Source organism: Armatimonas rosea (genome assembly GCF_014202505.1).
Classification (GTDB): Bacteria; Armatimonadota; Armatimonadia; order Armatimonadales; family Armatimonadaceae; genus Armatimonas; species Armatimonas rosea.
On record NZ_JACHGW010000003.1, the window covers coordinates 167032 to 280511 of the forward strand.

Consider the following 113480-nt stretch of genomic DNA (forward strand, 5'->3'; position numbering starts at 1 on the left):
GGACTCGTCGGGGTGGTAGGAGAAGGCATGACTCGCATCGGGGAGGCCCCAGGTGATCCCCCAGAGCCGCAGCACCAGCGCCAGCAAGAGAACCAGCAGGGGCAGGTAGCGGCGAAGCGAGGCAGGCATACAGCAGTCAGTATACCGTCCCTCGGTCACGGACAGCGCGGCAAAATCGTTGTATAAAGCATAGGAGAGACGACAATGAAACGACAGACGATTGTGATGCTAGCGACCGTGGTGGGCATGGGGGCCCTGGTGCCGGTGTGGGCACAGCGGGAGCGGGTTCGAGCCACCACCCCCGAGGCAATGGCGCGCGACCTAGGCGATGACCTACGGGAGGCGCGCGGTCTCCTGGATCGGGTCTTGCTGGCATCCCGTGGCACCGTGCGCGAAAACGGGGGCGCACGGGAGCGCGAGGTTCGCCGCGACGGAGACAGCGACCGCCGCCGCCTGGAGCTGCTCTTGGAGAGCTCGGAGCGCAATGCCCGGGACCTAGAGCGAGAGATCTCCCGCCTGCGGAACCAAGGCTACAGTCCGTCGCTGGACCGCTCTCGTGAGCGTCAGGCCATCCGTGACAGCGAGTTCGACCAGGTCCTTTTCTCGGTGCACCGGGCACGGACCGCGAGCGAGGAGATGCGGATCGTGCGGCAGCTGGCGGTGGGGCCGTGGATCAGTGTGGGACAGCTCCGGGAGCTGATCAAGGTGGTCGACCAGCCCAGGGATCAGGAAGAGACTGCCTTCCTGCTCTACACACGCCTCACCGATCCGGGACGCTTCTACACCGTCCGTGAGGTGTTCAAGTCGTCGGACTCCTGGGAGAATGTCTGCCGGCGCCTCGGAGTTCGGTAGGAAAATAAAAATAGCCCGCCGCAGTGTTTGCGGCGGGCTATTTTCCTTTGGAGTTAGAGCTGGAACGACTCGCCGACTTGGACGAGCCGGTTGTAAGAGGTCGTGCTTCGGCTGTAGTAGTGAGGACCATTCTCAACGACCTGCTTGGTGACGGTGATGGTTACCGGCTGGGGGGAGGTGCCCCACTGCGCTCGTACACGTCTAATCCCATGATCCCGTGTGATGGTGGCGGTACAGCCATCCCAAGAGAAGGTCTGCGACTCCGCAAGAGGAGCCAGGATGCTCGCGTTGGGGCCTTGGATAGTCAGTGTGCTTTGTGTCGGAGGGGCCTGCACAGCGACGGTGGCGTTCTTGTTGCAGTGCACGGTGCGCTGTGGGAGGCTGATCGCAGCCCAGATCGCGGTGGCGGTGACGACACCTGCGGCAGTCCAGAGAACAGATTTCTTCATCGGTAAACGCTCCTTTGCCGTATTCTACCGCCTGAATTTGTAACCTGCCGCAAGCAAGTGCTGTCCTAGTGTGCGAAGAGGGCAAGACAGGTGTCAGGAAAAGTTTTACGGACAGCGATTATTGGGCTGGTGGTGCTGGGGGGCGCGGGCTTTGGTTACTCCCGAATGCAGGCAAAGGCGACGGCCAAGCCGGAACTGGGGCGGCTCGTGACCGCCAAGACCGGGGCGATCGCTATCAAGGTCTCGGAGACGGGGACCTTGGAGCCGGTGACCAAGGTCGATGTGAAGTCGCGGGTCGGGGGACGCTTGCTCAAGATCTTTGTTAGGCCCGGCGACCGCGTGGGCGTGGGCGCTCCCCTGGCGACAGTCGATCCCACGGAGGTCTCTCGCCAGGTCGCCAGTGTGCAGGCGCAGCTCCAGGCCAGCCAGGCGGGGCTTGCCCAGTCGCGGGAGAACTACCAGCTCTCCCTCCAGACCACGGCGCTCGCGGTCCGGCGCGCGGAGGTCGGGCTGGAGAACGCCAAGGTCAGCCTGCGCGAGGCGGGGGTGAATGTTAAAGACGCCGAGGTGGGCCTTCGGGATGCCGAGGTCGCGCTGGACAATGCCAAGGTGGGGATTGTCCAGGCCCAGACCCGTGTTGACCAGGCATCGGCCCCGACCCGCTCTCAGGACATCCAGCAGGCCGAGCAGAGTGTCCGGCGCATCAAGGCCCAGATCGCCGATGCCAACCGGACTCTGGAGCGCCGCAAGCTCTTGCTGGAGAAGGGCTACATCTCCCAGCAGGAGGTGGACTCCGCACGCACCCAGATCGATCTCGCGGAGGCCGATCTGGCCAGTGCCCAGCAGCGGGTCGAGCTCCTCAAGGAGGGGCCGCGCAAGGAAGATATCGCCCCCACCCAGATCGGGGTGGACACGGCCAAGATGGCGGTGGAGTCGGCCAAGATTCGGGTCGAGACCGCCAAGGTGCGTGTCGAGCAGTCGAAGGTGCGCTACAACCAGGCACAAGTCGCGCTCAAGACCGCCGAGGTCCAGCTCGCTACCGAGCGTGCTAATGCGCGCCAGGCGCAGGTGCGGAGTAAGGATATCCTGCGCTCCCAGGCCGATGTCGCCCAGAGCGAGAACCGCCTCGCGGAGCAGTCCGTACAGCTCAAGGAGACCCGCATTGTCGCCCCGATCGCGGGCGAGGTGACCGGCAAGTACCTGGAAGAGGGGGAGCTGGTCGCCTCGGCCACGGCGGGGTTTGCCCAAGGCGCGGCGATTGTCACGATCGCGGATCTGGCCAAGATGCAGGTGAAGGTCAATGTGAATGAGGTCGATGTCTCCCGGCTCTCGGTGGGGCTGCCCGTGGAGATTCGTGTGGACGGCATTCAAGAGGGGACCTTTCATGGCCGAGTCGTCTCGCTTGCGCCCGCCTCGCTCACCAGCACCCAGCAAGGCACCAGTGCCAGCGCCAGCGGCAACATTGTCCGCTTTGAAGTCAAGATCGCGGTCACGGAGCACGACAGGCGGCTGCGCCCCGGCATGACCGCCAACGTGGATATCCTGCTCAATAAGAAAGACAATGTTGTGGTTCTGCCCGCCGAGGCGCTCCGTCCGGGAAACAAAGTGGTGGTCGTGACGGGAACCGGGAAGAAAGCTGCGAAAGAAGAGCGGCAGGTGACGCTTGGCCTCAAGGACGATGCCCGGGTCGAGATTCTCTCGGGCCTCAAGCCGGGCGATCAGGTGGAGGTTCCGAAATTGGATGCCAAGGACCGGAGAACCATCAAGATGGATGGCCCGCAAGGTTAGGTAAAATTGCCTATTCGTGAGCGTTTTGCTCTTTACTCCTCGTGAAAAGTTTAGTGAGCTCTGTTGAGAAAGTTTCACGAGGAGAAGTTTAGCGTTTTATTCTAGAATGTAGACAAATAGAATCTCTCTTGTTGCATGGAGATTTGAAAATTTGAACTGCTGTCAGGCTATCCTCGTAAATACTGTTTTTCGTGTTTTGTGTGTGTTTTTTGCTGGTATGATATTATCGGGATTGTGATCTTGTTTTGGTTATAGTATTGTGTAGATTTTGGATTGGTTTTGATTGATGGTTTGTTTGTGGGCGTATTGTATGTTTTTGGTTTTTTATTAAGTGTTTTGTACTGTCTGTTTTTGCTTGTTTATGTTTTTGTAATTGAGTTGTATATTCATAATTTATTTTGATTAGGATGCTCGCAGGATATGGAATAGCGGAAATAAATCTTTTGATCTTGATAAATAAACGGATTTCTATGTGCTATAATCCTCCAATCACATAGGGCGGTAATAATCATGAGACAAAAAGACAAACTCGCATCGCTTACTCTCTTGGGGCTCACTAGTCTGTTTGGGGTTTCTTCTGCTGCCCACGCGCAGCTGATCGCGGCGGACGCCTACCCGATTGGTAGTAACCTCGCCAACGGGGAGTATCCCGCAAATACCGCACTGAGTAACAATACCGGTGTGCTCACGGGGCTGGCGACGATTGGGTTCCAGTCCGGGCGGTACGCTGGGGGAACCGGAACCGCCCAGTTCGCTGCGACATCGTCGGGGCTGAACTACGCTCCTCTGAACGCGAGCAGCTCCGCCAGTGGGAAGGTCACGTACTCGGCAACAGGCCTCGACAATACCGTGCGCTCTACGGCACGGAACCTCGCACCCGCCGCTCCCTCCAGCTCCACCTACTGGATGAGTATTCTCCTCAACCGCGGCGCGGTGCCCGCGACCACCGGGCGCAACTATGTCATGGCAGGCTTCGGGGGGACGGCTGCTCCCACGCTGGCGAGTGAGGTCGCCGGAGCGGCGACCGGCCCAGGGCTCTTTGTGGGCTACTCGGGTGATGTGGGAAACCTGGCGATTCGCTACCGGGACAATGGAGGCACGGCGGCTTGGCAGGAGACGGTGCTGGCCTCGGGGGCGGGGACTGCTCTCGATAATATCACGAACGCCGTGGTAGTGAAGATCCAGGTCAACACCGCAGGCATCACCGACTCTGTCTCTTGGTGGCTCAACCCCACGGACTTCACCGACGAGACCACCTTGGGAACGTCGAGTGCCAGCACCGGCACGATCGCCAACGCCAATGTCCTCTCCTCCAATACCGACTTGGTCCGGCTAAACTACGCCTCGCGCAACTGGAATGGAAGCGCTTTCTTCGATGAGCTTCGCCTCTCCCAGGATCTCTTTGGCCTCGGGGGCGGCATTGCCGGGGTGGTGCCGGAGCCAGGGACCCTGGCGTTCGGTCTGCTGGGCCTGGGAGCCCTCGCCCTTGGTGCTCGCCGCCGTCGCTGAGCCCCAGGAAAAGAAAGAGGCCGCCCGCCGGATCTTCCGGCGGGCGGCCTCTTTTTGCGTTGTGTGGCTAGCGCGTCTGCTTGCGGCGCAGGCCCAGCCCGACGCCCAGCCCGAGGGCGCACAGCGCTAGGGTTCCCGGCTCCGGAGCCACCGAGCCCGCGCTCGCGCCGACCGAGAAGATATAGAGCTGCTTGTTGGAGAAGTCGCTCACCGCCAGGGTCTTGCTGACAGAGTCGTAGGAGAAGTCGTAGGACCCGACACCCACCGTTGCCACCGGGTCGATCCCCGTGAAGGCCAGCGTGAGCGCCGTTCCTGTGGTGGTGTAGGCCTGCAGAACCGTCCCCAGCTGCTGGCCGCTGGCTCCACTGGCTCGGTTGTTGACCAGCAGGAAGTTGCCCGTGGCGCTGTTATTGACAAAGGCGATGTTCTGGCTGTCCACCGCGGTCGCGCCCACACTCGCTACCAGGGTCGTGCTGGCGTTGCCGGAGAAGCCGTTGTTGCTCGTGCGGGTCGCCTTGCCGATCCGGTTGCTCTCCCGGGTGTAGAGATCGCCGGTTGCCGGGTCGAAGGCCAGATCCCGCCAGGTGGTGCTGGTGGGGGAGAAGTTGATGATCGCATCGGCGTTGCCTCCCGTGCCGCCGTTGAGGTACGCCCCGGTGGTCGGATTGACCACGAAGCGCCGCCCCGAGCCGATCGAGAGGAACGCCGCCCCCCCCGCGTTGGTTCCCGTGCCGTTGAAGCCCGGATCGAAGGCCGTGCCGTTGCCACGCTTGGCAGAGTCGTTGCCTCCGGCCGCATCCCCGAGTGCCCAGAGCTGTGTCCCTGTGCTTCCGGTGAAGGCACGGATCGAGCTGGCATTGTTCGCACCGTTGTCCAGGGAGGCGATCAGGGTTCCGCTACTATTGACCGAGAGGCTGGAGATTCCGCGGGTATTGCTGGTGCTGAAGGTGCCAAAGCTCGTCCCGACGGTCGGCGAGGTCAGGACATTGGCGACCGGGACGATAAACGTGTTGGCCGCCGCCCCCGAGTTGTTGTAGACCCCGACCCAGGCATTGGTGCCGTCCCAGGCCACCGCCGAGGGCTGGATCCCATTGCCCATCGCGCCCGTGAGGCTGACACTAGTCAGAAGAGAGAGCTGCACTTGTGCGCTCGCCGGGAGAGTGGCCGCACAGACGAGAACCAGGGGTAAGATAAGTCGCTTCATTTTTTGATTCTACCTACTCCTACTGAGGCGATACTATAGCTCTATGAAATTATCTCCCTGGGTTTACCTGTTTTTGTTAGCCTCGGGCTGTGAGGGGCCACGCGAGAAGCCCAAGCCTCTGGAGATCAAGCTCCCCGCCGCGAGCCCGACCCCTGCTTCGACAGTCGTCCTCTACGCCGATATCTTCCGCCGGCGCCTCGTCCCCCCCGGAACCGACACCAATGTCGATCGGGTCGAGACCGAGCTGGCGAAACACCCTAAAGACCCCAAGGCACTTAAAGCCGTCGGGCTGGCCTACTACGCCGCCGGGGGCTACGAAGCCGCGATCAAGCGCCTCACCGGCCTCGAAGACCCCGAGGCCCAGCTCTATCTCGGCTACTCGCAGATGGCACTGGGAAATCACACCGAAGCACTAGCCGCGCTGGGGAAGCTCACCCCCAATACTGCCGGCCTCACCGAGAAACAGCTGGGGCAGGCGCTTCTCGAGCAGGGAAATATCTACTTCCAGGCGCTGAAAAAAGACGACAAGGCCGAGGCATGGTACCGCATCGCACTTCGGTACGACTCTTCCGGGGAAGCCACCTTGGCCCTAGGACTCCTAAAAGCCAGCCAGGGCAAGACTGGGGAGGCGCAGAAGAGCCTGGTGAAGGCAAGCGAGACACTCCCTGCAGGGAAGCTGCGTGCGGCGGCGTTTGCGGCGCTAGGGCGGCTGGAGAGCGATCCGGCAAAGGCGCGCGCTTGGTACGATAAGACCCGAAAGGACGACCCGGAGAACCCATGGCTCAAGAAGCTTGCACAGTAGTTGCCCTCCGGCTCACACCGGGGCAGGATCTGAAGCAAGCGCTGGTCGCCCTGAGCCAGCGCGAGGGGATCGGCGCGGCGTGCGTGCTGACTTGTGTGGGGAGCCTGAGCACGGCGAACCTGCGCTACGCGGGCAAGTCCGAGGGGGCGACTCTGGAGCGGCCTCTGGAAATCCTCAGCCTTGTCGGAACCCTGGGGCGCGGTGGGGTTCACTTGCACCTCACGGTCGCCGATGAGCAGGGGCAGACCCTGGGGGGACATCTCCTCGACGGCTGCTTAGTGCGCACGACCGCGGAGCTGGTTCTGGGAGTCCTGCCCGGTGTGATCTTCGACCGCGAGCCCGACCCCGAGACAGGCTATCTTGAGCTGGTGGTGCGCTCTGAGCCCTGACGCGCGGCTCGACGAGGCCATCACGCTAATCGCGACGGTGCCCGGCTACGAGGCAGTCGCGGCGCACCTGCGGCGCTGCACGATCCGCTATGTCCCGACTCTGGAGGACCGGGGGCAGGTGACGCGCTTTACCGGCGTGATCCTGATTGGCCCCGAGGCGCTCTACCAAGGCGTGGTTGGGTTGGCGGAGACTCTGGTCCACGAGGAGTACCACACGCGCCAGCATCCCCTGCTCAAGACCCACTCGTTCTGGAGCGGGGTCTTTACCCGCACCGATGTCATGGCCCGCTACGAGCGCCCGGCCTACCAAGCGGCCGCGGACTTTCTGGATTCCCTTGCACGCACGCACCCGGAGCACGCCGAGGAAGCCCAGGCGGAGGCGGAGCTGGTACGCGCGAGCTACACAAGTCTCTATGGGCTTGACCCCTGACCACTGCGTGATAAAATCAGTTCCTGTGCGAGCCGTACTACAGAGAGTGACCGAGGCATCGGTATCCGTGGAGGGCGAGGTTGTCGGTCAGATCGGCTCCGGTCTGCTGGTCCTGCTGGGGGTCGCCGAGGGCGATACCGACACGGACGCCGAGACAATCGCTACCAAGATCGCCGAGATTCGCCTCTTTCCCCCCGAGGGAGAAGCCAGTGGCATGGAGCGCTCGGTGACGGAGACGGCGGGCGCGGTGCTGGTGGTCTCACAGTTTACGCTGATGGGGGACTGCCGCAAGGGACGACGCCCAAGCTGGCTTGCCGCCGCCCGCCCCGACGAGGGCAAGCGGCTCTATGAGCGCGTGGTAGCCGCCCTTCAAGCACGCGGGGTTCCCACCCAGACCGGCACCTTTCGCACCCACATGCAGGTGCAGCTCACAAACGATGGCCCGGTGACGATCTTGCTGGACAGCAGGAAGGCATTCTGAGAACAAATGGACGAACGCGACGACGACCTGGCACCTGTGGCGGAAGAAAATGCCGCTCCGACATCGGGCGAGGCCGGGCACGAAGAGCCCGATGACGATGTCCGAGACAGCGATCCCTACTCCACGCTCTCGGGCGACGAGGACGAGGCACAGCCCACCGCACAGCTCCTCTCCGAGCAAGGGGAGAAGCGCCTCGATGAGGGCAATATCGGGGAGGCACTGGACAAGTACCGGGGAGCGGTTCGCGCTGCCCGCAAGACGGGCGAGGATGAGAGCGACCACCGGGTGAACTTGGGCGATGCCTACGCCTACTCCGGTCAGGGCCTCAACGCCTTTCGTCAGTACAAGCGCGCCATCAAGCTCTCTCCCCGCAAGGCCGAGCCGCACTTCTCGATGGGCGAGCTCTACCACCGCTACGGCCGCCTCCCCAGCGCGGTCCATGAGTACCGCACCGCCCTCCAGTTCGCCCCCGACAATGCCTGGTACCGCTACCGCCTGAGCGAGGCCCTGCTCCAGATGGGCGATCTCCCCGCCGCGATCGCGGAGCTGGAGGAGACCGTCAAGCTCAAGCCCCAGGACGGCTTCTACCACTTCTGGCTCGGCGATCTCTACGGCCGTGCGGAGCGCTTCGATGAGGCCATCCGGGAGCTGCAGCAAGCGACTCTCTTTGCGCCCTACGATGCCTACTACAATGTCCGGCTGGGCGCGTTTTACCGCCGCCGCAAGATGTACCGGGACGCCGCGCTCGCGGTACGCCAGGCCCTGCGCCTCGCGCCGAAGAACGCGCCCTACCACTGCCTCCTCGCCGATCTCTACTCCGACCTACGCCTCGACGACTACGCCGTGCACCACTACCAAGCCGCCGGGATGCTCGACGACTACGACACCGAGCAGCTCCACCGCCTGCGGGTCTACGCCGGGATTGAGAGCGAGGACCTGCTTGCTCTCGAAGCCTTCGAGCTCGACGCCAACGGCGACTTCGCCATGCCCTCCGACCGGGAGTAGGGGATCGTTAGATCGTTCGCGTTTAGATCGCTCCCAGGAACGCACCCAAGGGGTACCCGGTCTTGCTGTCCTCGTGCCTCGGACACAAAGGGCTGCGCCCATAATTCGGTATGGCCGGAGGCCTTCGTGTCGGAGCTTGCGACGACAGCGAGACGCCCCGCTCCAACCGGGGCGAGCTACTTCGCCGTCACGCTCGCTTCTGTCTTGGTCGCCACACGGCCTTTGTCGTCGGTGACGATAGCGGTGATTTTGTGGGGGCCGGGGGAGAGCGTGAGTGTTGCCTCGCGACCGCCAGGCTCGGTGGCGGAGGCGGCGTCTTTACCGTCCACTTGGTAGGTCACCCGGAACGACTCGGCGTAGCAGCGCGCCCACGACGAGACCCGGAGCGTGCCGCTCGGAACCGTGAGGCCGGTCGCAGGAATCGGAACCGTGGTCGCCACTTTGGCCGTCGCGCCGATACGGGAGAGGAAGTAGTCCGACGCAATCGCCCGCTTGTAGCCCGCCAAGACCTCGTCGGAGTCGGTCACCGAGTAGTTGTTGAGCTGGCGGCCCGGTGTGGCGTACTTTAGGTTGTCCATGTCGAAGATATCGACCAGCTTCACGCGCGGGTAGAGGCGCGGCAATGAGGCGTAGAGCTCGTTGATCTTCTTGCTGGCCCAGGCGCTCCGGTCCTTGCCATCGGCCTTGGAGAGGTGGGACGCGCCAAACTCACAGATCGCGATAGGCTTCTTGGGGGCGTAGGTCGCGTAGACATACTTGAGGTAGTCCGCCGGGTTGTCCGCCATCCCCGAGCGCTTGGGATCGTTGTCGTAGAACGGGACCGAGTAGAAATTAATGCCCACCCAGTCGACATAGGCATCGCCGGGGTAGAACTTGGTGATGTTCTTCTCTGGGATCACATTGACACACCAGACCATCGCCACATTGGGCGCAATCTGGGCAAAGACCTGCCGCACGAGCTGCCACTTGACGATATAGTCAGCCGCGTTGGCATCGCCGCCGTAGCGGGTCCAGTCGCCGTTCATCTCCGAGGCGTAGCGCAGAAAGATCGGGCAGTCTGCCTCGGCGGCGTCTTGGGCGAACTGGCGCAGGTAGGTATCTTGCTTGACCACTTGCAGGCCATCGTTGGGCTCCCAGGCGATATGCGGCGCGACCCCTTGTTCTTTGAGCCGCGCGACCCACTTCTTAGGAAACGGCCGTCCGTAGCTGACATAACAAAAGACACTCGCGTGCTTCTTGCCGGTCTTCTCCCCAAAGGCCGCCGGGTCCTCGTGGCTCTGGAAGTTCTCGTCCTGAAACGTAGTGCCCAGGCGCTCGTCGCGGTCGATAAAGCCCCCGAGGTAGCACCCGTAGGGCGGCTCCCACTTGGCTAGTGGCGACATAATCTTGGGCGCGACCGTCGGCAGGTGGGCAAAGAGCTGGACGCTGCTAGAGATGCGGGCCGCCTTGCCCTCCTCGACACGCGCCCCCTCGGTATCCCCGTTCTTGCGGTAGATCGCGGCCTCTTTGCGGTAGGCGTCTGCCGCCTCCGCGAACTTCCCCGCCTTCTCCAGCGCTTCCGCACGACGACGCCACTCAGCAGCAGATTGCATGGGGCTATTTTACTCTCTTGTACGCCCTGACAACAAGTGTCTGGGCTTAAGAGGGCGACGCTCGCCTTCGCGAGCAGTAGATTCGCTTGGGCACGAAGGTGCCCGTCGCCCTCTTAAGCCCGAACCCTTGTGGTTCGGGTAACGCGTGACAGTGATAAAATACGTCCATGTCTGCCGACTTTCGGGCACATCTTGCCCAGCGTATTCTCCTCATCGACGGTTCCTACGGGGTGCTTCTCCAGAAAAAGGGACTCGAAGAAGCCGACTTCCGGGGGGAGCGCTTCAAGGACCACCCGAAGGATGTCAAGAACAATCCCGACCTGCTCAACCTCACCCAGCCCCAGATTGTTGCGGAGACCCACCAGGCCTATATCGATGCGGGCGCGGAGCTGATTGAGACCAACACCTTCACGGCGACCACGATCTCCCAAGAAGACTATGGTCTCCAGGACTGGGCTGATGAGATGAGCCTGGAGGGGGCGCGTATCTGCCGCCAAGTCGTGGATGCGGCGATCGCAAAAGACGGCAAGCCTCGCTGGGTGGCGGGCTCGATTGGGCCGCTGAATAGAAGCGCATCGGTGGTGGTGGACGCCGACCGACCGGCGTACCGCAATGTCAGCTGGGACGAGCTGGTGGAGACCTACAGCCGCCAGACGCGGGCGCTGATCGACGGCGGCGTGGACGTGCTGCTCTGTGAGACGACCTTCGATACGCTGAACCTAAAAGCCGCGCTCTTTGCGATTGGCGAGCTACTGACGGAGCTGGGGCGCGATATTCCCGTGATGGCGTCGTGCTTTGTCGATCTGGCGGGAGGCAACCTCTCGGGGCAGGATATCGAGGCGCTCTGGTACTCGATTCGCCACTTCCCGCTCACTGCCGTGGGCCTAAACTGCTCGCTCGGTCCTAAAGAGATGCGCCCGATTCTGGCGCGCCTCGCCGAGCTGGCCGATATCCCGATTATCGCCTACCCCAACGCCGGCCTTCCCGATGCGCTCTCGGAGACGGGCTTTCCCGAGACGCCGGAGACCATGGGGCCGCTGCTGCGCGAGTGGGCCGAGGCGGGGCTGGTCAATATTATCGGCGGGTGCTGTGGCAACTCTCCCGCGCACATCAAGGCAATCGGCGAGGCGGTCAAGGGACTCCCACCGCGCGTCGTGCCGACAGTCGAGCCGTACCTTCGCCTCGCGGGAACCCTGCCATTTGTCGTGCGCCCGGAGACCAACTTTGTCAATATCGGGGAGCGCTGCAATGTCGCGGGCTCGTCGAAGTTCCTCAAGCTCATCCAAGAGGAGAAGTTCGAGGACGCGCTGAGTGTGGCCCTAGAGCAAGTGGACAACGGCGCTCAGGTGATCGACATCTGCTTCGACGACCAGGGGATGCTGGACCGTGAGGCGTGCATGACCCACTTCCTCAAGCTGATCCAGGCCGAGCCCGGGATCAATAAAGTCCCCCTGATGATCGACTCGTCGCGCTGGGAAGTGGTTGAAGCGGGCCTCAAGTGCAGCGTTGGCAAGTCCATCGCTAACTCGATTGCGATAAAAGATGATGTTGAGAAGTTTAAACGTCAGGCTCGTTTACTCAAGCAGTATGGTGCAGCAGCTGTGGTTATGGCGTTTGATGAAGTAGGGCAGGCAGATACCTACGAGCGCAAAATCGAAGTCTGTGAGCGTGCTTATCGAATCCTTGTTGATGAAGTTGGCTTTCCGCCTGAGGACATTATCTTCGACCCGAATATCCTCGTCGTGGGAACGGGAATGGAGGAGCACGCCAACTACGGGGTGGACTTTATCAAGACGGTCAGCTGGATCAAGGCCAATCTCCCGGGCGCAAAAGTCAGCGGCGGCGTCAGTAATCTCTCGTTCTCGTTCCGGGGAAACAATGTGGTGCGCGAGGCGATGCACTCGGCGTTTCTCTACCACGCGATCCAAGCGGGGATGGACATGGGGATTGTCAACGCGGGCCAGCTTCCGGTCTACGAGGACATTCCCAAGGAGCTGCTGGAGCATGTGGAGGACGTGATCTTCAACCGCCGCCCCGATGCCACCGAGCGCCTCCTCACCCTCGCGGAGACGGTCAAGGGCAAGGGCAAGAAAGCCGCGGGCGCCGACGATGCCTGGCGAAGTGGCACGGTGGAGGAGCGGCTGCAGCACGCGCTCCTCAAGGGGCTGACCGACTATATCGAGGCCGACACGCTCGAAGCGCTCGCAAAGTACCAGCGCCCACTGCTGGTGATCGAGGGGCCGCTGATGGACGGCATGAACGTCGTGGGCGATCTCTTTGGGGCGGGGAAGATGTTCCTGCCGCAGGTGGTGAAGTCCGCGCGCGTGATGAAGCGCTCCGTCGCGGTGCTGACACCGTACTTGGAGGCCGAGAAAGCCCAGAACGCGACTGGCAGCCAGGGCAAGATGCTGATCGCGACCGTCAAGGGCGATGTGCACGATATCGGCAAGAATATTGTCGGGGTGGTGGTCTCTTGCAACAACTACGAGGTGATCGACATGGGGGTCATGGTGCCCTGCGACAAGATCCTCGACAAGGCGCGCGAGATCGGGGCGGATGTGATCGGGCTCTCGGGGCTCATCACACCCTCGCTCGATGAGATGATCCATGTGGCAAAAGAGATGACCCGCCAGGGCTTTGATATCCCGCTGCTGATCGGGGGCGCGACCACGAGCCGCCTGCACACGGCGGTGAAGATCGCCCCGCACTATGCCAAGACGGTCCACGTGCTCGATGCCAGCCGCGCGGTCGGGGTACTCCAGAATCTCATCGGGGCCGAGAGCGATGCCTACCTGGCCGAGAATACCGCGATGCAAGAGGCCGCCCGCGCCCAGCACGCCCAGCGCCAGCAGAAGACTGTTCTGCTGTCGCTGGAGAAGGCGCGCGAGAACCGCTGGAGAGCGACTCGGCCCTACACGCCGCCCACACCCAGCTTCACCGGTGTCCGCGTGCTCGACAATATCCCCCTCGCTGAGCTGGTTCCCTTTATCGACTGGACCCCGTTCTTTATCTCCTGGGAGCTCCACGGCAAGTACCCGGCGATCTTCGACGACGAGATTGTCGGCACGGAGGCGCGCAAGCTCTTCGCCGATGCCCAGGCGATGCTCCAGCAGGTGGTCGCCGAGGAGTGGATCGGGGCCCGCGCGGTCTACGGCTTCTTCCCCGCAACGCCAGTGGGGGACGATATTGTTTTGGTTTCCCCCCTAACCCCCGCCGAGCGGGGGGACAATAAGGAAACTGATTCCCTGAATCCCCCCCGCCGGGCGGGGGATGGGGGGGAGGTTCGTCTCCACTCCCTGCGCCAGCAGAGCGAGAAGCGGGCGGGGGAGCCCAACCGCTGCTTGACCGATTTTCTCGCGCCTGAGGGAGACCACCTTGGGGCCTTTGCGGTCACGGCAGGAATCGGGATGGCCGAGCGGGTCGAGGCGTTCAAGGCCGCCGGCGATGACTACAGCGCGATCCTGCTCGAAGCGCTCGCGGATCGGTTCGCGGAGGCGACCGCCGAGTGGCTACACTCCCGCGCACGCCGCGAGTGGGGCTTTGGCGATAGCCTGACCAGCGAGCAGCTCATTAAGGAAGAGTACCAGGGAATTCGCCCCGCGCCGGGTTACCCCGCCTGCCCGGACCACACGGAGAAAATCACGCTCTTCTCGCTGCTTCAGCCCGAGCGCATCGGCATGACGCTCACCGAGAGCATGGCCATGTACCCGGCATCGTCGGTCTCCGGCTGGTACTTCGCCCACCCCGAGAGCGACTACTTCGCGGTCGGCAAGATCGACCGTGACCAAGTGGCCGACTACGCCCAGCGCAAGGGCTGGACCCTCGCCGAGGCTGAGCGCTGGCTCGCTCCAGCATTGGGGTATGAGCCGGAGACCATCAAGTAGGCGATGCACAAATTTTTTACTTCCTGTGATCGCCCTCGACGGTAAACCTCGGGGCTTTGGGGCCTTTGGTCGCCTCCTCGTGCCTCGTCGGTATTGTGAGCCTTGTCGGTACAAGAGAATTCCGAGCGAAGCGAGGCGGCGGAGGTACGACGCCCTACAGCCCGACGATTTCCGTCGAGGCCAGTCCTTCCCTCTTTTCTCCTACAGCAGTTTTAAGCTAAAATACGCGCTGTAGGAGGAGAGTAGAGATGAGTAGTGGACTCCAGCCGCTTGGGGGCGGCCTAACACCAATGGGCGGTGGGGAAGAGAAGAAAGAGACACCCCCCGCGCCCCCCGCAGCCCCAGCACCCACGGGCCCTGTCACCCCACCCGGAGCGCCCCGGACTGCCGTGCCCGCGCCCAATACCCGGGACTTTTACCGCGACGAAGAAGACGCAGGGCGGCGGCGCCTTCCCTGGCTGATCGGGGCCGGCGTTTTGGTTGCCGCGTCGATCGTTTTCGCGCTACTGCGACCCCTGGGCCCCGCCGCACTTCCCACCGGCACGACCCCGTTTCTTGCGGCGGACCAGGCATTTGCTTGCGACATCCCCACCAACTGGGACAAGACTCCCCTGGGAACCGCCGCGGAGGGAGGCCAGACCACCACGAGCCCGGGTGTCCGTGTCACCTCCGGCGGCGGGACGATGGAGGTGACCTTTAGCACGGTTCGTGGCCTGATGACGGGCCAGCTTCTCTTTGGGAATGAGCTGACCCCGGGCTCCATGCAGGGGCAGTCCAATGCCCTCGCGGTCGCAAATCTCCAGAAAAAAGGGGTACGGAAGCGCCTTGCCGGCTACCAAGAGACCAAGCAGCCCGCCTGTCCCAGCGGCATGGGGGCGATGATTATCGGGGAGAGCAAGACCTTTGTCGCCGATGCGGTCTTGTACGAGTTCACGGCGCAAGGAGCAGGCCTGCACCAGCGGGGGGCGATCCATGGCTACCGCGCAGTGGTGGCAGGAGCGACCCTGATCGGTGCGGTGCTCTGCTGGTGCGATGAGAGCGACTGGCCCAAGCTCAAGCCAGAGTTTCTGAAGTTCATCGGCAGTATCAAAGAGGCTCGGCCCAGCCAGCCCAAGAGCATGCTCGGGACCTCCGGTTCGCTGGGGGGCGGCGGGTATTGAGAGCAGGAGTCGCGCTCGCCGATATCACGCCACCGGTGGGGACGCGCCTATCGGGGTTCGCGGGGCGGCCCGTGCCGGGGTTTGTGAGCACGGGAGTCCGCGACCCGCTTCGTGCGACCGTGCTCTGGATAGACGGAGCGCTGATTGTCGCGCTGGACACCATTGGGCTCACGCCGCGTGATGACGGAGCGCTGCGCCGACGGCTAGCCCGCGCCGTGGGGTGTGCGCCGGAGGCCGTGCTCATCGCCTGTAGCCACACGCACTCGGGTGCGGCCACGATGACGATTCGGGCGACGGGCGACAAGGAAGTGGCTTGGACGCGTGAGCTCTTTCGGCGGGTCGAGATGGCGGCTAAGGAGGCGAAGGCGAGCGCCAGGTCCCTGGTTGAGGCGCGTTTGGGAGAGGCGAGCTGCGATGCGGCGATCAACCGCCGCCGCGCTGAGGGGCCACGGGATGCACGGGTTCGGACACTGCAGCTACAGACCGACAGCGGCCCCCTGGTGACCCTGGTGCACTTTGCCTGCCACCCAGTCGCGCTGGGGAACCAGAACACCCTGCTCTCCGCCGACTGGGTCGCGAGCCTGCGGGAGCACGCCGAGCCCGCTCTAGGCTGTCCGACTCTCTTTCTGCAGGGCTGCTGCGGCGACATCAACCCTCGTTTTGGCACCAGCCGCGGCGAGAGTGAGGCAGCTCGGGTCGGCAAGGAGGTCGCGGAGGCCGTGCTTGCTGCTGCGACGGCCAGCGAGCGCGTCGCGCTGACTGCCCCCGTTGCGGTCCACCGCCGCGCCCGCCTGCCCCTCCACCCCTATCCCGACCACGCAACACTCGCCGAGCGGGAGCAGGAGGCGCAGGAGAGGCTCGCCGCACTCGGGCGCTCGGATATCGACCAGGGCTTTCTGGAGTGGATCGCCGCCGTGCGAAAAAAGCCCGAGCGCCGCTTCGCTAGCGCCACAGTCTCGCAGCTTGCACTGGGGCCGCTTACCCTTGTCGGGCTGCCGGGGGAGATCTTCACCGAGATCGGGCAGGCGCTTGAGACCGATGCGTGGCCGGTTGGGTTTGCCAATGGAAATCTCGGCTACCTCTACCCGGACAGCGCCTTCGACGAAGGCGGCTACGAGGTGACCCTGGCCTACAAGCTCTACGGCGAGCAGCAGGCCGGGCGAGGGACCGCGCAGGCGCTTATTCGTGCGGCGCAAACATCCCGCGGACATACTCCAGGTACGCCGCATCGTCGGTGATGGCTTTTCCTGGGGAGTCGGAGAGCTTGACCACGGGTTGACCGTTGAGGCGCACGAGCTTGAGGACGATCTGAAGCGCCTTGTCGCCCAGGTCGTTGCTCAGGTCCGTGCCGATCCCGAAGATCGTCCGAATCCGCCCGTCGAAGCGCTCCGCAAGGGCGATCGCCTTGGGGATATTCAGGCCATCGGAGAAGACCGCAGTCTTGGCACGGGCATCGACCCCCAGGGCCTCGTAGTGTGCCAGGAGCCTCTCGCCCCACGCCGCCGGGTCGCCCGAGTCGTGCCGGCAGCCGTCGTAGGCCTTGGCAAAGAGCCGGTCGAAGTCGGCAAGAAACGCATCGAAGCCAAAGACATCCGAGAGCGCGATTCCCAGGTCCCCGCGGTAGAACTGCATCCACTCCTCCAGCATGAGCTTCTGGGACTGGAGCAGGGGGGCCAGTGCCTGCCCCGCTTGCAGAAACTCATGGGCCATGGTCCCAAAAGGCTTGAGCCCAAGCTTGTGGGCCAGGTGCACATTGCTCGTCCCGATCAGGTGGGGGGCCAGCCGCGCGGTGACACGCTCTTGCCACGCCTGGGAGTACCGCCGCCGCGTCCCAAACTCCATGACATTGAGGGGAACTGCGGCGCTTGTTAGCTGTCCTAGCTTCTCCTCCAAGCGTCGTAGCCCCTCTGCCTCGCGCTCGGGCGTGAGCGGAAAGTGGTGCCGCGACCAGACCTCGTTGATGGTGGCCAGCACGGGGACCTCAAAGAGAATGGTCGCCAGCCACGGCCCTCGGATACGGAGCGCGAAGCCCCCCTCCGTGGTGAGCTCAATCTGGCGCGGATCGAGCGTGACATGCTCCAGAAAGTCCACAAACTCCGGGCGAAGGTAGCGGATCGAGCGCAAGAACGCTGCCTCGTCGGGCTGGAGCCGGAGCGTGGCGAGCTTGTCGAGCTCCGCGCGAATCTCGGCGGCAAAGGGGGCCAGGTCGGCGTCTTTGGTGCGGCACTGGAACGCATACTCGGCCTGCGCCTGGGGAAAGCGTCCCCAGACCACCTGCATCATGGTGAACTTGTAGAGATCGGTATCTAAAAGCGATGTTATCATCTTGATTTTGTCGGGCAATGAGTCGGGCAATAAATTACCCGCCTTCGGAAAAGGGAGCGTCCCGAGGACGCAGAGAGTATAAGGATTTTTTGCGTCCTCGGGACGCTCCTTGCTTCTGCCGGGGATTTTAACCTCCGGTAATTTTTGCCCCCACGGCGGTGAGCTCGCTGAGGAAAGTGCTTTGCAGGGCCTCGAAGCCAGGGACCGGCGAGAAGCAATCGGTGAGGAGCGTGAGTTTCTGCGCCGGGATGCCGTGGGCGACCAAATCCCGCACCGTGTTGGCAACACAGTGGCTGCCCGCTTCGCCACAGACCAGGATCTCATCGGCCTCTTGGAGCGCCGAGAGCAGCGCTTGGTTGGGCAGAGTCGCCGGGTCGCTCGGGTCGGGGACATCGGCGGCGATTGCGCTGTAGTGCTCGGTGAAGGGGTTCTCGCCCTTGCGGACATAGTCCACGCTCTGGCCCGTGCGCGCCTCCCAGTCGCAGAGCGCGGCAAAGAGCTCGGCGGCGACCGCATGGCCCGCGCTCCCGATCAGGCAGTGGGGCGGCCAGATGCACAGCGGGTAGCGCCCGTTCTGCGCCAGCGCCGCGACATAGGCCGCGCTCTGGGCCTGGTGCGCGGGGTCGGCGGCGTGCCAGCGCGTGAGCTCGTCGATAATCGTAAAGGGAGCGGGCGGGTTTCCGTCGGAGTCGCGCCACCAGAGCGGGTGGGCGATATCCAAAACATGGTGCGTGTCGAGGGTCACGTGGACCGCCGCAAGGGGCTGGCTCAGGAGCGCGGCGATGCGTGGGATGTCCCGCTCCGCCCCGGGGACGAAGAGTGCACCGCTCGGGTTGCAGAAGTCCTCCTGCGGGTCGATGATGAGTAAGTGTCGTTTCATAGCTTATTAGTGTTTTGAAAACACGATTGGTTGCAAGGTTTTTGCTTGCCTCCCGATATAATATCGGAGTACATGACTATTAGACCCGATCCCCGGGCGCGGTTTTTTATCAAGCCGACACGCCTGGTTGCCAAAGAAGACGCCCGCCTCGCCCAGGCACTCCTGGAAGAGACGGAAGAAGTTTGCCAGCTTCCTCCCGGTGCCTGGATTCTCCTGGACTTTGGCCGCGAGCTCCACGGTGGGGTGCGCCTCGATGTCCCGACCACCACGCCCAATGGGAGCCCCTTGGTGCGGGTGCGCTTTGGGGAGTCGGTGAGTGAGGCCATGGGCCTCCCCGACCAGGACCACGCCATCCACGACCACCGGGTGCCGGTCGCCTGGATGGGACGCACGGAGGTGGGGGAGACGGGCTTTCGCTTTGTGCGCATCGACAATGTCGATCCCGGGATCACGATCCAGCTCCGGTCGGTTGAGGCCGTGCACCTGATCCGCCCCGAGCCCTGGCAGGGCTCGTTTGAGTGCTCCGACCCACGCCTCAACCAGATCTGGCAGACCGGAGCCTACACGGTGCACCTGTGCATGCAGGACCATGTCTGGGACGGCATCAAGCGCGATCGCCTGGTCTGGATCGGGGACCTGCACCCCGAGGCGATGGTGATTGCCACGGTCTTTGGCGACCACCCGATTGTCCGGGAGAGCCTGGATTCTGTCCGCGACCGCACCCCGCTGCCCCAGTGGATGAACGGGATCTCGTCGTACTCTCTCTGGTGGCTCCTGATCCACGCCGACTGGTACGCCCGCTTTGGCGACCTTGGCTATCTCATGCAGCAGCGGAGCTATCTCAAGGGGCTCCTGGAGCAAATCCTGCGGTGCATCCGCCCGGATGGGGGAGAGTTCCTCGATGGCCATCGCTTCCTGGAGTGGCCGACCTCGGGGGACCCCGATGCGATCGCGGCGGGGCTTCAGGCGCTGGTGGTGCGTACCCTGCAGCGCGGGACCCAGCTCTGTCGGGTGCTGGGGGAGCAGGAGCTGGCGGCGCGCTGTGAGCTGGTGGTCGAGCGCGCCCGGCGTGCGGAGCGTCCCACGGTCAGCAAGCAAGCCCACGCTCTGAAAGTGCTCGCGGGCATGAGCAACCCGGACCTGGCCAACCGCAATGTCTTCTCGGTGCGACCCGACCGGGGGCTCTCGACCTTCTACGGCTACTACGTCCTAGAGGCACGGGCACAGGCAGGCGACTTCACCGGCTGCCTGGAGCTGATCCGAAGCTACTGGGGAGGAATGCTGGATCTGGGCGCGACTACCTTCTGGGAGGGCTTTGAGCTGGACTGGGCACACAACGCCACCCGGATCGACGAGCTCCCGGTCCGGGGGCGCCCCGATATCCATGCGGACTTTGGCGACTGGTGCTACAAGGGCCTGCGCCACTCGCTCTGCCACGGCTGGGCCGCCGGCCCCACCGCCTGGCTGACCGACTGGGTCCTGGGGCTACGCGCCGCGGAGCCGGGGATGGGCAAGCTCCACTGCCAGCCGCACCTGGGCGAGCTAGACTGGGCACGGGGAACCCTTCCCACCCCCCACGGGCTCGTGCGGGTGGAGCACCAGCGCAGCACCGATGGCACGGTCCAGACCCGCCTCACGCTCCCCGAGGGCATCTCCCGCGCGTGAACTTCCTCTCGCACCACGCTCTTGCGCTCGCGCTTGCCCCCGACAACCCGCCTCTGTTTTATGCTGGCAACCTGCTCCCGGACTGGCTGGGAATCTCCCAGGAGGGGGCTCTGAAAAAGCACCATCTCGAGGGCAAAGACGGCGCACTGGCCGACGGGGCTCGCCTGCACTTGCTGGCCGACCTGCGCTTCCACCGTGACCCGGTCTTTGTGGCGCTCTGTGAGCAGGCCAAGGAACTCTTGCGGCCGCTTCCTCTCACGCGGGTGTTTTTCTTTGCCCATGTGGCGGTGGAGCTGGCAATGGACGCCCACCTCTTGCGCACGGACCCTGCCCACGCCGACGATCTCTTCGCGCGGCTAGCACTCTGCCAGCCTGAGATCGCTCCGGAGGCGGCGCGCTTGCTGGAGCGGGAGGCGCTCCCTGAGCTGGCGGGGGTGACGGAGCGCTTTGTCCAACACCGCTGGGTCCTGGCCTACGAGACCGACTCGGGCCTGGCACGGCGGCTGATGCAGCTGGGGCGACGCGTGGGAATCCCCACGCTACAAAGCGACGACCAAGAGCGGCTTGTCGAGGTCTTTGGGCGGCTTTTCGCAATTGTTGCCCCTGAGACACCAGGGCTGATCTCTCGCTCGGCTCCTGTATGATAAAATCTCTCACAGAGCTATGCCGACAACGATTGAACGCCCCGAAGTTGAAGAAGCCCCGACGCTTCCTCCGGACTTTGTCCCCAGTCACCTGGATATGCCTGGCCTGGATGAGCTCAGCGACATCCGCGACGGTGTGGAGATCAATGGCCCCTGGGTCGTGATCCTCTACAACGATGACTGGCACACGTTTGACGATGTGATCGAGATTCTCCAGAAAGCCACCGGCTGCACGGTCGAGGCAGGCTTCCAGATCGCGCTGCGGGTGCACCTCGAAGGGCGTGCGATCTGCTTCTCCGGCTCCCAGGAGGAGTGCGAGCGGGTCGCCAAGATCATCGCGAGCATCCGCCTCCAGGTCGAGACCGACCGCGCGTAGCGTCTCGCTCCCATGAACGGGAGCGTCTAGCTGTCCTCGTGCCTCGGACACAAAGGCCGTTCCGGCCATTCTAGCCGCAGGCTCTCCAGCACCGCCGTTCTAATCGGCGGTGATCGATTTTTCCAGAAAATCTACGACCCGCTCGGCGTAGTCGGGGGCGGTCTGGACACTGTGGGTGTGGCCCGCGCCCTCCACCAGCCAGAGTGTCGCACTCTCCCCACCTGCCGCATAGAGGCGGTGGGCATGGTCCGGAGTGACGAGCGCATCTGCCGTTCCATGAACAATCAGCACGGGACGGGGAGCCAGCTTGCCAATGGCCTCTTCCGGCGCGATGCGAAGTGCCGAGGTCCCCAAGAGCCGCTCTCCAAAGCGCTGTGTCGCAGGTGCAAGGGCACGCCCCATCGGCTCCCCAAACAAGGTCTCCAGACGCTTCTGAATGGGGCCGTCCATCCGGGCAAAGCCACAGTCCGCCACCACGGCCCGTACCGATGGCTCCTGCGCCCCGACGAGAAGGGAGACCGATGCTCCCATGCTCTCGCCCATGAGAAAGAGCGGGAGCGATGAGAGCTCGGGCTGGGTCTCCACCCACCGGATCGCGGCTTGTAGGTCCCGTGGCTCGGTGAGGCCTAGGGTTGCCTGCTGACCGCCGCTCCACCCATGGGCACGAAAGTCGTAGAGGAGCACGGAGAAGTTTGCCGCGTTCAGGAAGCGCAGGTAGGGGAACATGGTATCGCGACAGCCCGTGTAGCCATGCGAGAGAATCACCAGCCCGCGTGGCTCTGCCGCCGGCACCAGCCAGCCCGAGAGACGCACGCCATCGTCGGCGAGGAAGCGCGCACGGGTATAGTCGAGCCCCAGGCCGGCGCGTGGGGTCTGTGCGTGCCGACGGCGCGGGGGGTGCAGAAAGACCCAGGCCAGCGCCGCAGGAAAGGCCAGTGCCGCCGCACCACTTAATACCAAGGGGAGATATCGTCGCACGGTTAACCTACGTGTAATCTTGGCGTATAGTTCCGAGCTAATTTTGGGTATGATACACTCATGGAGCGGAGCCTTCCGCACTTGAGGGAGAGAAAATGGCACGAACCCCGATTATCGCGGGTAACTGGAAGATGAATAAGGGGACTGCGGCGGAAGCGTCGGCACTGGCGCAAGAAGTGGTCGCGGCGGTAGCGGAAAAGAGCGGAGTCACGGTGATCGTGTGCCCCCCCTATACGGTGCTTCATACCGTGCGGGGTGCGGTAGAGGGCTCTACAGTAAAACTCGGAGCGCAAGATGCGTTCTGGAAGACGACGGGCGCCTACACCAGCCAGGTCTCGGCAGAGATGCTCAAAGACGCGGGCGTGGGCTATGTGATTCTAGGGCACTCCGAGACCCGTGGGCGCTTTGGTGTCCCGGAGCCTGAGGAGACCATCAAGCACTACGGTGAGACCGATGCGACCGTTAATCTCAAGGTGAAGGCAGTCATCGCGGCGGGCTTGGTCCCGATTATCTGCATCGGTGAGACCCTCGACGAGCGTGAGGCGGGCAAGACCGACCTGGTTGTCTCGTCGCAGGTGGCCGGTGCACTCACCGGAGTCACCACCGAGCAGGCACCGAAGCTAGTCTTCGCCTACGAGCCCGTCTGGGCGATCGGCACCGGCAAGGTCTGCGACCCCACCGAGGCCAACCGTGTCTGCGGCATCGTCCGCCAGACCGTCCGCTCGCTCTACGGTGTGGAGGTTGCGGACTCGGTTCGGGTACAGTACGGCGGCTCCATGAAGCCCGACAACGCGGCCGAGCTGCTGAGCCAGCCGCACATCGACGGTGGCCTGATCGGGGGCGCAGCCCTCAAAGCCGCCGACTTCGCCGCTATCATCAACGCTGCATAATTAAAGGCCCCCTGACCCCCGCAAGCGGGGGTCAGGGGGCCAGTTTGTCAGTACACCCGGCAGGTCTCGAACCTGCGACCCTCCGCTTAGAAGGCGGATGCTCTATCCGCTGAGCTACGGGTGCTCTTGGGCTATTTTATCACACGGCTCCCGGTCCAGTGGTAGGTCGTGATCGTCGTTTTCTGCCGTAGAACCGTCCCTTTCTCACTGCGCTCGGTGAGGGTGGCCACCTCGCGGATCTGGTTAGGGCGACCGCTGGAATCGTGGGGGAAGACGAGCTTATAGGTGCGGCTACCGACCTCACCCGTGCTGGAGAGCGCACGCGGACCCAGGACGAGCTGGTTGCCTCTTTGGAGCAAGATCACCTCACCGTTGGGGTAGTCGCAGGCCTCGTAGGTGAACTTCAGACGAAAGAGCCGCTCGACGTCTCGTAGCCCACGGCCGGCGCTGGCGAGGACGCCCAGCGAGTAGCCAAAGCGGTCGTTCTCTTGTACCTCGATGGCGGGGAAGCGCAGGACACTGCCGCCTTGGTGGAGGCGCGCCTCTAGCTGGCGGAGCTTGCCGGTGCCGGTGCCCACCACGCGGGTGAGAAAGACACGGCCATCGGAGAGGGGGTAGAGGGCATTGGCGAGCTCGCCGCCCCAGAGGGTCTTGGGCTGACCCGCGACCGTGACGTCGTAGAGGCTATCGGTGTAGCCCGAGACACTCTGGGTCTTCTCAAGCTGTTTCACCACCACAACCGGGGCACCGTCGGACCACCGGCGCGTGGCTGCGCCGGCGACAAAGCGCCCGTATTCCCAGCATTGCATACCCGGGTTATACCGTAATAATCACCAAGGTGCCGCCGACTAAGAGAATGGAGGAGGACTTCATACAAACACTATATTCCATAGTTGCGCGGAAATAACAAGAAAAGATTAAATGATGAAGCGTGCCAGGTAGTCGCGGGAGAACTTGAGGAAGTCGTAGCGGCGGGGGCCGGTGTAGAGCGCACTGTGGGGCTCGATACAGACCGCGCCGTCGTAGCCCGCGTGGTAGAGCAGCCCAAAGAACTCCTCCCAGCGGATCGAGCCTAGGCCCGGATTGGGGTCGGCGACGAACTTCCCGCCCACCTCCAGTACGTCTTTGGCGTGGACATGCTTGAGCTGCGCCGACGCATGGTAGAGCTCGGCTTTCCAGTCCCGGTGGAGCTGAATCGGGTGCGACGGATCGAACTTGACACCCACTCCCGAGGCAAGCGGCAGGGCTTCGTCCCAGGCGGCGGGCCGGTCGATAATGTTTTCCCAGTGGCAGTTGTAGAACGCCGCGGTCAGCCCAAGCTGCTGGGCATCGTGGATTAGGGGCAGGAGCTTGCGCACCGCGGCTGTTGGAGTTACGGCACCCGAGCCGCTCCCAAAGACCACGACCGGTGCCCCCAGCAGGGCGGTCAGCGCGATCACGCGCTCCAAGCGCACCAGCCGCTCCGCCCCCGTGGCTTCGTCAAAGTAGTTCTGCCCAAAGAGCGAGACGGCAGAGAGCGTGATCTGATGCTCCGCGAGTGCTGCCTTAAACGCACGACAGTCATCGAAGAGTGGCGTGTCCCCAAAGAGCGCCAGCTCCAGGCAGCCAAACCCCTCGGCGGCGGCAAAGGCGACATCCTCGACCCGTCCGTCGGTTAAAAATCCCAGTGTCATGCCAGAGAGTTTACGCTAAAATGGGCGCAAGGAGAAGGGGTAATGTTCTGCAAGAAGTGTAATGCCCAAAACGACGACGAAAAGAAGTTCTGCGGCGAGTGTGGCGCAAAGCTAGAGCCCGCGCCCGATCCCGTCGCTGTCGAGGGCCAAGACGGCGCGTACTACTGCTCGCGCCACCCCAAAGTCCCGACACTCCTACGCTGTGGCCGCTGCGAGACTCCCATCTGCCAGAAATGTGTTGTCTTCGGTCCCGCTGGTAACCGCTGCAAGGCCTGCTCCCGCCACCGAACCCCCCTCCGCCCCCGCGGCGTCGCCCACGAAGTCGCCCGTGGCGTCTCTGACGTGGCAAGTAGCGGCCGTGGCTACTGGATCTTTGGCTTCTGGGCGATGGTCGTCCGCTTCATCGCCAGCCTCTTTGGCCGCGATTTTTAGAGCCAGGGCCTGAAAGTCCCTGACCGGGTACCCTTTGGGTGCGCCTTCGGCGAAGCGGGCCGAGCCCGCAGGGAGGGATGTCGCGGAGCGACTTTGTGGCGCTTGCGCCAGAAGCGAAGCGGGCCCGCCTCGTCCATGAGGCCGGCCCTTTTCTATCTCCCTCGCAGGCTGGCGCGGATGTCGCGGCGGCGCTCCTCGGACTTGGAGTCCGGGGTGGGCGGGGGCTCTTTCAGCGCCTTGTCGAGGTACTCGACCAGCTCCTCGGTCTGGGGGAGCACTTTTAGGGTCTGGATGTTCATCACCACTTTTCCCGGCTCGAAGCTGTAGCCCTGCGCGGGCTTGAAGGCGGCGGCGAGCGCACGGACCGCGTGCTTGGGAAGCGCGACTCCGGCCTTGAAGGTGACGATCACCTGGCGTGCCTCGGTCTGGATGCTCTCGATCCCCACCTCCGCGCAGCGCAGGCGCAGGCGCAGGAGCCCCAGTGCATTCCAAACCGGCGGGGGCGGCGTGCCAAAGCGGTCCTCGAACTCATCTTGCAGGCGCGCGACATCGGCGCGGTCGCGGACCGCGGCGAGCTTCTTGTACATCAGGATGCGCTGCGGCTCGGCAGGAATGTAGGTCTGCGGGATGGTCGCGGCCACGGGCAGATCGACAGTCGGGAGGGGGATATCCTCTTTATCCGGCTCCTCGCCCTTGAGCTCATGAATCGCTTGCTCCAGGAGCTGCAGGTAGAGATCAAAGCCCACCGAGCTCACGGTTCCGCTCTGCTCCGCCCCGAGAAGATTGCCCGCGCCGCGTAGCTCTAGGTCTCTGAGCGCGATCTTGTAGCCGCTGCCCAGGTCAGTGAGCTCGCGGACCGCATCGAGGCGCTGCTCGGCGATTGTCGAGAGGTTCTTCCCACGCCGGTAGAGCAGGTAGGCGTAGGCCTGCACCTTGGAGCGCCCTACGCGCCCGCGGAGCTGGTAGAGCTGGCTGAGCCCGAGCTTGTCGGCGTTGTCGATAATGATCGTATTGACATTGGGGATATCCAGCCCGGACTCGACAATGGTGGTGCAGACCAGGACATCGAACTTCTTGTGGTAGAACTCGAACATCGTGTCTTCGAGGTCGTCGTTGCTCATCTGTCCGTGCGCCACTTTGCAGCGCGCGGTGGGAACTAGCTGCTCGATATGGTTGGCGATATGGTAGATACTCTCGACCCGGTTGTGCAGGAAGTAGACCTGGCCGCCATGATCGAGCTCGCGCAGGATCGCCTCGCGGATGAGCATGTCATCGAACTCTTTGACATAGGTCTTGACCGCGCTGCGGCCCTCGGGCGGGTCGTTGATGAGGGACATATCGCGGATTCCCGAGAGCGACATGTGCATCGTGCGGGGAATCGGGGTCGCGCTCATCGCCAGCACATCGACACTCTGCCGGAGCTGCTTGAGGCGCTCTTTGTGCACGACTCCAAAGCGCTGCTCCTCATCGACAATCACCAGCCCAAGGTCCTTGAACGCGACATCTTTGGAGAGCAGCCGGTGCGTCCCCACCACGATATCCACACCGCCAACCCGCAGGTCTTCGATGGTCTTGCTGTGCTCCTTATTGCTTCGGAAGCGCGAGAGCTGATCGACCCGCACGGGGAAGGCGGCGAGGCGCTCGCTGAAGGTCTGGAAGTGCTGGGACGCCAGAACCGTCGTGGGGCACAAGACCGCCACCTGCCGGCCCTCACTCGCCACTTTAAACGCGGCGCGCATCGCCACCTCGGTCTTGCCAAAGCCCACATCGCCACAGATCAGGCGGTCCATTGGGCGGGGAGACTCTAGGTCCCGCTTCACGTCTTCAATGGCCGCGAGCTGATCCGGGGTCTCGGTGTAGGGGAAGGCCTGCTCCATGTCCTGAATCCAGGGCGAGTCGGGGGCGTAGGCATAGCCCTCAATGGACTGGCGCTTGGCATAGAGGGCGATCAGCTCCCCGGCGATCTCCTTAACCTGACGCTTGGCCTTGGCGGTCGCCTTGAGCCACTCCGTTCCTCCCAGCTTATTGACACTGGGCGAGCCGCCCTCGCTGCCGATGTACTTCTGGACCCGGTCCACCTGGTCCACCGGTACATAGAGCCGGTCGGAGCCCTCGTAGGCGATGACTAAAAACTCTTTCTCCACGGGAGGCGCGCCCGGAAACGGCGCGGTGTTCATCTTGGTCAGCCCCGCGTAGACCCCGACCCCGTGGTGGATATGCACCACGTAGTCGCCCGCCTTGACATCGAGCAGGCTCGTGATGCGCATTCCCTCGCGGAACTCCTTGCGCTTGGTCTGCTTCTTGAACTTATGCCGGTCTCCGAAGATCTCCGCATCGGAGAGCACGACCAGCCCGGCCTCGGGGAGGCGGAAGCCCGCGGGGAGCAGGCCGTCGATCAGCTTGACCTTCTCGGTCTCCAGAACGCCAAAACCCCGAATCCGCGGAGCCTGCGCCGAGACAATCGCCACGGTGGCCCCGTTGCTGGTCCAGGTCGCGATCGCGTCTTTGAGGGGGGCGGGGCGTCCCCCAAAGCTCTCGGCGGGCGCGCCTTGGACAGTGAGGTGCTGCGACGGTGCCAAGAACGGCAGGGCGCGCGCCAAGAGTGTCAGGAGCAAGGTCGGGTGGGCTGCCGTGAGCGCTTGGAAGGTTGGGGTGAACTCGCCCCAGAGGCCCCCCCCGCCCCCAAGATTGGGGGAGCCTGAGGGGGGGAGAATCTCGCCGCGCTCGGCGCGGCCGGCGAGGCTCTTGGTGATGCCATCGAGGACGCGCTCGGCGTAGGGCTCCAGCTGCGCGGGCTCATCGAGGATCAGGAGGGCACCCTCGGGGAGGAAGCTGGCGGTGGGGACGGCATCCGGGTGGAGGAGGGGCAGGTAGCGCTCTACCCCACCGAAGTAGTTGGCCAGCCCGATCTTGACAATGTCGCCCTCGGCGCTATCGCGGAGCTTCTCGGCGCGCTCGGGGGCGCTGGCGAAGCTTTTCAGCGCGACCGCGAGCTGCTTTTTCAGCGTCTCTTGCGCGGCGGCCATGCGCTCACGGGAGTAGGCCATCTCGTGCGCCGCGACGATCACGACACTCTCTCGCTTGCCGTCGCTGCGCTGGCTCTCAGGGTCAAAGGGCCGGATGCTCTCGACATCATCGCCAAAGAGGTCGATCCGAATCGGGCCTTCCGAGTCGGCGGGCCAGACATCCAAGAGATCGCCGCGCCGTGCGAACGTCCCCGGAAGCTGCACGAGATCGGTGCGGCGGTAGCCAAAGGCATTGAGGCGCGCGGCGGTCTGGTCGAGCGAGAGCGTGCTGCCCACCGTGACTGTCAAGCGCCGTGCCTTGAGCACCGACGGTGGCGGGGCGAGCTGGAGCAGGGCGGTGGCCGTGGTCACCAGCACCTTGGGGTAGCTCCCCTGTGCTAGGTCGCCCAAGAGCCGCACGCGCTTGCCCGAGCCACGCACATCCCGCTCCGAGTCGGCATCGTCTAAGAGTAGGTTGAGCGAGCTGGGAAGCCGCTCCACCCCCTCGATCCCAAAGAGTGCGATATCCTCCGCCAGCCGCGCCGCGGCATCGTCGGTGTAGGTCACGACAACCAGAGGCTGAGAGAAGTCTTGGGCGAGGCGTGCCAGGAGCCAGCCTCGTCCAGCGACAGGCATTCCTTCGAGCTGGACAGCACAGAGACCCTGCCGCAGTGCTTCTTCGGCCTGCGCCAGGGTCTTCCAGCCATCCGCCTGTGAGAGCAGAGCGGTCAAGTTCATGGAAACGGGATTATACCCCTCGCAAGAAAAAAATTCCGTTTGTGTCACTCCAGGAGAAGTAAAGAGTCGTATACTCTTGCTAATCGCAAAGGAGATAGTTGATATGGCAGATGAGCAGACACTGCGCGACCAGGGCGCGCAGCTTTTACGCGAAGGGAAGGTTCGGGAAGCGGTCACGCTTTTACAGCAGGCAGCGGAGCAGAACCCCCAAGATGAGGGGACCTGGCGGCTCTTGGGGGCCGCACTAGGGCAGAGCCACGACCCGGAGGGCTCGGTTACCGCGTTTCAGAAGGCAGTTACCCTGCTACCGACCTCCGCAAAGAACCACTACAACCTGGCGGTCGCTCTCCAGGTGGCCGAGCGTGGCAACGAGGCCCGGCAACACCTAGAGAAAGCACTGGCGCTGGACCCCAGCTACGAGCAAGCGCGCCTGCGTCTGCGCGACCTGGCCGCCAAGACCGCCCCCGCCCCGATGGGCACCCTGACGCCCGCCGCGCCGCCGCCGCCGCGCACCAGCCTGACACCGGTCGGGGGAGGCGCGGGGCTCGCTCCGATTGGGGGGCTCGCGCCCATTGGGGGAGGGGCACCAGAGCCGCCCGCTCCGACAATGGCGGGCTTGCAGCCCGTTGGAGGAGGTGCGCCCGAGTACAGCGCCTCGCCGGGAGGCTACACGCCACCGTCGAGCCTCAGTGCGCCTACAGCGGGACCCCCGACCGGCTCGCGCGAGAAGCCCCTCGATATCCACGAGGGAATCCGCGCCACGGGCTACGATGCCTACCGCGGCCTCCAGGGCGATGTCGAGGGGGCGGTGCGTGGCTTCAACTTCGGGGCGATGATCTTTGGCCCGATCTGGCTCTGGAACCACGGGATGAGCGATATCGCCAAGTACTGGATTGTGGGACGCTTTGTGCTCCGTATCGGGTTTGCAAGCTTCAATATCGGCTGGGGAGACATGGTGGTCGAGGTGCTCCAGCTCCTGGCGCGTGTCTTCCTGGGATTTTTTGGCAACCGCTTGGGCTGGGAGAACCGCTCCTGGGACGATGTCGATGACTTCAAGAGCTGCCAGCGGACCTGGGCCTGGTGGGCGCTGGGCTTTGTGGCGCTCGGAGCAGTGCTCTTCTTCACGGTCTCGACACTTATCTTCTCTATGCTGGGCCTCTCCGCGCTCACGGGAATGCGCGACGAACCTAAGACCCAGTCTATCCGTGCGCCCGATGGAACCCGGATGGAGATCCGCCAGGAGCAGGGGGGAGATGGCTCCTCGACCATGCGAATGTCGGATGGGACGGTGATGCATATTGATGCTCAGGGCAAGATGACGGTCACCCAGCCCAATGGTCAGACACAGGGAATGCAACCAGGGGGTATGGGGCGGTAAAATAGCGTTTACTCATGGATGAAACCAACGCGCGATACGAGCCCGGGAAGGCGCATCTTCGCGCCAAAGAGTTTACCGAGGCGACAGCGGCTTTTCAAAAGCTAACTGTCGCCGACCCACAAGACGCCGAGGCCTGGCAGTTTCTCGGAGCTGCACAGAGCCAGAGCAAGAACTGGGCTGCCGCTGTCTCCGCCTTTCGCAAGGCGGAGGCACTGGAGTCGACCGCACGCAACCGCTACAACCTGGCGGTCGCCCTTAGCGAGGGGCTCTCTCGCCACGATGAGGCCCGCCTCTATCTGGAGCGTGCTCTGGAGGCAGATCCCAACCACGCGCCCAGCAAGGCCTTTCTCAAGCAGGTGATCGCCCTGAGCGCCGCCCCCACCTACGACCCACAGCAGGCACAGCGCCGAATGTCGCAGCTGGAGCGGCAGCGCGGGCCGGTCTCGCTGGGGCGAGCTGTGCTCGGCGGCGCGGTTGCGGTCGTGGTGGCAGGGGCGACCTGCTGGCTCTGGAACCTGGCGTCCCAGTTTGTCGGCAGCGGTCCGCTGGTGGCCTACGGCGCGGGCTGGCTGGTGGGACTCCTGACCGCCAAGGCCTGTGGGCGGGGCGGACGAACCGCCGCACTGCTGGCCGGTGGGGTGGCAGGAGTGGCCTTTGTGATCCTGGGGGGGATTCTTATCGCCCGGGCCCCCGATGACTGGATCTGGATTATTGTCAATGTCTTGGCGGTTGTAGTGGGGACACGCCAGGCCTACCGGATCGCTCTGGCGGCAGAGTGACGTATAAGGAGAGACCAGCGATGTCGACACCACGTGAGGTTGGGGTACTTCGGATGAAGGAGGGGCGCTTCTCAGAGGCCGCTGCCGCCCTCGCCGATGCCGTGGCACAGGATCCCAAGGATGTGGGGGCCTGGCGCCTGCTCGGAGGCGCACTCGCTGCCTTGGAGGACACCCCCGGGGCGGTTGCGGCCTTCCAGCACACGGTCGCCCTCGATCCCAACCAGCCCAAGAACCACTATAACCTCGCGCTCTCGCTCCAGGCGGCAGGCGACCGGAGCGGGGCACGTCAGCACTTTACACACGCCCTGGCCCTCGATCCCGGCTATGAGCAAGCCACGCAGCGCCTCCGGGAGCTCGATGCTCTCCCCACGGTCCCGCCCGTGCGGATGGCACCCCCGCCGCCACCACCAACATCCGCCCCGAGTGGGGGACGGGTGCCGCTACCGCCGAACTACGCTCCGACAAACCAGAGCTACACCCCGCCCTCGACCCTGGACTACGGCGGGGGCTACAGCGCCGCATCACCGGGCTACGGCTACGGCCAGGCACAGCGCCAGCAGGAGCGCCCCATGGTGGGCACGAGTGTCGCACCGCCCGTCAATGGGACCAATGTGCTGGTGATGGGAATCCTCGGCCTGACCCTGACTCCCATTCTCTCGCCCTTTGCCTGGTACCACGGCAAGCGTGCCCTAGAGCTCCTCGACCAGAACCCGCAGGCCGACCAGCGCCAGCGCTCCAATGCCCAGGCAGGACTCGTGCTCGGGGTGGTGGGGACGGTGCTCCTGGCACTGGGGGCGATCCTGCTCTGGCTGGTCTGGCTGGGCGGCGGTTTTCGCTAGGCTGTCACAAAGAGATGCGGGAGCGCGTCTTTAAGAGGAGACTATGAAACGCACACTGGTTTCTTGGGGGCTCGCGCTCGGCGCCTGCCTGGCACTAACAGGCTGTGGGAGCAGCGGGTTCGACCTACGCTACCCCCAGCGGGTCGTCTTTACGTCCACGCGCGATGGCAATGCGGAGATCTACCTGATGGATACCCGCGGGGTCAACCCAACCCGCCTGACCAGCAACACCGCGCGGGACTTCCAGCCCAAGCTCAGTCAAGACCGCACCAAGATTGTCTTTACCTCGGATCGCGATGGTGGTGACTACGATCTCTTCACGATGGATGCACGCGGCAAGAGTGTGGTCCAGCTCACGAGCAACAACAAGCTCGATGCCGATCCCGCTTGGTCGCCCGATGGGACGCAGCTCGCCTTTGTCTCGGACCGCGATGGCAACGACGAGGTCTACGTGATGAACGCGGATGGCACCAATGTCCGGCGGCTGACCAACACCTCTGCCCAGGAAGAGACCCCTGCCTGGTCGCCCGATGGCACTAAGCTTGCCTTCGGGAGCAACCGCGATGGTAATTTTGAGATCTATGTGATGAACGCGGATGGAACCAACCAGAAGCGCCTGACCAACAATACAGCCAGCGACGACTCCCCCGCCTGGGCACCGTCGGGGAGCACGATCGCCTTTGCCACCAACCGCAACGGGAAGTACGATCTCTACTCCCTCAATGCCAACGATGGCTCGGACCTGCGCCGTCTGACCAGCGATGCCGCCGACGACGACTCGCCCAGCTATACCGCCGATGGCCAGACCCTGGTCTTTGCCTCAAACCGTACGGGGAACTTTGAGATCTATGCCGCCGACCCCGACGGTCTCAATGTCCGCCACCTCACCGATACTCCTGAGGCCGATTCGGGTGCCCATACCCGCGCGGTGCTACGAAACCGGAGACACTAACCCATGAAGAAACTTCTCGTGACCGCCCTCGCCCTAAGCGTCGCGTCCACCGCCTTTGCCCAAGCACGGGGGCGAGAGGAAAAAAAGCAAGAAGAGAAGCCCACCAAGACCGAGACGCGCTCCCGTGAGGAGACCAAGCAGCGCGATGATCGCAACGACCGCCGCGACGACCGGGACCGGCGGGACTCGGGGGGGCTTCGGGATATCATCATCCTCACCAATCCCATCCCGCGCTGGCCGGACTCCCGCTGGCCCCGTCAAGACTACGACCGCTTGCACGTCCCGCGCCTGACCTTTGTCCGCGATGGGGTGGGCCTCTGCACAACGGGGGAGGCGGGCCAGGAGCCGCTCGTGCTGCGACGCAACATCACCCTCGGGGCCCAGAGCCCGGCACGCGCCCCCCGCAAGGGCCGCCTCGCCTATGTGGCACCGGTCAACAACCAGCTCGCACTCTTCACCATCGCCGACAACCTGACACGCTCCCACCAGCTCACCGACCCGAAGTGGGGAGATGCCGATCTACCTACCTGGTCGCCCGATGACAATACAATCGCCTTTGTCTCCCACCGCGACGGCAACGACGAGCTCTACACGGTCTCTGCCGGCGGAGGTAGGCCCCAGCGCCTTACCAATCATCCCGGCCGCGATACACAGCCTGCCTGGTCCCCCGGTGGCAAGTGGATCGTCTTCGTCTCCGACCGTGGGGGCAAGCCCGCTCTCTGGCGCATCCCCGCCCAAGGTGGCAATCCCACGGCACTAGAAGCCTGTCCCCCCGGCATCCCCTCCGACCCCACCTTCTCCCCCGACGGGCGCTTTCTGGTCGCCAGCTTTGAAGAGGCCCCCGGTAAAAAACACCTCTGGAAGGTCGATCTTGATGCCAAAGAGGAGCCTCGCCGCCTCACCACAGAACCGGGTGACTACCGCCACCCCACCTTCCGCCCCGATGGGGGAAAGCTCGTCATGAGCGTGCGCACCGCCTCGGGCGGCTACGCCCTCGCCCTGCTCGACTTTTCCGCCAATGGCCTCCAACAACTAACCCCCGGCACCCTGAGCGACCATAGCCCTGTCTGGTGGTAAAGCAAAGGAAAACAATTTTTTGATTTCCTTGACAGAAGAGAAAGTGCAGGCTATACTACCTCTTGCATAACGACGCGGGGTGGAGCAGTTGGTAGCTCGTTGGGCTCATAACCCAAAGGTCGGAGGTTCAAGTCCTTCCCCCGCACTTCGCAGACCCTCATCTCTCCCCCCAGAGAGATGAGGGTTTTTTGCTTCTAGACTAGGTAATTTTTAGCCCTATCTCTGCGCCATCTCGTGGCTATGAATGAGCTGTGGAGAATAGGGAATCTATCAAAATCCATCAAAAATGATTAGGTTTGGTCAAGAAATCACACAAACCACTTTGGAGGAACAAAAAGGAGAGCCCTAGATTGAATCTGAGGTGCTTCGTTTGGCTCGAACTCGTCTGAATCAAGAGGAGAGTCTCAGAGAATGTCAGATTTTGTGAACCAGCGACTCAGGAGTTTAGGTGTCTGGCGAAGTAGTCTTGGTAGAGACGACAGCGGAGCGACACCGCATCGGCGGACTCTCCGGCGATGATGCCTGCGCTTCGAAGCCGGTAGAAGTGGTCAATTGGCACGCGCGGGGTACCGCTCAGCAAAGTACGGAGCGAGGCGGCGAGTTCGGGGCTGGCGTGCACTCCGCTTAGCAAGCGCCGCAGGTGATCCCCAAACGGGCCTTCGTCGCGGCTCCCCTCGGTTTCTAGGTGCTCCAGTGTTGCGTTACGGCTGGCGAGCGCATCTAGGCAGCAGCGCGTCAGGTAGGGATGCCCAGCGGTGAGAGCGTGAACGCGCTCCAGAGAGCTCTGTGTTGCCAGGGGGGAGCCGTAGCGCTGGTTGAGCTCTGAGAGCTGAGCGAGTGTGAAATCGGAGAGGGTCGCACGGGTTCCCACGTTGAAGGGCGACTGGTTGGCATCCAGGATAAAGAGATGCGCCTCGGTGGCGTAGCCGATAGCCAGGGTCAAGCGCGACCAGGAGCTTGTGGGCTTGAGGGCGCGCCGGTTGTGCCAGGAGCGAAAGAGGCCAAAGATATCCGAGGCAAAGGGGCTACTGAGCAGCCGGTCGGTCTCGTCGAGCGCCCAGATCACCGGCGACGGATCGGCAGCGAGGATGCGGCTCTGCAGGAACATCTCTAGGTTGGTCTGGGGCGGCAGGTCCTCTGGCCAGTCGTCGGCGGGGTAGAAGGGGATCTCCAGCTCCAGCGCCAGGGTGCGGGCGAGGAAGCGAAAGAAGACATCCGGGGTGGCGAGGCAGGTCTCGGGGAGCGCTTGAATGTCGGTGAGGACGACGCGGGTTCCCTGGTGGCGTGCCTGCTCTAGCCCGCGTGCCAGCAGGCTGGTCTTGCCGATCTGGCGGGGGCCTTTGACCAGCACGATGCTATCGCGGCGGGCGATGGCATCGGCAAAGTCCCTGTCGGCAGGCCGCTCGATATAGAAGCGCGAGCCAGGGAAAACCGCCCCACCCGTGGTCTCCAGAGCGATGGTTTCTGTGGGCGTCGTGTTGGCAGTGCGCTCTCGTAGGCGTTGCGCGATCCGTGCCCGTCGCTGGCGTGCCTCCACTGCCCACACCTCGCTCCAGCCCTCCAAGAGTGGCGCTTCGGCGAGCACGAGCGCTCTCTGCCAGTCCTGCGGATCGGGGCTGGCGGCCTGGGTGTCGAAGGCGAGCAGATCGCAGTCAATACCGTCGAGGTTAAGCTGAACGACCCCCTTGCCGACACTGGCCAGCACCCCGGCATCGTCGCCGAGGTGCTGGCGGAGCGAGTAGATCGCTTGCCGCGTCGAGGGAAACTCCCCGGACTCGCTACGAGCTTCGGAGGGCCAGAAGAGTCCGGCGAGGGTTCGGTAGGTGATCGGGGTGCTGTGGTGGAGTACAAGATAGGCCAGGAGGCGCTCCCCCTCCCGCAGATGCAGGCCAGGAACACTCACGCCCCCTCTGGTTACGCAAAAGGCCCCAAAGAGCCGTATCGAGAGCAGCACCGGCACGGATTTTGTCACGCAAACCACCGCACGTCACGCAACGGTGACGGAGTCCTCTCTATAATAAGGGTATATTGCACGTATCTTCAGTTCCCTATAGAACGTCAGGACTCCTGCAAAGAAGGTTTCTAGGAAAGCACAGTTCATGAGTACGGCATTGAATTTCTTCATCACGGGCGGCACCGTTCCAGCGAATGCGGCAAGTTATGTGGAGCGCCGCGCGGATACCGATCTACTTGCCGCGTTGCTCGCTGGTGACTACTGCTTCGTACTCAACTCTCGCCAGATGGGAAAGTCTAGCCTCTCCGTCCGTACCATTGGCAAGCTCGAAGCCGCAGGCGTACAAACCGCCTTTCTCGATCTGACCCGAATCGGCGCACAGAACGTCACCGCAGAGCAGTGGTACGCGGGACTGCTCGCGGAGACGGGACGTGCCTTGGAGCACCGTAGCCAAGTGCTGGCGTTCTGGCGCGCCAACACGCACCTGCCGCCTGTCCAGCGCTTCTTTACCGCCCTCCGAGATGTCCTCCTGGAGGCTATCCCCGAGCCCATTGTGATCTTTGTGGACGAGATCGACGCCGTTCGTTCATTAAGCTTCCCCGCCGACGAGTTCTTCGCCGCCGTTCGCGCTTGCTACAACAGCCGCACACAGGACGATATCTACAAACGATTGACGTTTTGTCTCGTTGGTGCCGCCACTCCGGCAGACTTAATCTCCGACACGCGCATGTCGCCCTTCAATGTCGGGCGGCGCATTGAGCTAAGAGACTTCACGCCTGCTGAAGCGGCACCACTGGCCGAGCACTTGCCCGATGGAAAGCCGACCCTCGACCGAATCTTGCACTGGACAGGTGGGCAGCCCTATCTCACACAACGTCTTTGCCGAGCTGTAGTGGAAGAGCCAAATACCAGTGTCGATCAGCTCTGCGACGGACTGTTCTTGGCGAAGTCTGCCCAAGAGAGCGATGACAATATCAGCTTCGTTCGAAATCGCTTGCTCAAGAGTGAAGTGGACTTGGCGAGCCTCTTGGACTTGTACGGCAAGGTTAGCTCTGGCAAGAAGGTGCGCGACGATGAGACAAACCCGCTGTGTGGCGTGCTACGGCTCTCTGGTGCGTGTAAGCTGGACAAAGACTATCTGGTGATTCGCAACCGGATCTACGACCATGTCTTTGACAAAAACTGGGTCCTCTCCCACATGCCCGACGCCGAGCTACGGCGACAGAAAGAAGCGTATCGCCGGGGCTTGATCCGGGCGGCGGCTCTAGGTGGGTTCGTTTCCCTAGGGATGGCAGGACTCACCGGCTGGGCGCTCAATGAGCAAAGCAAGGCCAAGCGTAATGCCAAGCTCGCCCAAGACAATGCCGCCAAACTGAAGCAGGCGCTAGCTGTTGCAGATCAGCAGACCGAGAACGCTGTGCGGGCCGCAAGCCGGGAGCGCCAGCAGAGTTTCTTGAAGGAGCAAGCACTGGTCAAGGCAACCACGGCAGAGCGCGCCACAAAGCTCGCTCTCGTGAAGGCAACGAACGCAGAGAAACAGACCAAACTGGCGCTGACCCGCTCGGAGCAGGCCAAACGGGAGTCGCTCCAGCTCGCCGAGCAGCGGGAGAGAGCACGACGTGAGGCCGACGACCAGCGCAAGAAGGCGCTGGCATCCGGCAAGAGCGCACTGGAAGCCAAGGCGCTGGCGGAGCGCTACTTTGCCAACGCAAACCTACAGCTCGCTGCCCAGGCGTGGGAGACAGCCGATGGCTCCGGGGAGGCAGTACGCTCGTTACTCCTGGACTGCCAGCGCGATCCCAGCACGACCAACTCGTTTGCGTGGCGCTATCTATGGACACAGCTCAACCAGGGCGGGAGCAACTGCCGGGCGTTTCCTCATGGCGGCTCGCGGGTGATCGGAAGCGCTTTTTTGCCCGATGGCTCGCTGTGGACGGTAAACTTAGGTGGGATTCTAACGCACTACGCGGCCAACCAGACAACGCCCAGCAAGACCATTGCCTTGAGTAAGCTCGTTCCCAGCGCCAGCCTCAATGCCTATGCCCTCTCGCCCAAGGGTAATGTCGCTTTCGTCGGCACAAAAGAGGGCAAGGTGGCGGTGGTGGACATTGCCAGCCAGCGCGTGACCAAGTGGCTCACCGTGGACGAGAAGCCCAGTGCGATTGCTTGGGTTACCGTTGCGCCGGAGGGCGATAATATCGCCGCCGTGGACGAAGCGGGACGCTGGCTGGTCTGGAACCAGGAAACAGGCACGTTTCTCCATCGCTTCCCGTTCAGCATCTCGCCGAGTACCTACATCGCACGTCCCCAGAGCCTACTCGTCACCTCCGGGCCGAACCCACGCATCGCCTATCGGGATGCCTTCGACTTTTTCCTCCTCCCCGACACCGCCTCGAAAACGCTTCCGGATTGGAAGGCAGTAAAAGCGCTGGGGCAGTACTTCGGGCAGAGGCTGGATGGGGATGGGGAGCTGCGTCCCGTCGGTGAGTTCCAGCACCGCTCCAGCGGTACGGGGATGGCACTCTCACCCGATGGCACACAGGCCGCAACCACCGACGAGAGTGGCAAGGTGATTGTCTGGGATCTGAAGACCAACCTGGGACGTTTCAAGATCGATGCCCATGCCACCCGTGGGGGGGTGGCAACCTTTTCCAGCACTAGCAAAGCACTGGCCACGGCAGCGGACAATGGGACCGTACGGGTTTGGGATGCACAGACGGGCGCACTCCTCCATTCGTTCAAGGGGCAGACATCCCGTATCCTCCATCTAAGCTTTTCCTCCGACGATACCCAGCTCCTGAGCGCCGATGAGGAGGGGGGGCTGCGCCTCTGGTCCCTGAAGGACTCCACGAGCTCCCTGCAGACCAAAGCCGGGGCGATTGCAGCCGTGAGGTTTGTGCACGATCCAAGAGTGGATCCCACGGTTCTCGCCCTGCAGTTTTCTTCGGATGGCAAGAGACTTCTAGTTGCCAACAGAGATGTCGTCGAGCTAGACGTTTCCCCCCAGGGACTCACGCTGGGGCGCTACCTGCACCAACTACAGGTCGTGCGATCAGCGGCGGAGGGGAGGGCTTTCTTTCAACTTCCTCCCACGGCGACCGTCGCCGATGTGGACGCTGCGTGGAACAAGCGAACGCTCGCCCAGATCCGGAAAACATCCGCGAGCTTCTGTGCCCACTTCACTCCCGATGGGCGCTCCATCATGTTGTCCGTCGTCGGGGAGCTCGTGACCTTCGACCGTGCGAGCGGCAAAGAGAAAGCGGCGTGGAGCCTCCGCAACCTTCAGGAGGATTTCCAGGGATCGATCTCCTGTTTTGCCTATGCCCCGGATGGCAAAAGCATGGCAGTCGGCTTTGGTTACCGTCAAAACACCACTCGTAATTATGCACAGACGGTTGCTATCGTGGATACCGCGACAGGACGAGAGATTCAGACACTCAAGGGCTTCCTGAACCATATCCTCGATATGGGCTTTTCCCCGGATGGCAAGACTCTCGTGATTGCCTGCTTGGATAGAACGCTCAGTTTCTACCAGAAAAAAGGCAACGACTGGGCACTCACCTACCGTCGCGATACTGTCAGTGCCCCGCCCACCTCCCTCGCCTTCTCTCGTTCGGGCAAGCAGCTCGCGGTGGGCTTTTTCGATGGTCGTGTAGAGCTTCTGGACCCCACCAAGCCGACCTCTCCGGTGCTTCACACTCTCGTGGGACACTCTAAATTTCGGGTGAACACCCTCACCTTCTCGCCGGACGGCACGACCCTGGCGTCGGGGTGCTGGGATCAGACCGTCAAGCTCTGGGACACCATCACGGGCCGCGAGCTACGCACGCTCTACGGACACAAAAACTGGATCAATGCCGTTGCCTTCAGCCCGGACGGCCACACGCTCGTCAGTGGCGATGCTAACGGACAGATCCTCGTTTGGCCTGCGACTCCTGTCTCGCGGATCGCTCAAGTGGAAGACAGCAAGCTCCTTAAACGCGTCCTTCAGCTACAGGCGGCTGAGAGGGTAGACATGACGTTACTTGCCCAGCTCCTCGCACGCTACCCCGACGATACCAGCGTCAAGAGTACCTACCAGGAGGCGCTTCTTGCTCCCCGTGAGCGTGCTGCCCGTGACGCAATCGCCCGTAAGGACTACGCCCGGGCCGCAACCGCCTACCTCGCCATCTGCCGACAAACCAAAAACGAAGAAAACGCGCTTCAGGCCGCCTGTGCTCTCCTCCTTGCCGGTGACACACGCGGCTACCAACAGCTCTGCAAAGAGATTCTGGAAAACTACAGCAAGGTCCTCGGGAGCGACTCAACCTCCACCTTCCTCTCCATCTGCACCTTTACTCCAGATGGTCTTACCGCCAATCCTGCGGCCTTTCGTCGCCTCGTAGATCAATGGCGCTCGCGCAATGACATCAGCAGCAGTGTTGGGCCAGGGAACCTCGCGGAAGGACTCTACCGCCTTGGGGAGTACCAAGAGGCTCTGACTCTCCTCCAAAAACAGGCGGGCGACCGCAGGGAATATGACTTTGAGATATCGCTCTACCTGTCCTGTATCTACGCCAAACTGGGCAAGCCTGCGGAAGCGAAGGCCGCCTATGAAAATGCCGCCACACTCCGCCGAGAGCTCAAGGAGGACTTCATGATGGAAGCGCTCTGGGTCACCATCGGCAAGGAAGCGCGGGGGCTCCTCAAGCTCCCTGAGCCAGCAGGGCAGTAACGCCAGCCATTAGATTCCGTCACGCAAGCCCCCCACCGTCACGCAACGGTGACGGAGGAATTTCTATACTATGACTATGAACGAACCGATACGCGCCGCACAGATCGCCCACGTGCTCTTTCTCGATGTGGTCGGCTACTCCAAGGAGTCCACGACTACCCAGGGCAAGCTCTTAGAGCAGCTCAATGCCGCCGTCAACGCCAGCACTGCCTTCCAGCGCGCCAAGAACGACGGTGCTGTCCTGCCCATTCCCACCGGCGATGGCATGGCGCTGCTATTCTTTGTCGATGTGCTCGCTGCCGCCCAGTGCGCTATCGAGATTCAGAAAGCTCTGGTTGGTGTCCCTGTGCGCATGGGGATTCACAGCGGCCTGGTTCAGAAGCAGCTCGATATCACGGGAAGCGAGAACGTGGTCGGGGAGGGCATCAACACCGCCAGCCGCGTGATGGGCTTTGGCGACACGGGACATATCCTCCTCTCCGCCCAGTACGCCCTCGTGCTCAGTCAGTTCGACGACTGGAAGCCGCGCCTGCACCTCTTGGGCGATGGCACCGCCAAGCACGATCTGCAGATCCAGCTCTTTAGCCTCCACGGCGACGGCTTTGGCAACGCAGCCAAGCCTGCGAGTGTCACCCGGCCCACATCGGGGATTCCCAGCCAGAAAGTGGTGCTGCTCTACAAGCGCAACCTCCCCGAGGACGAGAAGGTGCTGAAGCTGCTGGAGCGGCACCTGATCGAGAACGGCCACGAGGTCTTTGTGGACCAGCACCTCAAGATCGGGGTGGAGTGGGCACGCGCCATCGAGGACAAGATCCGCGCCGCCGATGCCGTGGTCGCCATTGTCTCCCCCAAGGCCATGCAGTCCGAGATGCTCGAGTACGAGATGGAGACCGCCCACGACCAGCACCAGAAGACCGGCAAGCCTGCGCTTCTGCCCGTCAAGATCGGCAACGAGGAGCCGCTCGACGGCGTGATTGCCTCAATCATCAAGCCCCTCAACTACTTCGAGTGGCACGGCGAGGGCGACGACGCAAGGCTTGTCGTAGAATTGCTCTCTGCGATCCATGAGCCGCTGAGGCCCCGCCAAGAGGAGATCAAGCTAGAGCCCGTCGGCGGCGCGGTGCCCCCCGGCTCCCCGTTCTATATCGCACGCGCCACCGACCCGGAATTCTTCACCGCGCTGGACAACCACGAGAGCATCTTGCTGGTGCGCGGTGCGCGGCAGATGGGCAAGACCAGCCTGCTGGCCCAGGGCAACAAGCATGCCCGCGACCGTGGCTGGCGCATCGGGATGACCGACTTTCAGAAGCTCAACATGAGCCAGATGAGCAATGAGGAGACGTTCTACAAACTTGTCGCGGCGACTCTTGCCCGTCAGCTCAAGTTCAAGTACGACTTTGAGAACGAGTGGCTAGATCTCTTTGGGGCCAACTTAAACATGGAGGCGTTTCTTCGGGCGCTGATCGAAGAGCAGGACGAGCACCTGGTCTGGTTCATGGATGAGGTGGACAAGCTCTTTCTCGCGCCGTTTGCCAGCGACTTCTTTGGGCTGGTGCGCTCTTGGCACAACTCACGCTCCATCGAGCCCGACGGCCCCTGGAGCAAGCTGACGGTGGTGATCTCCTACGCCACGGAGGCACATCTCTTCATTCAGGATCTGAACCAGTCGCCGTTTAATGTCGGGCGGCGCATCGAGCTGGAGGACTTCAACGCACAGCAGATGGTGGACCTGAATGGGCGCTATGGCTCGCCGCTACGCAGCTACCAGGAGGTGGAGAAGCTCCAGGCGCTCATCGCAGGTCAGCCATTTCTCACCCGCCGGGCCTTAGACTCCCTCGCCACCGGCAAGCTGGACTTTGCAGGTCTGCTGGAGAGCGCCACCCGCGACGATGGCCCGTTTGGGGATCACCTTAAGCGCATCCTGGTCTCGGTCTCCAGCCTCCCCCCCGTGCTGGAGTTCGTCCGCGCCCTACTTGCCGGCAAGCCCAACAACGACCAGAGCACCTACTACCGCTTACTTGCCGCCGGGATCATTCGGCAGGACCGCGACGGCAGTGTCCGCTTCCGCTGTGAGCTCTACAAGCGCCATCTCGCCGACCATCTAACCTAATGAGTAACGTCTAAACCTTCCTTACACAGGTTCGGTTTTAGGCAGCGACAAGCGTGTGTTCCGACTGGAGCAATTCCGTCCAGAGGCGATCTCTCCGCTCTCGAAGTGTCTGCGCATAGGAGCGAGCTCGCTCACGCAGAGTTTCGGGAGCATCGGGAGTGGCCATGAGCTTGTCGCAGAGTTCCAGGGAGCGCAGGAAGTTACCCGCCTGGAACCAGCAGCCCGCCGCGCTGAACTCGTGCCGCCAGACCTGCTCGGAGATTCCCTGCGCCGCGTAGGCCTGAGCGAGGGCTTCTTCCAACGCTGCCGCCTCGCCGAAGAGCTTTGCCGCTTCATCGTGCTGGCCCAGCTCTTTTGCCAAGCGGCCACGCAGCAGAAGCCCGGACTTGCTTCGCTCTTGCTCCTGCATCTCTTCGGTACGCACACCACGCCTCATGCTGCTCATTATCGTACTCTCCGCTCCCGTACTCTATGGAAGGTGAACCAGGCCTCCTGCGAGGCGAAGCGCACCACGATCACAAAACCATCGACGCCGTAAGGGTTGCCGAGGAGCTGATCCACTTTCTCTTTGTGTCGCTCTTCCAAGCTCTCTGCACCCGTGCCACTGATTTCAAGGCCCCACTCTTGCTCATCGTTGCCGACCCAGTAGTCGAACCGATCCCCCTCATGTGCCACTGAGGTGAGCCGGAGCCCATCCCCAAGCCCATGAAGCACCGCACATGCAACTCCCAGAGCACCCCACTCTGTGATGATGTGAGACTGCACTGCGGGCGGCAGAGTCGGAATGTGTTCCTGAGACCATTGCACTCTCAGAGTTTTTGTCAGCTTGATCCCATCTCGTTGCAGAATCCGTACCGAGAGCTGAGCCTGGTTTGCCTCGACGTTGCTCGCCTGGAGGCATCGGATTGCAAAGGGCAGAAAGACCAATGCTTCGATTTCCTGTGTGGCGAGTGCCTCAGCAAGATCACATACAGGAATTTGGTCAGCCATAGATTTGCCTTATTCTACCGCTGATTTACTCATTGCCCGTTGCCGAAGCTGCCGCGCTCGATCCCGAATCTCGGTATCTGCTGGGCGCTCCTGCCCCTCCATTCGTAGCAGTCGCATTGCCTCGTTGCAGTAGCTCCGAGCTTGGTCGTAGGGTAATTCAGGGAGCCAGTCTGCCGGGATAGGTCGAAGGGCTTTGACGATGCGCTGGGGGCGCTCGTCAATATCGCTAGTATGAGTCGGTTTACCACCAGGCAGCAGGTAGACCGCGCCTCGAACTGCCGAGCGGACAGCGGCGCGGATGAACCCGGCAGGTGATCGGAGCTTTGAAGCACTGGCAACGGCGACGGCATGAGTGAGTTGCTCCAGCGTCCCTCCATCTGAAGCGATCCCCTCGGCCAGGAGTTCGGCTTCGGCCTCGGGAATCCCGACCTTCTGCGTCAGCAGAGAGACAGCAGCAGAACCCAGGTTCGCCTGAGGCTTCTCCCGAGCCTGTGGTTGGGCTTGGCTTGTTGTAGTCTCTTCCGGATTCCCTTTATCAGGTGAGAGCCGAAGAGTTTGCCGAAGCCTACCCGAAGAGTTCTTGGGAGCAGGCGGCGGCGAAGCGGACGTAGCGAGATCAACTCCGAGCTTCTTAAGATCGGGGCGATTGGGGCAGTGGCGTTTGACGAGAGCCGCCGCAAGTCTTCGGATAGCCGAAGGGAAAGTGTCTCGCTCCAGGATGGCGAGCCAGAGCGCATGCCAGCCGCGCTTCATCACCTCGGTGAGCTTTACCAGCGGGCGAATGCGACGCTTAGGGCCGCGTACCTCAATCTCGATTAGTCCGTAGTCTTTGAGCTGGCGTAGCAAAGCCCGGACGTGATCGGGGACGATCCCCGCCTGCTTGGCGAGGAACTCGTTACCCACGATGCAACCATCAGTGCGTGCGTCGTTGTAGCAGATGTCACGAAAGAGCCGCGCAAGACGCCGCTGGGCGTCCCAACGTCCGTCGGGAATAGTGATGAGAGAAGCTGTGTCAGAGTTGGCTTGAAGGTGTGGCACGTTTGCCCCTTTGCCCCTTCCGATAGGGGGGGATCAGGGCAGTGAGGGTAAGGCGCGACGGGTTTGAGAAGGGGCGACGGCGGCGCGGACGCGGTGCCTGTGGGGAGTCCAACGTGGTAGTGTCGTGGGGGCAAGCACCCATGCAGAGTCTAAGACGTAAACCTACATTGATGAGTGCTCGTTAGACGACTCAAAACTCGGGGGAGTCTCCACAATCAAGTGGAGGCTCCTTTTTGTTTTGCTTGGCTCTGCCTCATCCACCCCTGAGATTTCCACGTGATCCACGATCAGGCGTAGGGGTCGGTGCCGCTCTTCGTTCGTTGCTTCGTCCCAGAGCTCTGAGAACGAAGCCCACAAACCAGCAACCTGAGCGGCGTTAGGTCGCGGGCCTGCCATGTTTTCCACGGCCTAGCGGCAGGTCAAGTGCTCTCGCTCCGCATTCTTGGCATCCACACTGGGCAAGAGCCGGGCGGCATCTCTGATCACGCTTTAAGTCGGATCGGTCTGGAGAAACGACAAGAGCAGGTTGTCAGCAGCCCGAAAGCGCCGGTATTGCGTACTGAGAAGACACGCAACCAAAGGTGAAGGGACTTGGGGGTAAGTTCGCTATCGGTTACAATGCGACTATCCGATGCCCCTACTGTACTACTGGCACCCTGACAACTACCACCGCGATCTGGATATGGGGGCGGGTTTTCATTTAAATCAGTCGAATCCTCTTCTACATTCCATTGAGGTGGGCGATAGCCTTTGGGCGTTCACGCGAAACAAGTCTGGGCAGTACGTTTTAGCCGCTGAGCTGCTTGTCAAAGCCAAGACCGAAAACCCTCCGAATTTTCGCTACGGCCCGTATCGAATCTGGGGCAACCTGAAGGAGTCTCGCTATTTTCTCGCCGATGACGATGCACCCAGCGTGGAGCAAGTTATTCGCTCGCTCAGTGTGAAAGCAGGTGCCACGCGACTTGGGCAGTCGTTTCAGGGACACGCTGCAGTTCGGAAAATCACCGAGGCGGATCATCAGATGCTTCGGGTGGCGGCAAGCGGATTGTCATTGGAGCCGCGGGCGCGGATTCTCCCCGAGGAGCGTCTGGAGGCGGCGGTTCTCCTGGGCGACGAAGAGGCCGTACGCCAGCTCTTGATAGAGGAGCCATCAGGCGTTGCGGAGGCGCGAGCGGCGTATCTGTTTTCTCAAGCACCGACTCGAAACCGTCAGCTGGTGAAGGAACTCCAGAAAATTTATGAGGGCAAGTGCCAGCTCTGCGGCTGGAATCCGAGAAATGAGTACGGGCACTGGCTCTGTCACGGTCATCATATCCACTGGCTCAGCCGGGGTGGGGAAGATGATTTAAAGAACCTTCTGCTTGTCTGCCCGAACCATCATGGAGCGATTCACGCTTGCGATGCACAGCTTGATTTCAAAGACTTTACTTTTAACTTCGGCGTGAGGATTGAGCAGGTAGAACTCAATCTCCACATCTAACCCGTGGGCAAAATATGGCAAAGAGAATCTTCTCGGGCTCCGAAAATAGTGTGTAATAGCCGTGGAATATATTACTATCAGAGCCTGGTATCACTCTGCCAACCGAGCAAGTCCTCGCCTTGGTTCAAGAGAAGGGCATCGTTCGTCCCTGTGGATGCCCTGCCCGACAAGTACCGCTCGCTCTCCAAGACGGTGCTACGCTTTCCCAATGGCGTGATCTGCCGCATGTCTACCATCCTCTCTTAATCAAGGGAGCTGTGAGAAATCTCCTGTGGGGAGATGAGCCCGTGGCGCATCGCCCAGACTGCTGCCTGGACCCGGTCAGAGACTCCCAGCTTGCCCAGGATATGCTCGACATGGGACTTCACCGTGCCATCGCCGATAAATAGCAGGTTGCCAATCTCTTTATTGGAGAGCCCCTCGGCCACGTAGCGAAGGACTTCTTCCTCGCGCGGGGAGAGGGGAGTGATGAGATCACTAAACCCAGCCGTCTTTTCCCCGACACTGCGTAGGGCGCGGCTTAGCTCCTCGCGCCTGAGCAAGAGCTCGCCGTGCATCACGGCCTGGAGCGCACCGAGAAGCTGGTCGCGGGAGACGGTCTTGAAGAGATAGCCTGCGGCTCCCCCCGCGACTGCACGGGCCATGTAGGTTGGGTTGTCGTAGGTGGTGAGCATGACGATAGCAAGATGTGGATTTTGTGCCTTGAGCGCCACAAGTGCCTCCAGCCCATCGCCGCCTGCCATGCGTATGTCCAGCAAGACGACCTGGGGGGATGTCGCCTCGGTGACCGTGAGGGCCTCTTTGCTACTACCCGCCTCCCCGACCACCGTGAACGCGCTCCCCTCCAGCATCGCCGCCACACCGCCTCGCCAGATGGCATGGTCGTCGACCAACAAGACTCTATACTCGCTCATACTGTTGATCTCCTTTTTGTTTTAGAGGGATGCTCGCTCTGACCCGTACTCCCCCCTCAGGGAGGCTCTGGACCTCAAAGCTGCCCTCCAGTGTTCGAACTCGCTCCCGCATGCCGTGCATACCTACAGGGATCTTGCCATCGTTTGGGGCGGGGTGCTCCAGTCCAACCCCATTGTCGGAGACTTCTAAAGTCAGTACGGCTTTGTCGGGGGCGAGCAAGAGCATGACCTGGACATGGCTTGCCTGGGCGTGCTTGCGGGCGTTGTTGAGTGCCTCTTGAACCACCCGAAAGGCAGCGGTCTCGATACGTGGTTCAAAACGCTCCGACGAGAGATTGTGTGAGAGGGTCGCCGACTCCCAGCCCGTGCGCTTCTGTTCATCGGCCAGGAGCTGCTCGACTGCGCCCGCCAGCCCCAGATCTTCCAGAGAGAGGCAACGCAGGCTATTGACCATGCGCCGCGACTCGAGCCCCGCAAAGCCAATGTACTCGTGCGCCTTCGCCAGCTGGGCGCGTGCCCGCTCGTGCTGGCCCGAGTCCCAGGCGGCGATACAGGCCTCGAGGTGGGCGTTGGTGGCAGCGATGTACTGAGTGAGGCCATCGTGGAGATCGTAGGCAACGATGCGGCGCTCTTCCTCACGCGCCATCATGAGGACGTGCGTAAGCTCAATAGCATTGGTAGAGAGTTGTTCTGGTTCCATAGAAATGCGGTATCTCAAAAAAAGACCGAGGGCTTGCTCGACTTACCTCGGGCAGTGTCCTCGGTTAGGTGTCAGGAGTTAGAGTGCAGTCGAACCTACGTTTTGTACTGCGTCACACCACCGCGCGACGTTCCCGACAGTACGCCAATATGCCGTGCGGCAGAGGCTGCGAGCTGCCTTCTCTGTCGTGGGGCGGATTGTAGGCAAGGTCGGAACGCAGCGCCCCCCGAGGACGCACCACAAGTAAGAGGTTATGAAAATGAACACCAAGCAACGAGCGACACAGACACGGTGCGCCACGAGCGTGCTTTGTCTCCTCATCCCAGGAACTCTGGTACTGACCCCACTTCGCGCAACGGCGGCTCTCGCTGAGTCGCAGCCCCACCAGCGTCTGCGCATCATGGTTGCTCCCTTCTCCTATGCAAGCATCTCGCCTTGGTGGAGCGGGGACTGGCAGATTGGGCAAGGCCTCTCCGCTCTCGTTGAGGATGAGCTGATCAAGCAAGGGAGCTTCGATGTCTACAGCCGCCAGGGTGCAGGCGTGCCCACGGGGACGATCCTGCGGGGGACGATCACCCACTTTGAGTTCGAGAGAGACGGGATCGGGCTCCGGGACGGACTCTACAGGCCCGATGGGTACCGGAGGCGCTGGCGTCCCTCCGGCTCCCTGTTTGGGGTTGGCTTTACGGAGACCCGCGCCCGCGTGGGAATGAGCTGCCAGCTCATCGACGCGGCCACAGGGCGGATTCTCAAGACTTTTGACGCCGCGGGGAGCTCGGCGCGGGGTAGCTTTACGGGCTTTGGGATCAACCGAGGAGGAGGGATCTATGCGGGCGGGGTCGACTTTCGCTCCCGTGCCTTCCAAGACACCCTGATCGGTGAGGCGACCCGGAAGTGTGTCAGCGACCTCGCGCAGAAGCTTGTCAAGGGGACAGCGAACCTGGACCTGCGAGCTGCCTTGACCACGAGTGTCGCGCCCACACCGCTTGTCGGGAAAGTGGCCGATGTGGAGGGCGATACCCTCACGGTCACGATCGGGGACGATCAAGGGGTGCGTGTGGGAGATGTCATGAGTGTGGAGGGGGTGGTCAAGGTCATCCGCGACCCCGATACGGGCAGTGTCCTGGAGCAACGCTACACCCGTGTCGGAACGCTGCGTATCACGTCGGTCTCAGCCCATACCGCCACGGGGCGCTTCGAGGGAAAGCTCCAGCCGAAGGTCGGGGATCGGGTACACCTGGACTGACCCAAGCCCTATTCTGAGTGAGCGAGGGCGTGGTGCTGGCTGACCAAGTCGCCGTCCTCGCTCCTCAGCTCCCGGAAGACAAGCGCTGAGGCAAGGGTCAAGCCTCCCAAAAGAAGAAACGCCTTGTGGATGCCTGCAATCAGCTCCGGGCCGCTGGTAGAGAAGCGATCCGGGACAAAGACAGCCGTGAGCAGCGATGCCAGGGCGATCCCGAAGCTGACCGAGAGCTGCTGCATCGTGCTGGCGATACTGCTGGCACCGCTGGTCTGCTCCGGTGTCACATCGGCGTAGGCCAGTGTGTTCATGCTGGTGTACTGCAGCGACGTGAAGAACCCAAAGACGAGCGCTTGGAGCACGATCTGCCAAAGAGGCGTAGCCGCCCCAACCAGCGCAAAGAGGCCGATCAGGAGCCCGAGCACTAGGGTATTGACACTCAGAATGCGCCGGTAGCCAAAGCGCTTGAGAATCCCCGGCATGAGGAGCTTCAGCCCGAGGCTTCCCACCGCCTGGGGCATCATGAGCAGGCCACACTGGATCGGAGAGAGGCCAAGCCCCACTTGGTACAAAAGGGGGAAGAGAAAGGGAATTCCCCCAATCCCCAGCCGGGTGAAGAAGCTCCCGCTCACCGAGACGCGGAACGTCCGCACGCGAAAGAGCGCAAGCGGGAGGAGGGGGAACAGGGTGTGTGTGGTGCGGATGCCATAGCCCACGAGGCAGGTGAGAGAGAGCGCGAGCAGCCCCAAAAGTGCACTGCCACGGAGCGTGTGCTCCCCGAAAACTTCCAAAATATACGAGAGTAAGGAGATGCCCACCCCAAAGAGAACAAAGCCCAGCGTGTCGAACTTGGGGGGGCTGGCTGCGCGGTAGTTGGGCAGGTTTCGGTAGACCAAGATCAGGCCGAGCAGGCCGATGGGCAGGTTGACAAAGAAGATCCCGCGCCAGTGGACGTAGTCAACCATCAGGCCACCGACCAGCGGGCCGAGCATGGGACCGATCAAGCCGGGAATCGCCACAAAGCTCATGGCCTGGGTCAGCTCGGACTTATCGAAGGTCCGTACCATGGTCAGGCGGCCCACCGGGAGCATCATGGCTCCCCCGCAGCCTTGGAGGATACGGCAGAGGATGAGCAGGTGAACCGTGGGGGCGAGGCCGCACAGAAGCGAGCCGAGAGTGAAGAGCCCAATCGCGGAGGCGAAGACGCGCCGGGTGCCGAAGCGATCCGCCACCCAGCCACTGATGGGAATAAAGACCGCCAAGCTGAGCGTGTAGCTGGAGAGCACCGCCTTCATGCTGAGTGGGGCAGTGCCAAGCTCCCTTGCCATCACCGGAACAGCCGTGTTGAGAATGGTCGTGTCGAGCGACTCCATAAAGAAGGCGACAGCAACCAGCCAGGGGAGGAAGCGCTTGATCGACTCAGTTGAGCTCATGGTTATCTCTCCGTCAGTGCGTAGACAATGAGGATGCAGACGATCGCCATGACAGAGAGGGCGGAGAGAAAGACCGTGTCTGCGATACGCTCCCGCTGGTGCCGCTGCGACTTGAAGCTTGCTTTCAGCGCCCCATAGGAGCTGAAGGTCGAGCAGAGGAAAAGCATCGCGTCGACGGCGAGTAAGTCATCGCCCGCCGTCTGAATGGGCTTCATTGTCGTGACGATACGGAGCAAGCCAATCACGGTCAGGCAGACGCCCACCATGGCTGCAGAGGTTGCAAAGAGGTGAACCGAGAGATTGACCTCCACGAGCTCTGAGTCGTTTGTCTTCTCAATCAAGGCCGTGTCTCCTAGAGGGAGGGCGTTTGCGGGGGATAGCTTGCGTACTGCTGCAGGAGCTCCTCCCAGGAGCTCTCGACACGCTCAAAGCAGGCGAGACGTCCGTTCAGGCTCGCAGGGAGGTAGTCTTCCTGCTCCAGCCGGACGATGCGTGCACTATTGAGTTGTTTGTAGGTACCAGGCGCGACGCGCTCACCGGCACGGTAGATCTTCATTGCCTCTCTCCTTTCGCTATTGCTCGTAGGCTATTGCCACGGGTGCCCTTCGGAATCCGCGAGCCAAGCGTTCTCCGGCGCATCGGCGGGGCCAGGGTAAAACGTCATTCGGACAAGGTGGCTTGGGTTAATGACAATCATCCCCCCACCAGAGCGACGCAAGTGAAGGCTGGGGGCGTGACAGAGCTGCTGGAAGATAATGGTGCGATCTATAGGCAGAATCTCCGGGCCAGGTTCCTCGGGGGGGATCAAGAGATGGATCTCGCGGAAGAGCTGCTGGCCGCTCGTGAGCTCTAGCTCGCTATAGACACGGAAGGACTCCCCTGGCCGAAAGCGACGCTGACCGCGGGCGGTGTTCAGATCGTAGTGGGCAAGGAAATCCGACTCAGGGATCTCGACAATATCGGTGATATTGCGCGGAAACGACCAGGTGGGGAAGTCCTCTGTGAGGAAGTCAATCCGCTCGATCGCAGCACAAGGGTAGACCGAGAGGGAGTGCTCTCCTGCCAAGATGAGCTGCTTCTGAGCAAAGAGCCGCTCTGGGTGAAGGTGCTCCACCACCCGCTTGGCAGTCTCCCGCTGGCTCTGGACAAAGCGGGTTTTGTTGCCATTGCTGAGGCGTATATCAATTTCGAGGGCGGAGAGATAGGTGTACATAGCCGTGACCCTTTCTTACGTGAAAGTCATGCGATCTTCACTGCGTATTCGTTCCCTAATCTTGGCGAAGTGCCTGGATGGGATGGAGCGCCGCGGCGCGGCTGGCAGGGTAGATCCCAAAGAAGAGCCCCACCGCTGCGGAGACACCGAGGGCGATAAAGACCGAGGCCGTGCTGACAATGGTGTGCCAGCCGCCGATCCGGGCCATCACGATCGCGCTTCCACCGCCCAGCACCACGCCGATCAGCCCACCGAGCAGGGAGATAATCGCCGACTCGATCAGGAACTGGAGCAGGATGTCCCGAGGAGTCGCCCCGATTGCCTTGCGAACCCCGATCTCACGCGTGCGCTCGGTGACCGAGACCAGCATGATGTTCATGATCCCGATCCCCCCGACAAGGAGCGAGATGACAGCCACGGCACTCAGGAGCGAGGTCATGGTATCGGTGACACTCTTCTGGCGCTGCATCAGCTCGGTCTGGCTGCGGATGCTGAAGTCATCGTTGTCGGGGAAGGGGGGCTGGAGGTGGTGGCGGCTCCGCAGGAAGTTGGTGAGCTCCTCTTGCGCGAGGGGCATCATCTCCTGGCTGGTGCAGCGCACCGACATCGAGTTGATGAACTGCTGGTTGAGCACGCGCCGCATCGCTGTGGTGATCGGCACAAGAATCAGGTCGTCCTGGTCCTGCCCAAACGCCCCGGCACCCTTGGGAGCGAGCATCCCGACCACGGTGAACTGCTGGCGGTTGATCGCGATGGTCTGGCCGGTGAGATCGGTGTCCGCCACGCCCGTGAGCTTCTGCGCGACTGTCGTGCCCACCACACACACCTTCTGGCTTCCCTCGGTCTCTGCCGCAGTGAAGAAGCGGCCTTGGCTGACCTCGTAGTTGTTGACAAGCGGGTAGTCTATGGTCGTCCCCGTGAGGTTGGTGGTCGAGTCGCTGCCCCCGAGGCGGATCTGGACATTGCTACGCACCTGCGGGGCGATAGAGTCGACGCTCTTAGGGAACGCACTCGCGATCAGCTTCGCGTCCTCCAGGGTCAGGTGGCTGGCCGAGCCATTGGCGCCAGGGCTCTGGGCTGTTGCCGCAGTGAGACGAATACGCGCCGTGCCGGGCAAGACCGTGAGCAGGTTGGTTCCCAGGGAGTTGACCGAGTCGGTGACACTCTTGGTTGCGCCTTGACCGATTGCCACGACGACGATCACCACGCCCACCCCGATTATGATCCCCAGCATGGTCAGGGCACTACGCATCTTGTTGCTCTGCAGGCCTCTGAGGGCGACCTGGAGGCTCTCTACGACATTCACTTCATCCCTCCGTTCTGGGTGCTCATCCGCGCCAGCACCTCCGTGGCGTGAAGGCGCTCTCGTACCGGCTCGTCCTCGACCACGTTGCCGTCGCGGATACTCACGATTCGTTTGCAGTGCTGCCCGATATCCGGCTCGTGGGTCACCATCACCACGGTCTTGCCTTCGTCGTTGAGCTCCTGAAAGATCTGCATGATCTCCTCGCTCTGGAGGCTGGAGAGGTTCCCCGTGGGCTCATCGGCGAGGATCAAGCGCGGCTGGGAGGCGAGGGCACGGGCGATCGCCACACGCTGCTGCTGGCCGCCCGAGAGCTCGGTGGGTTTGTGATCCACCCGTGCACCCAGCCCCACCCGCTCCAGCGCCTCCAGGGCACGCTCCTCTCGGTCTTGGACATGGCCGTAGAGCAAGGGGAGCGCGACATTCTCCAGAGCCGTCATGCGGGGCAAGAGGTTGAAGCCCTGAAAGACAAAGCCGATCTTCTGGTTGCGGATCTGCGCCAGCTCGTACTCGTCCAGCTCCGCCACCTCGATCCCATCGAGCTGGTAGGAGCCGTCGGTGGGGACATCGAGACATCCGACGATGTGCATCAGGGTGGACTTGCCCGACCCCGATGGCCCCATGATCGCGACAAACTCACCGGGGCAGATATCGAGGTCGAGGCCATCGAGGGCGCGGACAATCTGCCCGCCCATCGGGTAGGTCTTCTGAATCCCGCGCATCCGTAGCATTGGGTTTTCGACTGCTGTGCTCATTGGGGTCGTCCTCCTCCCACGCCACCGCCGCTGGCTGGGCCAAAGGGGGAGCTCGCGCCGCCCACGGGTCCCCGGCTCTGGGAGAGCCCCGCCAGGACAATCGTGTCGCCGGGGCTGAGACCCTCGCGAATCTCTGTGTGGACACCATCGGTTGCGCCCGTGGTGACCTTGCGGGGCTCAGGGACACGCTTGCCCTCGTGATTGACCAGCACGGTGACACTCGCCCCGCGCTTGCTGGCCTTGATCGCCTCGGAGGGGACGAGCAGGACATTGGACTTGTGCCCGGTCTGGATCGTGACATTGGCGGTCATGTCCGGCTTGAGCTGGTGCCCGGTGTTCTCAAGGGCGATATTGACATCGTAGGTGACCACGCCTTGCTGAATCGTGGAGCCGGAGGCGATCTTGGTGACACGGCCCTTGAAGACTTTTTTGGGGAACGCATCCACGGTCACCGATGCCTCTTGCCCTAGCTTGATCTTGCCGATATCGGTCTCGTCCACAAAGGCATCGACTTGAAGGCGGTTGAGGTCGGCCACGACAATCAGGGTTGGGGAGGACAGCCCGGCGGCGAGGGTCTCGCCCTGCTGCGCCGCAAGCTGAAGCACGGTCCCGGAGAGAGGGGAGCGGATAAAGGTTTTATCGACTTGCGCTTGGGCGTAGGCGACCTGCTCTTGGGCCACTCGCACTGCCTCACGCGCCTGCTGGACATCCTGCTGCTTGAGCGTATTTTGTGCGACATTGCCTTGCGCCGTTGTCAGGCTGGCCTTGGCGAGCTCCACCTGAGCACGGGCATCGTCGATCTCCGAGCGCTTGACCGTGTTTTGGTTGACCTCGGCCTGCGCCACGTCGAGAGCGGCCTGGGCGGACTCCACGCCCTGCTCTGCCTGGGTGACCGCGTCTCGGGCTGCCTGTGTGTCTGCGGCAACCTTCTGCCGTACCAGCTCGATATTCTGCCGTGCCGTCTCCACCTGGGACTTGTTGACCGTCGCCTGCGCTTGGGCACTGTCCACCTCGCTGGTTGCGACAAAGCCTTTTGCCAGGAGGGCCTGCTCGCGCTTGAGGCTCTGTGCCGAGTTCTGGGCGTTGGCCTGCGCTTGGTTGAGCTGCTCTTGGGCGGTGGCGACCTGGAGATTGGCCCCTGCTTGTGCTTGCGCGAGGTTCGACTTCGCGGTGGAGAGCGCCGCTTGCGCGGTTGCGAGGACGGTTCTCGCGTGCTGGATATCAGCGGGGGTCTGGGTGGCCTGGAGCCTGTCAGCCGCCTGTGCGGAGGCCAGTTTTGCTTGGGCACTACGGAGCTGTGCCCGTGCTTGTGCCACACTGCTGCTGGTCTGAATCTGCCCCATCGCCACCCCGCTGAGCTGCTGGGCGAGCTTGGTCTGTGCGGTCTCCAGGTTGTCCTTAGCCTGCCGGAGCTGCGCGACAACATCGGGCAGGTCGAGCTCCGCGATCACCGAGCCCGCCTGCACCACGCTACCGACATCGGTGTAGAGGTGCTTGATGCGGCCTGTCACTTGCGAGCCGATCTTGACCTGCGAGCCGGTCTGGGAGGTGACACTGCCCGTGGCCGCGACTGTCTCCGTCAGCTCGCCCTGCGTGGCGAGGGCGGTCAGGAGCTTGGCAGTGGGATCGGCGGGGGAGTGGGTTTTGTTCCAGCCCCAGCTTCCAATGCCAAGGAAAAGGAGAGTGACTGCCAGCCCCGGGACGAGGCGGGATTTGCGCCGTGCTCGACGTACCATCGGAGGGGGTGTGGTGCCTGTGAGCTTAGTTGCGATTGCTGTCATGGAAGTACCTCAGTGACTTTCGTATAGGAGCTACTGCGAGTGGCTGTGCGTCGTCGTTCCGAAATGCCTGACAATCTGTCGCGTGGCATACCCACAAAAAACAGCGCCCTTCTCCGTGCGAAAGGCGCTGTGGGAGCGTGCTCGGTGGGGTGGGTGCGATCGCTATCGGAGCGCGAGCCCTGTCGGGGTGGCAAGGCCGCTCACAAAGACCGTACTCGTGCCATCGGGAGCCACTTTGGAGATCGTGTTGTTGCCGATATTGGCGATATAGAGGTTACCGGTGCTATCAAAGACCATGCTCGCGGGGAGATTGAGCTTGCCCACGAAGAAGCTGACCGCCCCCGCCGATGAGACCTTGTAGACACTATTGCCCGAGCCACTCGACACATAGAGTATCCCCGCCGCATCGAAGACCAGGCCGTTGGGATCGCTGATACCGCTCACAAAGCGTGTCAGGGTGCCGTCGGCCCCTACTTTTAGTATCTGACTGAGGCCGTTCTCCGCGACATAGAGCACACCGTTCTTATCGAAGGCCAGCCCGGTTGGGAGGGAGAGTCCCGAGACAAAGACCGTGCTGGTGCCATCGGATGCGATCTTGAGGATGGTGCCATCGGCCGCGCTGGTGACATAGAGCGTCCCCGTGCTATCGAAGACCTCGGCGCTGGGGTTGTTGACCTTGGTGGCAAAGCTGGTGACGGTGCCGGTGCTGTCGATTTTCTGGATGGTGGCGGCGGTCTTGTTGGCGACGTAGAGTACCCCCGCACTATCGAAGGCGAGTGCCACCGGCCCGCTGAGGCCCGAGGCAAGCTTGTCCTGCACGCCAAAGAGTGTCTCTCGTGCGACGGTGTTGTCGCCGTAGTTGGCGATATAGAGCCGTGTCTGGGTATCGCTGACGGGGACACTCGTCCCTTTCAGGCTCCCCCCACACCCGGCGAGAGCTCCCGTCGTAAGCCCGATCAGAGCAAAGAGCCAGCCAGATTTCATCGTCGGGCTCCTTGCGAAGTGGTATTCGTGGTCTTCATAGAAATTAGCCTTTGGTATTTGTGTGCTTGTAATGGCGAGCCTGACTGCACTTTGGTTCCTTCATGCTTCACAATATGCCGGACGGCAGAGGCGATTATTCCGTAAAGGCAAAAAAAGAGAGACTAAGGCCTTAGGCCTCAGTCTCTCATGGCTTTATCGTTTCTATCTAGAGGTGTTTGCCCAGATCGAAGGCATTGTGAACCGCATGTTCGACCTTCTTCAGGGATAGGTCACTCCCGATGCGCTTTAACGAGAGCCCATGATTAAGCTTAACAGAGCCCAGCTTCAAGCCCATTGCATGGGACTGTGTTCCCAGAGCACAGGGAGCGACAACGAGGGCAGCGAGTGCCAGGTTAACGATTCGAGTTTTCATTTTATTTTCCTTGTCTGTGGCGTTGCGAGGTGTGATCTCCATTGTCGAGGTTTACTTCTTAATGCCGAGAATCTTGCCCGTTGCTTTCTCTAGCTTGCGAGAATCCTTGGAGATTGCCTTGCCGACGGATCTTGCATCCTTGGAAGCCGTTTTTTCAACACTCTTAGCATCCTTTGCTGTCGTCTTTCCCGCGATACGAGCATCCTTGCCAGCTGTGGCTTCTGTTTTTCGTGCACTTGACTTTACTGTCGTAATCGCTTTCTTTGTGCCGATATTCTTCGTGTCGACTTTTGGGCTTTGTGCATTTGCACTCGCTCCAATGATACAGAATAGAGACAGGCCAGCGATAATGGTTCGTAAGGTGTTTGTTTTCATGATTTTTGTTTGTTCTTTCTTGTTTTTGCGCTTTCTTGAGCGCTTCTGGAGGTAAATGCGTCGTTTAAAATAGAAACGTTCCCACGCCTGTCAATTTTTTTTACAGGAGTCTTTGAGATCGATGTGCCGAGGCAGCCGTTTTTTGTCAGTGGTTACCTTGCTACTGCGGGACGAAGATGTTAAAATTTCGTCGCTTTAATATGAACCATTTGCAAATACAAGCACCCGTGGCCCCGAACAAGCTCTCGGGAAAGGATGCTCTCAAGGAGCTCCAGCAAGAGCGGGATCGCTACTGGCAAAATGCCCGTCAAGAGGTCTACCGGGGAGCGCGTGAGATCTTTGCGCAGCACGAGGATGAGAAAGAGCGGGGGCTCGCCTTCTCGAAACTAATCCGGGGAAACCCGCGCCGGCGTGAGCTCGCGCTCACCTTCGACGATGGCCCACACCCTGCCTACACACCGGAGATTCTTGCAATCCTGGGCCGCTACCGAGTTCCTGCGGCGTTCTTCGTGGTCGGAGAGATGGCAGAGAAAGCGCCAGAGCTGGTACGGGCGGAGTCTGCTCAGGGACATGTGGTCGCCAACCATACCTACCATCACGTGAGCCTCATCAAGATCCCCGCAGAGTATGTCGCCGACGAGATCAAGGCCTGTGGGAAGGTGATCCAGACGATCTTAGGAAAGCCCCCGACCTGGTTCCGTCCACCGGGAGGGGAGTACAACCGCGAGGTGGCACAGATCAGCCAAGCCCTGGGATACACCATGGCGCTCTGGACAGCCGACCCCGGCGACTACAACCGTCCCGGTAAAGACGTCATCCTGCAAAAGACCCTGCAAAAGACCCAGCCCGGAGGAATCCTCCTGCTCCATGATGGGGTGGACCAGACAATTGCGTGCCTCCCTCAAATGCTAGAGACGCTCCAGAAACAAGGCTATCGCTTTGTCTCGCTGGATGACCTCAAGAAAAAACAGGGAGCAAAATAATGGGCGATAATTCCCAAAAATGGGAACGATCTGGGGGACTTATCTCGCAGTGGAGATATGAAAAACTTCGTGGCGAGCTGGCCCAGCGTGGGCATAAGTAAGAGTATGTGGCTTCGCCGTAGCTCAACGACTGCACAAAAACATGCCGAGTTTGAGGCGCTTGTCGCCCAGGACTGGGAGCGCTTCTGGCGCTTTGCCTACCGCCTGACCGGCGACCGCGATCTCGCTGAGGATCTGCTCTCGGAGACGATGATCGATGCCTTTGTTGCCTTTGATCGCTACCGTGGGGAGAAGTTCGCAAGCTGGTTCTTTAAGATGCTCTCCACCAATCGGATCGACATGGCGCGCAAAGCCAACCGCCGTCCGGCCGAGAGCCTCGACACGGTCTTCTCCGAGACGGAGGGGCGCGATATCCCAGACTCTCGCGAGAGTCCTGAGAAGGTCTTGATGGACCCGCTCTACTCGGAGCCTGTCCAGAAGGCACTGGACTCCCTGCCCCTGGAGAACCGGGTTGCTGTCTTGCTCGCCGATGTGGAGGGCTACGACTATACCGAGATCGCCCGTATGCTCAGTATCCCCATCGGTACTGTGCGCTCGCGAATCTCACGAGGCCGTGAGAAGCTGCGCCAGGCACTGAGCGCAGAGCTGCACCGATAGAAACTGGAGACACACTGTGAAAGACGATGCTATACGGGCGATGCTCACCGAGGCATCCTTCCCTGAGCCCATCGGCGGAAGTGCCGCCGCACGTGAGCGGCTGATGGGCACTCTGCGCCACCACTATCCCCCCGAGAAGAGCTACGCCACGGGCCAGCGCTCGCTCTGGCGACCGCTGGGGGCGACGGCACTGGCTATGATGATGGCAGTGGGGATTTTCCTCGCGTGGCCTGAGCGGGAGGCTGAGGCGGAACCTCTTCCCTCTGAGGCGCAGATGCAGCAGCTCTACGACCAGCACGAGCTCACCCACGCCGCCTACTTCCTCGAGAAATCCCCGAGCTCCTAAAAAAGGCTCAACTCTTGGTGGCTTAGTTGAGCTGTTTGGCAATCTCTACCAGCTCGAGCCCAGTGAGACGCCCCACAACCATCCTGCGCTGGGTCTGAGATTTAAAGGCGATAGCATTTCGCTCTGAGTGACGGGAGTCCTGGTGCAGGAACGCGCTGGTACCCTGCCCGAGGACAGTAGGCTTCCAGCCTGTTTGTGGCTTGAGCGGGCGATTGTTTTTCGTCTCAGTCACAAAGAGCGAGAAGGTGCGCTGCTGGTTGGCATAGAGGAAGTGGGCGTGCTCGCCAGGGACATGGCGCACGAGTCGCCAGGCTCCGACACGCTCCGGAAGGCCGAGCTTCGCTGCGATAGAAATCGCGTGTGTTCCGCGCTTTGTCGCAGGCGGGGCCTTTGTCGCTGTCTGTGCGGCTACGGGCAAGCTACCCGCGGCACCAAGGCTAAGACAGAGGGCAGCTCCCCAAGAAGCTCTCATCGCTGCGCCTCGGACTGTTGCTGGTGGGCTACATGGTGGGTCTCATGCTGGTCGTAGAACTGCTGCATCTGCGCCTCCGAAGGGAGCGGGTCGGCCTCCGCCTCTCTCTCCGGCCACATGAGAAAGACCACGAGGGAGAGGCCCGCTAAGAGAGCACCACCGATAAAAGACCGGCGGAAAGGCGAGGAGCGCTGAGCAGGCACGGTCTCGGGAGGGAACTGGTGACGCACACGGCTCATCACGCGCTCGCGAGCGGCCTCCGGCCCCCCGATAGGATCGGGTACCGAGGCACTACGTAGCACCTGCCTTAAGTCTGCATTATCTCGTGAGTCGCTAGTATCTTCTGTGTTCATAATCGTCAAACTCTCAGCCCTCTCCCTGTGAAGGAGCGGCGATTGGTTCTTTGTTATACCTGCACAGGGCACCCTCGTGAAACCAACCCAGTACGTATGCGACACGTGCATCGTCAAAAGTTCCGACCAAGCGTCACTCTTTCAAGGAAGACGCTCTCGCCCAGCGAGGCAGCTCGTAAAAATTTCCTACGATTGCCCCGAAAGGGGAACCAAAAAAACGTGATTGTCGCATTTTCTAAAAAAATGGCTTTGGCGTAAAAATGAGAGTGTTGCACTGTTGCGAATGGGTTATGCGCAACAGTTTTTTATTTTTTGTGTTGTGTTCGTAGTTTTTTTATTTAAGATTGTTTTGTGTTTTGGAACTAATGGATTTTATCATGCGAATTAATGATCGGTGTTGTGATTTGCGAATTGTATTCTGTTAAGTCTGGTACTTGGTTTTTATCACCAGGTATTGGCAAGATAAATGATACTGCGCTCCTCATGACCGATCTGCACGATGGATAAAAGGAAAAATGGTAATGAAAACAGTTCGTTTTGTTTCTGTAAGGGTATTAGCAATGGCCTCTGTTGCCTCCGTGGGCTTTCTTTCTTTGCTCGGGACTTCCGCGTTTTCGTCCCCGCAGAAGCCAGCGGTCTCCAGCGAGAAGCTTTCCGCGACTCAGTCGCTGGCTGATCTTAAGGCGGGGAATCAGCGCTATAGCTCGGGGCACCCACAGCATCCCCATGAGGGAGTGAAGCGGCTCCAAGATACCGCGCTCTATGGTCAGCACCCTAAGGCGGTGGTTCTTGGCTGCGCGGACTCACGTGTCTCTCCCGAGCTTCTCTTTGACCAGGGAGTCGGGGATATCTTCGATGTTCGGGTCGCAGGCAATGTCGCCAACAAAGACGAGCTTGCCTCGATGGAGTACGCTGTGGGGCACCTGCACACTCCGCTCATTGTTGTCCTTGGCCACTCCAAGTGTGGGGCAGTGACCGCAGTCGCGTCGGGGGAGTATCTCCCCGGGCCAAACCTCAATAGCCTGGCCGTGCATATCACAGACGCGGTCAACGCGGTTAAGAAGACGAAGCCTGAGCTCAAGGGCGATCCCCTGGTGGCCGCTTCCATTGAGGCAAATGTCCAAGAGTCTCTGGAAGACATCTACCAGGGAAGTGAGGCACTCCGTAGCGCAATCGACAAGAAGGAAGTCTTGCTGGTCGGGGCGGTCTACGACCTCAAGACCGGCCATATCCACTGGCTTCCTGCGTATACCCCCAAGGCCAAGTAACGAAAGGGAAAGAGAACGTTGAAACACTCATGGGCGATCATCGCCTTACTGGGGAGCTGCGCCTCCGTTCATGCGCAGACAACAGAGTCGGGAGAGTGGAAGTACACGGGGAGCCTGCGGGTTCGCTTGGAGAGCTGGGACTGGTTCAAGCCCGCCGATGCGACCAAGCAGAACCAGTATAACTATGTGGGATCGATCCTGCGCTACGGTGCCGACGGCAAGGTCGGGAACTCGCCCGTAAAGCTCGAGCTGGCGGCTCCTCTGCTGCTTGGACTGCCGACAAACGCGAGCGCTCCTTTACCCGCAGGGTCTCTGGGAGTCGGGGCCGTCTATCGGGCACAAAACGGGAGCCAGAACGGGTCGGTGTTTCTCAAGCAAGGGTTCTTCGTGGGGAAGGCCGCCGAGGGAGCACTCAAGGTGGGGCGCTTTGAGTTCGACGAAGGAAAGGAGACGATCCCAACCGACCCTGCCATGGCATTTACCAAGAGCTCGCAAGTGGCCGCTCGTCTCATTGGAACCGTGGGGTGGTCCCATGTGGGGCGTAGCTTCGACGGTTTCACTTGGAGCAGGACGGAGAAGAGCGCCAACACGACCTTGCTCGCCGCCATGCCGACACAGGGAGTCTACGATCTCGATGGCCAGAATACCCTGACCAAGGTGAAAGTGGCCTCGCTCTCCCATACGAAGCTCTATAAGAATGGGGAGGACCGCCTTTTCCTGATCGGCTACGAAGACACGCGGGGACTGGTCAAGACCGACGATAACCCAACCGCCGCGAAAGATACGAATCCCATTCGCCTGGCAACGCTGGGAGGCAATCTCCTGGGCACGTTCCCCACTCCCTTTGGCCCTGGGGATGGCCTACTCTGGGCTGCCGTGCAGAGCGGGCAGTGGGGAAGCCAGCGCGCCAACGCCAATAGCTGGACCGCCCAGGTTGCTGTCCATCCAGGCTTTGGAAAGAAAAATGACCTGGCGGTGCGCGGCGGCTACTACTACGCCAGCGGCGACTCCAACCCCAATGACAACCAGCATGGAACCTTCTACCCGATCCTCAATACGCCCCGTCTCTTTGCCCGAACGCCCTTCTTCGCCGAGGCAAACCTCAAAGATGCCTTTGTCAGCGTCACGGGAAAGGTCGGCAGTAAGCTTGCGCTTCGGGGGGACTACCACCTCCTCCAGCTTGCCAATGCGAACGATCTCTGGTACCAGTCCGGCAGTCCGTTCAACAATACGGCCTTTGGGCTTACCGGGCGACCCTCCAGCGGAAGCCACAACCTCGCCGATCTGATAGACCTCTCGGCTGACATGACCCTCAGCAAGAGCACGACAGCGAGCTTCTACTTCGGTCAGATGCTTGGCAAGGAGATCGTGAAGTCAATCTATCCAGATAGCAAGGGAAGCTTTGGCTATATGGAAGTGAACTACAAGTTTTAGGTTGAGCCAACCTCCATTCTTACCATTGAGTGGGTATGGAGGCTTTGGATCAGGTTAGAAACCGCCATTGGCCCCGACCTTGTAGACCTTGAGGGGCTACCGGGGCCATTGAGCGTGTGCGGCTGCGTCCCCTTGCTCGGCCGCGCCGCGGAGATCGCCTTGACGTGGCCGTCCACTGGTCTCCTTCACCAAGGCTTGAATCTTCGCCGAGAGTGTCCTCCCGCAGCCCGGCTCGTAGCCCTCCATAATGTGCCGGACCACACCCTTCCTGTCGATGATCAGCACCAGCGGAATCCCCGAGATATTGAGCTTCTCGCCCAGCGCATCCGCGACACCGAAGGGGAAGGTATAGCCGTGCTCCTTGACATACCCCTTTGCGAAGCCTGTCTGTCCCGGCTGGCAGCCCTCTTTGAAGTTCGCCCCGATCACCGCAACTCCCTGTGCTTTGAACGTGTTGTGTAGCTCCTGCATCACCGGGGAGAGCTTCTTGCACGGGCCGCACCAGGTCGCCCAGAAGTCCAGCACGAACACCTTGCCCGAAAGGCTAGCGTTGGTGAGCGTCTTGCCTGTAAAGGTCTTTATCGCAAAGGCAGGGAGCTTATCGCCCACCCGAATCGCCAACGGGGGAGTAGCAGCGGCTTCCGGGACTTCGACCGTACGTGTCGCGGCTCCGTCGGGCGGTGTCGGTGCACCCTTCCCCATCAGCTCTTTAGGGACTTTGCCGTAGGGGAACTTCACCCCGTCGGCGATCTCCGTAGCCCCCTCTTTGTGGTAGAGCACGGTGAGGCTATCGGCGAGCTGCCAGAGTCCCTCTTTCGGGTCGGCGAACTCGGGGAACTCACGACCGGTCATGTCGTAGAACTTGGTCTTGGTGCTGACCGCGAAGGTTCGGGTCTTGCCCTTGATGCGCAGGACGACGCTTTTGTTTGGGGTATAGGAGACGATCTCCCCTTCGGCGGTATCGGCCTGGGCAAGGCCAGGGATCAGGAGCAGGGCTGCCACGAGGGCAACCGTCATTGTGGTTCTCATTTTGGTTCTTTCTTGTTGCTGGAGAGCTGGGGAACGGCACGGCCAATAGACATCGTCTCGACTACCTTGCCTGACTCGTCGCGCACTTCGAGGTTGAGCGGAGTGCCATTTTCGGGGATGCGCTTCTTGTCGAAGTTCAGGATATAGACTCCCTTCCCTTGCTTGGACACCGAGCCGACCAGCCGACCGTTCTCGAAGAGGAGCTGGTATCCCAAGACCACCTTGGCGGTGACGGCACTCGCGGTGAGCAGGAGCACGGCGCACAGGGCAACAACGGCGCGTCGGGCGGGCTTTCGTGACACCGGTTGCTTCAGCCGTGCCGCGAACCGGAGGTGCTCCACAGGAGCCTGGCCCTCCACGGGAAACGCCTCGCGAACGAGGGAATCGAGAGTATCTTTCATCGTCCATCCTCCTGAAAGTAAGAGCCACCCTTGAGACGCAGGGTCTCCCGGGCGCGGCCCAGCAAGCTGTTGACCGCTGAGACCGACTTCCCCATCACCTGCGCGATCTCCTTGACAGAGAGCTCCTCCGCCGTCTGGAGCAAGAGGGCTTCCCGCTGGAGCTCGGGCAGAGCGCGAACGAGTGCACGTATCGTGGCGACGGCCTCGGCCCGAAGCGCATCCGCCTCGGGACTCGCTGTCGCACAAGGAAGCTCATGTGCCTCCTGAAGGGGGGCCTCAGGGCGGCGAAGGCGAAGGCGAAGACGGTCAGCCACCTTACGGCGGGCAACCCCAAGGAGCCAAGGTCGGGGTTCAAGTGACGGATGCCAGCGCGTCTCCAAAGCCACTACATAGACCTCCGCGGCAACATCCTCCGCATCCTGAGTGCTGGAGAGCCGTCGCAGGGCATAGTGGTACACCTCCCTCTGGCAGAGGGACTCTAGCTGCTCTGGAGAGACGATAGAGGCACTGGTTTTCCGGAGCCTAGTGACGAGGGAGAGGCTTAGCATAAATGGATCTCTGCGTTATAGATACGCTGGAAGTAAGGGAATCTCTCGGTCACAAAATAAAAAGTTCAGTCTGAAAAAATGTAGACAACTTTTATCATTCAGACCTGTCTTAATTGAGGTAAAGTATCTTTACAAATCAACAGTAAGAAAAAGGGTCTAAAAATGCAGACATCTCTACAGGCGGCTTTTGCAACACTCAGTGTGGTGGGAATGATCGCCGCTCCCTCACAAGCACAGGTGCTTAAAGCAGGAAGTCCTGCTCCGAAAATTCAGATAGCAGAGTGGCTCAAGGGCGCTCCCGTCTCCGCCTTCAAGAAGGGGGAGGTCTATGTGATCGAGTTCTGGGCAACCTGGTGTGGCCCCTGTCGCGAGAACATGCCCCACCTGACTGAGCTCCAGAAGAAGTACCCCAAGGCCAAGATCCTGGGCATCAGTGTCTTGGAGCCCGATACCAAGCAGGTCAAGCCCTTTGTGGCCAAGATGGGCACGAAGATGGGCTATACCATCGGGCGGGAGGTCGTCACCCAAGGCAAAGGACGTGATGAGGGGACGATGAACCAGACCTGGCTCAAGCCTGCTGGGCAGAACGGAATCCCGGTAGCGTTTGTCGTGGATCGGCAGTCCAAGATCGCCTGGATCGGCCACCCTATGTACCTGGAGCGCCCTCTCAAGGCCGTGCTCGATGGTTCCTGGAAGTATGAGATGGCCGCGCTGCCCCCACCCGAGGAGGCGGAGATGCAGCAGCTCTCCCAGAAGTTCATGCAGCTCCGCACGGACGGAAAGGCCACCGAGGCGCTTCAGGTCTTCGAACGACTCAGCAAGCTCAACCCGATGGCCAACAAGATGTTCGGGATAGACCGAGTGATCCTTCTCCATCAAGTCGGGAAGCTCGCGGAGGCGGAAAAGGCACTCAAGACGGTTCTAGATGGCATGACCTCACCCATGGATCTGGCGGTCGCGGCAATGATGGGAGGGGAACGCACGGCTCCGGTGGGCTGGACCGATCGAGCGCGCACGCTCTTTCTGGCACGACTCGATGCCTTCGAGGCCGCCGGGGAGGGTAAAGATGCCCTGAGTAGCTATGGGATTGCGTATTTCTACAACGAGCTGGGAAGCCCCGACAAGGCACGTGCTATCGCCGAGCGTGCGCTGAAAGACCCGGCCCTCCTGCCGAACATGAAACCTGCGCTGGAGAAAATGCTTCACTAGGGGTATTCTTTGCCCATAAAATTGTTTCTCTTGAATAACTATGAAGATTCATCGCCGAACTCTCTGTGGCTCTCTGAGCTACCTTGCGCTGGGTGGCAATGCCTCTCTGGCTCAGCCCGCCTCTCTTCTCGATAAGCAAAAGGCCCTCGATGCCCAGACGTGGTGGGACAACCGGGACTGGGGCTGGTACAAGGCAAATATCCCCTTCTTCGACTGCCCCGATAAGGAGCTGGTCACGACCTGGTACTACCGCTGGGAGCTGGTGACCAAGCACCTGACCTACGGCTCGCCCAACAGCGGCTATAGCTTCACCGAGTTTATCGACCGCCCGTTTTGGAGTGGGGCCTATGGCGCGATTAGCTGCCCTGTGGGCCACCAGCTCTACGAGCTCCGCTGGCTCCGCAACCCCCAGTACGCCAGCGACTACAGCCGCTACTGGTTCCGCACTCCCGGTGCCCAGCCCCGTAACTACGGCTGCTGGCTCGCCGATGGGATCGCCGCCGTGGATGCCGTCCACCCCGCCGAGAACCTCCTGCCCGAGCTCCTCCCCGACCTCAAGAAGAACTACGAAGGCTGGGAGAAGCGGCAGTTTGTCCCCGAGGTCGGGCTGTTCTGGCAGAACGGCCACGACGATGGCATGGAGTTCAATATCAATAGCCGCCAGACCAAGGATATCCTGCGTGGTGCCAATGGCTACCGACCTGGCTTCAATGCCTACATGTACGCCGATGCCCTCGCTATCGCCCGTGCCGCCGAGCGGGCCGGGGAGAGCGCCACGGCCCAGGCCTACCGCGCCAAGGCCGCCGCGCTCAAGGCCAATGTCCAGAAGCTGCTCTGGGACCCCAAGCGGGAGTTCTTCTTCCCGATGTCGATGCGCGACGAGACCGATGCCGAGGGCAATGTGGTCAAGAAGCACACGCTGACCTACCAGTCCGGTAAGTTCGCGGGAACCCCCCACGGTCGTGAGGAGCACGGCTATATCCCGTGGCAGTTTGGCATGGTCGATCCCGGCTACGAATCGGCGTGGAAGTTCCTGATGGACCCGGAGTACTTCTTCGCTCCCTTTGGCCCCACGACAGTCGAGCGCCACGACCCGCTCTTCGTGCTCAAGACAAGCTGCTGCTGGTGGAGCGGGCAGTCCTGGCCCTACGCCACGGCGCAGACCCTCAAGGCCATGGCGAACCTCCTCCAGCACTACAAGCAGAGCGTGGTCACTCCCGCGGACTATGTCAAGCTGCTCCAGCTCTTCGCTGTCTCGCACCGTAAGGACGGCGTGCCCTACCTTGCCGAGGCGCTGAACCCGGACACGGGCTCCTTCGCCGGCCACGATGGCTACAACCACAGTGAGCACTACTTCCACAGTAGCTTCAACGATCTGGTCATCACGGGCTTGGTTGGGCTGAGCCCTCGCCCGGACAGTACTGTCGAGATCGCACCGCTCGCCCCGGCGGAGTGGCCTTACTTCGCCCTGGAAGACGTGGCGTACCGAGGCCATAACCTGACTATTGTCTGGGATCGTGATGGCACCCACTACGGCAAGGGCAAGGGCCTGCAGGTCTGGGCCGATGGCAAGCGGCTCGGGGCGCGCACGACCCTGGGAAAGCTGACCGCCAAGCTCCCCGCGCCACTCGCTAAGGAAGCCACCCGCCCGCCCGTGCGGCTCAACTACGCGGTCAACAACGACGGCGACTACTACCCGCGCCTCACCGCCTCCTTCACCAACCCGAAGACATCGCTGGAGGCGGTCAACGATGGTAACTACCGCTACACGGTGCACCCGCCCAACCGCTGGACCACCCAGGGCTCCCCTCATAAGTCGGACTGGCTGGAGGTGGACTTTGGCACCAAGCGCCTCTTGGATACTGTCAAGCTTGCCTTTCTCGATGACGGCACGGGCATTGTCGCGCCGCAGACCGTGACCCTGGAGTTCCACGACGGAACCGGCTGGAGGACGCTCGCTGTCGCCAAGCCTGCGGGGCACCGCTTCACGTCACTGAGCTTTGGGGCACGTGAGCTCGCCCGCCTGCGTGTGGTCTTTGTCCATGCGCCCGGCGGCTACACCGGCCTGACCGAGATCGAGGCTTGGGGGACAGGGGCGCTTCCCTATGTCGCGCCGCCACCGCGCCCCGGCAACCTTGCTCTCAACCAGACCGGCCAGGGCTTCCCCAAGGCCAGCGCGTCGTTTCACGATATCTACGGTGGCCTCCCCGAGAAAGCGATCGATGGGCGGGTGAACTACAAGCCCACCCCCGTCAACCGCTGGACCAGCTACGGCTCCCCGAGCAAGACCGACTGGTTCGAGGTGGACTTTGGCACCCCCAAGGAGGTCCGTCGCGCGGAGCTGGCGGTCTACGACGATAGAGGCGGTGTCCAGCCGCCGGAGAGCTACACGATTGAGTTCTTCGACGGGCAAGGCTGGCACGAGGTAGAAAACCTCGTCAAGTCGCCTCAAGTGCCCGCCGGGAGCGCCCTCAACACCGCTACCTTCCGCCCCGTAACCTGCCAAAAGCTCCGTATCGTCTTCACGCATCGAGGCGCGTCCCGCAGTGGCCTCACGGAGCTCGAGCTACGCAATGACTAATCTCTCTCTGCTTCCCTGCTTGGCCCTCGCGCTCTTGGGGGCGCAAGCTGCCCCAGAAACGAAGCCCACTGCCCGCATCCAGATTGATCTGAGTGCTCCCTCTAAGCCCGTCTCTCCCAACCTCTATGGGATCTTCTTGGAGGAGATCAACCATGCCTTCGACGGGGGACTCTACGGCGAACTGGTGCAAAACCGCAGCTTTGAAGAGGGGGTGCCGCCGCCGGGAATGACGATGATCCCTAAGCCCGATGGGACGTTTAAGATGGAGCTGGCGAGCTTGCCCGCGGGTGTCCCCAAGGCGAAGTGGGAGATGCCCTGGCCCTGGAACGGCAACTCGGTCTGGGATCCCAAGCGGGCGCTGATTGGGTGGTCACTCCACAATGCAGGGGGGAGCACAGGGACGATGCAGCTCACCGAGGCCAACCCGATGAACGCCGCCTCCAGCCGCTCTCTAGAGCTGACGGTTCAAAAGCCGGGAGTCGCGCTCCACAATAGCGGCTACTGGGGAATCGCGGTCAAGGCCAGCAGCGCCTACGCCCTGCGCTACTTTGTGCGCCCCGGAACCTTCCGTGGCACGATCCGCACGGAGCTGGTTGCCGAGAGTGGCCAAGTGCTCTCGTCGGCGGTGAGCGCGGCTGTCACGCCGGGCACGGTGTGGCGCGAGGTGATGGGCAGCCTCAAGGCAAGTGCCACCGACCCGAAGGCGCAGCTTCGCCTGCGCTTCGAGGGCACGGGGACGCTCCAGCTTGACTGGGTCTCGCTCTTTCCCCCGACCTGGAAGAGCCAGCCCAATGGCCTGCGCCCCGACCTCGCGCAGTACTTAGCGGGGCTTCAGCCGAGCTTTATTCGCTTCCCTGGGGGCTGCTATGTCGAAGGCCTCTCCTGGGAGATGGCCCCGGACTGGCGCAAGACCCTCGGTCAGCCCACGGAGCGCCCGGGTATGTGGGGCTACTGGCAGTACCGCTCCAGCGATGGCTTCGGCTTCCATGAGTATCTTCAGCTCTGTGAGACCCTCAAGGCCGATGCGCTCTATGTGGCTTTTGCGGGGATGACGGTTCACCCGGAGAACAACTGGCCGCTGGAGAAGATCGACCCCGTGGTGCAGCAGACCCTCGATGCCATCGAGTACGCGATCGGGCCGACCACGAGCAAGTGGGGCGCCCTCCGGGCCAAGCGCGGCCACCCTAAGCCCTTTCCTCTGAAGTATGTGGAGATCGGCAATGAGCACCCACCCGCTCTCTACGGCGACTACTACGCGGTCTTTCGCAAGGCGATCAAGGCGAAGTACCCGCAGATCCAAGTCGTGATGTCCATGTTCTGGAGCGGCCTCAACCAGCCTGCCATAAACCGCGTCGGCGATGCCAATATTGATATTGTGGACGAGCACGCCTACCGCGGCTCCGGGTGGGCACGCAGCAGTTTTGACTACTTCGACCGCTACCCGCGCAAGGGCTGGGGCATCTACATGGGCGAGTACGCCCACAACCAGCGCGCCGACTTCAGCGCCGCCCTCGATGACTCTCTCTTCCTGATGATGATGGAGCGCAACGGGGACCTGGTCAAGATGGCGAGCTACGCGCCGCTGCTAGCCAATGTCAACAAGCGCGACTGGGGCGTTAATTTAATCGAGTTTGACAGCTCCCGCAGCTTTGCCCATGCCTCCTACTATGTCCAGAAGCTCTTTCGGGAGAACCACCCGGATCGTAGCGTCAAGACCGTTGTCACGACCCGTCCCCCCCCCGATCCCAAGGCACCCCTGATGGCCGGCAAGGTCGGGCTGGGCTCCTGGGACACGTCGGTTGAGTTCAAAGAGCTGCGGGTCTACGACGGCGCGGGGGCTCTGGTCCACAGCGATAACTTTGTCGATCTCTCCGCTTTCGAGGCTCCTCAGAGCGGCGCTTGGTCGGTGAAAAACGGGGTTCTGCAGCAGACCGACCAGCGCACCTCTCCGGCGATGCTCCTGCTCAAGCGCCCCCTCACCACGGGCAAGCTCACGGTCAAGGCGCGGCGTGTCGATGGCCGCGAGGGCTTTCTGCTCTTCTTCAACGCAGAAAACCGGGAGCGCTTTCTGTTTGGAAACTATGGTGCAAATGGCAATGAGTTTAGCGCGATCCAGGAGCGTGGCGTGCCGGACGACTGCGCCTTTCGTGGGGGACGGAGCACACCAGGCGGCATGGAAAAGGGGCGCTGGTACGAGCTGAGCCTGGTCTTTACCGAGAACCGCGCCGAGCTGTTTCTCGATGGCAAGAAGGTCTCCGATGCCCGTATGGAGAGGCTCCCGAGCTTCTTTGCAACCGCGGGCCTACGCCAGAAAGAGAGCACGGTGATCGTCAAGGCAACCAACTATAGTGCGCAGCCACAAGAGACGGAGCTTGTCATCGAGGGCGCGATGGTTGGGGAGGGGAGCGGTCGGCACGCTATCTACCAGGCCAGCGCCCTCAGTGACGACAACTCGCTAGAGCACCCCACCAAGCTTGTGCCACGTGAGACAGTGTTTCCCGTAGCAGGCAATCGCATCAAGCTCACCCTACCTGCTTACTCGGTGAGTGTGGTTCGTGTACCGGTTCGAGGACTGCCCTCCCCTTGAGAAAGTCGGCTTGACGACCTCTAGCGTGGGAGGAGGGGCCGCATCAGGGTGAGGGCGTCTGCAATCCGCCCCTCGTGATAGGCCGCAAGGGCATCGGTAAAGGTCTGTGTACGAGGGACTGCATCTCTCTGGGCACCCTCTTGGAGGCGCTGGTAGGCATAGGCAAGAGCACTCTGGGCGCTACGCTGTTGAGAGAGCAGCTGTTGTTGAACGCCACGATCCGGTCGTCTGAGAACGACACGCTGGTGCTGACCAGCGTGGAGCGTGAGAGTCTGGCTCTCCGGCCAAGCGCATCCCTTGGGGATATGTTTATGGCGCAGGCGGATGGTGCGGCGGCGGGGGGCGGGGTTGTAGACGATAAACTGCCGCTCGACTCCCGTGAGGGCTTCTTCGTAGCCATCGAAGCTAGCAAGGTTCAGCACCAGCACCGTGGGGTCGTCGGCCTCGGCAAGAGCATCGTAGAGCCAGTGGTTCCAGAGGGAGAGGCTCGCCATGTACGCCGCCGTCGGGCCTTGGTGTCCGCCCGTTCCCTCCAGGCTGTAGAACGGCTCGATCGGAAAGTGTAGCTCGCGGGCAGAGCGTGGCCGTGGATCGTGTGCCCGTACGCGCTCCGACCAGCACGCGGGGAAGAAGTCGAAGGCATTGACCCGGTTGAGGTTCGAGAGGCGCAGGAGCAGCTCGGTAAGCGGGTGCTGTGGGGCTTGGCGCAGTGCTCCCGCAATCGCGAGATGGGCCTCCACGGTCTCCCACGGTGTCGCGACATGGGCCGCGCCATGCGGGTAGAACAGCCCGGTGCTTTTGAGCTCACGGCTGATGGGAGTTGTTTCATCCTCGTACCAGAACGTCAGGCGCAGGAGCGTGTGCAGGAAGTCGTGGGCGTAGCGACGGTGCCTCGGGTTGCGTGTCTGCTCGTAGAGCTGGTAGGCGGCGAGGGTGCCATAGGCATTGCCAAAGAGCTCCGTGAGCGGGAAGGTGGACGGGTCTGAGTAGGTCCGGTCGTAGAGGGCGTTCTTGACACGGAAGCTCAGGCGCTCAAAGAGGGTCTCGAGGGCACGCTGGGCCTCGGCAAGATAGGCCTTGTCACCGGTGATCGTATGGCCATGAAGCTGGAGTAGGGCGTAGGTGCCACCCTGCCAGGGCTCACGGACCACGCCCAGCACGGGGACATCGTTTTGAGGGAGTGCGGTTTTTGTGTCGGGATCGAACCACTGGGGAAAGGCGTAATCAGACTTCTGGGCGAGCGCTTGCAGGCCCCGTAGCCCCATGAGGAAGCGTCCCATGACTGCCGGATTGAAGTGCTCCGTGGGGACAGCGGCGGCGGCGCGGTAGGTCTCGACAGAGAAGAAGAAGTTCTGCCAGGACATCTCCTTATCGCCGACATGCAGGGGCTGAAGGGTGCCGTGGCGCAGGAGCTGGGCCTTGGGATCGTAGAAGCGCGGGAGAGCGTTGACTTTCTGGAGTCCCTGCTTTAGCTGACCCGCATTCCCGTGGAGGCGTGCGAGGAGGAGCCAGGGCGTGAGGTGGTTATTGACCGTAGAGAAGTCCCACGGGAGCTCTCCGGTACTGCCTGCTGGCTGCACCTGTGCCGGGTGAACCAGCAGCGCCGTTTGTGCGGGAACCAGAGCGAGCGGCGCGTCCTGCCAAGCCGCGGTGAGAGTCGCCAGGGTCTGTGGGGTGACAAGATCCGCGAGTGTCTGCTGGGCGAGTGTCTCCCAGCGGTGGCTTGGCGGGGCGCTTGTCTGGGGATGGAGCGGCGCAAAGGTGCGCACGAGGGTGGCGAGTGCGTCAAGCCCGGTCGGTGGTTTGGAGCGCTGCGCTTGGTAGAGGGCAAACGACACCACCAGCTCGCCCGCAGGAATCGTCCTCCCCGTGAGCTTGTGGGTGTGCAGCCCCAGCCCCACGCGCCCCGACTCGCTCTTGGTCTGGACACGCACATCGTAAAACCGCGCGACGCCATCGGGCTGCATCCAGCGCATCGGGGTCATGTCGAAGAAGACCGCCGCCTCGATACCCTCGTCCCAGAGGTAGGCGGCGGGGAAGCCGAAGTTATGGGGAATCCCTGCGCTGCCGTAGATGCTCTCAGGCCCCTGATCGAGGGAGAAGGCCGCCGGTGTCGCTTGCCGCCAGAGAGCGATAGTGGGCTGGGGCGTGGTGAGGGTCAAGGGGGTGGCAAGCGGGTAGCGGAGAGTGAAGTGCAGGAGCGGTGCGCTGGGATCGGCCTCCACCGTGAGAAGCCCATCGTTGAAGACAAGCCGACTCTCGCCTTCTATGGTGTAGCGTGTCAGGCGGAGGTCGAGCTGGGGGCCAAGGAGAAGAGGGCGCTCCCCCGTGAAGAACGGCTGCCAGTGTCCTCTCACCTTCACCTCGGTCGTCAGGTGATAGGTATCGTCACGTAGCGCGAAGAGGATCCTCTGGGTTTCCCGGACGAGGATCACGCGTGTCGGCTCGATAGTTAGTCGCGAATCGGGCATGGTGGTCTTAGGTTCGGGGTAGGGTGGGGGAAAACCTTGAGGAGGAGATGCGTAAGGATGTGTTATAACAAGGTAGCCCCTGAACCGCCGTGGTGGAAAAAACGCAGTGTGATCAGGGATGGGGAGGCGTATGCTGTCAGGAGCGTACGATGTTTCGTTTCGTGAGCGGATTCCGTCGTAGGATTAGAGTCATCACAGGGAAAGGAAAGTATCGTGGCGAATGAAAAGTGGAAGAGGGCTGAGGGGATTCGGGCAAAAGCCATCGCCTCAGTGGTCGCAGTCGAAAAAGTGGTGCTCCCCATGCAGGAGGCCATAAAACGTGTTCACAAAGAAGTCCTGGAGCCGCAGCTCATGGCGGGGAAATCTGCACTCATAGAGCGCTCCCCCTCAGACCGATACTGTGCTCGCTTCTTTAAGCAAGCCGAAGATTTCCGAGCCAACCTCTCTTCTGGCAATGAGATGCAAGCAACCCTTGTCTCACCAGACGGCACGGTTATCATTTTGCACCATATTGACTCGTCACGTGGTCAAGAGATCATCTGCACGGGAGCCAATGAGCAGGGCAAAAAGGTGCAGATTACGGTCTCCATCTCCGCGGCAGTCCTGAAGCTGGAAGAAGTCTCCGCCTCAGCCAACCTGGCAAAGCAGGAGCGTGTGGGATTTCTAGCCCAGGTTCGAGAGCACCAGCAACACCAAGCGTAGGGCCTCGTTCGACATATCGTGTTGCAATACATGACCACTGCAAAAAACGTTTTGTAGTGGTCGTGTTTTATGTGGGTTTTTCTCAGGAAAATAAATATCTGAAATCATTGGCGTTTAAAAAATTATGGTGATACAAAGATATGTGCTTGTAGGGATCAATGATCTTCTGATCCCAAATCAAAATATGACAGTTCCACGTTCTGCCCCGCTCCGGTTCTTCCGCTCCTGGCTCATCGCTCCCTGTTATCCACGTTTTAGCACTAAATCTGAAGATTAACAGGTTTCAAAAATGCGTATTTTTGTTGGCGGAATGCCTTACACCACGAATTCTGAGGGTCTGCGTGCCCTTTTTGCCGATAAGGGCGAAGTTACCGAAGCGAACGTCGTTACCGACCGTATGTCCGGTGATTCCAAGGGCTTTGGCTTTGTCGAGATGCCCAACAACGCTGAGGCACAGGCTGCTATCAATAGCCTGAACGGCTACAGCATGGGCGGACGCAGTCTCTCTGTCAACGAGGCTCGTCCTCGTGAGGAATCGGGCTCCCGTGGCGGTGGAAACCGTGGCGGCGGGAATCGCTGGTAACAGCGTCCTCCTCTCCCAAGAAGGCGTGTTGCTCGTCGAGCAGCACGCCTTCTTTTTTGAGTCGCAATCGCCTGGGTAACAACGAGCAATGAAGCGCGACACCCGCCCCCTGCGCCGCAAGAGTCCGGTGCGCCTTAAAGATCCCTTCTCCGCGCTCTCCCATGCCGTCGGAGCTCTCTTAGGGATTGTTGGCCTGGTCCTCCTCTTGGTTTGGTCACACGGGAAACCCTGGCACACCACAGCGTTCTCCATCTATGGCGCAACCCTGATTCTGCTCTTTGTCAGCAGTGCGCTCTACCACAGCCTGAGTGTCTCTGAGAAAGTGGAGAATATCCTCTACGGTTTAGACCGCACGGGCATCTACTTACTGATTGCCGGGACGTACACCCCTCTGTGCCTCATCCCTCTACGTGGGGTCTGGGGCTGGACCCTGCTTGGGATCATCTGGGGGCTTGCCATTATCGGGATCATCGTGGACTGGGCTACCCAGTGCAAGGCACCCCACTGGCTCCAAGGTGTTCTCTTCGTCTTGATGGGCTGGGTCTTTCTGATCGCCATTGGCCCCATGCTCAAGACCATGACCCTCGCGCAGCTGGCCTGGCTCGGGGCAGGGGGGCTGATCTACAGCCTCGGTGCGGGCATCTGTGTCAAGTATCCCAAGCCGACCCCGGGGAGGGCCTTCGATTACCATGATTTCTGGCATCTCCTGGTGCTGATTGCCAGCGCCTGCCACTTTGTTCTAATGAGCCTGCTGTAGGGCCGTGTCGAGGAAGTTCCCATGCCAAGATCAAACGCCGTCCATAAAAATCCCCTCTCCCCGAGCGAGGCGGCCTACTCGCCTCAGGCACAAGAGCTCTTTCAGCTTCTGATTGAGAATGTCGTTGACTACGCCATCTTTACTCTGGACATCGAGAGCAATATCACCTCCTGGAATATTGGAGCGGAGCGTATCTTAGGCTACACGGAAGCGGAGGCACTCGGGCAGCCCGTCTCGATCATCTTCACCCCAGAAGATCGAGAGAAGGGAGCAGATAAAGCCGAGCTCTGGCAGGCGGTGCAAACGGGGCGTGCCGAGGATGAGCGGGAGCACATAAAAAAAGATGGCTCGCGCTTCTGGGCCTTTGGGATCATGACGGGGCTGAAAGATGAGAGTGGCAAGTTCCGCGGCTGGGTGAAGATCCTGCGAGACTTTACCGAGCGGAAACGCTACGAGGGGCGGCTGGAGCGTGCGGTCGCCGAGACCAACCACCGGGTTAAGAACAGCCTGCAGGTCGCGTGTGCCCTCATTGAGATGCATACCCTGGGACACGAGCACGAGGGGGCGGTTCCTCTCACCAGTGTCAAGGGGGTTACCAACCACTTGAAGGCTATGGTCTCCATTCAGGAGCTGCTGACACAGGAGGTGAAGATCGATGCGGGCGCGACACACCTTTCCGCGAAAGTGATGCTCGAAAAACTCCTTTCCCTTGTACAGCGCTCTGTCGGTGAGAAACAGATAACGTACCAAACCGACGAATTTCGCCTTCCGGTGAAGCTCCTCAACTCGCTCGCCATTCTCGTCAATGAGCTTATCGCCAACGCTGTGAAGCATGGCCAAGGGACAATTCATCTGAGCCTGATGGTCGAGAGTGAAGGGCGAGAGGCACGTCTTGAAGTCAACGATAACGGCCCAGGGTTCCCGGAAGGCTTCAATCCCCATCACGCAGCAAACACCGGACTAGAGCTTATAGAAGGTGTTATCCAGTACGATCTCATGGGGCAAGTGAGCTATGGGAGTAGCCCAAGCGGCGGTGGGCAGGTTGTCGTCACCTTTCCAATTCCAAGCGAGTAGAATAAACTGGACAAAAGCGCGATGGCGTCCCACGGGGCGAAGTTTACTGCGAGCAGGGCGCATACTGCGGATCAGATACCCAAGTGAAGCAGATAGCATCCAGGCTCCCCCCCTTGGCGGGCCAGCTCTGCGAGGGTTTCAAAACGGCTGCGAAAAAGGGAACGTGGAACCTCTAGCGACGTGATTGGTTCCGTCTCCGTGTCGAAGGTCTCACACCAGCGTGAGGCGATTTCGGCGAGCAGGAGGGCACTACTCCCTCGCACAACCGTTGGCCCTAACCAGTTCAGGCCCTGATATTGCTTTGGAGGATTCCACGAAGGATTGTCCGTTTGGAATTCTGGGAGCGTTTTGGCAAACGCAAGAAGCAAGTCATCCTCAATCCGAAGCGGGGCATCCTTACGCCCCAGTAATGACCAATAATCCTGTGGGATTCTCTGCGCCTCGTCAAAGACCCAAAAGTCATGATACGGCCCCATCAGTGGTTTCATGCGTTAACTCTACCAGGAGCAAACAAAAAAGGCCCCGCGGGGGCGGAGCCTTTTTGATTTTTCGAGGCGAGGTGCCTACAGGCCCTTGTCCTCAAGGAAGTTGAGCAGGTCGGCGAGGCGGTTGGAGTAGCCCCACTCGTTGTCGTACCAGCTCACGACCTTGACAAAGTTGCCCAGCCCGACGGTATCAATGGCGCTGAAGATCGAGCTGTGGGGGTTGCCCTTGAGGTCGGTGGAGACCAGCGGCTCGTCGTTGTACTGCAGGATTCCCTGGAAGCCCGGCGTCTCGGAGGCGGCCTTCATCGCGGCGTTGATGTCCGCGACGGGAGCGTCTTTGGAGAGCAGTGCGGTGAAGTCGACCACGGAGACCGTGGGGGTGGGGACGCGGAAGGCCATTCCGGTGAACTTGCCCTGGAGCTCGGGGATGACCAGACCGACAGCCTTGGCCGCGCCGGTGGAGCTGGGGACGATGTTCATCGCGGCGGCGCGGGCATCGCGCAGGTCCTTAGCGGCGGTATCGACCGTCTTCTGGGAGTTGGTGTAGGCATGGATCGTGGTCAGCAGCCCCTTCTCAATCCCAAAGCTCTCGTGGAGGACCTTGGCAACGGGAGCCAGGCCGTTGGTGGTGCAGCTTGCGTTGGAGATGACATGGTGCTTGGCCGGGTCGTACATGTGCTCGTTCACGCCCAGGACGATGGTCAGGTCCTCGTTCTTGGCAGGTGCGGAGATCACGACCTTCTTGACCGTGCCCTGCTTGTGGGCGACAGCCTTGGTGGCATCGGTGAAGAAGCCGGTGGACTCGACCACGATATCGACATTCTCGGTGCTCCACGGGATCGCGGCAGGGTCCTTCTCCGCAAAGACCTGGATCTTCTGGCCGTCCACCACAAGGTCTGTGCCTTCGTAGCCAACCGTGCCCTTGAAGGGGCCGTAGTTGGAGTCGTACTTCAGAAGGTGAGCGTTGGTGGGGGCGTCGGTCAGGTCGTTGATCGCCACAATTTGAACGTCGCCGCTCAGCCCATATTTCTCATAGATGGCGCGGAAGGTCAGGCGCCCGATGCGCCCGAAGCCGTTGATGCCAACACGTACTGCCATTTTTTTCCTCACAAATCGAAAACGATTAGATGTGCGAATACGTCTCGGGCATCATTGGCGCGACGTTTCCGCCAATAAGAGAGGATACCCGTTTTAGACTTCTGGTGCAAATCAGACTGTCTTAACCTCTCCCACCCCCAGCCCCTCCCTCCCCCGGGCAGTCGTTCCTCCTTGGGGAAGAGAGGGGAGCCAATCTCCTTTGGTTTCCCCTTTCCCAGTGAGGTACGAACGCCCAGGAGAGGGGGCAGGGGGAGAGGTTGAGAGGTCAAATCCCCGGAAATCCGTCGCGGCGGACGTAGAAGCGGGCTCTCTTGATGCGGCCATTGGGGGCGGGATCGCCCTGTCGGGGCAGGAGCTTGACCCCCGTGAGGAGCTGCTCACTACCGATATCCACAACCAGATGGTGTGGGTGGTTCTGCTCGCCGCTGGAGTAGGCGGTGTGCCAGTGCGTGTTGGGGTTGCCATCGAGCACGTTGTCCGACTTGCCATCCTCCGAGTCCGTCTCCTCGCTGCTGGCGTAGATCACGCGCGCCCGAAGCGGCTTGCCGTTTTCCCCCAGCACCGTCAGCTCCGCCAGAGTCGCGAAGGCATCGCCCTTGTAGTTGGAGAGGCTCTCTAGACACAGATAGCGACCCGGGACAGGAGTGGGAAAGGTGATGCTCTGGAGCGCACCGCCGTCGGGGAGCGTGCCTTCCCAGGTGGGGGCCAGCGAGACCAGGCTCAGGTTCTGGCCACGCTTGCGGTGCGGCTGAGCGGGGAGCGCATCGGGGCGGAGGTCATCGAGGATGGGCTCGGTGAGGCCGGAGAGCGCGGCCTGGCGGGGCTCTTCCCAGGCAAGCACGACGATCTCATTGACGCCCTCTTTGAGCCAGCAGCCGGGGCAGTAGAGGGTCTGCTGGGGGCCTATACTCCAGTAGCGCCCGAGGTGCTGCCCATTGACCCAGACCATCCCACGCTTCCAGCCGCGCATGTCCAGGTAGGTGTCGCCGGTCTGGGTGAGCGTGATGGTGGCGCGGTAGTAGCTGGGGCCGGCAAAGTCCTGGAGCTGGTAGCGCAGACCGGTCGGTGCGGCCTCCAGCGGGAGCGGGAAGACCTGCCAGGGCGCGGTGAGCGGCTTGCCATCCAATAAAATCTCGCCGGCGAGTCCCTTGCGGTCGTGCAGGCCGCCGCCGTAGTTGATGCGCCCGAGGGCCTCGACCAGGATATCCAGCGGCCGGGAGTCGTGGCGCGGAGGAACGGAAACCGTGTGGCTCTCACCGTCGCGGCGGTTGAGTGTCCCCAGGCGCTCCCCACCAACCGTCACCTGGGCGATGTCGTGGATGCCGGTGAGGCTGAGTGTCGCGGCCTCACCGGGGGGGAGCATCGTGCGATAGAGGATCGCCCCGAGCGCACAGTCGTAGCTCTCCAGGGTGCGGGGCTTGCTGTCGAGAACCGGCTTGGGCAGGTGCTCCAGGAGCCGCGCGGACTCCTCGAAGCGAATCCGTGGGAGTGCGATCGTTGGGATCGGCTTGGGGATAGGGGGGAGCGCCTCGCCGGTCGCCTTGCCGATGGCATCGCGGATGGCGAGGAACTTCTCGGTGACCCCGCCCGCCTCAGGGATGGGGGCGTTGTAGTCGTAGCTGGTGGTGTCCGGTGCAAATTTCGGGTAGTTCGCCCCGGCCCATAGCCCAAAGCTCGTGCCGCCGTGGGCAACATAGAGGTTAAACGAGGTCTTCTCCGCTAGCATGGTCGTGACATCCCGCACGATCCCCGGTGTCCCCACTTTGGGAAACGGCTCGCCCCAGTGCGAGAGCCAGCCGGGGTAGTACTCGGTGACAATCAGCGGGCCGCTGGGACGGAAGCGACGCAGCTCCTTGAGCGAGCCCACTCCACCATTGACACCGCAGAACGTGTCGGTGCGCGAGCCGTTCCAGAGCTGGCTGGGGCCATCGGCGGTAAAGAGCGGGACATTCACCCCTGCACGCTCCCAGAGCTTCTTAACGGCCAGAATATACTCCTTGTCTTTGCCGTAGCTACCATACTCGTTCTCTACCTGCACCATCAGGATCGGGCCGCCGTTGGTGACCAGCAAGGGGCGCACCTCGGTCGCCAGCCGCGCGACATACTTGGCGACAGCGCTCATGTAGCGTGGGTCTTGCGTGCGGAGCTTGATGTCCGGGGTCTTGAGCAGCCACCAGGGAATCCCGCCCAGCTCCCACTCGGCGCAGACATAGGGCCCGGGGCGCAGCATGACCCAGAGGCCCTCTTCCTGCGCCTGCTTGATATACGCGGCCAGGTCTGCCATCCCCGCAAAGTTCCAGCGTCCGGGCGTCGGCTCGTGGAGGTTCCAGAAGTCGTAGGTGGCGACCATGTTGCAGCCCATGGCCTTGAGCATCTGCAAGCGGTGTCGCCAGTAGGGGCGCGGGATGCGGCAGTAGTGCATCTCGCCGCAGCGCAGAACCGTGGGCTTGCCATCAATGAGGAAGTCCTTCTCCCCGATCTCGAACGTGTGCTTCATAGCCTCACAGGTTCGCCGTGTGGACGGTTGTATCCTGCGTTCGTTTTGGAGCACTCCCATTTTGATCGCCCCCGTTGGAGGGGAGCGTCTTGCTGTCCTCGTGCCTCGGACACAAAGGGCTCTGCCCATTCCGAATTATGGCCGAAGGCCTTCGTGTCGCGAAGCGATAGCAAGACGCCCCCCTCCAACGGGGGCGGTCTAAACGCGAGCGATCCGATAGGGCTACTTGCTTTCGTCGATTCGCTTGAGAAACCACGCGAACCAAGTGAAGACGAGGGCGACAATGAGGAGGGGCAAGATGTAGTAGATGAAATCTGATAGGCGGAACCCATTTTTTAACATCGCCCAAGCGGTGACGGCAAAAAAGCCCAGAGCACCGGCCACGCCCAGCCACTGGGTCGCAAAGGCAAGGCGGCGCTGACGCAGAAACACGAGGATGCCGGTGAGGATTGCCCCAAGAGCTCCCAGCGCTCCGGTGCTACCGGGGAGAAGGAAGATGGGGCTATCCCCAAGATGGATCAGGAGGTCAAAGGCGCTCCAGGCCCCGACTGCCCCGATCAGCAGGTTGAGAATAGCAACCACAACCTCCCCGACACTGAGGCGCTGCTTGGGGGAGGAGTTTTGCTTGGTCGGTTTTTGTTGCTGGGCTTGCATACTACGACCTCTCTGTCTCCGTGGGGGTCTTCGCCGCCAGAATGCCGTGGCAGCGCAGAGTCAGGCGATCCACCGGCGTGGGGACTCCTGCGAGGACGATCTGGAGACCGTCGATGTCTCCACACCGGGCGAGGTGCTCCACGACGGAGAGAAGGACTTGTCGGGCTTGGTAGCTATTGGGGGAAAAGCTTCTTACCTGCTCCATCGCACGGGTGAGAGTCGCATGCGCTCCCTCACGATCTTGTGCGGCTTCTTGCACCTTGGCAATCTGGAGAAGAGTGGTGGAGCGCTCCTGTGGGCTCTTGATCTCGTCACAGGTCTGCTTGGCACGAGCCAGCTCCCCAAGGGTGGCCTCCACGACCGCCAGGCCCGCCAGGCTCGTGTCGCCAGATGCCGCCTGGTGTGCAAGCGCAAGGAGCGGGCGTGGGTCCTCGTGGAGTGCTGCGCGTGCCTTTGCGACGTCAACGAGGGCACTTGCACGCCAGGAGGGGTGGGGGATCGCCTCGGCGGTCTGCTGGGCTCCCGCTCGGTCACCTGCCTCGCACTGCAGGGCCGCGATCTGAGAGAGGGTCCTGGAGCGAACCTCGACAGAGGCGATCGCGTTCGCGGTCTTGCGTGCCTCGGTGAGGGCGTCGGCCTTGGCCTGGGCAAGTGCGATCTGGCTGAGTCCCTGAGACTTTTTGTTGCTCCAGGGGTTGGCAGGAGTCTCGGGGAGATACTCCAGGAGCTGACGGGCGCTAGTGAGATCACCGACTGCGGCAAGTGCCGCCAGCACGGAGGCGATCATATCCTCTCGAAGTGTTGATTTCGTCATGCCCAGTGCCAGCCGCCGCGCTTCGTAGGGATTTCTCGCGTTGATATGGGCGTGCACGAGATGGACCGTTCGTGAGTCTTTGTCGGCGATGGTCTGGATCTGTTTCTCTAGGCCCACGAGATCCCCCCGCCGTACGAGGGCTAGGGTAATACAGCTCTGCGCCCAGTCTCTGATCGAGGGATCTGCGATCGACTCTGTCGTCCGCCGTGCACCGTGGAGATCGTTGCTCTCTGCTTGCGCCTCGGCAATCTCGAAGAGCAGGCGGCTCTGGTAGTAGGGGGGCAAGAGGGCGGCAAGCTGTCTCTGCTGCGCAATCGCCTGCGGGGTTGTGAGGGGGACTACCTGCGAGAGCGCTATAATCGCCGCGTCATCGCGCTGCTCGGTGTCTTTGAGGAGGCGAATCGTCTTGACGACACCCTCGAGATCGCCCTTTTCCCGTTGCTTTCGTGCGACTATGCCGACGGTCTCGACCTGGTCTACGGGGGCATCCGCGCCAAGTCCAAGGCGGAGTGCGGTCGTAAGCTCATCCGCCTCGACAAGTGCTTCCACAACCCAGATAAGTCCGTTGGAGCTCTTGCCGACAAACTCCCCGGCTTCCTTCAGGTACTTGGCAACTTCAGGCGAGGGCTTTGGCTGGAGAGCCAAGTTCGCACGCACCAAGAGAGGCAGCTCTCGTAGCGCCGGGGCATTGGAGGGCAACCCAAGCGTGGGAAGGAGCTCTAGGACCTGTCTCCAGAGCACGGTAGCAACATTTGACGGGCTTTGACGAGCGGCCATGCGACATTATACTCGTCTAGGAAGAGCTTTGTAGGCCGTTGCTCGGCTTAATCTGCGGATTCAAGCAGTCGCGCACTATGTGGCGGAAGCTCTATGGTGACACTGCCGCTGTGCGTGCCTAGATCCTCGCCGCTCCAGATATCAGTGAGGTGGGCGGGTTTAGGGAGGGGAATGGTGCGCTGTGCCGGTGAGTCTTCCCCGTTAAAGAGTGCCCAGTGGGTCTTGCCGCGCAGGCGAATCTCTCCGACCGTGAAGCCCTCGTCGGCGAAGCGGGCGCAGACACCCGTGGCGGGGAGCATTTTCTTCAGCATCGCGAGGCGCTCGGGGGGGAACTGGGTGAGATCGTCGCCGGAGAGCAGCATCCCGCCTGTGGCGTAGAGCAGGGTGGCGTGGAAGAGAAACTCGCTCTCAGGGAGGTCGCCGGTGAGCAACAAACAGTCCGGGTCGTTCCACCAGAAGCGCCCGTTCTGCCAGCCGCGGTAGAGGTTCTCTCGGCCTGTCTTGGTAAACGACTCCCAGGAGCGCTCGATATCGTTCGACGACCGCGAGGCGTGGATCAGGCCCAGCGACGGCCAGATCGGGTGGTTGCAGCCGAGAATGACGCTGTTCTTGCCCGCGCCCCGGAGAATGGCCTCCATGCCGCGCCGGTAGGCCTCGATACGAGTCGCGTTTTTATCGAAGTGGTGGCCGCCGTGGATCGCGCCCCAGTAGTTGGCATCGAGCTTGAAGTAGGTCACGCCCCAGTCTTGATGGAGCGTGCGAAAGAGTGCTTCGAGGTGCTTCTGGACCGCGGGGTGGGTGCCATCGAGGCAGTACCATGGCCCCCTGCGCCAGCCGCCAAAGCCGATCTTGTTGGAGGGAAGGGGAGCGCCGGTCTCGTCTTTGACAAACCAGTCCGGGTGCTGGGCAAAGAGGCGTGACTCCCGCTCGGCGATAAAGGGGGCGACCCAGAGTGCGGGCTCGAAGCCCTTTTGCGCGATTGCCTTGAGCACGGTCTGCACCGAGCCGCCAAACGCCTTGCCGGTGTCGAGCCAGTCGCCCATGTACGGCTGGTAGCCATCGTCGATCTGGATGTAGCGCAGGGACGGAAGGTGTCTCGCGGCCCACTCCAGGTTGTCGTAGATGTTCTTGTCGGTGACCTCGGGGCCGAAGCAGTACCAGGAGCACCAGCCAGTCGGGACGGGATTGTGGCGGAGGCGAGGGTGGTGCTTGGAGATTGCGCCCGTGAGCTTGTCTAGGAGTGCCTCGCGATCGGGGCCGGTGAGGGCGAGAAACTCCTCTAGCTCCCAGTGCTCACCGGGCGCGATGGTGCGGTTTTCCGTGTCGAGCGAGATGCGCAGACGGACGGTGTCGAAGCTAAAGCGACCGATAAAGCGCTTGCAGGATGCAAAGCCCAGCAAGACACGCTCTTGGTTCTGCGGAGCGAGCATGAGCATCCCATAGCCCGTGCGTAGGCCCTCCGGCTCCGGGATTTTGTAGTGCGTGCGGTCCGGGTAGTGGCCCACGTCGGTGGGGGCTTGAAGGGTTCCCGCGAGCTGGCTGAGCATCTGGAATGCCTCGCCGTAGAGAGGCGTGCTGGGGGCGAGCCCATGCGCCAGGTCAAAAAGCACGACTTCGGGGACGGTGATCGGGGCGCTGGTGGGGTTGGTGAGCGTGGCACGACAGGTGCTTCCGTGCCACATGCGGGTGAGGGTCAGACCGGCCGGAACCGCAAAAGCGCTGGTTCTGAGGCGCTCTTGCAGCACGGCGCTACTCCTTCTCGCTAGTCAGCATCCGCCCCACCCAGACCCGAAGCTCATTGGGATCAAAGGGCTTGGTGAGGTAGAGATCGGTGCCCTTGATGTAGCCGCGGGTGATATCGTTCTCGCTGGAGCGGGCCGTGAGCAAGATCACGGGCAGCTTGACCAGCTCCGGGCTCTGGCGGATGTGCTCGATAAGCTCAAGGCCGTCCATCTCGGGCATCATCACATCGGAGATCAGCAGGTCGTAGTCGTTTTGCAGAAGGCAGGTGAGCGCCTCGTGTCCGCTGGCGGCAGTATCGACCGTGTAGCCCGCTCGCTCCAGGTTCACTTGGAGAATACGAGTGATACTGTCCTCGTCGTCAACGGCCAGAATGCGTTTGGTCATAGTGGTTTCTCTGAAGATTTAGCTTGGTAAGATGCGCTCGACAAAGGCGACGAGCTCGGCAGGATCGAAGGGCTTGGTGAGGTAGAGATCGGTGCCGCTGGTGTAGCCATGCACCATGTCGTCCTCACTCGTGCGTGCGGTGAGCATGATGACCGGAAGGTCGCTGAGCTTCTCATCCCGGCGCAGGGCCGCGACCAGCTCGTAGCCATCCATCTCGGGCATCATGATATCGGTGATCAGGAGGCTCGGGCGCTGGAGGAGCATCTGGCGCAGAGCATCCGCCCCCGATACGGCGGTGGTGACTTGGTAGCCATGACTCTTAAGGTTGAACTCAATCTGCCGAAGAATGTGGGGATCGTCTTCCACAACAAGAATCGGCAGCGCGTCGACGGTCTGTGACATTTCTTGGCATTGTACCGAAGAATCTGGCGAAGCGCAGTAGAGAGTGATAGAATTCACCCTGGTTAAATTAACTATGGTTAACTTTGAACGCGAGAGACATCTAGGGAAGGCGACAGGCGATATGCTCAAGGCGATCCACGCCCTCCAGAGCGATGTCACGCTAGCTCCCCCCTCGGCGATTGCGGAGCGGACGGGGACATCGCGTGCCTTTGTGACCAAGATGCTCCAGAGCATGGATCGGGAAGGGCTGGTCTGCTACACCCCCTACAAAGGTGTCCGCCTTACTCCGGATGGCGAGCGCCTTGCCCGCGAGCTCTCCCGGCACCACCGGCTCTTGGAGCGCTTTCTGACCGATATTCTGGGCTTCACCCCCGATGGGGCCCACGATGAGGCCGAGCGCCTGGAGCACGTGATCTCCGAGGAGTTCGAGGAGCGTCTCGCGGCCTTCCTGAACCACCCGACTACCTGTCCCCATGGCTCCCCGATCCCAGAACACGAAGGAGAGACGAAATGAGACGAACCTTTACACTGATAGAGCTCTTGGTGGTAATTGCGATTATCGCGATCTTGGCGGCGATCCTCTTCCCCGTCTTTGCCCAGGCACGTGCCAAGGCGCGACAAGTCACCGCCCTGAGCAACCTCAGGCAGATCGGCACAGCAGTGCTGATGTACCTCCAAGACTACGATGAGGCCTTTCCCATGACCATGGACACCCAGAGTGGGACTCCCCAGACGGTCTCCTACTGGGCGATCCAGAACTACCACGGCGCGATCGATCCCTATATCAAGATGGGGAGAGGCCAACAAAACAAACAAAATGTCTGGTGGGACCCCTCCGACCCGGATCGGAGTGTTGCCGCGATGTGGGGGAGCTTTACCGACAATGGGTTTCTCACGGGGACACCTCGGACTCTGGCAGGGATTAGCGCCCCCGCGGCCACGGTCTACGCAACCCTCCGCGGCGACAACTGGAGCCAGCTGGTGGGGGTTACACCACCGGTTCCCCTTCCCACGACCGACCATCCGTTCTGGGAGAGCGAGTTCTTCGACATGTGCCTCGATCCCTGGGACCCCACCAACAACATCAGCAGTCCCTACCACTGGAGCAAGGGTAAGGCGCTTCCTCCCTGCTCCCTCTTCCCGACGGCAGCCCCCTGTGGCGACTGGGACCTGCAGATTGCCAAGAAGCGCCACAACGGGCTGGCTCTGTTTCTCTATGCCGATGGCCACGCGAAGGCACAGCCCTTTGAGCGAACCTGGCGCACGACCGACGACTCCGATTGGGACCTACAATGAGCTCTCCTGAGACAACCCTTCCTTCACTTCCCGAGGCCTTCCGCAGTGTGGCTATCCCCAAGACGGGCACGGGCTGGCGGCGCCTGCTGGCCTTTGCTGGACCCGGGTATCTGGTAAGCGTCGGCTACATGGACCCCGGAAACTGGGGCACCGATATCGCGGGGGGGGCAAAGTACGGCTACCAGCTGCTCTGGGTCATTCTTGCGAGCAACCTCATGGCGATCCTGCTCCAGACCCTCTGTGCCCGCTTGGGGCTTGTGACCGGCAAGGACCTCGCCCAGGCCTGCCGTGACTACTACAAAAAGCCCGCCGCGGTCGCGCTCTGGCTGCTCTGTGAGGTGGCGATTATCGCCTGTGACCTGGCGGAGGTGATCGGGAGCGCGGTGGCGCTGAACCTCCTCTTTGGTATCCCTCTTCTGTGGGGGGTACTCATCACGGGCCTCGATGTCTTGCTCCTGCTGGGACTGATGCGCTTTGGCTTCCGCAAGATCGAGGCGCTCGTGGTGACTCTTGTGGGAACCATTGCGCTGTGCTTCGCCCTCCAGCTGTTCTACGCTCACCCAGACTGGGGCGGTGTTGCGCGCGGCCTCGTCACCCCACAGCTCCCCGATAAAGACGCTCTCTTTATCGCCTTGGGGATTCTTGGTGCAACCGTCATGCCCCACAACCTCTACCTGCACTCGTCGATTGTCCAGACCCGTGCCTACGAAAAGACCGACTCCGGCCTGCGCGATGCACTCCGTGGGGCGACACTGGACACGGTGCTCTCGCTGGGCATGGCCTTCTTTGTCAACGCCGCGATCTTGGTGGTTGCCGCCGCCGCGTTTCATAGCGCAGGAAAGCTCGATGTAGAGGGACTGGAGGAGGCGCATGTCCTGCTCAAGCCCATGCTGGGAGGAGCCGCCGCCACGGCGTTTGCGGTCGCGCTGCTTGCCAGTGGACAGTCCTCGACCATTACAGGAACCCTGGCGGGGCAGATCGTGATGGAGGGCTTCCTCAACTTCCGAATCGCGCCCTGGCTCCGGCGGCTCATCACCCGCACACTGGCGATCGTCCCCGCGATGGTCTTGATCGCCGCCAGTGGAGGCAAGAACACGGTTGACCTGCTGATCTTCTCCCAGGTTGTGCTCTCGATGCAGCTCTCCTTTGCGATCTTCCCTCTTCTCGCCTTCACGTCGGATCGACGACGAATGGGGGAGCATGCCAACCCCCTCTGGCTCAAGCTACTGGGCGGCATCGTCTGCACCCTGATCGCCGGACTCAATATCAAGTACCTGATCGATAGCCGCGGTCCCGTCTTTGTCCTGGGAGGAGCCGCCGCGATTGCCGCCTTTGCCGCTTGGGTCACGTGGGGCTACAAAGAGAAAAACGATCTTGCAAAGCCTCCACAGGCATGATAAACTTCCCCTCGCACACCACTTTTTTAAGTGGTCTGTAGGCCGCCTTAGCTCAGTTGGTAGAGCATCGGACTGAAAATCCGAGTGTCACTGGTTCAAGTCCGGTAGGCGGCACGTTGAAAATCCTCCCAGGTATTTGGGGGGATTTTTCTGTTTTTGCTGGTATAATCTGTCATAAAAACAAAAGTTTGTTCTTGTGGTAATCCCATACCCTTTAAGGCGGTAATTGGTGGTGTGGAGCGGCAGCTTAAGAACCGCCGTCGTTGCCTCAGCTGCTCACCATTTCAAGGACGGAATAACCGAGACTTAGTGACAGTGCTCGGACGAGAACGATCGCCTGGTAATGAGAAGTACCGACGGTGGCAAGAGAAGGCGCGGCGGGAACGAAAGGCACTGCTTGTAGCGCAGTGTGGTGGGAAGTGTGCCACATGCGGCTATGATCGCTGCGTGGCTGCACTAGAGTTCCATCATCGTGACCCTACAACAAAGCGGTTTAATCTTGGGAAGGACAACTTGCTCAAGGCTTGGTCACTTGTCTTGGCCGAAGCACAAAAGTGCGATCTGTTATGTGCGAACTGCCATCGTGAGCTTGAGGAGCGTCTGCGTCTTGAGGCGCAGGAATCTTGGGACGCAGGGAACTTTTCCGAGATGTTGAATTGTTAGCCTGATATGACATCTTCTGTACGTGACGACTATGCCCGTATGGCGCGTGGGTGTGAGTCGACTTTGATCGCCACCGCACGGCGCTTGGTGCGCGACGACGACCGGGTGCTGGACTTGGTGCAAGAGGCGCTTGTGCGTGGCTACGAGGCCTTTCGTGCAGGGAAGTTTGTGGCGGGGGGAAAGCCTTGTGCCTGGCTTGCTCGCATTCTGACCAATCACTTTATCAATGAGTGGCGTCGTGAGAAGAAATGGGGGGCGGGTGTCACGGTGGAGGATGTCACGGCAGGCGGGGAGATTGGCCCCGAGGCGACCCGAACCGCGAGCGCCGATATGCTTCTGCTCGAGGCCACGCTAGAAGAACCCCTCGAAAAAGCCCTCGCTGAGCTGCCCGATGCCCTCCGCCTGACCGTGATTCTCGTGGACATGCAGGAGCTGAGCTATCAAGAAGCGGCGGAGAGGCTCTCGGTGCCTGTGGGGACGATTCGCTCACGGCTGGCCCGGGCGCGCTTTCAGCTCGCCGAGCGCCTGCAGGTATGGGGGAGAGAGAGGGGCCTGGTATGAAAAGCACGAAACCCTGTCCGCACATGACAACACTGCTCTCGGCGCTGGCAGACGACTCGCTCCAAGGGATTGCCCGCTGGTACACACAGAACCACGCCCAGCGCTGTCCGGGGTGTGGAAGCGCCCTCAGCGACCTGCGGACGCTGCGGGAGCGTATTCGAACTCTCGGGGTGCCTGCGGGGGAGACCCTGCAGCTCTCGGCGGAGCACTGGGAGCGCCTGGAGGCAGCCTGGGAAGAAGTCGATAAAACGGGAACCTGAGGCTAGTGCTCTTGCGTACCGAAGTTTAGAAATATCTGTCTGGTATAATTTCACATGCAACCGAACGCGCTCTGCCAGTGTCGGATAAGCCAGTACAGAAAACGCGCCGCTAGCAAGTGCGCAGGAGAGAGTGAACAATCATGTGGAAGCGATTCCTTGCGGTAATCCGATCCTGGTTCGGAGCCGGTCTTGACAAGCTGGAGGATCCTGGGATCCTTTTGGATGACGCCAAGCGCCAGATGCAAGAGATGCACGCCCGAAACCGCGAGCGTGCTGTCGTTGCCATCACCCAGAAAAACAACCTCCAAAACCAGGTCGATGATCTTCAGAAGACCGTTGATAATCTTCAAGCCAAGGCGGAGTTCGCCCTTAAGCGTGGCGACCGTGAGCTTGCTCTTCAGCTCCTCAAGGAAAAACAGAGCTACGAGCAGAGCCTGGTGAGCGCCAAGGAGACCCTGGCACAGGCTATCGAGACCTCCGAGCAAGTCAAGGTCGCCATCAAGCGTGAGGAAGAGCAGATCCGCCAGAAGACGGCTGAGGCACTCGCCCTCAAGGCCAAGTGGAAGCAAGCTCAGATCCAGTCCGAGATGGAGAAGCAGCTCCAGGGCATGGGAAGCTGGGAAGACCACAACAATGTCTTCAACCAGGCCAAGAGCAAGATCAACAACAAGCTCAACGAAGCCAAGGCGATGAATGAGATCGGCCAGACCAATGTCGAGAGCCGTCTGCGCCAGCTTGAGGTCACTGAGGCGGATGTGGTTGCTCAGAGTGAGCTAGAGGCTCTGGAGGCCAAGCTAGGGCTTGCCGCGCCAATCGCCCAGACCACGACCGCTCCTACCAACGAGATCGAAGCCGAGCTCGCCCGACTGGAACAAAAAGTCGGCGGCAGTGGTGGCACAGGTAGCTAGAGCGTGTGTCGTCTTTTAGGAATGGTGGCAGGCCCGCCGGGGGACTCTCCGGCGGGCCTGCCGTCCTGGCAGCACTGTGTGGGAGCTCCTCATGCCTTGCGACACCAGGCAAGTATCGGTAAGGTCCCCCCTGACAACCCACCCGGCCATGAGGACTCCTGGGGAGTGGGCTGGTTTGACACATCGGGGCAGATCTCTCTCTTGCGCCAGGTAGGGTCCGCCAATACGTCTGCGTACTTTGTCTTCGCCTCAGAGGCCGCGTCCAAGGGGGCTTGTGTTTTTCTGGGCCACCTCAGGAAGGCATCGTGTGGCGCGGTGACCAGCGACAATGCTCATCCGGTTCGGATCGATCCGCTTGAGGGTAAGAGTGGCGATAGCCTCCTCGTGATCCACAACGGTACCCTCAAAGGGGAGCTCCTGAACTGGGTACGCTCGGAGGGGGCGGCTTGGGGCCGAAGCGAGGCACGCTCCGACTCGGATACCGTCGCCTTGGCGGGCTGGCTAGCCTCGCAGATTGGGAGTGTCTCCCCAGAGCAGCGGCTCACCAAGCTCGCAGGCGCACTCCGGCGCTTGCTCGTGCAGGCTGCTCTTGAGGGGGACGCGACCCGTAGCTACACCGCGATCAACCTCTTGATTGCAGCCCCTGAGGGACTCTATGCCCTGCGGCAGTTCTCTAAAAATCCCGATTATTACACCCTGGCAGCTCGCCCCCTTACCGAGGGGGGCTGGGTTCTTGCCTCTGAGCCGACGGACCATGAGCCGGGCTGGGAGGCACTAACCCCCGGCGAGCTGGTATTCTATGGGACAAAGGACCGCACGGTACAGAAAGAGATGGTGGTATGAGCATTCCAGATAGACTCGGGCGACTAGGGAAGGCCTATGTGGGCGCGATCAAGGACAAGATTGAGTCCGAGCTCTCCGAGCGTGAAGCGGCAGTGAGTGAGCTTGACGGGGGCGAGGCACGGCGAGGCAAGGCGGTTCCTCCTCCGCCTGCGAGCGAGCTCTCTGATCTGGATAGCCTGATGCGTCGGGCGGAAGAGAAGATCGCCGCAGCACGCCAGGGGCTTGAGGCGCGTGAGGAGCTTGCCCCCACCGCAAAAGCTGCCGCCGTAGCACCGGTCGACACCAATCCCCTGGCCTCCGACTACCGGGTTCTGGGGCTCTCCGCCGGAGCGAGCCTTGCCGAGGTGCAGGCCGCCTACGACGACCTCACACGCCGGAGCGATCCCAAGCGCTTCCCCGAGGGCTCTCAGGAGCAAGCGCAGGCACGCCGTATCTTGGAGCGGGTCATCCTCGCCTACGACAACATCCGTCGTGAGAACAACCCAACCGAGGATCGCTTCGCAAAACTGGAGCTGTGAGTTCACCAGACGTCGTTGTCTATGGCACGGTTGCGCTGGATCGTTTTTTCCCCAGTGGGCGTGAGCTTGCGGGGGGCGAGGCCCTCAACACCGCCTCTCAGCTGGCAGGCTGGGGGCTCTCGGTAGCGCTGGTCGGTACGACCCTTGGCGATGATGCTGAGGGGCGACGGCTCCGTGAGCTGATCACGGCAGGGGGCCTAGAGCGCACCTACATCCCCGATCACCCCGCGGCGGTCACTCCCCTCTGTGAGATTACCGTCGCCCCGGACGGAGAGCGCACGATGCGCGGGCGTGGCTTTGCTGAGGCGCTTGCCCCTCCCGTCCCTGTCGAGCTTCTCCAAAACCAGCCTGTGGTCGCAGTGGATCCCAACTTGGGCGAGGGCGCGATTGCCATGGCCCGTGCGGCGCTTGCGGCGGGCTGCCCCTTGGTCGCAATGGACTTCTTTCGGCCCTTAGATATTGTCACGAAAGCGACGATCCTTCAGTGTAGCCCGGAGTCCCTGGGACGCTTTGGGGGGCCAAAAGGAAGCCCTGAGGAGATCGTGCATGCCTTGGCTGCTCCCACCTGCATCCTCACGGAGGGAGCCGTGGGAGGGCTAGTCAAAGAAGCGGCGGGGCTCTGGCGCTACCCGGCCCATCCCCTTCTCGATATCCTCGATACCACGGGCGCGGGCGATGCCTTTCGCGCGGGGCTCTGCTATGGCCTGGTGCAATGCTGGCCTCTCAAGCGTACTGTCGCGTTTGCTAGCGCGGCTGCGGCATGCCACTGTCGGCGGCTGGGGGGAAGCTCTCAAATTCCCTTGGAGGAAATTCAGGCACTCTTGTCAAAAAACTCCTAAAATTTTTTCGAGATTTTGTCAGATTCCGCCTATGTCAACCGTTATAGAGCCGGAGGAAAGCATTGTCCAGCTTCGTTGGGCACTGCGCTCTGGAGATAGTGCTTCTATTGACCGTGCTGTCGCGCCCCTTATCGAGGCGCTCTGGCAGCCACTTGTGGACCAAGCGCGGCGTATGGTGCGCTCGTCTTGGCGCCCGCTGGGGCTAGAAGGAGAGGATCTTGTCCAGGAGGCATGGCTCCGGGCACTTACCTACCTGACGGAGCCCGCGGGTGAGGGGATCCAGACCCAGGAGCACCTCCAGCGGCTCTTGTTACGGATGGTGCGTCAGCGCTTTCTGGATAGTGTAGACCGCGCAGAAGGACGAGATGATCAGGAGTATGACGAAGGGAAGGCAGAGGCCCAGGCAGGCCAAGAAGAGCTGGGAGAGGGACTCCTCTGGTTGGAGGAGGGGCCACGACAGCAGCTCCTGGGAGCTCTGTTTGAGAGCGAGGAGGCGTTTCAGGCAGCCTGCGCCCGAAAGCCAAAGCGTCGTCGGCGGCACTACCAGGCCTATGTCTTGTTCTTGTTGGCTACCTACTACCGCACGGAGGTTCTCGCGAGTGCAGAGACCGCTGCGATTTTTCAGCGCTATGTCTCGCTTTTGGGAGTGGCGAGCGAGGACTGGAGGGTGCTGGAGCAGGCCGCAGCGCTCCCGGAGTCTGGTGACAGCGAGCTCTTTGCGGCCGTCAATACCGTCTGTGGGACTACCCTGGCGGAGCGTGGAGCGCTGTATGTCTTTCGGTATGAGCTGGGACAGCTCGCAGGTGAGAGATGACAAGAGTAACCAATGAGGAGCTAGTGGCAGTTGTCGAGGGAAGTGCGGATGCCCTCACCGAGCGACGCGTGCTCGCCGCAGCGCTGACCGATCCTATGGTGCGTCGCCGCCTTGATGTACTTCGGACTGCTGCGGAAGACACCACGCCTCTGCCTGCACTAACCCCGGGGGAGGTTGCTCGGCTTCAAGAGAACCTTCAGATCGCTGCACGGCGGGTGGGGCGTGAGCTCCAGGAGCGTGCCATGGGAGAGACCGAGCCGACCGTGGACTGGCAAAAACTGCTGGGAGCACGAATACGCTCTTTTCTCTCGCTCCCCAAAAAGCGCTTGCACCTACCCGCCTTGGCTCCCGCTCTGGCGGCACCCGTGCCTCCGATCCAGGTACAGCGTGAGGTCCTGGAGACGCAGGGGATTCATCTCGAAGTTCACCAGCTCCCTGGGGAGCCTGCACAGCTACGCTTCTATGCAGATGCGAGCACCGCAGCGGAGTTTATCTCAGGAGAGACGACGGGGGTCGCTCTTGCCTTGCGTGAGGAGGGAGCGACAGAGCTTTGGGTGGAGGTGATTCCTCTGAATGAGGAGGGACGTGGCGTCCTAGAGCGCCCTGCTCCTGTTGTGCAGGGGAGCGTCGAGCTTCTCGCTGCGGCCTTGGTAACCGACTGATGGCACAGGTAGCTCTGGGGCGGCTCCAAGCACTCTTAGAGGCGATCGTGCTGAGCGCACCCGCGACTCAGGCTGCGTTGCTCTGGGTCGCACAGGGGGCCATTGTCCATCCTGACCTTCAGCCCCATCTCTCCGATCCACTCTTGCCCTTGGATGGAGCCTTTTTAAGCTTGGATAGCCAGCAACGCGCGATTGACCAGGCGCTCGCAGCGCTCCCGACGACCGGGGGGTGGGTAGGGATGCTCTGGGGGGCGCTCTATCTTCCCGCACAGCAAAAGGCCCAGCCTTGCCGTGTTGCAGTCGTGGCGCTACCAACTGAGGAAGGGATACTCTGGACAACGCCTGAGCCGGTGTTACCCGTGAGCCCAGATATCGCGCAGAGCATTCAGCAGGCACTGACAGAAGCGCTACGGCTCATTGAGCGAGCAAGGCTCACACCTCCTCGGCCCGTCCGCTTGCTCTACCGTGTCGAGTGGGGGGAGAGGGCCGTGGGCGACTCACTGGGGCTCCCCCTTTTTCTGGCAGTCCTATCGGCGCTCACTGGGCGGGAGATTCGGCCAAACCTGGGGGCGACCGGTGCACTGGGAGTCGATACGCTGCGCCCCGTGGACTGGGTTGCAGAGAAGGAAGCGGCTCTCAAGGAGATTGGAAGTGAGCTCCTCTCTCCTTTGACTACCCCAACCCTGGTGGACGCTGCTGATAAAGCACTCGTAGGCGGCGGTATTTTTATCTCCCCAAAGGCTCCCTCGATCCCTCCCTTGGTTGCCGAGCCGACATTCCTGGCAGTGGATCTAGAGCTGGAGATAGGTACCACCCGACGGTCGCAGATCATTGCTTTTGAGGAGACAGCCTGTGCTGCGCTTGAGCGGGCAGGAGGCTTTCTGTATCGGAGTAACGCTGGTGTCGAAGAGGGAATTCGTGCCGTGTTTGCCACTCCCGAAGCGGCTTGCCAGGGGGCTGTCATGGTACAGCAAGCGCTGTATCATCGGCAGTGGCAGCCAGATACGAAGCCACTGCTGGGGCGTATTGGGATCTATCGTGGGGGCGCCGAGCGCCTGCCCGACGGCTACCTTGGCGAGGCACCACGTATGGCGGTCCGGCTCATGCAGGCAGCACAGGCGGGGCAGGTGCTCCTTCCACGTGCACTAACCACCACCACAGAATTCCCTGCCACGGTGTTGGGTACGCATCGCTTGCGAGATCTGTCGAGTATTGAGGAGCTCTGTCAGCTCAACCCACCTGATGTCCCTCCCTGCACCCTCCCCCCGCGTACCTTGCGTCTGCGGCAACATAACCTCCCTCTCGAACCCAATCCCCTCCTAGGGCGAGCCACAGAGCTGGCTTCCATACGGGCGATTCTGAACTCAGGGCGGCGGTTGCTGACCCTAACGGGGCCAGGGGGTATAGGGAAGACTCGCCTTGCGCTTCAGGTTGCCGCAGAGCTGGTGGAGCAGTACCCAGATGGTGTTTGGTTTGTTCCCCTAGCGGAGGTAGCGGGCGAGGACCAGCTGGTGACAGCAATCGCAGATGCGATGGGGCTCGTGATTCGTGATAGCCGGGTTAACTTCGTCGAGGCACTCGCTCACCGACGCGCCTTGCTTGTGCTAGACAACTTTGAGAGTGTTCTTGACTGTGCTCCTCGTGTCGCACAGCTCCTACGTGATGCCCCAGGTGTTGTTTGCCTTGTCACCTCGCAAGCCCTCCTCTCTCTAAGTGGCGAGTGGCGATTTGAGGTTGCTAACCTCACTCCTGAGGAAGCATGTCAGCTCTTTATGGAGCGCGCACATCAGGCCAACACCGCTCTGTTACTGACGACTGAGGACCAGAGGAGCATCCAAAATATCTGTGAACGCTTAGAAAGAATGCCTCTGGCGATTGAACTTGCCGCAGTCCGCGTCAGATTATTTTCTCTGCCTGAGATTGAGAGGCGTCTTGATGATGCCCTGAACTTGTTGGTCACACGAGCTCGCGACGTCCCAGAGCGGCAGCGGACTCTCCGTGGTGCGCTAGAGTGGTCCTACAATCTCTTGGACTCCACGGAACGTCAGTATTTTTTGCGTCTCTCTATTTTTCCCGGCAGTTTCCTTCCTGATGCTGCTAGCCTCGTCTGTGAGGAAGCTGATATCTTGGAGTGGCTCTGTGTCTTGGAAGACAAGTCTCTGATCCGTCGCGAGAGCAATGGTCGTTGGCGCATGCTCAGCCTCGTTCGCCAGTTTGCTCAAGAATATTTATCTTGCCTGCCTCTGGAAGAAAATCTTGCACAAAAGGGCTTAATTAGCTACTGTAGTGGTATCGCGCAGAATGCAGCAAATAATCTCGATTCACCGAGAGAAGGTAAAACCTTCGATATCCTAGAAGCTGATTTTGAACTAATTCGCCTTTCCGTGGACTTACTCTGCAAGGACAAATCTGAATATTTAGTTCCATTACTTCTGAATCTTGATTATTTTCTAAGGAGGCGTAGGTATTTACGGGAAATAGAAAATTGGTGTCAGTTTGCATTGAAGAATATTGATGAATGTGATTCTGTAAGTAGGGGGAAGTTATGCTTGGCATTATTTGCTGTTCTGAAGGATAAAGATGTTGAAGAATCATTTGAATTGATCAATGGTGTGATTGATATTGCTTTACTGATTTCAGATGAATCATTATATGCTGAGGCGTTAAGTTATAAGGGTATATTATTGGTTAGGGAAAAAGCTTTTGATGAGGCCTTAATATTGTATCGTATTGCTATGGGTATATATGAACGCAATAATGATAATGTTCGTTGTGTGCGGTTACTTAATAGTATTGCGCAAGCTAAAATACGATTGGGAAGATTTGATGATGCTGAGAAGGATATCAATGATGCGATTGATATAGGAAGAAGAATTGGATGCACAAGAGATTTGATCGTGTCTATGAATAGTCGTGGTTTTTTGTGCCATGAATCAGGAGATTATGAAGGATCAGGTATTGTGTCTCGTGAGTTGGTTGATCTATGTTTGGAAATGAATGATATTTTGCCAATGATTGCGTCAGTAGCGAATTATTTTGATGTGAAGTTATGTAATAGTACTGTAGATATTGAGGTATTTTTGTTGATTGCTAAAATTTCAAAAGATATTGGTGATGTGGCGAATTATGAGCACGTGCGTAAGATAATTTTAACTAAATATTTAGTTAGTGAAGATGCAATACCTGTATGTAGGCATCAATATGATTTGAAGGACTTAAAAGGCTTGTGGCAGCTGATTAATATTGTTGCAGATGGGAGATTTTTGGTTGACGGCGATGAAGTATCAAATTAGCTCCTTTATTTTTATTTTTAGATGCTTGCCTAGTCGGAAACAATAGGGTACACTCTGTCGAATCTTGTAGGCTCAACTGCTAGAGGGAACGTAGTCAAGGTCGCTGGCGACACGTTTTCTGATTACCAGTTGTGTTTATATTTACTATACTGAAACGGAGAATTATCATGGCCTATAGTCATGTATCGAAAAAAAATGGGGTGGCTTACTATCTTCATGCTCGTGTGACCCCCACTGCAAATGGCACGCGCACTATGTACTTCTTTGCGAAAGAAGTTAAAGCTGGTGACGACGTAACCAAGGCACTTGATGAAGTACCTGCTGGATATATTGTTGTTGAGAGTGATGCGACAGGTCTGCCACTCTTGAAAAAAGGGTAGTTGTACTTCGTTTAGTGGGAAATGGATGGCATGATGAGTGAAATACTCATCATGCCATTTTCTTATCTGCCTAAGGTTAAATCGGTAAAGGGAATACGTCCATCTCCCGTTAATGGAGCGACTCCATCCCATTTTGTAATTGCCTTACGCCGTAGCTCAATCTTTTTAAGCGCGACTGCCTTATCACCCGCCTCGCCGAGGAGACGGTTAACTTCGGCTTGTTCTTTTGCTTTTGTCTGGATGGTCTCTGCCTCCACCGTGGCGCGTTTTAGGGTGACTTGAGCGGTGTCGAGCTCCGCACGGACGGAGATGCGCTCGTTGACTTTTTGTTTTACCTCTTCGGGGGGGTAGACCTCACCGGTGAAGACATCATCGACCGTTAGGCCCCATGCAGCGAGCTTTGGGGTGAGCAGGGTCTTGACCCGCTGGCCAAACTGCGCACGTTCTTTGCTAGTGAGCTCAAAGACACTCTTTTGACCACTGACACTATTGACTGCCCAGTTGGTAGCAGGACGGATGAACTCTGTCTGGATCTCCTGGATGTCATTGGTGCCGAAGTTCTTGTAGACGGTCATGACGTTAGTGGGATCGACATGGTAGCTCACGGTGACATCGACAGGGAGGATGGCCCCTTCGTTGGTGGAGCACTGGATGGAGTCGTTGCCAGAGCGCTCGGCACCACCATGGCCACCTCGTGTGTAGGTAGCGTTTCGGATATTGGTGGGGTAGAGAACCAGGCGCTGGCGAGGTAGTACCCAGACGACTTGTGGCTTGAGGAGCCTTTCCTCGTTACCACTCATCGACGAGAACTTAACCCCGACTTGCGCGGGAGGGATCTCTCGGGCACAGCCGGCGAGCAGGGGGAGAGCTAGCCAGAGAAGAAGGTTGGGGGATAGGGTTTTCATTGTCCGTTTTCTCCTTGTGGGCGTGCTGTAGCTGCTGGGGCAGTGGCGCGGCGCTTACTGAGGGCGGCGAGTGAGCTTCCATCAAGGATCATGGTCTGGTTGCCTCCGGTACGAATCTCGGGGAGGTGGCCGTCCCACTTCTCGATTGCCTCCTCGTCGGCCTGGAGCTGGAGCTGCTCCAAGCCCTTGTCTTTTGCGGTGGCGCTGGTGAGCTGGGTGGCTGTCATCCGGGCTTGGGCGGTGATGACATTGGTCTGGCGGGAGACCTCGGCGATCTGTTTTCGGAGAACTGCAATATCGTACTCGGTGTACTGATTGACCCGGCGGGTGATCTTCTCCATGGTCTCGGGGGCGGGGTAAGCGGTCATGAGCATGAGGGAGTCGATGGCGATCCCTTTGGAGTCCATGCGCTTCTTGAGCGAGTCCGTGGCAAGCTGGCAGAACTCCTGGCGCTTGGGGCCCATGAGCTCAAAGACATCGTACTTGGGGCCGATCTCATTGACGACATCCTTGATGGCGCGGCGCAGGTGGTTGGCCTGGATGGTCTCCACATCGATGGGGCCAAAGCTGTTGAATACCTTGATGGCGTTCTCCTCGCTGATGCGGTAGATGACGCAGACATCGAAGGTTGTGTTGGCGTTGTCGCTCGTGGTGATGAGGATGCCATCGGCGACCTTCTGCTCCCCTTCGTTGGCATCCTGGACGTACTTGGCGCTCATGAGCTTGGTGGGGAAGGAGTAGAGCCGCTGGCGCCAGCCCACAAAGACGCGTCCCGGCTTGAGGGGCTTGGGCTGGACCCCCGAGCTAGCGTCGTAGAGAATCCCGACATAGCCCGCATCGATCCAGGCCGAGCGGGACTCGATAAAGCTCCAGATGGCGATTCCGGCGACTAGCACCCCCCCGCAACCTAGAGCAAACGTTTTAAACTTCATGACTTACTGTCTCTGCAGGGGCACCTGCTCCTGCGTCTCGTCGTCTTCGTGCAGGTACTGCTGCACTTCTTTCTCCGCCTGCTGGCGCTGCTTGGCCTGCTGGCGGGCCTCTTCTTCGGCGCGGCGGTCGCGCTCGATCCAGTTGATAAAGTAGCGTCCTGCTCGCTTCAGCTGAGGCCGTAGCAGCCAGGCAAGCGCTGCTAGGGCGCTCAGGGCAAGCAGAAACACCATGAGGTAGGTTCCACCTACGGGTCCCATTGTCTCTGAGTACTCCTTCTTCTCCGACCCCTCTCGGAGCGATCGGTTGCATCGGTTACCCTATTTAAGCCTAAATCCCCGTATCCTGCAGAATGGCCTTGTGGACCGATAATCCCCATTGACGTGAGCCGTCGCGATGGGATAAAATACCCGCACAGGGTTTTCCGCAGGAAAGGGTAATTAAAGAGAATGGCACGAATTCTAGCCGTGGACGACGAACCCAATATCGTCCGATTGATTCAAGTGAACCTGGAGCGCATGGGTTACACCGTCGAGACCGCCAACAATGGCGTCCAGGCTTTAGAGAAGATTAGAGCGAACCGTCCCGATCTGGTTGTCTCCGATGTGATGATGCCGGAGATGGATGGCTTTGAGCTCCTCTCCTCCATTCGGCGCGATCCCGCGCTGGAGACACTTCCCGTGATCATGCTGACCGCGAAGACCCAGGATAAGGACGTTCTAAGTGGGTACTCCCGTGGCGCAGACATGTACTTGACCAAGCCCTTCAACCCGATGGAGCTGATCTCGTTTGTCAAGCGCATCTTGCAGACATCCAACGAGAGCGACGGTCGCTACAAGATCTAGGGTCTCTCCCTGTGCCCCCGCGCTGGCTCGCGGGGGCTTTTTCTATTTTTCGCGGATTCGGGCTGCTAGCTCGTCTTTGATTGTGGAGGTTGCTCAATGTCTAGGAAATATCTCACACTTGCCCTCACGGGAGGGCTACTTCTCGGTGCTCTACCCTTCTCCGCCCGCTTGACGGCGCGGGACTCGGCAGCGAAGATCCAGGAAGGCCGGGAGACTGCTCAGTCGCTGGAGACGACCTTTACCCACTTGGCAGAGACTATAGGACCCTCTGCGGTCTCGATCAGTGCTGTTGCCGAGGTCTCCCCCGCGGAGTCTGGACTGGAGCAGCTCTTTGCCCCGCGTACCCAGCGCCGGCGTCCCAACGCCCCCAGCACCCCAAAGCCGGGAGAGGGGACTGAGGAGCCCGAGCCACTGCTACGGCCTATCGGTGGCTCTGGTGTGATCATCCGCAGCGATGGCTATATCCTCACCAACGACCATGTGGTGGAGAAGGCGCGCGACGGCAAGGTTAAGGTCAAGCTCTCGACGGGCGAGACCTTCACGGGGCGCGTCTTCCGGGACGACCGTTCGGACCTCGCAGTGGTGAAGATTGATGCCAAGCGGCCCCTGCCCGCTATCAAGTTTGCCGATTCTGGGCGCATCCAAGTGGGGCAGTGGGCGATTGCGATTGGCTCTCCCTTTGGCCAAGACAACACGGTTACCACGGGGATCATCTCCGCACTCCAGCGCAAGTCCACGATTGGCGGGCCGATGGATGGCCGCTACTACCCCGAGCTGATCCAGACCGATGCCGCTATCAACCCGGGCAACTCGGGCGGGCCCCTGCTCAATATCAAGGGCGAGCTGATCGGGATCAATGTTGGAATCGACACGCCGTCGGGGGGGAGTGTGGGGATTGGGTTTGCCATTCCTGCCAACACCGCCAAGTTTGTCTCGGACCAGCTGATCGCCAAGGGGAAGGTCACGCGTGGCTATCTCGGGCTCACTCCCGTGGACCTGGAGCCTGAGCTGCGCTCCGCCCTCAAGGTCTCGCACGGTGCCTATGTCTCCACCGTCAGCCAAGACAGCCCTGCCGACACCGCGGGAATCGATGCGGGTGATGTGGTGGTGAAGTTTGGCACGACCGAGATTCGGGATGAGGTCAGCCTGCGAAACGCAATCGCGACCGCCGAGCCTGGCACCAAGATTCCGATTGCGGTGCTCCGTGAAGGCAAGCCGCTGGCACTTACCGCCAAGCTAGAGAAGGTACCCGAGAAGAGTGAGGCGACCCCACCCAAGCCATTGGCTAAGCTCAAGGCAATCGCGCCACTTGAGGCGAGCTTTGAGCCGCTCGACGATGAGATTCGCTCGCAGCTAAAGCTCAGTGACACGTTCAAGGGGGTCTATGTCGCTGCGGTTCGGCCCGGCACGCCCACGGATGAAGCAGGGCTGGCACGGGGCATGATCGTCGTCAGTGTCAATGGGAAAACCGTCACCACCGATGCCGAGGCCAAGAAGATCGCCGCTACGGTCTCGTCGGGGAGCTTGGTGACCCTGCGGACGCTCATTGTCCCACGCGACGGTAAGCCGAGCCGTGGGATCATCAATATCCCCGTCCCGTAGACGGGGAAGACGAAAAAAAACAGCACCGGGGGAGGCTAGCCCGGTGCTGTTTTTGCGTGTGGCTAGCGCCCGAAGCGCTGGCCAAACCCGCTGCCCGGCCCCGAGCCGAGCATGTTGTTTCCCATCCCAGGCTGGCCCATGCCAAACCCGCTCGGGCCACGGCCCGCGCCGAGCTGGCTGGCACCCATGCCGCTCATGCCGTTGCCTGTCTGACCGAGGAGCCCCGTTCCCCCGCCCGTCCCAATCAGGCCATTGCCCGACGAGAAGCCTTGGCCGCCGCGCTGACGCGTGAAGCTGGGGATGGTGAGGACTCCGCCTAGGAGCTGCTCCAGATCGGCGGGATCGAGGTAGGTGAGGTTGATCCGCTCGTAGTGGGGGCCGCTGGGGGCTTGGACAACGGGCGCTTCCGGGGCGCTCGGGGCGGGACTGAGAGAGGGGATGCGCGGCTTGACGATCCAGACGCCGTTCTCAATGGTGTAGGTCAGGGGCTGGGAGCTGGCGCGCATGAAGAGCTTGAGGGTGTTCTCCAGGGGCTGCTCGGTGAGCTTGAGGGTCACAAAGCCGACGACATTGTTGTCGATGACATAGTTCTGGATCCCCGCTTGCTTGAAGATCGCCTCAATGGCATCGCGTGTCGGGGCGTCTTTCAGATCGACGCTCACCCGAGCGGTGAGGTCTGCTTTCTGGGCAAGGGCGGTGTGGGGGATCGCAGTCAGGCTGAGCGCGATGGCGATAGTGGCAAAGGTACCGAATTTCATAGGAATCTCCTGTAAGGTGGTTGCTTAGTAGGACTCCCCGCCGTGCGCCTGCCTTCAAATAAACTTTGCCATCGCCTCACTGGCCAGGAAGAGTCCCTTGGGCTCGGTGAGGCGCAGGTGGGTAGGCGTGTGCTCTAAGAGGCCCTGCGCCACGAGCTCGGCGATCGTCGGGGCCCAGTGCTGCTCGGCGCGGACACCAAAGCGCGCCGCGAAGTCGTTAAGTGAGACACCCTCCACGAGGCGCAGTCCCAGCATCATGGTCTCGCCCATGGTCTCCTCGGCAGAGAGAGTCTCCGTTTCGAGAGCCAGCTCCCGGCCTGCCAGGGCGGCGTCGATATAGGCCGAGGGGCGACGGATATTCACCCGGCGCACGCCGTCTAAGTACCCTGTTGCGCCGGCCCCTAGTCCGAAGTAGGGCTCGTTGCGCCAGTAGACCCGGTTATGGCGGCAGGCAAAGCCCGGCCTGGCGTAGTTGCTGATCTCGTAGCGTGCGAGGCCTGCAGCCTGGGTCTTCTCCAGCGCGCGGCTAAACATCGCCGCCTCCGCACTCTCCTCTGGTAGGGGGAGCTTGCCACGCTCGCGGCGGGCGAAGAACGGGGTGCCTTCCTCGACAATCAGCCCGTAGATCGAGAGATGGGGGATATCGAGCGTGAGGGCGGTCTCCAGGGTGCGCTCAAAATCGGAGACTGTCTGGCGGGGCAGGCCAAACATCAGGTCTAGCGAGAGGTTCTCAAAGCCCGCGGCACGCGCGTGGACAATCGCCTGCCTTGCCGCCTCGCCGCTATGCTCGCGGTCGATGAGCTTGAGGAGGCTGTCGTTGAAGGTCTGGACACCAAAGGAGATGCGGTTGAAGCCTGCCGCGCGGAGCGTCTCTAGGTAGGGAAGATCCGCATCCGAGGGGTTGGCCTCCAGCGAGATCTCCGCGTCGCTGGCAACCGTGAAGTGGCTCTTGACCGTACTGAGGATTTGCACGAGGGCAGGGGCCTCTAAGTTCGTCGGGGTTCCGCCGCCAAAAAAGATCGTCTGGAGCGCGCTCCCCTCGCCCGCCGCGGCAATCTCACGGCAGAGGGCCTCTACATAGCGTGCCTTGGTGCCGTCTTTGTAGCCCGAGTAGGCATTAAAATCGCAGTAGCCGCACTTGCGTGAGCAGAAGGGAATGTGGAGGTAGAGCGCGGATGCGGAGCGTGACATAGGCAAAACTTGTTGTATCATGCCCGCAGAATGCTTGGTCAAGAACTTCTCGGACAGCTCAGTGTCTCGCTACGCTGGGCAAACGACCACGACTGGAAAGCGGGAACCGACACGGCCTCGACCCACAGCGATACGGGGGCACTCTGGTACGTGGGGCAGGGACAGCTGGAGGCGACTCTCAATGGCAAGCACTGGGTGGTGCCTACGGGGAGTGCGCTTCTCTTGCCACGGAACGTGGTCCGTGAGCGCCTCCGTACCGACCGGGGTGCGGTCTGGTGGTCGGTGGGGTTTGAGGCCCTACTCTTTGGCCGTCTGGATGTCTTGCAGCTGCTCCACCCGCCGGTTCTGTGGCAGCCAGACCTGCCAACCCGGACCCTGCTCCTGCAGTGGATGACCCAGGCAGCGCAGCAGTGGCCCGACGATGGCCTGGGCTACTTGCCCACGAGCCTGCCCCGCGATGAGCAGGCACGCCTGATCGGGGATGGGCTGGCGAAGGCGATCTTTGGCCTCTGCTGGCGCGTGCTGAGCGTGCGCGAGAGCGGCGAGGACCGCCCCCTGCGGATCACCGGGGCCCCGGACTGGCTCGTCCCCGCGCTCTGGGCGATCCAGGACAACCCCGCCCTCACCCCCGTACAGCTCAGCGAGACATACGCGGTGAGCCCGGCCCACCTGCGGCGCTGCTTCCACCGGTTTGTGGGGGTCTCTCCCCAAGCCTACCTGACCGAGCGTCGGCTGGAGCGTGCCTGCCGCCTGCTCCGAAGTACCCACATGACGGTCGCGGCGGTAGGGGAGGCGATCGGCTTTGAGAGTGTCTACACCTTCAGCCGTGTCTTCACCGAGCGCTTTCTGGTTCCTCCGTCGAAGTGGCGCGCTCTGAGCGAATCCGATAACAAGATTGCCGTGCTGGATAAACCCTAATTAGCTTTGCTCCCGTAGAATGGGGAGCACGATGAAGCTCACTCTCTTGCCCGCTCCGGCGCGGGCGATCTTTCGTGATCCGGACTACTACATCTGGTGCGGGAGCATGGTCCGCACCGACGACGGTAAGTGCCATTTGTTCTACTCCCGCTGGCCGCGCAAGCTGGGGCACTACGCCTGGGTGACCCACTCCGAGATCGCCCATGCGGTCGCGGACTCGCCGCTGGGGCCGTATCGACATGCGGATGTCGCGCTGCCCGTGCGGGGAAAAGAGCTCTGGGACGGCCTCTGCACGCACAACCCGACCATCCATAGGTTCGGCAACAAGTTCTATCTCTACTACATGGGCAACACCGGCGATGGGGTGGCGATGAAGACCCTCAACTGGACCCACCGTAACAACCAGCGTATCGGGGTTGCCGTGGCAGACTCGCCCAACGGTCCGTGGAAGCGCTTCGACAAGCCTCTGATCGACGTGACACCTGGCTTCCACGATGCCCTCATGACCAGCAATCCCGCGGTCTGTGCGACTCCCGAGGGCAAGACACTCATGGTCTACAAAGCCGTAGGAACGCAGAAACCCGCTCCGTTTGGCGGCCCTGTTGTCCATATCGCCGCCCTCGCCGAGACCCCGACCGGGCCGTTTGTGAAGCACCCAACCCCGGTCTTCACCAAAGAGGGCGTGCTCTTTGCCGCCGAGGACCCGTATATCTGGCTAGACAGTTCGGGCAAGCGCTTCTGGGCAATTGTGAAGGACAACGAGGGGCACTTCACCCACGCGGGCAAGTCTCTGGCGCTCTTCACATCGCCCAACGGTCTGGACTGGGCACCCACCGAGAGCCCCTTGATCTCCACGACCGAGATTACTTGGGCCGATGGTAGGAAACAAAAGCTCAACTCCCTGGAGCGGCCCCAGCTCTGGCGCTCCGCAGACGGAAGAGAGGCCGCACTGTTCTGTGCCTGCGACGAGACCAAGGAGCGCACGCACTCGTTCAATCTCGCGATCCCGGTGGAGCTAGGCTAGTGCGGACTGTTCTGAAGAACGCGGCCTACACGCTGACCGTCCTCGCGGAGGGCACTCTCTCGCTGGTCGCCAACGCGGGGGGCGCCCCTGTCCGCTTTGCGTCGCAGTTCTTGGTGCTCCGGCGCGACGACGACCCAAAAGTGACGCTTCGTCGCGCTGAGCTGCCGCAGAACATCAACTACAGTGTCCCCACCTGGCTGCGTGCCTCCGGGGCCGCCGATAGCTCCTTGAAAACCGCCGCGACCGATACCAAGGTCGCCGCAGGCGATGGCCTCGACCCTGCGACCCTCCAGGGCAGTGGGGCCAACCGTACGGGGAGTCTCTTCCGCGCCGCCGCTTCTACGATACTCACGGCAGTACGCACGGAGGTGGTCGGGCAGACGGTCCACTGGCACTTCCCTGAGCACGCCGACTTCTCGTTGACCGCCGAGGTCACGCTCCTGCCCGGACGCGAGAGCCCACGCCTGCGCTTTGTGGTCACGCCCAAGCGGGCAGGGTTCTACTCCGTGGGCTATCTCGGGGCCGCTGCGACCGAGCCCGCAGGCACACAGGAGAGCTGGCAACCCCTGATCTGGCAAGAGAAGCGCTTCCCCAGTGCCTCGTTTCTCACGCCCGCCTTCCACTGCCCCCTCCCGACAACCCTGGTGATGGCCCAAGACCGCACCTACGGCCTGATCGCCGAGCCCAGCGAGCTACCGTTTCAGCCCCTCCCGACCTTTGAGAACTCCCGCTTTGGGGTGGCGCTCCGCGACAGCGACGGCAAGGCGCGCCCGATGCTCTTTGCCCCGATGCTCGGGGGCACGGGCTCGCAGCGCCAGCCGGGCGAGGCGTTCACGTTTTCGCTACGGCTGATCGTGCAGCCCGGGTCGCTGCTCGCCACCTACCAGAGCCTCGCGCGGGAGCTCTACGGCTTCCAGGACTACCGCCAGAGCACGACCCACTCACTGAACCAGGCTCTGGAGAACATGGTGACCTACGGGCTGAGCGAGTACAGCCGGTTCAACACGGAGCTCAAGGGCTTCTCCTACGAGACCGATGCGCCTGGGACCGTCAAGAATGTCTCCGCGCTCCACCCGCTCTCCGCGGCGCTGGTGCTCGATGACCGTGAGATCTTTGAGAAGCGGGCCTACCCACAGATCGAGTACGTGCTCTCGCGGGAGAAGTTTCTCTTCTCCACAACCCCCGATATCAAGATCCAGAACCCGTCGTGGCGCTTGCTTGGTCCCTGTGCACCGCTCTCGGAGCTCACGGCACTCTACGCCATCGGCCAGCGCCGCTCGCCCTTGCTGCTGCGCGATGCCACGGCGCTCTTGAAGCAAAAACGCACCCTGAACCTGGACACGCCCCAGTCCGAGGACACCTGGCAGAACCTGCTGGCGCTCTACGAAGCAACCGGGGAGCGGCGCTGGCTCGATGCGGCACGCACGAAGGCCGATGCGTACCTCAAGTCCTACGTGCAGACCCGGCAGAGCGAGTTCGCACCGGGCTCGTTCTTCTGGAATAGCTTTGTCCCTGACTTTTTCTCGCTCCTCACTCTCTACGAAGCGACGGGCGAGAAGCACTACCTGGAGGCCGCCCACGAAGCAGCCCTGCGCTTCACGCAGTTTATCTGGCTCTGTCCGCTGATTCCCCGCCAGGCCGTGACTGTCAACAAGGGAGGCAAGGCACCGGTCTACAGCTACCTGGCGAAGCGCACCGACGGCCCAATGTCCGTACCCGAGGAGACCGTCCCCGCCTGGCAGCTCTCGGAGATTGGGCTGACGGCGGAGGCAGCGGGGACGAGCGTGGGGCACCGGGGGATCTTTCTGACCTGCTTTGCCCCATGGCTCCTGCGGATTGCCGCCCTCACCGGCGATTCCTTCCTGCACGACCTGGCACGCGCCGCCGTGGTGGGGCGCTACGCCAGCTTCCCAGGCTACCACATGAACACGGCGCGGACGACGGTCTACGAGAAGCCGGACTACCCGCTTCGTCCCTTTGAGAAGCTAAGCTACAACTCGTTCCACTTTAACCACAGCTGGCCGCATATCGCACTCCTGCTGGACTACCTGATCTCCGAGGTCGAGACCCGTAGCCACGGCACGATCCGCTTCCCGGGGCGCTACGCCGAGGGCTATGCCTACCTCAAGAACCGCATCTACGGTGATCGTCCCGGAGTCTGGCAGGGAGAAAAAGATGTCTGGCTCTGGATGCCGCGTGGGCTTGTCAAGGTGAGCGTCCCACAGGTCAACTACATCGCTGCCCGAAGCGGCGACAACAAGACGCTCTATCTCGCACTGACGAACCAGTCGTCGGAGCTGGTGCAGGTTACGCTGACACTCAACCAAGCACTCCTGCCTGGCCTGAAAGGGAACCAGCGGCGCGTGCGCATTGGGCCGAAAGGGATCGCCACCCTTAAGATTTCTGGTGTGCAGATTCAGCCTCGCTTCCAGACAGAGCTGCTCGGCACGCCGGGGAAGCCCTGGGCACGCGACGAAGCCCGGGCGGCGTTTATCCAAGGGGAGGTGATCGGGATGGTTCTCAACCTGGGCCCGAGTCTCCAGAGCGCCTTTGTCTACCTCCAGGGCACCTCGCAAGAGATCCGTGAGGCGCGGCTGACCTACCAGATAAACGACTCTCCCGAGGTCACCCAAACCGACAGCCGTTACCCCTTTGAGTTCACCGTGGCCCTTCCCCCGAACGCTACCGCCTTTCGCTACCGAGTCGAAGCCGTGACTGTCGGCGGCAAACTTCAAAAAACGGAGCCTCAGACGCTCCAGAGAGAACCATGATGCTATACCTCGCACTTGCGCTTGCGCTACAGCCTCCCGCTTCTGAGCCACCCCGCTGGACAGGGGAGGGGTACACACTTGCCTGGTCGGATGAGTTCACCAGCAAGTCCCTCGACACGAAAAAGTGGGTTTTCCGCACCGATAGCAAGCACTGGAGCACCCAGAAGCCCGAGAACGTGCGGGTCGCAGATGGCTTCTTGCGCCTGGAGCTCAAGAAAGAGGACGCCGGCGATAAGCACTACACGGGCGCTGGGGTGATCTCTAAGAAAACCTTTACCTACGGCTACTACGAGGCGCGCTTCAAGACCCCGCCCGGCGCCGGCTGGCACTCGTCGTTCTGGCTCATGACCCACGATGGCTCGGGGGGAACCAGCCCCAAGGCCACCAACCAGGAGCTGGATATCATCGAGAATGACTCCATCAGCCCCCTCGGCTACGGCGTCAATACCCACAAGTGGAACCCCGAGCCCCACCAGAGCTTTGGCGGCAAGCACGTCAAGACCCCCGATCTCTCCGCCGACTTCCATACGTTTGGCTGCGAGTTCACCCCGGCTACCGTCAAGTACTACTTCGATGGCGCGCTGGTGCAGACGGTCGATGCCACGAAGTTTGCCCACAGCCCCCAGCACATCTGGCTGACCAGTATCGCCTCCCAGCTCGGGCGAACGACAGCCGTAGACGATACCAAGCTCCCCGCCGCCGTGCTCTTTGACTATGTCCGCTACTATGAAAAGAAGCGCTGAGCCGCTCGTGCTGGCCTTCGACACGCCTGCCACGGTCTGGACGGAGGCACTGCCGCTGGGCAACGGAAGCCTCGGGGCGATGGTCTTCGGCGGTGTGGAGAAAGAGCGTCTCCAGCTCAATGAGGAGTCGCTCTGGCTGGGCGATGAGACCCAGATGGGCAGCTACCAGCCGCTAGGCGACCTCTTTCTGGAGTTTCCTCACACCGACATCAGCCACTACACGCGCCAGCTCGCGCTCGACGATGCCCTGCACACGGTCTCCTACACGGCAAACGGAGTCCACTACCAGCGCGAGGCGTTTATCAGCTTTCCCGCGCAAGTGCTCGTCTTGCGCCTCACCGCCGATAGGCCCGCCTCTGTCTCGTTCTCGCTGCACCTCACCGACTCCCACGGTGGCACGGTCACCCCGCTGGGCTTCTCGGGAGCACTGGAGAACGGCCTCGTCTACGAAGTCCAAGTACGCGTCCTCACCGACGGCGGCACGCAGCGTGAGGAGAACGGAAAACTCGTCGTCTCAGGAGCGACAAGCGCGACAGTGCTCCTTGCCGCCGGAACATCGTTTGCCAATGACCCACGCCGAGGCTGGCGTGGGGAGCATCCGAAGAAGAAGCTGGAGCAACGGCTCAATCAAGCGGCAAAGCTCCCGTACGAGAGCCTCAAGGCCGCGCACCTTAAGGACTACCAGGCGCTCTACCAACGTGTTGCCTTTGCTCTGCCGGATGCGAAGGCGGCGCTGTTCTTTCAGTACGGGCGCTACCTGCTGATCGCCAGCTCCCGCCCCGGCGGTCTGCCCGCGAACTTGCAGGGAATCTGGAACGCGGACCTCAAGCCTGCTTGGTACAGCGGCTACACCACCGACATCAATGTCGAGATGAACTACTGGATCGCCGAGACCACGAACCTGTCGGAGTGCCACGCGCCGCTCTTCGACTGGATCGAGAACCTGGCCTTTGTCCGCAAGAAAAACGCCCAGCCCGCGCTCGCCACCAACAAGGGCTGGGTGATCCACAGCACCAACAATCCCATGGGCGGGAACTCCACCTGGGCGATCCACCGGCCGGGAAGCGCGTGGCTCAGCCAGCACTTCTGGGAGCACTATGCGTTCTCGGGGGATACGAAATTTCTCCGCGAGCGTGCCTATCCCATTCTCCGCGAGCTCACCGAGTACTGGGAAGGGCACCTGGTCGAGGATAAAAACGGCGCGCTGGTCACCCCCGATGGCTGGTCCCCCGAGCACGGCCCGGTTAAAGGCGAGGGCGATCGGACAACCTATCCAGGAGTCTCCTACGACCAGCAGCTTGTCTGGGACTTGTTCACCAACTGTATCGAGGCGTCCGAGGTGCTGGGCACGGATGCCGCCTACCGTAAGAAGATTCAAGGGATGCGCCAAAAGCTCCTGGGACCACAGGTCGGCAAGTGGGGGCAGCTCCAGGAGTGGGCGGAGGACCTGGACAATCCCAAAGACCAGCACCGCCATGTCTCCCATCTCTTCGCTGTGCATCCGGGCCGACAGATCACGCCCCTCACAACCCCGGCGCTTGCCCAAGCGGCGCGGGTCTCCCTCAATGCCCGCGGCGACGGAGGCACCGGCTGGAGCAAGGCGTGGAAGATCTGTTTCTGGGCGCGGCTCGGCGACGGTGACCGGGCCTATGCGCTCCTGCAGAGCCTGCTCACGCCCACCGATGGCAAGCGCGGCGGGGTCTACCCCAACCTCTTCGATGCCCACCCGCCGTTTCAGATCGACGGTAACTTCGGCGCAACCGCGGGCATGACCGAGCTGCTTCTGCAGAGCCACACGGGCGAGCTGCACCTTCTCCCCGCGCTACCCCATGCCTGGTCCGAGGGTAGTGTCACCGGCCTCCGAGCACGAGGCGGCTTCACGGTGGATATCGCGTGGGCGGCAGGAGCACTCACCCACGCCCGTATCCGCGCCGACAAAGCAGCCACCTGCCGCGTTCGCTACGGCACCCAACAGCTTACCAAGGCACTCCGCAAGGGCGAGAGCGTCACATTTCCTTTGAGGTAGAGATGAAACGAAACTTCTTTCGCCGCCGGTTGGAAACCGGCGTCTGCAATGGCGTGCCGCCGCAAAGCCCGTGCCGGGCTACCAATACTGTCCCCCTTCGCGAAGCCGGAGGGGGTCGCGCTCTAAGGCGCGGGGGGAGGCTAGCCCACATCCTGGCGTCCCTCTTGGTGCTCGGGGCCACGCTTCCGGCACACGCGCAGCCGCCTGTGGGCGCGGGCTACGAGCTGCTCTTCTCCGATGAGTTCGACGGCGACAAGGTCAATCCGGCCCACTGGCGCTTCCGCGAGGACCGGCGCACCGACAGCTACATGAACGGGCTCAACCGGCGGCAGAATGTCGCGGTGGCGGGCGGCTCGCTCTTGATCACGGCGCGGCAGGAAATGATCGACGGCAAGCCGGAGAACACGGGCGGCGGGGTGATCAGCACGCACCAGTTCGGCTACGGCTACTACGAGACCCTCTCTAAGCCGTTCATGGCGGGGCGCGGGGTGCACTCGGCGTTCTGGCAGCGCGGTGGCTCGATTCCCAACAACACCATCTTCGAGATCGACTCCTACGAGATCGACTCAGGCTCGTGGATCGGGTGCAATAACCTCTATCTTCAGCTGGGGACAAAAAACCAGAGTGTCCCTTGGCCACACCGGGCCAATATCCCCTTCGCTCTCCGCCCCGATGGCTGGTTCCTCGATGCCTACGAGTACACCCCCGAGGGCGTGATCTTCTACGACAACGGCAAAGTGGTCGCAAGAGCCGAGTGGAAGGAGCTGACCGCGGCCCAGTGTGTCTGGCTGACGGCGCTCAACGGGGTGGGGAAGGTGGATGCGGCGAAACAGCCCGCGACCACGGAGTTTGCCTACTTCCGTTACTATGCGAAAGACTATCCGGGGGTGAATCTCCTGCCCAACGGGAGCTTCGAGTACAACCAGGACCGCGGCGACCAGCCCATCGCCTGGCAGCAAGACGGCACGCCCGGCGCGGGGAAGGTGGTTGCGGGGGAGGCGGCGCGGGATCGCTACAAGCTCCGCCACGCCAGCCCCGGCGGGGCGTACCAGCTCTCCACCTCTCAGAGCCTGGAGTTTATCCGCAACGGGGACTACCAGCTCACGGCACGCGTCCGTAGCTCCGGCGGGCAGAAGACCGCGCGCCTGGTTGTTCGTGGTTACGGTGGCCCGGAGCTAGTGCTGACGGTCCCTGCGACGGCAAGCTGGACACCGCTCACGCTCCCGAAGATTCCCGTCACCAACCACAGTGTCACAGTTGCGATTGAGTCCGCGGGGGAGGCGGGGCAGTGGCTCGAGGTGGATGCTATCCAGTTCCTAAAGCCCACCAAGACGCCGCCCCCGGCCCCGGAGCCGTTCTCCCTGCGCCTGGAGCCGGCCTGGCAGCTGGCGCAGAGCGAGCCGATTGCCTTCACGGGGGACAATAAGTTCTACTTCTTCGACCGCAGTGTGG

The 113480-nt window shown here is 61.4% G+C and carries 103 protein-coding genes and 3 tRNA genes (2 of these 106 only partly in view); 60 read left to right on the top strand and 46 right to left on the bottom strand.

What is annotated here, in order from left to right; all coding sequences use genetic code 11:
* On the bottom strand, window positions 1–129 hold the 5' portion of the coding sequence (locus HNQ39_RS15815; protein WP_184198254.1) for an ArnT family glycosyltransferase. 1404 nt of this gene lie to the left of the window's left edge; the window shows 129 of its 1533 coding nt (coding positions 1–129); its start codon is at window positions 127–129; its stop codon lies off the left edge, out of view.
* Between the two features lie 75 nt (window positions 130–204).
* On the opposite strand from HNQ39_RS15815, the gene HNQ39_RS15820 reads away from it, so the two are divergent.
* Complete coding sequence (locus tag HNQ39_RS15820; RefSeq protein ID WP_184198257.1) at window positions 205–852, top strand: DUF4476 domain-containing protein; 648 nt, start codon at window positions 205–207, stop codon at window positions 850–852.
* A gap of 53 nt (window positions 853–905) precedes the next feature.
* On the opposite strand, the gene HNQ39_RS15825 is transcribed toward HNQ39_RS15820, so the two are convergent.
* Complete coding sequence (locus HNQ39_RS15825) at window positions 906–1301, bottom strand: hypothetical protein (RefSeq protein ID WP_184198260.1); 396 nt, start codon at window positions 1299–1301, stop codon at window positions 906–908.
* Between the two features lie 90 nt (window positions 1302–1391).
* Here HNQ39_RS15825 and HNQ39_RS15830 point away from each other — a divergent pair, with 90 nt between their 5' ends.
* Entirely contained in the window at window positions 1392–3089 is a 1698-nt protein-coding gene (locus tag HNQ39_RS15830; protein WP_184198263.1) for an efflux RND transporter periplasmic adaptor subunit, read from the top strand.
* A 510-nt stretch (window positions 3090–3599) separates the two neighbouring features.
* Entirely contained in the window at window positions 3600–4598 is a 999-nt protein-coding gene (locus HNQ39_RS15835) for a PEP-CTERM sorting domain-containing protein (RefSeq protein WP_184198267.1), read from the top strand.
* Window positions 4599–4665: 67 nt separating this feature from the next.
* On the opposite strand, the gene HNQ39_RS15840 is transcribed toward HNQ39_RS15835, so the two are convergent.
* Window positions 4666–5802: a PEP-CTERM sorting domain-containing protein gene (locus HNQ39_RS15840; protein ID WP_184198270.1), complete on the bottom strand. Its 1137-nt coding sequence runs from the start codon at window positions 5800–5802 to the stop codon at window positions 4666–4668.
* Between the two features lie 43 nt (window positions 5803–5845).
* Between HNQ39_RS15840 and HNQ39_RS15845 the strand changes: the two genes are divergently transcribed.
* From HNQ39_RS15845 to HNQ39_RS15865, 5 genes are read left to right on the top strand one after another with little or no spacing between them, the layout of a single operon-like run.
* Entirely contained in the window at window positions 5846–6604 is a 759-nt protein-coding gene (locus HNQ39_RS15845; RefSeq protein ID WP_184198273.1) for a tetratricopeptide repeat protein, read from the top strand.
* Entirely contained in the window at window positions 6580–6993 is a 414-nt protein-coding gene (locus tag HNQ39_RS15850) for a PPC domain-containing DNA-binding protein (protein WP_184198276.1), read from the top strand. The genes HNQ39_RS15845 and HNQ39_RS15850 overlap by 25 nt, the downstream gene beginning before the upstream one ends.
* On the top strand, window positions 6965–7423 hold the full coding sequence (locus tag HNQ39_RS15855; RefSeq protein ID WP_184198279.1) for a hypothetical protein: 459 nt from the start codon (window positions 6965–6967) through the stop codon (window positions 7421–7423). The genes HNQ39_RS15850 and HNQ39_RS15855 overlap by 29 nt, the downstream gene beginning before the upstream one ends.
* A gap of 25 nt (window positions 7424–7448) precedes the next feature.
* Complete coding sequence (gene dtd, locus HNQ39_RS15860) at window positions 7449–7904, top strand: D-aminoacyl-tRNA deacylase (protein WP_184198282.1); 456 nt, start codon at window positions 7449–7451, stop codon at window positions 7902–7904.
* A gap of 6 nt (window positions 7905–7910) precedes the next feature.
* Window positions 7911–8909 (top strand): tetratricopeptide repeat protein, encoded by a 999-nt coding sequence (locus tag HNQ39_RS15865; RefSeq protein WP_184198285.1) that lies wholly within the window; start codon window positions 7911–7913, stop codon window positions 8907–8909.
* Window positions 8910–9085: 176 nt separating this feature from the next.
* Here the strand turns inward: HNQ39_RS15865 and HNQ39_RS15870 are convergent, their stop codons facing one another.
* Entirely contained in the window at window positions 9086–10501 is a 1416-nt protein-coding gene (locus HNQ39_RS15870; protein WP_184198288.1) for a glycoside hydrolase family 26 protein, read from the bottom strand.
* 167 nt (window positions 10502–10668) lie between these two features.
* On the opposite strand from HNQ39_RS15870, the gene metH reads away from it, so the two are divergent.
* The 3 genes from metH to HNQ39_RS15885 all read left to right on the top strand — a co-directional run bounded on the left by metH (window position 10669) and on the right by HNQ39_RS15885 (window position 16783).
* On the top strand, window positions 10669–14385 hold the full coding sequence (gene metH / locus HNQ39_RS15875) for a methionine synthase (RefSeq protein ID WP_184198290.1): 3717 nt from the start codon (window positions 10669–10671) through the stop codon (window positions 14383–14385).
* A 248-nt stretch (window positions 14386–14633) separates the two neighbouring features.
* A complete protein-coding gene (locus tag HNQ39_RS15880; RefSeq protein WP_184198293.1) occupies window positions 14634–15545 on the top strand; it encodes a hypothetical protein in 912 nt (303 codons plus the stop codon).
* A complete protein-coding gene (locus HNQ39_RS15885; protein WP_184198297.1) occupies window positions 15542–16783 on the top strand; it encodes a hypothetical protein in 1242 nt (413 codons plus the stop codon). Before HNQ39_RS15880 ends, HNQ39_RS15885 begins: the two co-directional genes overlap by 4 nt.
* Here HNQ39_RS15885 and pncB read toward each other — a convergent pair.
* Together pncB and HNQ39_RS15895 are read right to left on the bottom strand one after the other, a co-directional pair.
* Window positions 16725–17870: a nicotinate phosphoribosyltransferase gene (pncB, locus tag HNQ39_RS15890; RefSeq protein WP_184198300.1), complete on the bottom strand. Its 1146-nt coding sequence runs from the start codon at window positions 17868–17870 to the stop codon at window positions 16725–16727. The genes HNQ39_RS15885 and pncB overlap by 59 nt on opposite strands.
* A gap of 127 nt (window positions 17871–17997) precedes the next feature.
* Window positions 17998–18750, bottom strand: coding sequence for a cysteine hydrolase family protein (locus tag HNQ39_RS15895; RefSeq protein ID WP_184198303.1), 753 nt, complete (start codon window positions 18748–18750; stop codon window positions 17998–18000).
* Window positions 18751–18822: 72 nt separating this feature from the next.
* Between HNQ39_RS15895 and HNQ39_RS15900 the strand changes: the two genes are divergently transcribed.
* The 3 genes from HNQ39_RS15900 to HNQ39_RS15910 are packed head-to-tail and all read left to right on the top strand — an operon-like array spanning window position 18823 to window position 21435.
* Window positions 18823–20415 carry an alpha-L-rhamnosidase-related protein gene (locus tag HNQ39_RS15900; RefSeq protein WP_184198306.1) on the top strand — a complete coding sequence of 531 codons (1593 nt, stop codon included), beginning with the start codon at window positions 18823–18825 and terminating at the stop codon, window positions 20413–20415.
* Window positions 20412–21059 carry an ACP phosphodiesterase gene (locus tag HNQ39_RS15905; protein ID WP_184198309.1) on the top strand — a complete coding sequence of 216 codons (648 nt, stop codon included), beginning with the start codon at window positions 20412–20414 and terminating at the stop codon, window positions 21057–21059. Before HNQ39_RS15900 ends, HNQ39_RS15905 begins: the two co-directional genes overlap by 4 nt.
* A 19-nt stretch (window positions 21060–21078) precedes the next feature.
* Window positions 21079–21435, top strand: a complete 357-nt coding sequence (locus tag HNQ39_RS15910) for an ATP-dependent Clp protease adaptor ClpS (RefSeq protein WP_184198312.1) — start codon at window positions 21079–21081, stop codon at window positions 21433–21435.
* 99 nt (window positions 21436–21534) lie between these two features.
* Here the strand turns inward: HNQ39_RS15910 and HNQ39_RS15915 are convergent, their stop codons facing one another.
* The gene (locus HNQ39_RS15915) at window positions 21535–22413 is read right to left on the bottom strand and encodes an alpha/beta fold hydrolase (protein ID WP_184198315.1); all 879 of its coding nucleotides are present in this window, start codon (window positions 22411–22413) and stop codon (window positions 21535–21537) included.
* 95 nt (window positions 22414–22508) lie between these two features.
* Here HNQ39_RS15915 and tpiA point away from each other — a divergent pair, with 95 nt between their 5' ends.
* The gene (gene tpiA / locus HNQ39_RS15920) at window positions 22509–23303 is read left to right on the top strand and encodes a triose-phosphate isomerase (protein WP_184198318.1); all 795 of its coding nucleotides are present in this window, start codon (window positions 22509–22511) and stop codon (window positions 23301–23303) included.
* A 51-nt stretch (window positions 23304–23354) separates the two neighbouring features.
* On the opposite strand, the gene HNQ39_RS15925 is transcribed toward tpiA, so the two are convergent.
* The 3 genes from HNQ39_RS15925 to HNQ39_RS15935 all read right to left on the bottom strand — a co-directional run bounded on the left by HNQ39_RS15925 (window position 23355) and on the right by HNQ39_RS15935 (window position 24976).
* Window positions 23355–23427: transfer RNA gene (locus HNQ39_RS15925), tRNA-Arg, on the bottom strand.
* Between the two features lie 7 nt (window positions 23428–23434).
* Entirely contained in the window at window positions 23435–24112 is a 678-nt protein-coding gene (locus HNQ39_RS15930) for a hypothetical protein (RefSeq protein WP_184198321.1), read from the bottom strand.
* 108 nt (window positions 24113–24220) lie between these two features.
* Window positions 24221–24976, bottom strand: a complete 756-nt coding sequence (locus HNQ39_RS15935; RefSeq protein WP_184198324.1) for a sugar phosphate isomerase/epimerase family protein — start codon at window positions 24974–24976, stop codon at window positions 24221–24223.
* A gap of 42 nt (window positions 24977–25018) precedes the next feature.
* Between HNQ39_RS15935 and HNQ39_RS15940 the strand changes: the two genes are divergently transcribed.
* A complete protein-coding gene (locus HNQ39_RS15940) occupies window positions 25019–25408 on the top strand; it encodes a zinc-ribbon domain-containing protein (RefSeq protein WP_184198328.1) in 390 nt (129 codons plus the stop codon).
* A 152-nt stretch (window positions 25409–25560) separates the two neighbouring features.
* Here the strand turns inward: HNQ39_RS15940 and mfd are convergent, their stop codons facing one another.
* Complete coding sequence (gene mfd, locus HNQ39_RS15945; protein ID WP_184198330.1) at window positions 25561–29151, bottom strand: transcription-repair coupling factor; 3591 nt, start codon at window positions 29149–29151, stop codon at window positions 25561–25563.
* Window positions 29152–29254: 103 nt separating this feature from the next.
* Between mfd and HNQ39_RS15950 the strand changes: the two genes are divergently transcribed.
* The 6 genes from HNQ39_RS15950 to HNQ39_RS15975 all read left to right on the top strand — a co-directional run bounded on the left by HNQ39_RS15950 (window position 29255) and on the right by HNQ39_RS15975 (window position 34322).
* The gene (locus HNQ39_RS15950) at window positions 29255–30529 is read left to right on the top strand and encodes a tetratricopeptide repeat protein (protein ID WP_184198334.1); all 1275 of its coding nucleotides are present in this window, start codon (window positions 29255–29257) and stop codon (window positions 30527–30529) included.
* Between the two features lie 14 nt (window positions 30530–30543).
* Window positions 30544–31308, top strand: a complete 765-nt coding sequence (locus tag HNQ39_RS15955) for a tetratricopeptide repeat protein (protein WP_184198337.1) — start codon at window positions 30544–30546, stop codon at window positions 31306–31308.
* 20 nt (window positions 31309–31328) lie between these two features.
* Window positions 31329–32147 carry a DUF4190 domain-containing protein gene (locus HNQ39_RS15960; RefSeq protein WP_184198339.1) on the top strand — a complete coding sequence of 273 codons (819 nt, stop codon included), beginning with the start codon at window positions 31329–31331 and terminating at the stop codon, window positions 32145–32147.
* Between the two features lie 43 nt (window positions 32148–32190).
* Complete coding sequence (locus HNQ39_RS15965) at window positions 32191–33099, top strand: DPP IV N-terminal domain-containing protein (RefSeq protein ID WP_184198342.1); 909 nt, start codon at window positions 32191–32193, stop codon at window positions 33097–33099.
* A 3-nt stretch (window positions 33100–33102) separates the two neighbouring features.
* The gene (locus HNQ39_RS15970; RefSeq protein ID WP_184198345.1) at window positions 33103–34176 is read left to right on the top strand and encodes a PD40 domain-containing protein; all 1074 of its coding nucleotides are present in this window, start codon (window positions 33103–33105) and stop codon (window positions 34174–34176) included.
* A gap of 73 nt (window positions 34177–34249) precedes the next feature.
* Window positions 34250–34322, top strand: a tRNA-Met gene (locus tag HNQ39_RS15975).
* A 290-nt stretch (window positions 34323–34612) separates the two neighbouring features.
* On the opposite strand, the gene HNQ39_RS15980 is transcribed toward HNQ39_RS15975, so the two are convergent.
* Window positions 34613–36079: an AAA-like domain-containing protein gene (locus HNQ39_RS15980; RefSeq protein WP_184198348.1), complete on the bottom strand. Its 1467-nt coding sequence runs from the start codon at window positions 36077–36079 to the stop codon at window positions 34613–34615.
* 196 nt (window positions 36080–36275) lie between these two features.
* On the opposite strand from HNQ39_RS15980, the gene HNQ39_RS15985 reads away from it, so the two are divergent.
* Both HNQ39_RS15985 and HNQ39_RS15990 read left to right on the top strand, forming a co-directional pair.
* A complete protein-coding gene (locus HNQ39_RS15985; protein WP_184198351.1) occupies window positions 36276–40844 on the top strand; it encodes an AAA-like domain-containing protein in 4569 nt (1522 codons plus the stop codon).
* A 76-nt stretch (window positions 40845–40920) separates the two neighbouring features.
* Window positions 40921–42954 carry an AAA-like domain-containing protein gene (locus HNQ39_RS15990; protein ID WP_184198354.1) on the top strand — a complete coding sequence of 678 codons (2034 nt, stop codon included), beginning with the start codon at window positions 40921–40923 and terminating at the stop codon, window positions 42952–42954.
* Window positions 42955–42991: 37 nt separating this feature from the next.
* On the opposite strand, the gene HNQ39_RS15995 is transcribed toward HNQ39_RS15990, so the two are convergent.
* Genes HNQ39_RS15995 through HNQ39_RS16005 form a run of 3 tightly spaced genes read right to left on the bottom strand, consistent with a single transcriptional unit; the run spans window position 42992 to window position 44982 of the window.
* On the bottom strand, window positions 42992–43390 hold the full coding sequence (locus tag HNQ39_RS15995; protein ID WP_184198357.1) for a hypothetical protein: 399 nt from the start codon (window positions 43388–43390) through the stop codon (window positions 42992–42994).
* Window positions 43391–43398: 8 nt separating this feature from the next.
* On the bottom strand, window positions 43399–43944 hold the full coding sequence (locus HNQ39_RS16000) for a hypothetical protein (RefSeq protein ID WP_184198360.1): 546 nt from the start codon (window positions 43942–43944) through the stop codon (window positions 43399–43401).
* 9 nt (window positions 43945–43953) lie between these two features.
* Entirely contained in the window at window positions 43954–44982 is a 1029-nt protein-coding gene (locus HNQ39_RS16005; protein WP_184198363.1) for a hypothetical protein, read from the bottom strand.
* 631 nt (window positions 44983–45613) lie between these two features.
* On the opposite strand from HNQ39_RS16005, the gene HNQ39_RS16010 reads away from it, so the two are divergent.
* Window positions 45614–46462, top strand: coding sequence for an HNH endonuclease (locus HNQ39_RS16010; RefSeq protein ID WP_184198366.1), 849 nt, complete (start codon window positions 45614–45616; stop codon window positions 46460–46462).
* 242 nt (window positions 46463–46704) lie between these two features.
* Here HNQ39_RS16010 and HNQ39_RS16015 read toward each other — a convergent pair whose 3' ends face one another.
* Together HNQ39_RS16015 and HNQ39_RS16020 are read right to left on the bottom strand one after the other, a co-directional pair.
* Window positions 46705–47376: a response regulator gene (locus tag HNQ39_RS16015; RefSeq protein WP_184198369.1), complete on the bottom strand. Its 672-nt coding sequence runs from the start codon at window positions 47374–47376 to the stop codon at window positions 46705–46707.
* Complete coding sequence (locus HNQ39_RS16020) at window positions 47363–48076, bottom strand: sensor histidine kinase (protein ID WP_184198372.1); 714 nt, start codon at window positions 48074–48076, stop codon at window positions 47363–47365. Before HNQ39_RS16020 ends, HNQ39_RS16015 begins: the two co-directional genes overlap by 14 nt.
* Window positions 48077–48335: 259 nt before the next feature.
* Here HNQ39_RS16020 and HNQ39_RS16025 point away from each other — a divergent pair, with 259 nt between their 5' ends.
* Complete coding sequence (locus tag HNQ39_RS16025) at window positions 48336–49322, top strand: CsgG/HfaB family protein (protein ID WP_184198375.1); 987 nt, start codon at window positions 48336–48338, stop codon at window positions 49320–49322.
* 8 nt (window positions 49323–49330) lie between these two features.
* On the opposite strand, the gene HNQ39_RS16030 is transcribed toward HNQ39_RS16025, so the two are convergent.
* The 10 genes from HNQ39_RS16030 to HNQ39_RS16075 all read right to left on the bottom strand — a co-directional run bounded on the left by HNQ39_RS16030 (window position 49331) and on the right by HNQ39_RS16075 (window position 57572).
* Complete coding sequence (locus tag HNQ39_RS16030) at window positions 49331–50749, bottom strand: DHA2 family efflux MFS transporter permease subunit (protein ID WP_184198378.1); 1419 nt, start codon at window positions 50747–50749, stop codon at window positions 49331–49333.
* Window positions 50750–50751: 2 nt separating this feature from the next.
* Window positions 50752–51090 (bottom strand): hypothetical protein, encoded by a 339-nt coding sequence (locus tag HNQ39_RS16035; protein WP_184198381.1) that lies wholly within the window; start codon window positions 51088–51090, stop codon window positions 50752–50754.
* 11 nt (window positions 51091–51101) lie between these two features.
* The gene (locus HNQ39_RS16040) at window positions 51102–51305 is read right to left on the bottom strand and encodes a hypothetical protein (RefSeq protein ID WP_184198384.1); all 204 of its coding nucleotides are present in this window, start codon (window positions 51303–51305) and stop codon (window positions 51102–51104) included.
* Between the two features lie 30 nt (window positions 51306–51335).
* Window positions 51336–51962: a hypothetical protein gene (locus HNQ39_RS16045; protein ID WP_184198387.1), complete on the bottom strand. Its 627-nt coding sequence runs from the start codon at window positions 51960–51962 to the stop codon at window positions 51336–51338.
* Window positions 51963–52017: 55 nt separating this feature from the next.
* Window positions 52018–53268 (bottom strand): ABC transporter permease, encoded by a 1251-nt coding sequence (locus tag HNQ39_RS16050; RefSeq protein ID WP_184198390.1) that lies wholly within the window; start codon window positions 53266–53268, stop codon window positions 52018–52020.
* Entirely contained in the window at window positions 53265–53996 is a 732-nt protein-coding gene (locus HNQ39_RS16055) for an ATP-binding cassette domain-containing protein (RefSeq protein ID WP_184200389.1), read from the bottom strand. Before HNQ39_RS16055 ends, HNQ39_RS16050 begins: the two co-directional genes overlap by 4 nt.
* Window positions 53997–54016: 20 nt before the next feature.
* Window positions 54017–55801, bottom strand: a complete 1785-nt coding sequence (locus HNQ39_RS16060; protein ID WP_184198393.1) for an efflux RND transporter periplasmic adaptor subunit — start codon at window positions 55799–55801, stop codon at window positions 54017–54019.
* A gap of 162 nt (window positions 55802–55963) precedes the next feature.
* Window positions 55964–56785, bottom strand: coding sequence for a virginiamycin B lyase family protein (locus HNQ39_RS16065; RefSeq protein ID WP_184198396.1), 822 nt, complete (start codon window positions 56783–56785; stop codon window positions 55964–55966).
* A 205-nt stretch (window positions 56786–56990) separates the two neighbouring features.
* The gene (locus tag HNQ39_RS16070; protein ID WP_184198400.1) at window positions 56991–57239 is read right to left on the bottom strand and encodes a hypothetical protein; all 249 of its coding nucleotides are present in this window, start codon (window positions 57237–57239) and stop codon (window positions 56991–56993) included.
* Window positions 57240–57248: 9 nt separating this feature from the next.
* Window positions 57249–57572, bottom strand: a complete 324-nt coding sequence (locus HNQ39_RS16075) for a hypothetical protein (protein WP_184198403.1) — start codon at window positions 57570–57572, stop codon at window positions 57249–57251.
* Between the two features lie 200 nt (window positions 57573–57772).
* Between HNQ39_RS16075 and HNQ39_RS16080 the strand changes: the two genes are divergently transcribed.
* From HNQ39_RS16080 to HNQ39_RS16090, 3 genes are all read left to right on the top strand, one after another.
* Window positions 57773–58555, top strand: coding sequence for a polysaccharide deacetylase family protein (locus HNQ39_RS16080; protein ID WP_184198407.1), 783 nt, complete (start codon window positions 57773–57775; stop codon window positions 58553–58555).
* 105 nt (window positions 58556–58660) lie between these two features.
* Window positions 58661–59212, top strand: a complete 552-nt coding sequence (locus HNQ39_RS16085; RefSeq protein ID WP_184198410.1) for a sigma-70 family RNA polymerase sigma factor — start codon at window positions 58661–58663, stop codon at window positions 59210–59212.
* A gap of 16 nt (window positions 59213–59228) precedes the next feature.
* The gene (locus HNQ39_RS16090; protein WP_184198413.1) at window positions 59229–59558 is read left to right on the top strand and encodes a hypothetical protein; all 330 of its coding nucleotides are present in this window, start codon (window positions 59229–59231) and stop codon (window positions 59556–59558) included.
* Between the two features lie 22 nt (window positions 59559–59580).
* Here HNQ39_RS16090 and HNQ39_RS16095 read toward each other — a convergent pair whose 3' ends face one another.
* Window positions 59581–60030 (bottom strand): hypothetical protein, encoded by a 450-nt coding sequence (locus tag HNQ39_RS16095; RefSeq protein WP_184198416.1) that lies wholly within the window; start codon window positions 60028–60030, stop codon window positions 59581–59583.
* Window positions 60027–60383: a hypothetical protein gene (locus HNQ39_RS16100; RefSeq protein ID WP_184198420.1), complete on the bottom strand. Its 357-nt coding sequence runs from the start codon at window positions 60381–60383 to the stop codon at window positions 60027–60029. The genes HNQ39_RS16095 and HNQ39_RS16100 overlap by 4 nt, the downstream gene beginning before the upstream one ends.
* Window positions 60384–60943: 560 nt before the next feature.
* On the opposite strand from HNQ39_RS16100, the gene HNQ39_RS16105 reads away from it, so the two are divergent.
* Together HNQ39_RS16105 and HNQ39_RS16110 are read left to right on the top strand one after the other, a co-directional pair.
* Window positions 60944–61651, top strand: a complete 708-nt coding sequence (locus tag HNQ39_RS16105) for a carbonic anhydrase (protein ID WP_184198423.1) — start codon at window positions 60944–60946, stop codon at window positions 61649–61651.
* 18 nt (window positions 61652–61669) lie between these two features.
* Window positions 61670–63085 (top strand): alginate export family protein, encoded by a 1416-nt coding sequence (locus tag HNQ39_RS16110; RefSeq protein ID WP_184198426.1) that lies wholly within the window; start codon window positions 61670–61672, stop codon window positions 63083–63085.
* A gap of 96 nt (window positions 63086–63181) precedes the next feature.
* On the opposite strand, the gene HNQ39_RS16115 is transcribed toward HNQ39_RS16110, so the two are convergent.
* The 3 genes from HNQ39_RS16115 to HNQ39_RS16125 are packed head-to-tail and all read right to left on the bottom strand — an operon-like array spanning window position 63182 to window position 65063.
* Window positions 63182–64114 (bottom strand): TlpA family protein disulfide reductase, encoded by a 933-nt coding sequence (locus HNQ39_RS16115; RefSeq protein WP_184198429.1) that lies wholly within the window; start codon window positions 64112–64114, stop codon window positions 63182–63184.
* Window positions 64111–64515: a hypothetical protein gene (locus tag HNQ39_RS16120; RefSeq protein ID WP_184198432.1), complete on the bottom strand. Its 405-nt coding sequence runs from the start codon at window positions 64513–64515 to the stop codon at window positions 64111–64113. The genes HNQ39_RS16115 and HNQ39_RS16120 overlap by 4 nt, the downstream gene beginning before the upstream one ends.
* Window positions 64512–65063, bottom strand: coding sequence for an RNA polymerase sigma factor (locus HNQ39_RS16125; protein ID WP_184198437.1), 552 nt, complete (start codon window positions 65061–65063; stop codon window positions 64512–64514). The genes HNQ39_RS16120 and HNQ39_RS16125 overlap by 4 nt, the downstream gene beginning before the upstream one ends.
* 162 nt (window positions 65064–65225) lie before the next feature.
* Here HNQ39_RS16125 and HNQ39_RS16130 point away from each other — a divergent pair, with 162 nt between their 5' ends.
* The 3 genes from HNQ39_RS16130 to HNQ39_RS16140 are packed head-to-tail and all read left to right on the top strand — an operon-like array spanning window position 65226 to window position 71440.
* Window positions 65226–66272, top strand: a complete 1047-nt coding sequence (locus HNQ39_RS16130; protein WP_184198439.1) for a redoxin family protein — start codon at window positions 65226–65228, stop codon at window positions 66270–66272.
* 40 nt (window positions 66273–66312) lie between these two features.
* On the top strand, window positions 66313–68853 hold the full coding sequence (locus HNQ39_RS16135) for a discoidin domain-containing protein (protein ID WP_184198442.1): 2541 nt from the start codon (window positions 66313–66315) through the stop codon (window positions 68851–68853).
* Entirely contained in the window at window positions 68846–71440 is a 2595-nt protein-coding gene (locus tag HNQ39_RS16140) for an alpha-L-arabinofuranosidase C-terminal domain-containing protein (protein WP_184198445.1), read from the top strand. The genes HNQ39_RS16135 and HNQ39_RS16140 overlap by 8 nt, the downstream gene beginning before the upstream one ends.
* A gap of 20 nt (window positions 71441–71460) precedes the next feature.
* Here HNQ39_RS16140 and HNQ39_RS16145 read toward each other — a convergent pair whose 3' ends face one another.
* Window positions 71461–73911, bottom strand: coding sequence for a hypothetical protein (locus HNQ39_RS16145; RefSeq protein WP_184198448.1), 2451 nt, complete (start codon window positions 73909–73911; stop codon window positions 71461–71463).
* Between the two features lie 213 nt (window positions 73912–74124).
* On the opposite strand from HNQ39_RS16145, the gene HNQ39_RS16150 reads away from it, so the two are divergent.
* The 4 genes from HNQ39_RS16150 to HNQ39_RS16165 all read left to right on the top strand — a co-directional run bounded on the left by HNQ39_RS16150 (window position 74125) and on the right by HNQ39_RS16165 (window position 77027).
* On the top strand, window positions 74125–74613 hold the full coding sequence (locus tag HNQ39_RS16150) for a hypothetical protein (RefSeq protein WP_184198451.1): 489 nt from the start codon (window positions 74125–74127) through the stop codon (window positions 74611–74613).
* A 289-nt stretch (window positions 74614–74902) separates the two neighbouring features.
* Entirely contained in the window at window positions 74903–75196 is a 294-nt protein-coding gene (locus HNQ39_RS16155; RefSeq protein WP_184198454.1) for an RNA recognition motif domain-containing protein, read from the top strand.
* A gap of 88 nt (window positions 75197–75284) precedes the next feature.
* Window positions 75285–75953: a PAQR family membrane homeostasis protein TrhA gene (gene trhA / locus HNQ39_RS16160; protein ID WP_184198457.1), complete on the top strand. Its 669-nt coding sequence runs from the start codon at window positions 75285–75287 to the stop codon at window positions 75951–75953.
* 21 nt (window positions 75954–75974) lie between these two features.
* A complete protein-coding gene (locus HNQ39_RS16165) occupies window positions 75975–77027 on the top strand; it encodes a sensor histidine kinase (protein WP_184198460.1) in 1053 nt (350 codons plus the stop codon).
* A 71-nt stretch (window positions 77028–77098) separates the two neighbouring features.
* Here the strand turns inward: HNQ39_RS16165 and HNQ39_RS16170 are convergent, their stop codons facing one another.
* The 8 genes from HNQ39_RS16170 to HNQ39_RS16205 all read right to left on the bottom strand — a co-directional run bounded on the left by HNQ39_RS16170 (window position 77099) and on the right by HNQ39_RS16205 (window position 85881).
* On the bottom strand, window positions 77099–77515 hold the full coding sequence (locus tag HNQ39_RS16170) for a hypothetical protein (RefSeq protein ID WP_184198463.1): 417 nt from the start codon (window positions 77513–77515) through the stop codon (window positions 77099–77101).
* A gap of 75 nt (window positions 77516–77590) precedes the next feature.
* The gene (gap, locus tag HNQ39_RS16175) at window positions 77591–78610 is read right to left on the bottom strand and encodes a type I glyceraldehyde-3-phosphate dehydrogenase (protein WP_184198466.1); all 1020 of its coding nucleotides are present in this window, start codon (window positions 78608–78610) and stop codon (window positions 77591–77593) included.
* Window positions 78611–78875: 265 nt separating this feature from the next.
* Window positions 78876–81107, bottom strand: a complete 2232-nt coding sequence (locus HNQ39_RS16180; protein WP_184198469.1) for a beta-galactosidase — start codon at window positions 81105–81107, stop codon at window positions 78876–78878.
* A gap of 222 nt (window positions 81108–81329) precedes the next feature.
* Window positions 81330–81761, bottom strand: a complete 432-nt coding sequence (locus HNQ39_RS16185) for a hypothetical protein (protein ID WP_184198472.1) — start codon at window positions 81759–81761, stop codon at window positions 81330–81332.
* Window position 81762: 1 nt separating this feature from the next.
* Window positions 81763–83352, bottom strand: coding sequence for a hypothetical protein (locus tag HNQ39_RS16190; RefSeq protein ID WP_184198474.1), 1590 nt, complete (start codon window positions 83350–83352; stop codon window positions 81763–81765).
* 47 nt (window positions 83353–83399) lie between these two features.
* On the bottom strand, window positions 83400–85097 hold the full coding sequence (locus tag HNQ39_RS16195; RefSeq protein ID WP_184198477.1) for an alpha-galactosidase: 1698 nt from the start codon (window positions 85095–85097) through the stop codon (window positions 83400–83402).
* A gap of 4 nt (window positions 85098–85101) precedes the next feature.
* On the bottom strand, window positions 85102–85479 hold the full coding sequence (locus HNQ39_RS16200; RefSeq protein ID WP_184198480.1) for a response regulator: 378 nt from the start codon (window positions 85477–85479) through the stop codon (window positions 85102–85104).
* Window positions 85480–85497: 18 nt separating this feature from the next.
* Window positions 85498–85881: a response regulator transcription factor gene (locus HNQ39_RS16205; RefSeq protein WP_221290055.1), complete on the bottom strand. Its 384-nt coding sequence runs from the start codon at window positions 85879–85881 to the stop codon at window positions 85498–85500.
* 73 nt (window positions 85882–85954) lie between these two features.
* On the opposite strand from HNQ39_RS16205, the gene HNQ39_RS16210 reads away from it, so the two are divergent.
* The 14 genes from HNQ39_RS16210 (at window position 85955) to HNQ39_RS16275 (ending at window position 98315) form a co-directional block, all read left to right on the top strand.
* The gene (locus tag HNQ39_RS16210; protein ID WP_184198483.1) at window positions 85955–86395 is read left to right on the top strand and encodes a metal-dependent transcriptional regulator; all 441 of its coding nucleotides are present in this window, start codon (window positions 85955–85957) and stop codon (window positions 86393–86395) included.
* The gene (locus HNQ39_RS16215) at window positions 86392–87177 is read left to right on the top strand and encodes a prepilin-type N-terminal cleavage/methylation domain-containing protein (RefSeq protein WP_184198487.1); all 786 of its coding nucleotides are present in this window, start codon (window positions 86392–86394) and stop codon (window positions 87175–87177) included. Before HNQ39_RS16210 ends, HNQ39_RS16215 begins: the two co-directional genes overlap by 4 nt.
* Window positions 87174–88574: an Nramp family divalent metal transporter gene (locus tag HNQ39_RS16220; RefSeq protein ID WP_184198490.1), complete on the top strand. Its 1401-nt coding sequence runs from the start codon at window positions 87174–87176 to the stop codon at window positions 88572–88574. The genes HNQ39_RS16215 and HNQ39_RS16220 overlap by 4 nt, the downstream gene beginning before the upstream one ends.
* 41 nt (window positions 88575–88615) lie before the next feature.
* Window positions 88616–88688: transfer RNA gene (locus HNQ39_RS16225), tRNA-Phe, on the top strand.
* A gap of 555 nt (window positions 88689–89243) precedes the next feature.
* Complete coding sequence (locus HNQ39_RS16230) at window positions 89244–89798, top strand: sigma-70 family RNA polymerase sigma factor (RefSeq protein WP_184198493.1); 555 nt, start codon at window positions 89244–89246, stop codon at window positions 89796–89798.
* A complete protein-coding gene (locus HNQ39_RS16235) occupies window positions 89795–90058 on the top strand; it encodes a hypothetical protein (protein ID WP_184198496.1) in 264 nt (87 codons plus the stop codon). Before HNQ39_RS16230 ends, HNQ39_RS16235 begins: the two co-directional genes overlap by 4 nt.
* 140 nt (window positions 90059–90198) lie before the next feature.
* Complete coding sequence (locus HNQ39_RS16240; RefSeq protein ID WP_184198499.1) at window positions 90199–90966, top strand: PspA/IM30 family protein; 768 nt, start codon at window positions 90199–90201, stop codon at window positions 90964–90966.
* 96 nt (window positions 90967–91062) lie between these two features.
* Window positions 91063–91809: a class II glutamine amidotransferase gene (locus HNQ39_RS16245; RefSeq protein WP_184198502.1), complete on the top strand. Its 747-nt coding sequence runs from the start codon at window positions 91063–91065 to the stop codon at window positions 91807–91809.
* Window positions 91806–92327, top strand: coding sequence for a hypothetical protein (locus HNQ39_RS16250; protein WP_184198505.1), 522 nt, complete (start codon window positions 91806–91808; stop codon window positions 92325–92327). Before HNQ39_RS16245 ends, HNQ39_RS16250 begins: the two co-directional genes overlap by 4 nt.
* Window positions 92324–93166: a PfkB family carbohydrate kinase gene (locus tag HNQ39_RS16255; protein WP_184198508.1), complete on the top strand. Its 843-nt coding sequence runs from the start codon at window positions 92324–92326 to the stop codon at window positions 93164–93166. The genes HNQ39_RS16250 and HNQ39_RS16255 overlap by 4 nt, the downstream gene beginning before the upstream one ends.
* A gap of 31 nt (window positions 93167–93197) precedes the next feature.
* Window positions 93198–93980: an RNA polymerase sigma factor gene (locus HNQ39_RS16260; protein ID WP_184198511.1), complete on the top strand. Its 783-nt coding sequence runs from the start codon at window positions 93198–93200 to the stop codon at window positions 93978–93980.
* A complete protein-coding gene (locus HNQ39_RS16265) occupies window positions 93977–94642 on the top strand; it encodes a hypothetical protein (protein ID WP_184198515.1) in 666 nt (221 codons plus the stop codon). The genes HNQ39_RS16260 and HNQ39_RS16265 overlap by 4 nt, the downstream gene beginning before the upstream one ends.
* Before the next feature lie 605 nt (window positions 94643–95247).
* Entirely contained in the window at window positions 95248–97935 is a 2688-nt protein-coding gene (locus HNQ39_RS16270; protein ID WP_184198518.1) for an AAA family ATPase, read from the top strand.
* Between the two features lie 167 nt (window positions 97936–98102).
* Window positions 98103–98315 carry a hypothetical protein gene (locus HNQ39_RS16275; RefSeq protein ID WP_184198521.1) on the top strand — a complete coding sequence of 71 codons (213 nt, stop codon included), beginning with the start codon at window positions 98103–98105 and terminating at the stop codon, window positions 98313–98315.
* 62 nt (window positions 98316–98377) lie between these two features.
* On the opposite strand, the gene HNQ39_RS16280 is transcribed toward HNQ39_RS16275, so the two are convergent.
* Genes HNQ39_RS16280 through HNQ39_RS16290 form a run of 3 tightly spaced genes read right to left on the bottom strand, consistent with a single transcriptional unit; the run spans window position 98378 to window position 100410 of the window.
* Complete coding sequence (locus HNQ39_RS16280; RefSeq protein WP_184198524.1) at window positions 98378–99220, bottom strand: SPFH domain-containing protein; 843 nt, start codon at window positions 99218–99220, stop codon at window positions 98378–98380.
* Complete coding sequence (locus HNQ39_RS16285) at window positions 99217–100152, bottom strand: SPFH domain-containing protein (protein WP_184198527.1); 936 nt, start codon at window positions 100150–100152, stop codon at window positions 99217–99219. Before HNQ39_RS16285 ends, HNQ39_RS16280 begins: the two co-directional genes overlap by 4 nt.
* Window positions 100153–100155: 3 nt before the next feature.
* Entirely contained in the window at window positions 100156–100410 is a 255-nt protein-coding gene (locus HNQ39_RS16290) for a hypothetical protein (protein ID WP_184198529.1), read from the bottom strand.
* Between the two features lie 189 nt (window positions 100411–100599).
* On the opposite strand from HNQ39_RS16290, the gene HNQ39_RS16295 reads away from it, so the two are divergent.
* Both HNQ39_RS16295 and HNQ39_RS16300 read left to right on the top strand, forming a co-directional pair.
* On the top strand, window positions 100600–100995 hold the full coding sequence (locus HNQ39_RS16295; RefSeq protein WP_184198532.1) for a response regulator transcription factor: 396 nt from the start codon (window positions 100600–100602) through the stop codon (window positions 100993–100995).
* Between the two features lie 96 nt (window positions 100996–101091).
* On the top strand, window positions 101092–102597 hold the full coding sequence (locus tag HNQ39_RS16300) for a trypsin-like peptidase domain-containing protein (RefSeq protein ID WP_184198535.1): 1506 nt from the start codon (window positions 101092–101094) through the stop codon (window positions 102595–102597).
* A gap of 62 nt (window positions 102598–102659) precedes the next feature.
* Here HNQ39_RS16300 and HNQ39_RS16305 read toward each other — a convergent pair whose 3' ends face one another.
* The gene (locus HNQ39_RS16305; protein ID WP_184198538.1) at window positions 102660–103355 is read right to left on the bottom strand and encodes a hypothetical protein; all 696 of its coding nucleotides are present in this window, start codon (window positions 103353–103355) and stop codon (window positions 102660–102662) included.
* Window positions 103356–103409: 54 nt separating this feature from the next.
* On the bottom strand, window positions 103410–104546 hold the full coding sequence (gene hemW, locus HNQ39_RS16310; protein WP_184198541.1) for a radical SAM family heme chaperone HemW: 1137 nt from the start codon (window positions 104544–104546) through the stop codon (window positions 103410–103412).
* A 30-nt stretch (window positions 104547–104576) separates the two neighbouring features.
* Here hemW and HNQ39_RS16315 point away from each other — a divergent pair, with 30 nt between their 5' ends.
* From HNQ39_RS16315 to HNQ39_RS16340, 6 genes are all read left to right on the top strand, one after another.
* Entirely contained in the window at window positions 104577–105464 is an 888-nt protein-coding gene (locus HNQ39_RS16315) for a helix-turn-helix domain-containing protein (protein ID WP_184198544.1), read from the top strand.
* A 31-nt stretch (window positions 105465–105495) separates the two neighbouring features.
* A complete protein-coding gene (locus tag HNQ39_RS16320; protein ID WP_184198547.1) occupies window positions 105496–106488 on the top strand; it encodes a glycoside hydrolase family protein in 993 nt (330 codons plus the stop codon).
* Window positions 106488–109259: a glycoside hydrolase family protein gene (locus tag HNQ39_RS16325; protein ID WP_184198550.1), complete on the top strand. Its 2772-nt coding sequence runs from the start codon at window positions 106488–106490 to the stop codon at window positions 109257–109259. The genes HNQ39_RS16320 and HNQ39_RS16325 overlap by 1 nt, the downstream gene beginning before the upstream one ends.
* Window positions 109256–110002: a glycoside hydrolase family 16 protein gene (locus HNQ39_RS16330; protein WP_184198553.1), complete on the top strand. Its 747-nt coding sequence runs from the start codon at window positions 109256–109258 to the stop codon at window positions 110000–110002. The genes HNQ39_RS16325 and HNQ39_RS16330 overlap by 4 nt, the downstream gene beginning before the upstream one ends.
* Window positions 109986–112028 (top strand): glycoside hydrolase family 95 protein, encoded by a 2043-nt coding sequence (locus HNQ39_RS16335; protein WP_184198556.1) that lies wholly within the window; start codon window positions 109986–109988, stop codon window positions 112026–112028. The genes HNQ39_RS16330 and HNQ39_RS16335 overlap by 17 nt, the downstream gene beginning before the upstream one ends.
* A 167-nt stretch (window positions 112029–112195) precedes the next feature.
* Window positions 112196–113480: the 5' portion of a LamG-like jellyroll fold domain-containing protein gene (locus tag HNQ39_RS16340; RefSeq protein ID WP_343075972.1), read on the top strand. It continues 476 nt past the right edge of the window; 1285 of the gene's 1761 nt are visible here — the first part of the coding sequence; the start codon lies at window positions 112196–112198; the stop codon falls past the right edge of the window.

What these genes read in the sequence shown, in the direction of transcription:
- HNQ39_RS16320 (WP_184198547.1), top strand. Translation starts at nt 105,496, where the DNA reads ATGAAGCTCACTCTCTTGCCCGCTCCGGCGCGGGCGATCTTTCGTGAT.
- HNQ39_RS16230 (WP_184198493.1), top strand. Translation starts at nt 89,244, where the DNA reads ATGACATCTTCTGTACGTGACGACTATGCCCGTATGGCGCGTGGGTGT.
- HNQ39_RS16315 (WP_184198544.1), top strand. Translation starts at nt 104,577, where the DNA reads ATGCTTGGTCAAGAACTTCTCGGACAGCTCAGTGTCTCGCTACGCTGG.
- HNQ39_RS16140 (WP_184198445.1), top strand. Translation starts at nt 68,846, where the DNA reads ATGACTAATCTCTCTCTGCTTCCCTGCTTGGCCCTCGCGCTCTTGGGG.
- HNQ39_RS16040 (WP_184198384.1), bottom strand. Translation starts at nt 51,305, where the DNA reads ATGAAGATCTACCGTGCCGGTGAGCGCGTCGCGCCTGGTACCTACAAA.
- metH (WP_184198290.1), top strand. Translation starts at nt 10,669, where the DNA reads ATGTCTGCCGACTTTCGGGCACATCTTGCCCAGCGTATTCTCCTCATC.
- HNQ39_RS16075 (WP_184198403.1), bottom strand. Translation starts at nt 57,572, where the DNA reads ATGAAAACAAACACCTTACGAACCATTATCGCTGGCCTGTCTCTATTC.
- HNQ39_RS15870 (WP_184198288.1), bottom strand. Translation starts at nt 10,501, where the DNA reads ATGCAATCTGCTGCTGAGTGGCGTCGTCGTGCGGAAGCGCTGGAGAAG.
- HNQ39_RS15835 (WP_184198267.1), top strand. Translation starts at nt 3,600, where the DNA reads ATGAGACAAAAAGACAAACTCGCATCGCTTACTCTCTTGGGGCTCACT.
- HNQ39_RS16290 (WP_184198529.1), bottom strand. Translation starts at nt 100,410, where the DNA reads ATGGGACCCGTAGGTGGAACCTACCTCATGGTGTTTCTGCTTGCCCTG.
- HNQ39_RS16265 (WP_184198515.1), top strand. Translation starts at nt 93,977, where the DNA reads ATGACAAGAGTAACCAATGAGGAGCTAGTGGCAGTTGTCGAGGGAAGT.
- tpiA (WP_184198318.1), top strand. Translation starts at nt 22,509, where the DNA reads ATGGCACGAACCCCGATTATCGCGGGTAACTGGAAGATGAATAAGGGG.
- HNQ39_RS15985 (WP_184198351.1), top strand. Translation starts at nt 36,276, where the DNA reads ATGAGTACGGCATTGAATTTCTTCATCACGGGCGGCACCGTTCCAGCG.
- trhA (WP_184198457.1), top strand. Translation starts at nt 75,285, where the DNA reads ATGAAGCGCGACACCCGCCCCCTGCGCCGCAAGAGTCCGGTGCGCCTT.
- HNQ39_RS16065 (WP_184198396.1), bottom strand. Translation starts at nt 56,785, where the DNA reads ATGAAATCTGGCTGGCTCTTTGCTCTGATCGGGCTTACGACGGGAGCT.
- HNQ39_RS16240 (WP_184198499.1), top strand. Translation starts at nt 90,199, where the DNA reads ATGTGGAAGCGATTCCTTGCGGTAATCCGATCCTGGTTCGGAGCCGGT.
- HNQ39_RS16165 (WP_184198460.1), top strand. Translation starts at nt 75,975, where the DNA reads ATGCCAAGATCAAACGCCGTCCATAAAAATCCCCTCTCCCCGAGCGAG.
- HNQ39_RS16250 (WP_184198505.1), top strand. Translation starts at nt 91,806, where the DNA reads ATGAGCATTCCAGATAGACTCGGGCGACTAGGGAAGGCCTATGTGGGC.
- HNQ39_RS16045 (WP_184198387.1), bottom strand. Translation starts at nt 51,962, where the DNA reads ATGTACACCTATCTCTCCGCCCTCGAAATTGATATACGCCTCAGCAAT.
- HNQ39_RS15910 (WP_184198312.1), top strand. Translation starts at nt 21,079, where the DNA reads ATGCCGACAACGATTGAACGCCCCGAAGTTGAAGAAGCCCCGACGCTT.
- HNQ39_RS16080 (WP_184198407.1), top strand. Translation starts at nt 57,773, where the DNA reads ATGAACCATTTGCAAATACAAGCACCCGTGGCCCCGAACAAGCTCTCG.
- HNQ39_RS16305 (WP_184198538.1), bottom strand. Translation starts at nt 103,355, where the DNA reads ATGAAATTCGGTACCTTTGCCACTATCGCCATCGCGCTCAGCCTGACT.
- HNQ39_RS16115 (WP_184198429.1), bottom strand. Translation starts at nt 64,114, where the DNA reads ATGAGAACCACAATGACGGTTGCCCTCGTGGCAGCCCTGCTCCTGATC.
- HNQ39_RS15865 (WP_184198285.1), top strand. Translation starts at nt 7,911, where the DNA reads ATGGACGAACGCGACGACGACCTGGCACCTGTGGCGGAAGAAAATGCC.
- HNQ39_RS15970 (WP_184198345.1), top strand. Translation starts at nt 33,103, where the DNA reads ATGAAGAAACTTCTCGTGACCGCCCTCGCCCTAAGCGTCGCGTCCACC.
- HNQ39_RS16010 (WP_184198366.1), top strand. Translation starts at nt 45,614, where the DNA reads ATGCCCCTACTGTACTACTGGCACCCTGACAACTACCACCGCGATCTG.
- gap (WP_184198466.1), bottom strand. Translation starts at nt 78,610, where the DNA reads ATGGCAGTACGTGTTGGCATCAACGGCTTCGGGCGCATCGGGCGCCTG.
- pncB (WP_184198300.1), bottom strand. Translation starts at nt 17,870, where the DNA reads ATGATAACATCGCTTTTAGATACCGATCTCTACAAGTTCACCATGATG.
- HNQ39_RS16145 (WP_184198448.1), bottom strand. Translation starts at nt 73,911, where the DNA reads ATGCCCGATTCGCGACTAACTATCGAGCCGACACGCGTGATCCTCGTC.
- HNQ39_RS16180 (WP_184198469.1), bottom strand. Translation starts at nt 81,107, where the DNA reads ATGAAGCACACGTTCGAGATCGGGGAGAAGGACTTCCTCATTGATGGC.
- HNQ39_RS15995 (WP_184198357.1), bottom strand. Translation starts at nt 43,390, where the DNA reads ATGAGGCGTGGTGTGCGTACCGAAGAGATGCAGGAGCAAGAGCGAAGC.
- HNQ39_RS16275 (WP_184198521.1), top strand. Translation starts at nt 98,103, where the DNA reads ATGGCCTATAGTCATGTATCGAAAAAAAATGGGGTGGCTTACTATCTT.
- HNQ39_RS15880 (WP_184198293.1), top strand. Translation starts at nt 14,634, where the DNA reads ATGAGTAGTGGACTCCAGCCGCTTGGGGGCGGCCTAACACCAATGGGC.
- HNQ39_RS16000 (WP_184198360.1), bottom strand. Translation starts at nt 43,944, where the DNA reads ATGGCTGACCAAATTCCTGTATGTGATCTTGCTGAGGCACTCGCCACA.
- HNQ39_RS15960 (WP_184198339.1), top strand. Translation starts at nt 31,329, where the DNA reads ATGTCGACACCACGTGAGGTTGGGGTACTTCGGATGAAGGAGGGGCGC.
- mfd (WP_184198330.1), bottom strand. Translation starts at nt 29,151, where the DNA reads ATGAACTTGACCGCTCTGCTCTCACAGGCGGATGGCTGGAAGACCCTG.
- HNQ39_RS15935 (WP_184198324.1), bottom strand. Translation starts at nt 24,976, where the DNA reads ATGACACTGGGATTTTTAACCGACGGACGGGTCGAGGATGTCGCCTTT.
- HNQ39_RS16295 (WP_184198532.1), top strand. Translation starts at nt 100,600, where the DNA reads ATGGCACGAATTCTAGCCGTGGACGACGAACCCAATATCGTCCGATTG.
- HNQ39_RS15955 (WP_184198337.1), top strand. Translation starts at nt 30,544, where the DNA reads ATGGATGAAACCAACGCGCGATACGAGCCCGGGAAGGCGCATCTTCGC.
- HNQ39_RS16205 (WP_221290055.1), bottom strand. Translation starts at nt 85,881, where the DNA reads ATGTCACAGACCGTCGACGCGCTGCCGATTCTTGTTGTGGAAGACGAT.
- HNQ39_RS16015 (WP_184198369.1), bottom strand. Translation starts at nt 47,376, where the DNA reads ATGAGCGAGTATAGAGTCTTGTTGGTCGACGACCATGCCATCTGGCGA.
- HNQ39_RS16300 (WP_184198535.1), top strand. Translation starts at nt 101,092, where the DNA reads ATGTCTAGGAAATATCTCACACTTGCCCTCACGGGAGGGCTACTTCTC.
- HNQ39_RS15990 (WP_184198354.1), top strand. Translation starts at nt 40,921, where the DNA reads ATGAACGAACCGATACGCGCCGCACAGATCGCCCACGTGCTCTTTCTC.
- HNQ39_RS16020 (WP_184198372.1), bottom strand. Translation starts at nt 48,076, where the DNA reads ATGGAACCAGAACAACTCTCTACCAATGCTATTGAGCTTACGCACGTC.
- HNQ39_RS16260 (WP_184198511.1), top strand. Translation starts at nt 93,198, where the DNA reads ATGTCAACCGTTATAGAGCCGGAGGAAAGCATTGTCCAGCTTCGTTGG.
- HNQ39_RS16125 (WP_184198437.1), bottom strand. Translation starts at nt 65,063, where the DNA reads ATGCTAAGCCTCTCCCTCGTCACTAGGCTCCGGAAAACCAGTGCCTCT.
- HNQ39_RS15845 (WP_184198273.1), top strand. Translation starts at nt 5,846, where the DNA reads ATGAAATTATCTCCCTGGGTTTACCTGTTTTTGTTAGCCTCGGGCTGT.
- HNQ39_RS15895 (WP_184198303.1), bottom strand. Translation starts at nt 18,750, where the DNA reads ATGAAACGACACTTACTCATCATCGACCCGCAGGAGGACTTCTGCAAC.
- HNQ39_RS16220 (WP_184198490.1), top strand. Translation starts at nt 87,174, where the DNA reads ATGAGCTCTCCTGAGACAACCCTTCCTTCACTTCCCGAGGCCTTCCGC.
- HNQ39_RS16055 (WP_184200389.1), bottom strand. Translation starts at nt 53,996, where the DNA reads ATGCTACGGATGCGCGGGATTCAGAAGACCTACCCGATGGGCGGGCAG.
- HNQ39_RS16280 (WP_184198524.1), bottom strand. Translation starts at nt 99,220, where the DNA reads ATGAAAACCCTATCCCCCAACCTTCTTCTCTGGCTAGCTCTCCCCCTG.
- HNQ39_RS15950 (WP_184198334.1), top strand. Translation starts at nt 29,255, where the DNA reads ATGGCAGATGAGCAGACACTGCGCGACCAGGGCGCGCAGCTTTTACGC.
- HNQ39_RS16155 (WP_184198454.1), top strand. Translation starts at nt 74,903, where the DNA reads ATGCGTATTTTTGTTGGCGGAATGCCTTACACCACGAATTCTGAGGGT.
- HNQ39_RS16215 (WP_184198487.1), top strand. Translation starts at nt 86,392, where the DNA reads ATGAGACGAACCTTTACACTGATAGAGCTCTTGGTGGTAATTGCGATT.
- HNQ39_RS15850 (WP_184198276.1), top strand. Translation starts at nt 6,580, where the DNA reads ATGGCTCAAGAAGCTTGCACAGTAGTTGCCCTCCGGCTCACACCGGGG.
- HNQ39_RS16135 (WP_184198442.1), top strand. Translation starts at nt 66,313, where the DNA reads ATGAAGATTCATCGCCGAACTCTCTGTGGCTCTCTGAGCTACCTTGCG.
- HNQ39_RS15965 (WP_184198342.1), top strand. Translation starts at nt 32,191, where the DNA reads ATGAAACGCACACTGGTTTCTTGGGGGCTCGCGCTCGGCGCCTGCCTG.
- HNQ39_RS16335 (WP_184198556.1), top strand. Translation starts at nt 109,986, where the DNA reads ATGAAAAGAAGCGCTGAGCCGCTCGTGCTGGCCTTCGACACGCCTGCC.
- HNQ39_RS15825 (WP_184198260.1), bottom strand. Translation starts at nt 1,301, where the DNA reads ATGAAGAAATCTGTTCTCTGGACTGCCGCAGGTGTCGTCACCGCCACC.
- HNQ39_RS16060 (WP_184198393.1), bottom strand. Translation starts at nt 55,801, where the DNA reads ATGACAGCAATCGCAACTAAGCTCACAGGCACCACACCCCCTCCGATG.
- HNQ39_RS15840 (WP_184198270.1), bottom strand. Translation starts at nt 5,802, where the DNA reads ATGAAGCGACTTATCTTACCCCTGGTTCTCGTCTGTGCGGCCACTCTC.
- HNQ39_RS15930 (WP_184198321.1), bottom strand. Translation starts at nt 24,112, where the DNA reads ATGCAATGCTGGGAATACGGGCGCTTTGTCGCCGGCGCAGCCACGCGC.
- HNQ39_RS16185 (WP_184198472.1), bottom strand. Translation starts at nt 81,761, where the DNA reads ATGCAAGCCCAGCAACAAAAACCGACCAAGCAAAACTCCTCCCCCAAG.
- HNQ39_RS16330 (WP_184198553.1), top strand. Translation starts at nt 109,256, where the DNA reads ATGATGCTATACCTCGCACTTGCGCTTGCGCTACAGCCTCCCGCTTCT.
- HNQ39_RS15820 (WP_184198257.1), top strand. Translation starts at nt 205, where the DNA reads ATGAAACGACAGACGATTGTGATGCTAGCGACCGTGGTGGGCATGGGG.
- HNQ39_RS15900 (WP_184198306.1), top strand. Translation starts at nt 18,823, where the DNA reads ATGACTATTAGACCCGATCCCCGGGCGCGGTTTTTTATCAAGCCGACA.
- HNQ39_RS16095 (WP_184198416.1), bottom strand. Translation starts at nt 60,030, where the DNA reads ATGAGAGCTTCTTGGGGAGCTGCCCTCTGTCTTAGCCTTGGTGCCGCG.
- HNQ39_RS16120 (WP_184198432.1), bottom strand. Translation starts at nt 64,515, where the DNA reads ATGAAAGATACTCTCGATTCCCTCGTTCGCGAGGCGTTTCCCGTGGAG.
- HNQ39_RS16210 (WP_184198483.1), top strand. Translation starts at nt 85,955, where the DNA reads ATGGTTAACTTTGAACGCGAGAGACATCTAGGGAAGGCGACAGGCGAT.
- HNQ39_RS16200 (WP_184198480.1), bottom strand. Translation starts at nt 85,479, where the DNA reads ATGACCAAACGCATTCTGGCCGTTGACGACGAGGACAGTATCACTCGT.
- HNQ39_RS16235 (WP_184198496.1), top strand. Translation starts at nt 89,795, where the DNA reads ATGAAAAGCACGAAACCCTGTCCGCACATGACAACACTGCTCTCGGCG.
- HNQ39_RS16030 (WP_184198378.1), bottom strand. Translation starts at nt 50,749, where the DNA reads ATGAGCTCAACTGAGTCGATCAAGCGCTTCCTCCCCTGGCTGGTTGCT.
- HNQ39_RS16070 (WP_184198400.1), bottom strand. Translation starts at nt 57,239, where the DNA reads ATGGAGATCACACCTCGCAACGCCACAGACAAGGAAAATAAAATGAAA.
- HNQ39_RS16285 (WP_184198527.1), bottom strand. Translation starts at nt 100,152, where the DNA reads ATGAAGTTTAAAACGTTTGCTCTAGGTTGCGGGGGGGTGCTAGTCGCC.
- HNQ39_RS15940 (WP_184198328.1), top strand. Translation starts at nt 25,019, where the DNA reads ATGTTCTGCAAGAAGTGTAATGCCCAAAACGACGACGAAAAGAAGTTC.
- HNQ39_RS16100 (WP_184198420.1), bottom strand. Translation starts at nt 60,383, where the DNA reads ATGAACACAGAAGATACTAGCGACTCACGAGATAATGCAGACTTAAGG.
- HNQ39_RS16085 (WP_184198410.1), top strand. Translation starts at nt 58,661, where the DNA reads ATGTGGCTTCGCCGTAGCTCAACGACTGCACAAAAACATGCCGAGTTT.
- HNQ39_RS16170 (WP_184198463.1), bottom strand. Translation starts at nt 77,515, where the DNA reads ATGAAACCACTGATGGGGCCGTATCATGACTTTTGGGTCTTTGACGAG.
- HNQ39_RS16025 (WP_184198375.1), top strand. Translation starts at nt 48,336, where the DNA reads ATGAACACCAAGCAACGAGCGACACAGACACGGTGCGCCACGAGCGTG.
- hemW (WP_184198541.1), bottom strand. Translation starts at nt 104,546, where the DNA reads ATGTCACGCTCCGCATCCGCGCTCTACCTCCACATTCCCTTCTGCTCA.
- HNQ39_RS16130 (WP_184198439.1), top strand. Translation starts at nt 65,226, where the DNA reads ATGCAGACATCTCTACAGGCGGCTTTTGCAACACTCAGTGTGGTGGGA.
- HNQ39_RS16105 (WP_184198423.1), top strand. Translation starts at nt 60,944, where the DNA reads ATGGCCTCTGTTGCCTCCGTGGGCTTTCTTTCTTTGCTCGGGACTTCC.
- HNQ39_RS16190 (WP_184198474.1), bottom strand. Translation starts at nt 83,352, where the DNA reads ATGGCCGCTCGTCAAAGCCCGTCAAATGTTGCTACCGTGCTCTGGAGA.